The following is a 112,373-nucleotide window of genomic DNA, read 5'->3' as shown; positions in this document are numbered from 1 at the left end:
GCATTGCGCCGCATGGCCGAGGAAATCGTGAAAGCGACGTCGCGCTTGCCGGTCGCATTGAGCACGACGGCGTCAAACGGCCGCTCGTGCAGGTAATCGAAAGCCGAATAGGATGAGAAGGCCCCGACGACCTCTGCATCAGCACTCTTGAGGCTGTGCTGCAGCGCCATGAAGCGCGGTGAGGCATCGCCGACATAGAGTACGCAAGGCGCCGGATCGACGGTGTCGAGATTGCGGCCACGATCCCCGTAAAGGGCCGTCACGGCCGTGCGGCGCTTGGCGACCTCTTCCATCGAATGCAGGCGGGAGAGCGCACGCACGCGCGCGGCGATCTGAACGGGCAGGGTGGGTTCGCGGATCCAGGAATCGACGTGCTCATTGGCCGACAGGGCCACGGGGTGCACGACGATCACCGGACGCGGACCCGGTGCAAAGCGCTGGATCGCTTCGAGGCCGTCTTCGACATCGCGGTCGGTCTCGGCCAGGATAATGCTGGACGCCCATTGCCGCGGATTGCGGGCCGGGGGCGAGTCGGCGCGAATGGGGCGGGCGCGCAGGGCGAAGGATTCGAGCTGACGGCCCAGACCGTCTACCCGGTCCGGTGCCCCGAATAACAGGACGTTCAGTTCGCGTCCCATGCGTCCCCCTGCCGCAGACACCGATGATTTGGTGTTTCTTGAGTTTGTCACAAGTGCCACGCTTTCAAAACCAACGATTCGCAAGGAAGTCCCCATGAAAGCGCAAGGACCTCTAAAAGGGGTTAAAGTACTGGAATTTGTCGGCCTGGGTCCGGCACCCTTCTGTGCCATGATGCTGGCTGATATGGGGGCCGATGTGGTGCGCATCGACCGTCCCGGTGCCCATGGGGGCGGCGCCGCCGAGGTTCTAGCGCGCGGACGCCGCTCAATTTCCCTGAACATGAAGGATGAGGGCGATCTGGCGATCTGCCGCGATCTGATCGGCAAGGCGGAAATCCTGCTCGAGGGCTTCCGGCCCGGCGTGATGGAACGGCTCGGGCTTGGCCCTGACGCGGCTCTCGCGCTCAACCCGGCCCTGGTCTATGGCCGCATGACCGGTTGGGGCCAGACCGGCCCTCTGGCCCAGGCCGCCGGTCATGACATCAATTATATCTCGCTCACCGGTGCGCTCGGCGCGATCGGCACCACGGAGACCCCGGTGCCGCCGCTCAACCTGGTCGGAGATTTCGGTGGCGGTGCCATGTATCTCGCCTTCGGTGTGCTGGCCGGACTGGTGCATGCCCGTGCCACCGGTGAGGGCCAGGTCGTTGATGCGGCGATTGTCGACGGCGCCAGCTCGCTGATGGCCTCGCAGCATCAGCTCGCCGCGATGGGGCTTTGGAACACAAACCGCGGCGAGAACGTGCTCGATGGCGGCGCGCATTTCTATGGCGTCTATCGCTGCGCTGATGGCGGACATGTCTCGATCGGACCGCTGGAGCCGCAATTCTATGCGCTTTTGATGGAAAAGCTGGAGATTGATCCCGCCACCATGCCGGCCAGCTGGATACCCGGGGACTGGCCCGCAGCGAAGGCAAGGCTGGCGGAGGTCTTCCTTGGCAAGACGCGGGATGAGTGGTGCGCCTTGCTGGAGGGCAGTGATGTCTGCTTTGCGCCGGTGCTGAACTATGAGGAAGCGCGCAGCCATCCCCATATGGCCGAACGCGAGGTCTTCATCGATATTGATGGTGTTCACCAGGCCGCACCGGCCCCGCGCTTCTCGCGCACGCCCGGCGCGGTGCAGGGGCCAGCGCCCAAGCCGGGAGCAGATCGCGAGGACATTCTCGCCGACTGGAAGGTAACGCGTTAGATTCGGGCGATTTTTTACTGTCACGGAGATGACTGAAAGCGTTCATGCGCGGTTCAGCGCCCGAATGCCATTCTCATCCTCGAGATCAGCGGACACCCTTGTCCCTCGCTCGTCCGCTTCTCTTCGTAGCGATACGAATACCCCGAAACGCCGGTCGCCCCCAACGACCGGCGTTTCACATTCTGCGCTGCCGCGAACTGCTGAACAGTTGCGCGAATCGCAGGTGACCGTTTTTGTCGCCCACCCCCTCCATATTGATATCCAACGAGCCAATCGAATGGAGATCAATCATGGCAATCGCAATCAATGCCTATGTCGAAGGCGCCGGCGGCGCACTGCGCTCAATGGCCCCGCACCGTTTTCGTGACGGCTATTTCCGCATGCAACAGCCTGGCGATGATATCAGCTGCCTGCACGTGGAAGACCTGCGTTCGGTCTGCCGCTATCTGCACAAGGGCTACCGCTTGGCCATGAGCGCCTCGGACGGCCACTCGATGCCATCCTGGCTGCCGGCGGACTCGGTCCGGATTGCGGTGCGTTGAACGATCAGGGGAAGCCGGGGAAGTCGCCGCGCCTGTGCCCGGCAACCATCTCGGCGAGGGCAGGCGGGGCCAGCACCTCGACCTGGTCGCCCCAGGCGTAGAGATGCCAGCACATCTCCAGATAACCGCAGGCGGAGAAGCGCACGATCAGTGAGCCGTCGGCCTCAACCTCGCTGGTCTGGTCCGGATGAAAGCGGAAGCGGGCCGCGTGCGGCGCAGCGCGCGGCGTGAACTTCCAGACAACCTCGCCGAATTCCGCCTCGGTCTGGAAGACGCCGAAGGCCCGCTTGGCATAGGCCTCCAGATCGAAAGCCTCGTCGCGGGCAAACCAGTCGTCGGTGACCGAGGCCTGCTCGATATCCTCGACGCGGTAATGGCGCAGATGACCATCGGGCTTGGACGGGTCGCGGGCGACGAGATAGCGACGCGCGCCCAGTAACAGGCCATAGGGCTCGACCCGGCGCAGCGAGGCGGCGCTGTCCTGGCGGCCGCGGTAAAGAATATCCAGCGCGAAGGGGCCTTTGAGTGCTTCGGCTATAGCGGTGTCGACAACGGGATCGCTGGCCGGGCGCGGGCCGGGACGCGCCGCATGCCCCATGGCTTCCAGCAGGGCTTCCTCGTCGGCTTCCAGCCGGGCATGCTTGTTGTCCGGGGTCAGGATCTTGATGGTCTCGCGCAGCGAGCGCAGCCGCCCGGCCTCGCCGGGAAGGCCCTGGTGTTCGAGCATGTTGCAGGCCAGTTCCAGCGTCGCGACCTCGTCGGGGCTCGGTGCGAAGAACTCGGCCACCCGCCGCCGCGGGACCCGCCAGCGCTTGCGCCCGTCCGGACCGATGTAATCCTCGGTGTCGGGGAAGGATTGGGTGAGGGCATCGGTCATGCGCTGGGCCGTGCGGCGCACGACGCCGAATTCGTGTTCGATATCGCTCAGCGTGATGCCGACATGGCCGCTGGCCATACGCGCCAGGCGCAGCAGATCAACGGCTTTGGCGAATGACATGGTCTCTCCTCACACCAAGGGTGCGCAAAACGCCATCTTGGCGTATTAGGCGTCGCAACACTTCGTCCGGACCCATTCCTGCCACCATGTTGAAATCAATCAAGCGCTTGTTGAAGATCGAATTTGATCTCCCGCCCTGGCTGGAGATCATTATCGCGGCGATCAGCCGTTCCATGGCGCGTGATGTGATGCTGTTTGCCGGCGGGGTGTCCTTCTTCGGCATGCTGGCGCTGTTCCCGACCATCGCTCTGGGTATCTCGATCTACGGCCTCGCCTTTTCAACCGCCGACGCCGAATCCCAGATTGCACGCTTTGCCGAGATCATGCCGGAAGGCGCGCAGGTCTTTGTCATGGGCCAGATCGGTCGCATCACCGAAGCGCCGATCTCGGCGCTGTCATTCAATGGTGCCGTGGCCCTGCTGATTGCCCTGTTCGCGGCTGCGCGCGGAGCCAAGGCGCTGATTGCCGGCCTCAATCACCTCGCCGAGGACCGTGACATCCGCAATGTCATTCACTTCAATTTTCTCGCCATCGTCTCGTTGCTGATCGGCGGCGCCCTGATCACGGCGGCCAACCTTGCCGTCCTGGTGATTCCGGTCTTCATGCGCCAGTTGTTCGAGGCGCTCGGGCTGGAGCCGCTCGACATACGATCCGTGATCAATGAATGGTCGGCGACCGGTTTCACCATGTTCGCCGCCCTGACGCTGCTCTATCACATGACGATGCGCCGGCGCGAATACGCCATTGCCTGGGGCCCGTCCGCCATCGCCGCTGCGGTGTCATGCGGGTTGTGGCTGAGCCTGTCGAAGGGCTTCTCCATCTATGTCAGCCGGGTGCTCGACTTCGGGATCTATGGCTCGATGGGCGCCCTTGTCGTTTTCCTGCTGTGGATTTACTGGTCTGCCTATGCAGTGTTCTTCGGCGGCGCCCTGGCAATCGAAATCGATGCGCGGCGGCCGGCCAATGCCGCGCCAGCGTGAAGTCTCTGGTATTTTGCTGCGCGTGCGATATAAACATGAACCGATCATCAACTTACGACTGGGGTCCGCATGAAAAAGGTATTTCCCGACGCCAAGAGTGCCCTTGAGGGCCTGGCTTTTGATGGGATGACAGTGATGTCCGGCGGGTTTGGCCTGTGCGGCATTCCGGAGAACTCCATCGCGGCGCTGCTCGAGAGCGGCGTCAAGGATCTGACGGTTATCTCGAACAATTGCGGCGTCGACGGTTTCGGCCTTGGCGTGCTGCTCGATGCCAAGCGCATCAAGAAAATGATCTCCTCCTATGTCGGGGAGAACAAGGAATTCGAACGCCAGTACCTGTCCGGCGAGCTTGAGCTCGAATTCAACCCGCAGGGCACGCTGGCCGAGCGCATCCGCGCCGGTGGTGCCGGCATTCCCGGCTTCTACACCAAGACCGGCGTCGGCACGCTGATCGCCGAGGGCAAGGAAGCGCGCACCTTCAATGGCGAGAGCTATATCCTGGAAACCGGATTGACCGCCGATGTCTCGATCATCAAGGCCTGGAAGGCTGATCCGCAAGGCAATCTGATCTTCCGCAAGACCGCACGCAATTTCAATCCGATGATGGCGACGGCCGGCAAGGTCACCATCGCCGAGGTCGAGGAAATCGTCGAGCTGGGCTCTTTCGATCCCGATCACATCCACACGCCGGGCATTTTCGTCCAGCGCGTGTTTGTCGGTGAGTTCGAGAAACGTATCGAGCAGCGCACCGTTCGTCAGCGTGAGAGCGCGTGAGCATGATTGCTGCGCTCCTCTTCGCGCTGGCCCAGCCAGCCGCCGCCACGGTCTGCGAGATTTCCGCGGATCAACGCGCCGGCTATCTGGCGATGAGCTATGAGGATTTCGACCAGACACCGGGCGAGGGCTGGCGCCCGCTGGGCGAGACAGGGGCCTGTTACACAGCTGCGGGCGATCTGATTGCGGACTATCTGCTCTACTCGCACGCCTCGCTGGAAGCCTATAATGTACGGGTGCTTCGCTTTCACGCCGGCCAGATGTTCGCTTTCGCCGGCGAGACCGGGCGGGCGCTGGATTTCTTCCGCGCCTCCTATAGCGCGCCCTATCAGGACGGGGATCGTCTCGACTGGAACAGCTATGTCGATGCGACCATCGCTTTCCTGGAAGATGACCGCGACACCCTCGATGCCGCCTATGCCCGCCTGCTGCTGCAGACGCCGTTCGAGAATGGCGCCATCCCCAATCTCAATGTCGGGGACGGGTTTCTGGCCTGTTATGGCGAGGGATATGCCAAGGCCTATTCCGCCGAATGCATGAGCGATGGGCGGCCGCAATGAGATCGCACTGCCCCATGAACCGCACAAACACAACGACACCGGCCGCCTCGCGGCACAGAACTGGAGACTGAAGATGGCCTGGACACGCGATGAAATGGCACGCCGCGCCGCGCTCGAGCTGGAAGACGGCTTCTACGTCAATCTCGGGATCGGCATTCCGACCCTGGTCGCCAACTACATTCCGGAAAATATCGACGTCACCCTGCAGTCGGAGAACGGCATGCTGGGCATGGGGCCTTTCCCCTATGATGACGAGGTCGATGCCGACCTGATCAATGCCGGCAAGCAGACCATTACCGAGCTGCGCCGCACGAGCTATTTCTCGTCGGCTGACAGTTTCGCCATGATCCGTGGTGGCCATATCGACCTGTCGATCCTGGGCGCGATGGAAGTGTCGGAGAACGGCGATATCGCCAACTGGATGATCCCGGGCAAGCTCGTGAAGGGCATGGGTGGGGCGATGGATCTGGTCGCCGGCGTCAAGCGCGTCGTCGTCATCATGGACCACGCCAACAAGGCCGGCGAATCCAAACTCCTCAAGGCCTGTTCGCTGCCACTGACGGGCCAGGCCTGTGTCGACCGCATCATCACCACGCTGGGCGTGTTCGACGTGACGCCGGACGGCCTGGAACTGATCGAACTGGCACCGGGCGTTTCGCTGGGACAGGTCGCCGATCAGACCGAGGCCAAGTATTCGGTCTCCGATCACGTCCTCAAGCACGAAGCAGCCTGACAGACTGGCGATCCAGGGCGGTAAGCTGTCCTGGGGACGCTCGGGGAGTTCGCGCGCCGGCAACAAGCTGGTAAACTCGGTTCGCATCTCCGGTCCGTGTGGAAGGATATCCGCCCGGACCGGAGCGCGCGACGCCAACCGGGTGAGGGCAATGCGAATGATCAGGGCTTTCGGTGCATGTCTCTGTTGGGCAATGACCGCGGCTACGGCCTCGGCCCAAGACACTGACCTCGGCCGCCTTCTGACGTCGCCGATCAGGATCGAGCGCGCGACGCCGGTGACCTCGGTCCCGCTCGAAACCAGGGGAGACGTCCTCTTTGTGCAAGCTTCGGCCAATGGCGAGGCTGCTGATTTCATCTTCGATACGGGATCCCCGACCGTTCTGTCGCGGGAATTCGCCGATTCCCTGGGTCTCGAAGTCGTGGCGCAGAATACCGGCCGTGATGCCAATGGTACGGAAATCACGATGGATTTTGCGATCCTGGACACGCTGACCTTGGGCACGGCCGTGTTTTATGACGTGCCGGTCCTGATCCATGATTTCAGCAACCTGGATATGGGCGCCTGTCTGGTGAGTGCGGGCATACTGGGCTCCGAACTCTTCCCGGGCAGCGCCTGGCGGATCGATCTCGAGGCCCGGCGGCTGACCTTCGCGCCAAGCCTCGATGACTTGCCGGCGACCAATCCGGTCGTCACCACGCATCTCTACGACTTTGGCTATCCGCATGCACCGATCGTCGATTATTCCGTTGGAGATGTGTCAGACAAGGCTTTGTTCGATACAGGTAATTCGGCGTGGGTGGCGCTGTTCACTCAGGTCGCCGAGGCGGCCTCCGTCCAGCAGGAAATCCCGCGCGACACGATTGTCACCGGGACCGGCTTTGAGGGCGAATCCGCTGGCGGGCGGGGCGAAGCCGGTGTCTTGACCTGGTTCACCCTGCAAGACTTCCGTTTTGACAACGATTCCCTCGGTCCGGTCCGCGCAACGACGCGCGCGGTTCCCCCCACACTGGTGGGGGCCGGGCTGCTCTCTGCCTATGTCGTGACTATGGATTATCCAGGCGAGCAATTCCTGCTCGAGGCACGAAACGAGTCCGCGCCGGCCCGCGAGGAGCCCGGCTACTCGCTCGCCCTTGTCGGTGATGAAGTACGGGTGGTCCAGCTTTTCGATGGCTCTCCGGCCGCCGAAGCCGGATTGCGGCTGGGCGACCAGGTCGCAGCGATTTCGGGGCGCTCGCTCCTCGTGAGCGAGGACAATCCGAAATGCACCGTGGCGAACTGGCTGTTTGCCAGCTTTGATGCCGCTCAAGCGGCTCAGCTCGATATCCTGCGTGACGGCGTTTCCAGCCGGATCAGCATTCCACCACATTGACGGCGAGGCCGCCCTGGCTGGTCTCCTTGTATTTTTCCTGCATGTCGACGCCGGTCTGACGCATGGTCTCGATCACCTGGTCGAGCGAGACCTTCATGTCGGCCGAGGTCGCGCGCAGGGCCAGGCGGGCCGCGTCGATCGCCTTGATGGCGCCGATGGCATTGCGTTCGATGCACGGGATCTGCACCAGCCCGCCCACCGGGTCACAGGTCAGGCCGAGATTATGCTCCATGCCGATCTCGGCAGCATCCTCGATCTGGTTGTTATTGGCACCCATGGCGGCCGCCAATGCCCCGGCGGCCATTGAGCAGGCCACGCCGACTTCGCCCTGGCAGCCCGCTTCCGCGCCGGAAATCGAGGCGTTCTTCTTGTAGAGGGCGCCAATGGCTGCGGCCGTCAGGAAGAAACGCAGCAGGGCCTCGTCGTCGGACGGGTTGCGGTGATAGCGGTCGAAATAGCGCGCGACGGCGGGGATGATGCCCGCAGCGCCATTAGTCGGTGCGGTGACGACGCGGCCGCCGGCGGCATTTTCCTCATTGACGGCCATCGCCCACAGATTGATCCAGTCCATCGCCACGAGGGGGTCATCGGCCGGATCGGTCTGTTCCTTGAGAAGATCGCGATAGAGTTTGGGTGCGCGCCGTTTCACCTTCAGCCCGCCGGGCAGGATGCCGTCCTCGCGCAGGCCGCGATCAATACAGCCTTCCATGGTTTTCCAGATGGTCTCGATGCCCTCATGGACTTCCGCTTCGCTGCGGAAGGCGCATTCATTGGCCAGCATGATGCGGAAAATCGACAGGTTTTCGCGCTCGCCGATCTCCAGCAGCTCGGCCGCCGAATTGAACGGGTAGGGCTCGCCTTCCTTGACGTCGGCGGCGGAATTGCGCCCGGCCTCGTGCTCGTCGATGACGAAACCGCCGCCGATCGAGTACCAGATCTCTTCCAGCAGCACGCTCTCATCGCCCGCGAGGGCGCGGAATTTCATGGCGTTGGAGTGGAAGGGCAGGCGGATATCGCCGCGAAACTGCAGGTCGCGCCGCTCCGAGAATTCGATGCTGCGCCCGCCGGGCAGGGTGAGGCGGTGTTCGCTGCGGATGCGCTCGAGCCTTTGCGGGATCTCGGCCGGATCGACGCGCGAGGGATCGCAGCCCTCAAGGCCCAGCAGGACAGCCTTGTCGGTGCCGTGGCCCAGCCCGGTCAGCGCCAGGGAGCCATAGAGCTCGGCCTCCAGCCGGTTGATCGCCGCCTCCCCATGTTGCGCAATGACGCGCTCGACGAATTGCCGTGCGGCCAGCATCGGGCCGACGGTGTGCGAGCTGGAAGGCCCGACGCCGATCTTGAACAGGTCGAAGACGCCAAAATGCATGATGACAGGGTCCGGTAGGCGGAGCGCAGGCCGGAACTAGCCCAGACCGCGATCGCGCGTGAATGCGTTGAAGCAGATAATGGTCTGCGTGTCCTTGATGCCGGCGATGGTCTGGACTTTCTCGTTCACGAAACGGCCGATATCGGCATCATCCTCGATCGCGAAATGGGCCAGCAGGTCGAAGGCGCCGGAGATGGAATGCACCATTGGCGCTTCGTCGAGCTTGTCCACCAATGCCGCCGCCACGTCATAGGTGTGGCCCAGCTCGCATTTGATAAAGACGTAGAATTGACGCATCGCGGATGTCCTCACTCAGGCGTTGGATTCGCGTTGACCCTAATACGGCGCTAGCGAAGTTTGAAACGTTGAATCTTCCCGGTCTGGGTCTTGGGCAGGGCGGCAACGAATTCGATCGCGCGCGGGTATTTGTAGGGCGCGATACAGGCCTTCACATGGTCCTGCAGCGCCTTGACCAGATCCGCATGGCCCTCATGGCTCTCGGCCAGCACGATGAAGGCCTTGACGATGGTGCCGCGCTCTTCATCGGCCGCGCCGACCACGGCGCATTCCAGAACGGTCTCGTGCAGCAGCAGGGCCTGCTCGACCTCTGGCCCGGCGATATTATAGCCCGACGAGACGATCAGGTCGTCGGCGCGTGAGACATACCAGAAATAGCCCTCCGCATCGCGCTGGTAGAGATCACCGGTGATGTTCCAGCCATTCTGGACATAGGTCTTCTGGCGCGCGTCATCGAGGTAGAGGCAGCCCGTCGGCCCCTTGACGGCCAGCCGCCCGATCTCGCCATCGGGCACGGGCTCGCCGTGATCATCGACGATGCGGGCCTGATAGCCGGGCACGGCCTTGCCCGTTGCGCCCGGCCGGATATCGGCGCCGGCGGCGGAAATGAAGATATGGATCATCTCGGTCGCGCCGATCCCGTCGATCAGGCGGATGCCGCTGAGCTCGAAAAACGCCTCCGAGGTCGCCGCCGGCAAATGTTCGCCGGCCGAGATGCCCTTGCGCAGGCTCGACAGGTCATAATCCCCCCACAGCCCCATCAGGGCGCGATAACCGGTCGGGGCAGTGAAAAGCGTCGTGACGCCATAGCGCTGGACCGTCTCGCACAGGGGCTCGAAGCCGGGCCGGTCGGGCAGGGCGATGGCGAGGCCGGCGCGGGCCGGGAAGACGACGCAGGCGCCAAGGCCGAAGGTGAAGGCGAAGGGCGGCGTGCCGAGATAGATCTCGTCGGGCTCCGGCGCCAGGATGGAACGGCCGAACGTGTCGGCCATGGCCAGCACGCTGGAATGGAAATGGGCGCAGGCCTTGGGATCGCCCGTGGTGCCGGATGTGAAGGCGAGCAGGGCAATATCATCGCGCGCGGTATCGGCGGCGTCGAAATGTCCCGGCTTGCCCGCCATCCGCGCTGCCAGATCACCCTCCGGACCCCAGCACAGCATCCGGTCCAGAACCGGCTCCAGCGTGACCGCCTCGCGCACGGCACTGGCTAGGGTGGCATCGCACAGGGCATGGCTGACCCGGGCCTTGGCGATCACCTTGACCAGCTCGCCGGCGCGCAGCAGAGGCATGGTCATCACAGCCACGCCGCCGGCAAGGAGGACGCCATACCAGGCCGCGATCAGCTCGATCGAGTTATAGCCGTGCAACAAGACGCGATTGCCCGGCACCAGGCCCATATCGGTGACCAGGACATGGGCAATCCGGCTGGCCTCGGCGCGCAGGCCGGACCAGCTGATATCGCGCGCGGCTGAATAGATGGCGATCTTGTCGCCAAGCCCGTTTTCGATATTGCGATCAAGAAGTTCGGCGGCGCAATTCAAGCGGTCCGGATAGGCCAGTTCCGGCAGGTCGAACCGGAAATCGGGCCAGTCGGCCGGGGCGGGCAGGCGCTCGCGCGTGAAGGCATCAACATGCCCGCTGGTCTGCATCGTCATGACGTCCTCCCCGACGTGTCCGACTGCGTTCATGAGCGGCGATCTAGGCGGGGATCACCGCGGTTGTTTCAATTTCGATCTTCGCTCCCGGCTCGATCAGGCCCGCGACGATGACAAAGGCCATGGTCGGATAATTGCGCCCGATCAGGCGCTTCCAGATGCCGCCCAGCTTCGCCTCGGCGGCGATATACTCGTCCCGGCTCGTGATATAGCCGGTCATGCGCACGATATGTTCCGGTCCGGCCCCGGCCTCGGCCAGCACGGCGAGCGTATTCTCGAGCACTTTCTCAAACTGGGCCGCGAAATCATCCGAGACGACGCTGCCATGCTCGTCCCAGCCGATCTGGCCGGCAACATAGACCTGACGGCCGCTGGTCGCGATGCCGTTGGAATAGCCTTTCGGGCGTGGCCAGCCGGGGGGCAACAGGACCTGCATCACGTCACCTCCTGGAAGGTGAGCATCTTGGCGCGCAGGATTTCGGGTATCCGTTCCGGCGCGTGCTTTTCGGCATCGATATAGACCAGGACTGCGCGCGCGATCATCCTTACCTCGTCCTCATGCCAGGCCTTGATGGTCAGCTTGAAGGAGCTGCGCCCGACCTCATTGACCACCAGTTTGAAAGCGAGTTCGTCATCGAGGCGGCTGGGCGCCTTGAAGTCGACCTCGATATTGGCCAGCGGTACGGCATGATGGCCCTTGACGATCATGGCGTCGAAACCATAGCCCAGACCGGCCTCGAACCAGTCCTCGATACAGGCATTGATCATCTCGAAATAGCGCGGATAGAAGACAATCCCTGCCGCGTCGACATCGGCAAAACGCACGCGGCGATCAACCCGGAAGACCATTATTTCCACTCCGATAAATGCTGGCGGGCGATGACGAGTTTTTGCACCTCGGACGCCCCCTCATAAATCCGCAGGGCCCGGATATCGCGATAGAGGGCCTCGGGCACCGAGCCCTTTGTCACGCCCAGTCCGCCAAACAGCTGCACGGCCGTATCGATGACACGCTGCGCCGCCTCCGTCGCGTAGAGCTTGGCCATCGCCGCTTCGCGGGTGATGCGCGCTGCGCCGCTGTCCTTGGTCCAGGCGGCGCGATAGATCAGAAGCGCGCTGGCATCGATATCGAGCGCCATTTCGGCGAGTTGTGTCTGCACGCCCTGCTGGTCGGCGAGGGTCGCGCCGAACAGTTTGCGGGTCCTCGCCCGTTGCGTGGCCTCGTCTAGCGCCCGGCGGGCAAAGCCGAGCGCGGCAGCACCGACGGTCGAGCGGAACACGTCCAGTGTCGCCATCGCGATCTTGAATCCGGCGCCGGATGTGCCGATCAGGCTGGAGGCGGGCAGATGACAATCCTCGAACACCAGGCGGGCGAGGGGATGCGGGGCGATGGTCTCGATCCGTTCGGCGATCTTCAGGCCGGGCGTCTTCGCGTCGAGGATGAAGGCGGAGAGACCCCGCGCGCCCTCGGCTTCGCCGGTGCGAGCGAAGACGACATAGAAATCGGCGATGCCGCCATTGGATATGAAGGTCTTTTCGCCATTCAGACGCCAGCCATCGCCGTCCGGCGTCGCCGTGGTGGCGATCGCGGCCACATCAGAGCCGGCTTCCGGCTCGGTCAGGGCGAAGGCGGCGCAGAATTCGCCGCGGGCAACATCGGGCAGCCAGACCTGTTTCTGTGCCTCGGTGCCAAACAGCGAGATCGCGCCGGAGCCCAGCCCCTGCATGGCAAAGACAAAATCGGCCAAGCCGCTGCGATAGCCCAGATGTTCGCGCATCAGGCAGAGCGAGCGCACATCGAGGGTGTCGGTCACGCCGCCATAGCCTGCCGGGACGCAAAAACGGGTCAGGCCGGCTTCGCCGAGCGCCTTCAGAATGGTGCGGCAATCCGCGTCGACATCGTCATGGCCGTCAAAGCCGTGCGTCCCGAAACGACTCTCGGCCCAGCCGCCGGCAAATCTCGCCAGCTCGCGATGGGCATCCTCGAGAAACGGCCAGTCAAGATAGCTCCGGTCAGCCATTCAATTGCCCTCGAAGACGGGTTTCTGCTTGGCGACGAAGGCGTTGTAGGCGCGCTCGAAATCCTTGGTCTGCATGCAGATCGCCTGGGCCTGGGCTTCCGCCTCGATGGCCGTGTGCAGGCTCATATCCCATTCGGTATTGAGCTGGTTCTTGGTCATCGCATTGCCGAAATTCGGACCTGAAGCGATGCGGCCCGCCCAGTCCCTGGCGGCATCCATCAGCGCGTCCGCGGCGATGATGCGGTTATAGAAACCCCACCGCTCGCCTTCCTCGGCCGACATGGAACGGCCGAGATAGAGGAGTTCCGAGGCGCGGCCCTGGCCGATGATGCGCGGCAGCATGGCGCAGGCACCCATATCGCAGCCAGCGAGGCCCACCCGGTTGAAGAGGAAGGCGCATTTCGCCTCCGGCGTTGCCAGGCGCAGATCCGAGGCCATCGCCATGATCGCGCCGGCACCGACACAAACACCGTCAATGGCGGCGATGATCGGCTGCGGGCAATCGCGCATCGCCTTGACGAGATCGCCGGTCATCCGCGTGAAATCGAGCAATTCCGGCATGTCCATGCCGACAAGCGGACCGATGATTTCATGCACATCGCCGCCGGAGCAGAAATTGCCGCCGGCGCCGGTGATAATGATCGCCTTGACCGCTTTGACGTAGACGAGGGCGCGGAACATGTCGCGCAGCTCGGCATAACTTTCGAAGGTCAGCGGATTCTTGCGCTCGGGCCGGTTGAAGGTGACGGTGCCGATACCGTCGGCGAAGCTCCAGAGGTAATGCTCCGGCTGGTAAGTCGTCGGGTCCATCAATTGATCCCTGTTTGCCAGGCCGGCGCCAGGCGCGGCCATCCCCGTGTGCGCCATTGATTCCGGCGCTTGTGCATCAAGACCTACGACGCGCGGCCCGCAGCGTCCACTCCGGCAGCCAAGCGGCGTTGAAACGCAGTTTCCCGTTGGCCTTGGACGCCAATCTGGTCAAGACTGGGCGCATCAGCCAGCCAAGGGTCATCATGAGCGCTCCCGTCACCATTCACCGTCTCGTTACCGCCAAGTCCGATCCGGGACATACCGAAATGCGCACCGATACGGCGCCGGAACTGGAGGCGGGTGAAATCCTGCTCAAGGTCGACAGCTTTTCGTTGACCGCAAACAACATCACCTATGCGGCGTTTGGCGATGCCATGCAGTACTGGAATTTCTTCCCGACGGGAGAAGACGGTTTTGGCCATATGCCCGTCTGGGGTTTTGCCGATGTAGTCGCCTCGCGGACGCGCGGGATCGAGGTGGGTGAACGGTTTTACGGCTATTTCCCGATTGCCAGCCATATCCTGATGCGCCCGGGGCGGATTTCGCCGCGTGGCTTCTATGACGTGTCGGAACACCGGCTTGATCTGGTCTCGGCTTACAATCAATACGGCCGTTGCAGCGCTGACGAGGTCTACCGGCCCGATCGCGAGGCCTTCCAGGCCCTGTTCCGTCCGCTCTTCGTAACCGCCTATATGCTCGCCGATTATCTCGCCGACAATGACTGGTTCGGGGCGCGGCAATTGCTGATCTCCAGCGCCTCGAGCAAGACTGCCTACGGTACGGCCTTCTGCCTGCAGGGCGAGGATGGCCTGACGGTCACGGGGCTGACCTCGGCGCGCAATCGCGCTTTCGTGGAGGCGCTCGGATGTTATGATTCCTGCGCGCTTTATGACGATATCGAGCAGCTCGATGCGTCGATTCCGACAACCTATGTCGACTTCGCCGGCGATGTCGCCCTGCGCGCCCGCATTCATCATCATTTCGGCCCCGCCCTGGCGCATGACTGTGTCGTCGGCGCCGCCCACAACGCGCCCTTCGTGAAGCCGCTCGACATGCCCGGACCGGCGCCGAAATTCTTCTTTGCGCCGGAGCAGATCGCCAAGCGGAACAAGGATTGGGGGCCAGACACGTTCAATGCCCGCTTCAGCGCGGCGCAGGAGCGCTTCTTCGAACAGGTCAGCGCTGCCAATCCGGTCTGGATGACGGTCAAGACCGGCCAGGGTTTCGATGCGGCTCAGGCCGTGATCCGGACGCTGGCGGATACGGGCGGAGACCCGTCCAGCGGTCACATGATCGAGCTCGGCTGACGCCCCGGCGTTCAAATGGCCGGGGCGGAACCGCTTTGGCAGAAAATGCCGGTATGGTTAAATTGCGCCGCCTGAGATCGTAATCGCCTGTCCTGACACGGATCCGCTCAGTGGCGAGCACAGGAAACTCACGGCCTCCGCCACTTCTTCTGACTGGATCAGGCGCCCTTGTGGATTGTTCTTGGTCAGCTCGGCGAGGGCATCCTCGCGCGAGCGGCCGGTCTTGGCCATGATATTGGCGATGGAATTGTCGACGATCGCCGTCTCGACATAGCCCGGGCATACGGCGTTGAAGGTCGCATTGGTGTGGGCATATTCCAGTGACAGGGATTTGGTCAGGCCGACAACGGCGTGTTTCGAGGCGACATAGGGCGCGATATAGGCACCGCCACGCAGGCCGGCGATCGAGGCGATATTGACCACGCGGGCATAGTCCGCCTTCATCATCGAGCCGATCACGGCCTGGGTGCATCGCACCAGCCCCTCGACATTGACCGCCTGGATGCGCTGCCATTCCTCCATCGAGGTGCGGTGGAAAGCGCCCGCCGCGGCGATGCCGGCATTATTGACGAGGATATCAATTTCACCGCCGGCCCGGGCCGCGGCAAAGGCCTTGTCGACACTGTTGGCATCGGTGACGTCGAGCTGGATTGCCTCGGCACCCGGGATGGTTCTGGCCCCGGCTTCAAGCCGGGTCAGATTGCGGCCCATGATGATGACCTGGGCGCCCTCGGCAGCGAGGCGTTTGGCGCAGGCCAGGCCGATACCGGTGCCGCCGCCGGTGATGACGGCGCGATGTCCTGTCAGCTTGCTCATACCTTCAGCTCTCCTTGTTGGGCGCGCGCGAGATTGCGCGTCAATTGTTCGAAACCGGCCGCGTATTGCGGCGGCACATGGATGTCACGATAGCCCAGTTCGGCCGCTGCGCGCAGCGTCCACATCGGATCGATCAGATGCGGCCGGGCCAGCGCGACCAGATCGGCGCGGCCGGCGGCGAGAATGGAATTGACGTGGTCGGTCTCGTAGATATTGCCGACCGCCATCGTCGCGCAGCCGAGCTCATTGCGGATACGGTCGGAGAAGGGCGTCTGGAACATGCGGCCATAGACCGGCCGCGCCAGCGGCGTGGTCTGGCCGGCCGAGACATCGATCAGGTCGGCACCTGCCTCCCGGAAAGCCCGGGCAATCGCCAGGCTGTCGGCATCGCTCAAGCCGTCATCGCCGAGCCAATCCGTCGCTGAAAGCCGCACGGCCATCGGCTTGTCCGACGGCCAGACGGCGCGCATGGCGTGGAAGACCTCCAGCGGGAAGCGCAGCCGGTTCTCGACCGGGCCGCCATACTCATCCGTGCGCTGATTGGAGACCGGGGTGAGGAAGCTTGAAAGCAGATAGCCGTGGGCGCAATGCAGTTCGACCATGTCGAACCCGGCCTCCAGCGCGCGATGTGTGGCGGCGACGAAATCGGCCAGCACCGCATCCATATCGGCGCGGTCCATTTCCTTCGGTGTCTGATTGCCCTCGCTCCAGGGCAGGGGCGAGGGCGCGATCAGCGGCCAATTGCCCGTCTCGAGTGGCTCGCTATTGCCTTCCCAGGCGAGGCGCGTCGAGCCCTTGCGGCCGGCATGGGCCAGCTGGACGGCCATCTTGGCGCGGCTCTGCGAATGCGCGAAATCGGTGATCGCGCGCCAGGCCTTCACATGCTCGTCGGTATAGAGACCCGCACAGCCGGGCGAGATGCGGCCATCGCGGCTGACATCGGTCATCTCGGTATAGACGAGGCCGGCTCCGCCTACAGCGCGGGCGCCGTAATGGACGGTGTGGAAGGGCCCGGGCTGGCCATCCTCGGCGGAATACATGCACATGGGCGAGACCACGACGCGGTTCTCCAGCCGCATGCCGCGCAGCTCGAACGGCGCAAACATGGGCGGCCGCGCATCCGTTTTCCCACCGCCCGTCGCCTGGCCGGTGAACCAGCTTTCGACGCCCGCCAGCCAGTCGGAATCGCGCAGACGCAGGTTTTCGTGGCTGATGCGCTGGGAGCGCGTCAGCAGGGAATAGGCGAATTGTTTGGGCTCGAAGCCGAGATAGCGGTCGAGATGCTCGAACCATTCGGTCGAATTGCGCGCCGCGCTCTGCAATTTGAGCACTTCGACGGTGCGCACCGCCTGGTAATCCTTCAGCCCTTCAGAGACAGGCTTGTCGGTGCTGGTGAGGACATCGGCGAGCATGATCGCGTCTTCCAGCGCCAGCTTGGTGCCGGATCCGATCGAGAAATGCGCGGTGTGGGCCGCGTCTCCCAGCAGGACGATATTGTCATGCACCCAGTTCTCACATAGCACGCGCGGGAAATTGAGCCAGGCCGAGCCGCGCAAATGGCGGGCATTGGACATCAGTTCATGGCCGTCGAGCCAGGGCGCAAACAGCGCCTCGCTGGCGCGGCAGCATTCGTCCTGGTCCATCGTGTCAAAGCCCAGCCCGGCCCAGGTTTCCGGTGCGCATTCGACGATGAAGGTCGAGGTCTCGTCATCGAAACGATAGGCATGGGCCCAGACCCAGCCATGCTCGGTCTCGACGAAAATGAAGGTGAAGGCGTCGAACACCTTGTGCGTGCCCAGCCAGACGAATTTATTGCGGCGCAGTTCGATATCCGGCTTGAAGCTGTCGGCAAAACGGGTGCGAATCTTCGAATTCAGCCCGTCGGAGGCGACAATCATGTCGGCATCGGCAAAGCGCGAGAGGTCCTCGCCAATCTCGGTCTCGAAATGCAGGCCGACACCGAGCTCGGCCGCGCGGTCCTGCAGCAGGTTCAGGAGTTTCTTGCGGCCAATGCCGCAGAATCCGTGGCCGGTCGAGGTTTCGGTCGTGCCCTTGAAGACGACATCGATATCGTCCCAATGCGCCAGGCTGGCACCGATGGCGCGGGCGCTGACGGGGTCATTGCGGCCGAGATTTTCCATGGTCTGGTCAGAGAAGACGACGCCCCAGCCGAATGTATCGCCCGCCTTGTTGCGCTCATAGACATCGACGACGCAATCGGGATCGCGCAGCTTCATCGAGATCGCGAAATAGAGGCCGGCAGGACCGCCGCCAAGACAGGCAATTTTCATGGCTTGCGTCCTTTCCGGTATGGCGTCAGGTGACGGCGGCGCGAGTGGCGAAGCGGGGCTCACGCCATTCACCCGTCTGCATGATATCCGCCAGCGCCGTGATCGCCAGCCAGACATCCTCATGGCGGGTATAGAGCGGCGTGAAACCGAAGCGCAAAATATCCGGCGCCCGGAAATCACCGATGACGCCGCGCGCGATCAGGGCCTGCATGATGGCATAGCCCTGCTGATGCCGGATGGAGACCTGGCTGCCGCGCTGCGCCGCATCGCGCGGACTGGCGAGCTCGAAACCGGTCAGGCACTCTTCGCTCAGCGCGATGAAGAGGTCGCCCAGTGCCTGCGATTTGGCGCGTATCGCGGCCATATCGGCCTCGAGCATCAGATCGAGTCCGCATTCCAGCGCCGCCATGCCGAGAATGCCCGGCGTGCCACACTGGAAACGGTCAATGCCGCTGCCCGGCTCATAGGTGTCCTTGAAAGCGAAAGGGTCGGCATGGCCGAGCCAGCCGGACAGGGCCGGGAAGACCTGGTCATGATGGCGCTCGGCGCAGAAGATGAAGGCCGGCGCACCCGGCCCGCCATTGAGATATTTATAGCCGCAACCAACGGCGAAATCGGCCTCGCAGCCATTGAGATCGACGGGCAGGGCACCGGCACTATGGCTGAGATCCCAGATCACCAGCGCGCCGGCCTCATGCGCGGCGCGGGTCAGGGCCGCCATGTCGTGCAGGCGGCCGGTCTTGTAATGGGTCTGGGTCAGCAGCAGGACCGCGACCTGGTCATTGAGGGCGGCGGGGATTTGGTCAGCGGGCAGGAGTTTCTGCTCGATACGGCCGCCGCTGAGATGGGCCAGGCCCTGCATCATATAGGCGTCGGTCGGGAAATTCCCCGTTTCTGACAGGATGATGGAGCGGCCGGGGCGCAATTGCACCGCCGCGCTGAGCGCCTTGAAAACATTGATCGAGGTGGAATCGGCGGCGACGACTTCATGCGGTTTCGCAGCGATCAGGCGGGCGATCTTGCCGCCCAGACGCCGCGGCGCCTCGATCCAGTGATTCTTGTTCCAGGAGCGGATCAGGTCCTGTCCCCATTCGCGCGTCACCACATCGGCGATCCGCGCCGCCGTGGCCCTGGGCAGGGCGCCGAGCGAATTGCCGTCGAGATAGACGACGCCTTCGGGCAGCTCGAACCGGTCGCGGAAATCGCGCAGCGGATCGGCGGCGTCCATCGCGCGTATTGTGTCCAGATCCATCAGCCCAGCTCCCGCAATACAGCCCGTACCGGTGCGGCGTCGGCGCCGGCAATTTTCAGCGGCAGGGCAATCAATTCATAGCGCCCGTCGGGCACGCCGTCGAACACCAGGCCTTCGAGAATACGCATATCATGGCGCTGCACCGCGTGATGCGCATCCATGGTCTTGGAGGTCTGCGGGTCGAGCGAGGCGGCGTCGACCCCGATCAGGCGGCAACCGGCCGCCGCCAGGCGCTCGATCACGTCCATGTGCAGGGCGCGGAAATGATCGTCCCATGTCTCATGCGGGAAAGCCTGATAGGTGCGGATCAGCACGCGCTGCTCGCCCTCGATCAGGGGCCAGTCGAGATCGTCAATCACCACATGCTCGCCGGTCCAGCCGGCCGTCACGAGACGGCAGGGGCCCAGATAGGGCGCGAGATCGACACTGGCCGCATCAATCCCCGCCTGATCGTAGTGCGAGGGCGCATCGGCATGGGCGCCGCTATGGGTGGACAGCGTCAGGCGCGAGACCTTGACCGGACAGTCCGGCCCGATCGCCCAGGTCTCGTCAATGGCAAAGGCGGTATCGCCAGGCCAGACCGGCAGGCCGGGGCGCAGGGTTTGTGAAATGTCCCAGATCCTGGCCATGGTTCAGAGCGAGGTCCGCACGGTCCAGATCTCCGGGAAGAAGCGCAGATCGAGCGCCTTCACCAGATAGCCGACACCCGATGTGCCGCCGGTGCCGCGGCGATAGCCGATAATGCGCTCGACGGTCTTCATATGGTTGAAGCGCCATTGCTGGAACTTGTGCTCGAGATCGACCAGTTTTTCGCCGAGCTCATAGGCCTCCCAATGGGTGGCGCTGTCGCGATAGATCTCGCGCCAGACATCCTCGACCTGCGGCGAGGCTTCATAGGGCTGGGTCCAGTCGCGGCTGGTCTTGTCGTCCGGGATGGCATAGCCGCGCCGCGCCAGCAGCATCAGCGTCTCATCCCAAAGGCTCGGTGCCTCCAGCGCGGCATTGACCATTTTCCAGGCCGGCGGATTGGATTTGTGCACCCGCGCCAGCTCGGCATTCTTGTTGCCGAGGCGGAATTCGATCGTGCGATACTGGAAGGACTGGAAACCCGAGCTCTGGCCGAGCTTGTCGCGGAAGGCGAGATAGTCCGCCGGCGTCATGGTCGCCAACACATCCCAGGCAGCGATTAATTGCTCCTGGATGCGGGCCACGCGGGTGAACATTTTCAGCGCCGGGCCGATCTCGTCCCTTTGCAGATGCGCCACAGCACCGGCGGTCTCGTGCAGGATCAGCTTCATCCACAGCTCGCCGACCTGGTGGATCAGGATGAAGAGCATTTCATCATGCTCGTCGGTCAGCGGGTTTTGCGAAGCCAGCAGGGTGTCGAGACCAAGATAACCGGCATAGGTCATCTTGTCCTTCATATCCCAGTGAATGTCCTCGCCGGACACATCCACGCGGGAGGAAAACTTGTCAGCCATGATCATCCCCTGGCCCCCGTTTCCCGAGGGCTGTCTGGCGCGACTCGCGCGCCGGTTTTATGGGACAGGTGTAGGGGATAAGCGGGGCGGGGGGCAACTGCTGCGAGACGGGCGATCCGTCGCAGAACCAGTCTTGCCAGCCCGGCCCGGCCTGCCTAGCGTTTGGGCCGGACAGGGGGTGTGCACGAGATGATGGACGGGATTGCCGAACAGACAGTGTGGGACGTGATCGGGCTGTATCTGCAGCTCGGCTTTGAGCACATCCTGCCGAAGGGGCTGGACCATATCCTGTTCGTGCTGGCCCTGTTCTTCGCCTCGTCGCGGCTGAAACCGCTGGTCTGGCAGGTCTCCGCCTTCACCCTCGCGCATACGCTTACCCTTGCTCTGGCCGTTCTGGGCTGGTTCACGCTGCCGTCAAACATTGTCGAACCGGTCATTGCGCTTTCCATCGCTTTCGTCGCGATCGAGAACCTGGTGTTCAAGGATGTCCAGCGCTGGCGGCCGCTGGTGGTGTTCGGTTTCGGCCTGTTTCACGGGCTCGGCTTTGCCGGCGTGCTCGTCGAGCTCGGAATGCCGCAGGGCCAGCTTCTGCCGAGCCTGCTGAGCTTCAATGTCGGCGTCGAAGCAGGGCAGCTGACGATCATACTGGCGATGTGGTTCGCCCTGCACCGTTTTCGCGAAGCCAGCTGGTATCCGCTGCTGGCGAAGGGGGCTTCGGGGCTGATCGCGCTGGTGGCCCTGTGGTGGGTCGTGGAGCGCGTGTTTCTCGCGGGCTAACGGGCCGAGTGAGGGCCCTAGAGAAACGGGTTCCGGATCGTCAGCCGGCCGATGGTTTGCCCGTGCTGCAAATCCTCGGTCAGCAGGACAGTGGCGCCGCAGCGGATGGCGACCGCGATGATCAGGCAATCATACCAGGCGTAGCGGTGTGATTGGGCGATGGTGATGGCCAGCTCGATGTCCATTTCCTGGATTTGCTCGACTGCGCAAGCCTCCCGGAACGTGCCAAGCAGGTATCGGATATCCGGCCAGCCAAGCGGAGTACGCTTGCGCGCAACATTGACGAACTCGTTCAGCACCTGTGTGGAAATCGATCGAAGCTGCCCGGTCTCGCGCAGCAATGTCTCCACAATGGCAGCCTTCCTCGCATCGGTCGAGATCAGATAAACCAGGACGTTGGTGTCGAGGAAGACCCGATCAATCCGGGCCGGGGCGTTCATCATTCGTTGGCTTCATCACGGTCAAACCTGAAGTCTGGCGGGAGGCTGTCGCGGAAGCCACGGATGATTTCAAGCCGCTCCTCGAGGGTGGGTTTGCGGGCGATTTCGAAGGCGCGCCAACCTGCGATATTGATCTCAACCTCATCGCCAGCCTTCAGGTCCAGGGCTTCAACGACCGCTGCAGGCAAGCGCACGGCGAGGCTATTGCCCCATTTGGATACTTGCATGGCCCGTCTCCCTTGCTTTTGTAGATACACATTCGGTTAAATGTATATCATGAAGGGCAGCCTGGGGTAACCCGCAACAAAAAAGGGCGGCCCGAGAGCCGCCCTTTCCGTAGTCCATGCGTCAGGAATTTATTCCCAGCCGCAGCTGCTTCCGCTGTTCTGCTCTTCCAGATGCGTCATCAGCGGCTGGAAGTAGGCGATGATGGCCGAGCCGTCCATTTCGCGGGTGCCGGTGAAGGCCTCCAGCGCGTCGGGCCAGGGCTGCGAGGCGCCCATTTCGAGCATCTCGTTGAAGCGTTGGCCGACTTCCTCATTGCCATAGACGGTGCAACGATTGAGCGGGCCTTCCCATCCAGCCATGTCGCAAGCGGCCTGCTGGAACTGGAACTGCAGGATATAGCTCAGGAAATAGCGCAGATACGGCACGTTATTGGCGATGTGATATTTCGCGCCCGGATCGAAGGCATCGGCCGGCCGGTCAACCGGCGGCATCAACCCCTGATACTGTTCGCGCAATTCCCACCAGGCGGTGTTGTATTCTTCCGGCGTGATCTCGCCGCGGAAGACACGCCAGCGCCACTGATCCATCATCACGGCAAAGGGCAGGAAGGCGATCTTGTCGAGGGCCAGATTCATCATCAGGCCGAGATCGGCAGACTCATCCGGCACCTCATCCTGATCGAGCAGGCCGATCTGGACCAGGTAATCCGGCGTCACGGAGAGCGCGACGAAATCGCCGATCGCTTCGTGGAAACCGTCATGGGCGCCATTGCGGAACAGCATGTCCTGGCCGCGATAGGCGCGCTGGTAGAAGTTATGGCCGAGCTCGTGGTGAACGGTGCGGAAGTCCTCGGCATTGACGTGGGTACACATCTTGATGCGGATGTCTTCCTCATTGTCGATATTCCAGGCCGAGGCATGGCAGACGACATCGCGATCGCGCGGGCGCGTGATCAGGGAGCGTTCCCAGAAGGTTTCCGGCAGCGGGTCGAGGCCGAGGGAGGTGTAGAAACGTTCACCGGTTTCTACCATCTGGCGCGCCGTATAGTCGTGATCCTCGAGCAATTGCGTCAGATCATAACCCGGGCCATCGCCGGACTGGATGCCGACGATATCATTGATCGGTGCCCAGCCCTGGGCCCACATATTGCCCAGCAGGTCGGCGCGGATCGGACCGGTCGTCGGCTGGACGTCTTCGCCATAGGTCTCGTTGAGACCATTGCGGACATAGCAGTGCAGCTGTTCATACAGCGGCTCGACCTGGCCCCAGAGACGCTCGACTTCCGCTTCCATCTCGTCGGCGGGCATGTCGTAATTGGACAGCCACATTTCGGCGAGATCGGAGAAGCCCAGCTCACGGGCGCCGGCATTGGCGATCTCGACCATCTCGGCATAATCCTGGCTCATCTGGGCCGGATTGATCGCGGCGCGCCAGTCATTCCACATCATGGCGAGGAATTCGGGATCGCGTTCGGTCCCCATCATCACTTCCAGCGTGTCGAGCGAGACGGGCGTGTCATCGATCTCGATCGTGCCGGTGGAATAGGCCGAACTCATCCGCGTCGTGATTTCCGCCAGGCGCTGGGCGTAATCGCCGCCAGCTGGTGTTGGCAGGGTGATGCCGGCGGTCAGCATGGTCATCTTGCGGCGCATGTCGAGCGGCAGATCGGTGTCGGCGAAGCGGGCGGTGGCACCGGCCTGCTGCACGGAAAGCTCGGTCGCTTCCGCGCTCATCCGGCTGACCAGATACTCGGTGTCTTCGGTGATGAAGTTGGCATAGACCCAGGCGGTGTGGGCAGCGAATTCGCCGAAATCGGCGATCTCGGCCTCGGTTTCCGCGAGGAAGCTTGCAGCGTCCTCGACGGTGCCTGGTGTGGCCTGACCGGTCGCCATGACATCGCCGCTGTCCTCATGGACCGCTTCCCCGCCATGGGCGCGGCTCTCATGCATGTTGTGATAGGTGTAGAGACCGCCGGCCGCCAGAAGGGCGCCAACAGCTACACCAGCCAGTAGTTTCGTCATCGTCGATACTCCCCTTATTTACGGCGTCCCGCGCCGAATTGCTGCCATCCTCGCTTTCTGCATCGCTGCGTCAAGCGTCGGCGGCTCATGTCAGCATTACCGATCCAGTTGCTTGCGGTGCCAGGCGAGATGCTCGCCGACAAAGCTGGCAATGAAGAAATAGGAATGATCATAACCGGCCTGGCGCCTGACCGTGATGTCGCGGCCCCTGATCTCGGCTTCCAGCAATTCCGGACGCAATTGTTCGGTGAGAAAATTATCGGCTCCGCCCTGGTCGATCAGGACGGGCGGCAGGGCGGCTTCGCTATGGCGCAGCAGATGGCAGGCATCATGGGCGGCCCAGCTTGAGCGGTCATCGCCGAGATAGGTGGTGAAGGCCTTGATCCCCCAGGGCACCTGCATCGGCGCGACGATGGGGGCGAAGGCCGAGATGGCGGCGAAACGGTCGGGATGGGTCAGGCCGATGGTCAGCGCGCCGTGCCCGCCCATTGAATGGCCCATGATCGACTGGCGCTGCATGTCGAGCGGGCAGGCCTCGGCGACGAGTGCCGGCAGTTCCGCCGTCACATAATCCCACATCTGGAAATGCTTCGCCCAGGGCTCGCGCGTTGCGTTGAGGTAGAAACCGGCACCCTGGCCAAGATCATAGGCCTCGTCATCGGCGACACATTCGCCGCGTGGCGAGGTGTCCGGGCAGATGATGGCCAGGCCCAGCTCGGCGGCATAGCGCTGGGCGCCGGCCTTGATGACGAAATTCTCGTCCGTGCAGGTCAGCCCGGCCAGGAACCAGACGGCCGGCACCGGGCCGGCTTCAGCCTGAGGTGGCAGATAGACCGAGACCGTCATCTCGCAATCGAGCACATTGGAGGCGTGGCGATAACGCCGTTGCTCGCCACCGAAACATTTGACCGAGCTGAGCAATTCCATCTGCGTCTCCGGGGGTTAGCGGGGTGTCTTGCCGCGCTTGGCGGCCTGGATGACGATTTCCAGCCCGTTGAGAAAGGCCGAGCGATCCTTGGGGCCGAAGGGTTTGGCGCCGCCGGTCTGCATGCCGGTCTCGCGCAGATCGGTCATCAGATTGCGCGTCGCCAGCACCGATCCGATATTGTCGGGCGTGAAAGCCTTGCCGCGATGATCGACCGCCAGGGCGCCGGCCTTGAGGCAGCGGTCGGCGAGGGGGATGTCCGTCGTCACGCAGATATCGCCGGGGCCGATCTCGTCGGCAATCCAGTTATCGGCCGCATCCGTGCCCTGGTCGACAATCACCAGCCGGGCCCAGTTGGAATTGGGCCGGCGGATGCCGCCATCGCAGACGAAGAGCATCTCGATCTCATGGCGCTCGCCGACGCGAAGGACTTCATCCTTCACCGGGCAGGCATCGGCATCGACGAAGAGTTTCATGGCTTGCCTTCCTTTGTGAAGACCTCGATTGGGCGGCCAAATTCGTCGAATTCGCAGATCGCATCCGCGTCCAGATACATGCGGCTGTTGCGCTCAAAATCGCTCATTGAGACGGTGATGATCGCAGTGTCTGCGTAGGACGATTGAAATCCAAAGAGAAATCCAAACATGCACAGTGCCTCGGCGGCCAATTCCTGAATGGCAATGCCGGCCTCCAGGCGCGGCAGGGCTGAAATTGGATTCGGCCAGCGAGCTTCCATGTACCGGTGCATCCAGCGGTCGGGCCAATCGATCCGGTAGCTATGACGAATGACCCTTTTGTCCTCACTCGGCTGCCTGCCTTCGGTTGTCCCGAATATCCAGCTGTTCGCCGCCTGCGTCAGCAGGAATTGGGATGGAGACCCCGCGAAATACCCATCTGGCGTGCTGTTGCAGGACAGGCGCAGCAAGTCGATGCCACGGCCCGTATCGCGGACCCGACTGCCGCCGCCGTTAAAGATTGGGCCGTCGCGACCGAAAGTGTCCATATCGACGCGTTCACGGCACCAGCGGTGCCCGGCATGCGGTACGGGCTGATCCGTGGCGGTATCGGGCTTCACCGCAACTGGTCCACCAGGGCCAGCATCGCTTCCAGATTGGCAGCGCCGAGCTTGCGGCAACGCTCCGGCGACCAGCCATGCAAATAGTCAGGCAAGTCCGCATTGTCCTTGAACGGCATTTCCAAAGTCATCGCCAGGCACTTGAATTCATTGGCGAGATAATTGGTGCAGACGGAGAGGTTGGCGGTGCCGGGGGCATCGACATCATAGCCGTGACTGGTCTGGAAATCCGGGCTGACCTTGCACAGCGCTGCCTTGTAGGCATCGAGATTGGTCTGGCCGCGCTGGTCGAAATTCGGGGCGCCTTCGCCGCCGGCGATGAAGTTGTAGGGCAGGGCCTCGTCGCCATGGACATCAAGGGCGAGGTCAATGCCGGTCTCGCGCATGCGCTCGAGGACATGGAAGACCTCCGGTGAGTTCTCCAGGCTGGCCTTGTCCCACTCGCGGTTGAGGTTGACGCCCTTGGCATTGGTGCGCAGATGGCCGCGCTTCGACCCGTCGGGATTCATGTTCGGCACGATGTGGAAGACGGCCTTCGAGCGCAGCTTGCGCGCTACCGGATCATCGGGATCGAGCAGGCGGTCGAGAAAGCCTTCCATCCACCATTCCGCCATCGTCTCACCGGGATGCTGGCGTGCGGTGACCCAGATGGTGCGCTTCTTCTTCGCGGGCTCGCCCACGGTGAGGCAATCCATGGTCTGCCCATCCAGCGTCTCGCCGAGCACTTCCAGTTTGACGCCTTCGCAGCTCTGCACGGCGGCGATCAGGTCCTGGTGGCGCTCCATCGAGAAAGGGGCGAAATAGGCATACCAGACCGTGTCCAGCTCCGGCGTATGCTGCAGCGTCAAGACGCCCTTGGCATAGCTGGTCTCGATGCGGAACCAGGTCTCCCGGTCATAGGAGGCGCAGGCCTGATAGCCCGGCCAGCCTTCGAGATAGGCGGCGCCGCCGGCATTGGTGATGTGCATCACCAGATCCTCGTCGCGCGCGCCGGAGACGCGGAAATGGAACCACTGATAGAAGTCCGAATCCTTGTCCTTGCGGATCTCCAGCTCGATGTTTTCAGGATCGCGGGAATTCTTGACGACGATATTGCCGCTGTCGAACTTGTCAGTGATGTGCAGGGTCATGGGCGCGCTATCCGGGGCAGGGGTGAGTCTTCGGGGTGTCTTACCCCTCTAACGGGATCGAGGCCAGATCGACGACATCAAGCGACAGGTCGCGGGCGAGGGCGGAAAGACGTTTATCGGCGGTGAGCAGGGGGTATTGATAGGTTTGCGCGGTCGCCAGATACACGCAGTCATATACGGGGTGATCCAGCTCGGACGCGAGGCGCAGGGCCAGGACGGTCAGTCTGAAGTCATCGACGATCGACAACTGGCGGTCCAGCTGACGGACGGCTTCCTGGGCCTGGTTCAAAGCGATGTCACCGCGGCGGACATACTTCCACAGCGCATTCGACGTTTCGGTCAGGATCAGGCGCGGCGCGATGAATTCATGCGCCCGTGCGGCGGCCAGCGCCTGTGCGCGCTCTGGAGTCGCCAGAAACATACGGGTCGCGACGCTCGCGTCGAGGATGAAAACGCTCACCGGTCCCGGTCTTCGCGGATCAGGTCGGTAGGGTCGAGATCGGACGGCCGCGCACTCTCTTGCATGCCCTTGGCGAAGGCGAGGAATGCCGCCTTGTCCGAGGTGACTTTCGCTGTGAGCAGATCGCGCAGATATTGCTCAAGCGAGGTGCTCGCGGCCTCGGCGTTGAGCTTCAGCCTCGCGATGACCTCGTCATCGAGATTGCGAATGAGAATCTGGCCCATGGCCCACTCCGTGATAGCAAGGTGCTATCATAGCGCAAAAACCGGTTCCGGGACAAGCCGTCCGCGCCCCGCGTGGCCTAGAGAAAGAGCAGGGAGCGCAACGCGTAGGCGGTGATCGCGACGGCGGCAGACCCTGCCAGGCAGAGTCCGAAAAACCATAACAGCTTGCGGCCCAGCGACGGTTCATGGCCGGCCTCCGGGGGCGGGGCGGGGGTGAAGAGATCACGCACTGTGATACCCGTCGCCGGGCTTCACCTTGCCCCAGAAGACCGAATAGACATAGGCGGTGTAGCCCAGAATGACCGGCAGCATGATCGCCGCGCCGACCAGCATGAAGCCGAGCGCATTGTCGCGCGCCGCCGTCTCGTGGATCGTGAAGGCGAAGGGAACGAGCCAGGGAAAAAGACTCACGGCGAGCCCGAGATAGCCCGACAGGAAAATCCCGGCCGCGAGCAGATAGGGCCGCCAGTCCGGCGCCTTGCCAGCCCCGCTGACCAGGTCGCGCGCCAGCAGAAGCGTGAGGGCCAGCCCGGCCAGGGGAATGAGGCCCAGGGGAATGAGGCCCAGGGGCAGGAGGCTGCCGGGGTCGAGATGGGTCATCGAGAAACCCCAGCGCTCGGTGACCCGTGGGTCGATCGACAGGGTGGCCAGGCTGATGGCGGCAAAACCGATCGCCACGGCGACCAGCGCCAGGGTCGCCCAGCGGCGCGCCTTGACCTGCAATTCACCTTCCGTCTTGAGCACAAGCCAGCAGGCGCCGAGCAGGACATAGCCGGCGACAACGCCGAAGCCGACCATCAGCGAGAAGGGGGTGAGCCAGTCGAGCGATCCGCCGGCGAAGGCACGGCCCTCGACGGTGACGCCCTGGATGAAGGCCCCCAGGATAATCCCCTGCGAGAAGGCGGCGGCGAAGGAGCCGCCATAGAAGGCGCCATTCCAGAACAGGCGCGTCGGCCGACGCACCGCCTTGTGGCGGAATTCAAAGGCGACGCCGCGGAAGATCAGCGCCGCCAGCATCAGGATGACCGGCAGATAGAAGGCCGGCATCAGGATCGAGTAGGCCAGCGGGAAGGCGGCAAACAGGCCGCCGCCGCCCAGTACCAGCCAGGTCTCATTGCCATCCCAGACCGGCTCGATCGTCGCCGTCATCATATTGCGCTCGTCTTCATCACCGGCGACGAATGTGAGCATGCCGATGCCCAGATCCATGCCGTCGAGCAGGACATAGAGCATGATCGCGACGGCGATCAAGATGGCCCAGATCAGGGGCAGGTCGAGTTGCAGGAAGTCCATCATCCGCTCCTATACCGTGGCCACAGTGTCATCGGGCGTCTGTGCCGGATCATCGACCGCACCGAGCGGCGAACCGGGCGCACGGCGCTCGCCATGATCGATATCCGGCGGCCGGTCATCGAAACCGCGCGTCGCGATCCGGGCCATGTAGATGATCCCCGCAGTGAAGATGATGGCATAGACCGTGATGAAGATGAGCAGCGTGAGCGCGACCTGGCCAGCCTCGACCGGCGAGACACTGTCAACCGTTCGCAGCGCGTTATAGACGGTCCAGGGTTGCCGTCCGACCTCGGCCACGATCCAGCCGGTGATGACGGCGATGAAGCCCAAGCTGCCGCCGGGAATGGCGAGCCAGTGGAACAGGCCGGGCTGGTCAAGCCGCCCGCGCCACCACAGGAACAGACCCCAGACGCCAAAACCCAGCATGGCCAGGCCGGAGCCGACCATGATGCGGAAACCCCAGAAGACCGGCCATAGCGGCGGCTGATCCTCATCCGCGAAGCTGGACAGGGCGCGCAGGGGCTCATCGGTATTGAACAGGTAAGGGCTGGTGCCCGGAATGGTGATCTCGGCGCGGCCGCATTCATTGTCCGCCGGCCAGGCGAGCAGCACCGTGCCCTGCACATCGAGCGTCTCGCACCAGCCCTCCATCGCCGCGACCTTGGCGGGCTGGTGTTCGTGCGCGACTTCGCCGGACCAGTGGCCGGCCCAGATTTGCAGCGGCATCAACACGGCCAGCGTGCCCGCCGCCATGCGCATCTGCCAGCGCGTCGGCTCGCTCTTGTGTCCGCGCACGGTCTGCCAGGCTCCGGCCGCCAGCACGACAGCGGCGGTGGTGATGAAGGCGGCCAGCATCATGTGGACATAACGCGAAGGGAAGCTGGCGTTGAAGATGACCTCCATCCAGCTGGTGGCGAAGAAATTGCCCGTCATGGGGTCGATATCGAAGCCTTGCGGCGTCTGCATCCAGGAATTGGCTGACAGGATCCAGAAGGCCGAAATCGAGGTGCCGATGGCGACGATGACGGTGGCGGCAAAGTGGAGTTTGCGGCCGACCTTGTTCCAGCCAAACAGCATCACGCCGAGGAAGCTGGCCTCGAGGAAGAAGGCGGTTAGGACTTCATAGCCCAGCAGCGGCCCGAGTACGCTGCCGGTGCGATCGGAGAAGACGCTCCAATTGGTCCCGAACTGGTAGGACATCACCACCCCGGTCACCACGCCCATGGCGAAGGCGAGGGCGAAAATCTTGATCCAGTGGAGATAGAGCTGTTTGAACACCTCGCGCCCGGTCTTCAGCCACAGGCCTTCGCACACGGCGAGAAAGGCGGCGAGCCCGATAGTGAAGGCGGGAAACAGGATGTGGAAGGCGATCACGAACGCAAATTGCATCCGTGAGAGCAAGAGTGCGTCGAATTCCATGCCCGGGTCTTTCGCTGTGAGTCAGTTCTGGCAGAAAACTAAACCTGCCCCCAGCGCATGCAAACGTGGCGCAAGGTCGCGCGACACAATTGCCGTTTCAAGGCGAAGGCCCGCCGGTGGCGGGCCTTCGGTTGATCAGTAAACCACCACGCTCCGGATGCTCTTGCCCGCATGCATCAGATCAAAGGCGTCATTGATCTTGTCCAGCGGCATGGTGTGGGTGATGAGGTCGTCGATATTGACCTTGCCGTCCATATACCAGTCGACAATGCGGGGCACATCGGTGCGGCCGCGGGCGCCGCCGAAGGCCGAGCCGCGCCAGACGCGGCCGGTGACGAGCTGGAAGGGGCGGGTGGAGATTTCCTGGCCGGCGCCGGCAACGCCGATAATGATGCTCTCACCCCAGCCCTTGTGGCAGCATTCCAGCGCCTGGCGCATCGTGTTCACATTGCCGATGCATTCGAAGGAATAATCGGCGCCACCATTGGTCAGGTCCATGATCGCCTCGACCAGGTTCTCGACCTTTTTCGGATTGATGAAATCGGTCATGCCGAATTTCCTGGCGATCTCCAGCCGGTCTTCATTGATATCAATGCCGATAATCTTGTTGGCGCCGACCATGCGCGCGCCCTGGATGACATTGAGGCCGATTCCGCCGAGGCCAAACACCACCACGTTGGAGCCGGGCTCGACCTTGGCATCGAAGGCGACTGCGCCCACACCGGTGGTGACGCCGCAGCCGATATAGCAAATCTTGTCGAAGGGTGCGTCCTCGCGGACCTTGGCGACGGCGATCTCGGGCAGGACGGTGAAATTGGAGAAGGTCGAACAGCCCATATAGTGCAGCAGCGGCTTGCCCTGGAAGGAGAAGCGGCTGGTGCCATCGGGCATCAGGCCAGCGCCCTGGGTCGAGCGGATTTTCTGGCACAGATTTGTTTTCGGATTGAGGCAATACTCGCATTCGCGGCATTCCGGCGTGTAGAGCGGGATGACATGATCGCCCGGCTTCACCGAGGTCACGCCGGCGCCCACTTCGCGCACAATGCCCGCGCCCTCATGGCCGAGAATGGCCGGAAAATCGCCTTCCGGATCATCGCCCGACAGGGTGAAAGCATCGGTATGGCAAACACCCGTCGCCATGATCTCGACCAGCACTTCGCCGGCGCGCGGCCCTTCGAGCTGGACGGTTTCGATGACGAGGGGGGATCCGGCCTTGAAGGCGATGGCGGCGCGCGTGTCCATGATGTCTCTCCGGTTTGGCTTTGCCCTTTGATTAGAGCGCCTGCTGAATCGGGTCGAGTGAAAACCACTCCTGCGCTGGCCCGGCCTTCAGGGCCTGAAATCCGTTCATCTCCGGTACAGGCCGAACTCTGCTAGGGATCGGGCGGCGATGAGAAAACCATGTTTCTGCCATGAATTGATGGTAATGTTTTTTCAAGCAACAACCTCGCCGGCGCACATCAGGCACCGGCCCAATCCCCGAAACGTCTGCGACCGTCGCAGTCACGACCGGATCATTTCAGGAGACCATTAATGTCCACACGAGACCTTCTCGGCATGCTTGCGCAGGCCCAGGGCGGCCAGGCGATCGGCAATATTGCCTCGCGCTTCGGCATTTCCGAAACCCAGGCTCAGTCGGCCGTCCAGGCCCTTCTGCCGGCACTCTCTGCCGGTGTTCGCCGCGAAAGCAGTGCCGGTGGGCTCGACAGTCTGCTGCAGGGCATCCAGCCTGCCACGGCCCAGCGCGCGCTGGAAGACAGCAGCGCGCTTGCCGATTCGGCCACGGTCGAGCAGGGCAATGCGCTTCTGGGCCAGCTGTTCGGCTCGCGCGATGTCTCGCGCCGTGTCGCGGCGGACGCTTCCGACCGCACCGGCGTCGATGCCGGCGTGCTGCGTCAGCTTCTGCCCCTGGTTGCGACCATGCTGGTCGGTGGTGCGGCCCAGAATGCGGCGCCCGAAGCCGCAGCCCCTCAGGTCACCCCCGGTGGCGGCATGTTCGGTCAATTGCTCGGCGCCGTATCCGGCGGCGGCCTTGGCGGCGGTTCGGCCAGCGCGGGCGCTGGTGGTCTGGGCGGCATTTTTGGCGCGTTGACCGGTGCTCTTGATGACGATGGCGACGGTGTCGCCGACGACATTCTCGAAATGATCAATCAGCGCGGCCGCTGATCCCTGTTTGCCACTGAAAAGGAAAACCCATGTTCAATCTTATCAATGTGATCGCCAATGCCGGCAAATCGCTCGGCTTCGACAGCGACAAGGATGATGGCGACAAGGCCGAACTCGTCCGCAAGGAAATCACCGGCCATGACATCGAGGGCGCCGATGGCGTTGAACTCGAAGTCGTCAAGGACAAGGTCGTGCTCAAGGGCAAGGGCCTGAGCCAGGCTGCCAAGGAAAAGCTCCTGATGGCTGCCGGCAATATCAAGGGCGTCGCCTCGGTCGAGGACAAGATGATCGCCGCCAAGAAAGAGGCCGCCGGCCGCTTCCACACGGTCAAGAGCGGCGACACGCTCTCGAAGATCGCCCAGGAGCAATACGGCAAGGCCAGCGCCTACCCGAAGATCTTCGATGCCAACAAGCCGATGCTCTCGCATCCGGACAAGATCTATCCGGGCCAGCTTCTGCGCATTCCCGGTGATGATGATGGCGGTGCCTTCAAGGGCAAGCCAGGCAGCTTCAAGAAGTAAGTTCTGCCGCAATCAGACCTGCAGACCCGCCCCCGGAGCCTCGCTCCGGGGGCGTTTTGCTATCGGCGCAGGCTGCCGAAAATACCGCGCACCAGTTCGCGCACCAGCACGGTGGAGGACTGGCGCAGAACGCTGGTCACCATGGCACCGGTCGAACCGCGGCGCGGGGCGCGCGAACGGCTGCGCGAGGAGCGTGAATTGCGGGCCTTTTCGCGGGCTTCGCGCTCGTCCTCACGGGCTTCACGCTCGGCCGTCTCGCGTTCTTCGCGGACCCGGGTCTCGGCGCGGCGCTCCAGGCTCTCATAGGCCGACTCGCGATCCAGCTCGGTGTCATAGCGGCCGAAGACAACACTCGTCTTGATGACCTCGGCACGCTCGGCGTCGGTCAGCGGTCCCATCCGCGAGGCGGGCGGGCGGATCAGGGTGCGCTGCACCACCGTCGGCCGGCCCTTTTCATCCAGCGTCGAGACCAGCGCCTCGCCGACGCCGAGCAGGGTGATGGTCTCCTCGGTGTCGAAGGCGGGATTGGGGCGGAAGGAATTGGCGGCAGCCTTCACCGCGCGGCGCTCATTGGGCGTATAGGCGCGAAGGGCGTGCTGGATGCGATTGCCCAGCTGGGCCAACACCGGCTCGGGCACGTCGCGCGGATTCTGGGTGACGAAATAGACGCCAACACCCTTGGAGCGGATCAGCTTGACGGTCTGTTCCACCTTGTCGAGCAGGGCGCGCGGGGCGCGACTGAACAGGAGGTGGGCCTCGTCGAAGAAGAAGACCAGGCGCGGTTTGTCCGGATCGCCGATTTCCGGCAATTCCTCGAACAGTTCCGACAGGAGCCAGAGCAGGAAGGTGGAGTAGAGCGTCGGGTTCTGGATGATGCGGGTTGCGTCCATGATATTGACCTGGCCGCGGCCATCGGTGCCGGTGCGCATCATGTCATTGAGCTCGAGCGCCGGCTCGCCGAAGAAATTCTCCAGCCCCTCGCGGCTGAGCACCAGCAGGCGACGCTGGATGGCGCCGATCGAGGCAGGGGCGACATTGCCATAGGTCTGGCTCAGCTCGGCGCGTCGCTCGGAGACGTGCACCAGCAGGGAGCGAAGATCCTTCAGGTCGAGCAGGAGCAGGTTCTCGTCTTCGGCCAGCTGGAAGGCGACATTGAGCACGCCTTCCTGGGTGTCATTGAGATCGAGCATGCGCGACAGCAGCAGCGGGCCCATTTCCGAGACCGTGGTGCGCAGCGGATGGCCGCGCTCGCCAAACACGTCCCAGAAAACGCAGGGCGCAGATTCATAGGCGTAATTCTCAAGTCCGATCGTTTCGGCGCGCGAGACCAGTTTGGGATGAAGCTTGGCGGTCTCGCTGCCGGCCGCCGCCATGCCCGACAGATCGCCCTTCACATCGGCGACAAAGACCGGAACACCGGCATCGGCGAAGCCCTGGGCCAGGATTTGCAGTGTCACGGTCTTGCCGGTGCCGGTCGCGCCGGCGATCAGGCCGTGGCGATTCGCGCGTTTGAGCAGGAGAGATTGGGCCGCGCCATCTGCGCCGCCAATAAAGATATCGTCCAATTGTCTCTCCCTGCCTGCGAATTCGGCGCCGGGCCGAGATGCGGGCTTCTGTTGAATCTGGTCCTATTGACTAACTGAATGCCAAGGCGACACAATACATGCAAGCGCCTCTGATGAGGCAGATTTTTCCTGAAATCAATTCAAGCGCTGCGGGGCAGGCCCGTGTCGAGAAAAGAGGATATATAATGGCTGGTAAGTTCGTGATGAAGCGCGCCAAGAATGGCGAGTTCTTCTTTTCCCTGATCGCTGGCAATGGCGAGAATGTGGGCAAGTCCGAAACCTACAAGGCGCGCGCCAGTGCCGATAACGGCATCGAGTCCGTCAAGCGCAATGCGCCGGACATGAACCGTTACGTCATCAAGGAAGGCAAGGACGGCAAGCATTATCTCTCCCTGAAGGCGAGCAATGGCCAGATCATCCTGACCGGCCAGGGCTATAGCAGTGAATCCGGCGCCGAGAAGGGCCGTGAGGGCATCGCTCGCGCGGCCGATGGTGCCGCTGTCGTCGATGAGACCGACGCCTGATCCGGCACGCCTGATCTGACGCAATTGTGAAAGGGACCGGCGCCTCATTCGGGGGGCCGGTCTTTTTTTGCCGGTGCCCCCGTGCGAGGCTCCGGCAGCCGAACAGGAGAGGGCCTCATGCTGCACCGGATCAAACAGATCGCCGGGATCATTCTGCCGCTCTTCATCGCGGTGATATTTCTCGACTCCCTGCGCTTCAAATTCACCGACGCGCCGGAGACGCAGGTCATCTTCGGCCTGCTCGATGGCTGGGCCTCGACATGGGGCGCGGCCGGCCTGTTCGCCCATACCGGCCTGTTCAGCCAGTACGTCATCGGAACGGCGGAACTTATTGCTTCTGCGGCCCTATTGATCGGATTTATACCCGGCTTGCGGCGCCTTCAGGTGCTCGGCGCGGCGCTTGGTCTGGCGGTGATGACGGGGGCGATCAGCTTTCATCTCTTCACCCCGCTGGGCATTGATCCCAACCAGGATGGCGGCGGCCTGTTCGTGGCGGCCTGCATTGTCTGGCTGTCCTGCGTCGTGCTGCTGGCGCTCAAGCGTCAGGAAGCGCTGGCGATGGGTTGCGGCTTCATCCGCCTCCTGATCCCGGCCACCAGCCGGTAGGCGAGCAGCAGGGCCAGAATGCCGCCATGGATCCAGGGGCCGAGCTGATTGCCCTTCACCATGAAGCCGTAATGCAGGCACGCGATGACGGCGAGCGGATAGACGCTGTAGTGCAGCTTCTGCCAGAGCTGGGCGCCCAGGCGCCGGACCATGGAATTGAAGGAGGTCAGCGCCAGCGGGATCAGCAGGATGAAGGCCGTCATGCCCAGCGTGATATAGATCCGCTTGACGACATCCTCCCACAGCCCGGCCCACATGCCCGTCAGGCTCATGCCCGCGGCGAGATAGAGGTCGAGGCCGAGATAGGCCACCAGATGCGCGGCCGCATACCAGAAGGCGGCCAGCCCAACACGGCGGCGGATCTTCATGATGGGCAGCCAGCGGGTCAGATCGCGAAAGGGCGTGATCGCCAGCGAGATCAGCAGGATGCGCAGGGCCGTGTCACCGAGAAAACGGTGGGTTTTCTCGACCGGGTTGAAGCCAAGATCATTGGGCGCGCCGCTGAGCAACAAGCCCCATTGCCAGGCCAGCCACAGGCCGGGCAGGGCGAGGGCCCAGAAGGTCAGCGGTTTGAGCCAATCCTTCCCGAAGGCCCGCAGGAATGCGCTTCTGGCCATGCTCAGTGGTTCTCGATCAGATCCATGCCGGCATAGAGCCCGGCGACTTCAGGGCCATAGCCATTGAACATCTCGGTATCGCGGCGCGCAAACGGCCCCGCACCGATCACCCGTTCCGAGGCCTGGCTCCAGCGCGGATGGGCGCGGTTCGGATTGACGTTTGAATAGAAGCCGTATTCGCGCGGCGCCGATTGCTTCCAGGAGGTCTCCGGCTCGTCCGAGACGAAGCGGATCTTCACGATGGATTTGATGGACTTGTAGCCATATTTCCACGGCACGACGAGGCGGATCGGGGCGCCGTTCTGGTTGGGCAGGACCTCGCCATAAAGACCGACCGCCAGGAAGGCGAGTTCATTCATCGCCTCGTCCATGCGCAGGCCTTCCTTGTAGGGCCAGTCGAGCACGCGCGTGCGGGTGCCGCGCATTTCGCCGGCATCCTGATAGGTGATGAACTGGACATAGCGCGCATCCGATGTCGGCTCGAAACGGGCCAGCACATCGGCCAGCGGCACGCCAATCCAGGGGATCACCATCGACCAGGCCTCGACGCAGCGCAGCCGGTAGATGCGCTCCTGCAGGGCCGAGAAATCAACAACATCCTCCAGGGCGAACCGGCCGGTGCGCGCCGCATGGCCCTCGATCTCGATCGACCAGGGATCGGTCGTCATGGCGCTGGCATAGCGGGCGGGATCGTCCTTGCCGACGCCGAATTCGTAGAAATTGTTATAGCCGGTCACAGCCTCGTAGGGCGTTGAATCATCCGGCACAGTGTAGCCGGTGGGCTGAAAGCGCAGGGGGCCGGAGATCGGCCGCCCGCCGCCAGACGTCTGGGCATTCGATTCCTCGGCCGCGCCGCAGCCGGCCAGGCCCGCCAGACCGAGCGCCCCGGCACCCGCCATGATCTGGCGGCGATTGAGGAAATCGGCCTTCGACGTGACGAGGCGCTCGGGCAATTGCCAGCGATGGGTTTTTTTGATCAGCATCGAATTCCTCGGCTCTTGGCGCATTGTTGAATTGAGGATAGTGCAGTTTGCGGCAAACGCATCTCCGCAGCACGTCTTCGTGATCGCGGGGTGATCACCTGCCTGTTCTACGCCTCCCGCATCCGAACGGATCACCCATGAGCGCCCAGCCTGATCTGCCCGAGCCCTGTGACCCCGGCCTGCGCTGGCGCTATGACTGCCGCGATGCCGAGGCGGTGATCGAGCTGCGCCTGGCGAGCCGCGGCGATCTCGACACGATCGACGATATCGAGATCGACAGCTTCACCGCCGACCGGTTCAGCCGCCGCAATCTGCGCCGCATGCTCGCCGCCCGCAAAACCCTCTTCCTGCTGGCCCATATCGCCGGTGAGCCCGCCGGCTATCTGGCGCTGGCCTTCCGCCGCGGCAGTGCGATCTCGCGCATCTACTCCCTCGCCGTCGCGCCCGGCCATCGCCGTTCCGGCGTCGGGCAGGCCATGCTGCGCGCCGCGATCGATCTGACGGCGCGGCGCGGCTGCCAGCAGGTGCATCTGGAAGTGCGCAAATCGAACACAAAGGCGATCGGTCTGTATGAAGGCGCAGGATTTCGCTTGCGGGGCACCCGGGAAGCCTATTACGAGGACGGTGAAGCGGCGTTGCTATTTGAAGCGGAGGCGCCGCACGGATCAGGAGAGCGATAGCTCGTGAGCGACTGGCTCATTCTCGTTGAACATGCTGGCGATCTCGGCCAGCACGAAACGCCTCACAAGGTCATGCGCATCCGCGATTATATCGTCAATGCGCAGCTCTTCACCGGCCGGCGGCCGAATATCATCAATCTGGCGCGCAGCTATAGCTATCAGTCGAAGGGCTATTACGCCTCGCTTCTGGCCGAAGCGCGTGGCCACCGGATTGTGCCGACGGCGCAGTCGGTCGTCGAGCTGAGCCGCAAGGGCCTCTACGCCCAGGCGCTGCCCGATCTCAATGTCGCGCTGATGAAGGACCTCGGAGGCGTGGCCTCGGAGGACAAACACCTCCTGGTCTCCTTCGGCAACTGCCAGAACAAGGCGCTGGCCAAATTCTCCAAGCTCTTGTTCGACTGGTTCCGCGCGCCGGTGCTGGACGTGACGCTGTCGGCATCCGGCAAGGAGATCCAGCAGATCAAGGCGATCTCGCCGCATACGCTCAAGAATGAGGACCGGCAATTCTTCCTCGATTGCCTGGGCCAATACACACGCCGCCAATGGGTCGCGCCGAAGGAACGCACGGCGCCGCGCTGGTCGCTGGCGATCCTGACCGACCCGAAGGAAGAATTCCCGCCCTCGAGCAAATCCTCGGTCCAGCGCCTCGCCAGTGTCGCCGCCAAGATGGGCGTCGAGGTCGATCTGATCGGCCCCAATGATCTCGCCAGCCTGGCCGAATACGACGCGCTCTTCATCCGCACCACCACGGCGATCGACAATTTCACCTATCGCTTCGCCCGCCGTGCCGAGCAGGAGGGCATGCCCGTCATCGATGACTGCCGCTCGATGATCCGCTGCACCAACAAGGTCTTCCTGAAAGAATTGATGGAGCAGGGCGGTGTGCCGGCCCCGAAAACCGAAATCCTCGACGCCACCACCCCGATGACCGGCCTGTTCGACCGCCTCGGCTCAACGGTCGTGCTCAAGGCACCCGACGGCTCCTTCAGCCGCCAGGTCCACAAGGTCACCACCGAAGCCGAACTGGCCAGCCGCGCCAAACAACTCTTCGCCGACACCGCCCTGATCATCGCCCAGGAATTCATGCCCACCGATTATGACTGGCGCATCGGCGTACTCGATGGCGAGCCGCTCTTCGCCTGCAAATACAAGATGGCGCGCGGCCACTGGCAGATCATCAAGCATGAGGATGACGGCAAATATACCGAGGGCGGTTTCGAGACGATGGCCGTGGCCGACGCCCCGCCACAGGTGATCGAGATCGCCAAAAAGGCCGCCAATCTGATCGGCAATGGCCTTTACGGCATCGACATGAAGCAGAACGAGAACGGGATTTTCGTGATCGAGATCAATGATAACCCCAATCTCGAAACCGAAGTCGAAGGGGCCGTGCTCAAGGATGAGCTCTGGCGCGCGATCATCGGCTGGTTTTCGATGCGGCTCGAGCGGCGGATGAATGCGGTGAAGGTGAAGGGGTAGAGTCCCTTTACTCCCCATAATTCAAACGTTTTGTCATCCCGGATGGATGCCCCGCGCAGGCGGGGCGCAAGTCCGGGACCTACCCGTCAGACCAGCTGAACCAGCGGGTAGGTCCCGGACCTGCCCCCGGATCGCTGCCGCGTCCGGGCATCCGTCCGGGATGACAAAATGTTGATTTTAGAGATGGGGGGGTCGGCCGGAATAGGCCCGCTATCCCCCACGGCCCACAATTGTCCGACGTCATCCTGACGCAAGTCAGGACCTCGCCGTGACAGGGTCGGAGCCCGGTCTATCGAGGTCCCGACTTGCGTCGGGATGACGATAAATCGCCAATGTTATCCCCACCCCCTCAACCCTGGCGCATAATCACCTCGTTCCGGTCGCACGGGAGGCGTGAGCTCAGTCAATCGCGGCGGTTGGAAGCGTGCAGCCTGTCCGGGTAGAGGGGTGACGGCCCGAACTCCGGCAGGGCGTCCGACAAGGTCTGAAGGCACTAAACGACCGACCCGAGTACCTTGCGGATTGGAAACGGGGTGGAGACAGCCCGGGAAAACTGCACGTGTGGGACGGCTTCGATTGTCACACCAAACAAAATCCATACTGGCGCCAGTTCGGCATTCGAAGGCGTCCCACACCCTCCCATCTCGATGGGAAACCCCTCAAACCTCCAGCGGCCAGCCGCGTGGAGATTTTCGTGCAGGCGTTGAGGCGCTGCCACCCAAGTCGGGACACGCACCGGCCTGCCCGGAGCATGTCCCGTGCCCTCAGTCCCGGCATTCGCGCCAGTCCGGCCCCAGCCAGCAGCCGGAGCGGTCCTGGCCCAGACGCGTGCCTTCGCGGATGTGGAAGCTCGCGGGGTCGGCGCCGGTGACCTCGAAATGGCGCCAATAGACGCCGCCGCTATCGCGGGAGTATTCGGCGCCGAGGCGTTCGAATGTGGCGCGATCGGTGAGCGGCAGACGCAGACCGTAGGAATAGACGCAGGCGCTGTCGGCGGTGAAGGCCCCGTCCTCGCTCTCGATGACGGTGAAGGTGGACAGGTCGCATGGCACGAAGCGGGCCCAGCCGGCATAGGCCGCCGCCCGATCGACGCCAGTGCTGGGCCCGACCAGTCTGAAGCTGGCGCCATCAGCGCCCTCAATCAGGTTGGTCCCGCGCCAGACCTGGGTGTCATCGGCGGCCAGTTCATCATTGACGGCGCGGAAGGAGGGGGCATTAACCCCTGCCAGCGCTGTGCCGCGATAATAGCCGCTTCGGGCGTCCTTGCCCCAATTGGCGAAGGCGAGGATTTCGAAGGTCTGCGGATCAGCCTCGGTCCGGCGCTCATAGCGGTCAAATGACGGGCTCGCGGACGTGCCCGGATAGGAAATCCAGTACACCGCATCGCTGCGGATATCGTAATGGGCCGGCTCAACCAGGGCGCAACCCTGCAGGGCCAGAACTGCGGCGAAAGCGATCATGATCATGCGGCACGGCTGGCCGCAAACACGCTTCAGGCTCATGCGTCACCCCTGTGAAATGCGGGCAGACGCCAGTTGGTCACGGCAGGGCACTGCCGGGGGCTGGCGGCTTTCCGGATCGTCCGGCCGCGCGGCTCAGCCATATCACCCTTGCGGGCACGCCGCGCGCATTATTGCGTGCCATGAGAGCGGCCCCCGCAACAAACCGCTATGTGCTGCCGCGCAATTCCTGTATGGCCGCATTTGCACGCCTGATAAGGTGCGTCCACGCAACAGGAATACGCTTCCATGGCCAGTCAGAAATCCCGCTCATCGCTGAATATCCGGAATGCCCGCATCGCGGACATTCCGGCGATTATCGCCTTGGTGGACAAGGTCTATCCCCAGCTCGACAGCTATAGCACCGCGATGGTGCAGGGGCAGATTTCCAACTTCCCCGAGGGGCAGGTGGTGGTCGAATATGATGGCGATATCGTCGGCTATGCGGCCAGCTTCATCATCGACGAGGCCGCGGCCCTCAGCCCCCACACCTGGAATGGCATTACCGGCTCGGGCTATGCCTCGCGCCACAATCCCAAGGGCGACTGGCTCTACGGCATGGAAGTATGCGTCGACCAGGACCGGCGCCGCCTGCGCATCGGCCAGCGCCTCTATGATGCACGCCGTGAATTGTGCGAACGCTTCGAGCTGAAGGGGATTGTGTTCGGCGGCCGGATACCGGGTTGGAAACGGCGCAAGAAACTCTATCCCAACCCGGCCGATTACCTCGCGGCGGTGGTGACCCAGAAGATCTCCGACCCGGTGATCCGCTTCCAGATGCGACTCGGTTTCGAGCCGATCGGCGTCCTGCCCGATTATCTGCCCTTTGATGAGGCGTCCGGCGGTTTTGCCAGTCACATGGTCTGGCGCAATCCCTATGCCGCCGTGCACACCAAGAGTGCCAGCGCGCCTCCCGGCGCCAAGGAAGATGTGCGCGTTGCCTCGGTGCAGTTCCAGCAACGCAAGGTGCACTCCTTCGAGGAGTTCATGAGCAATGTGGAATATTTTGTCGATGTCACAGCGGATTACCGCTGCGATTTCGTCGTTTTCCCCGAGCTCTTCACCCTGCAATTGCTGGGCTTTGCCGAAACCCGGCTGACGCCGTCGCAATCGATCGAGAAGCTGACGGAATATACGCCGCAATTCGTCGAGGCGATGCGCAAGCTGGCGATCAGCTACAATATCAACATCATCGGCGGCTCGCACCCGACGCGCACCGAGAAGGGCGATATCCAGAACGTCGCCTATGTCTTCCTGCGCGATGGTTCGGTGCACCAGCAGGAGAAGATCCATCCGACACCGTCCGAGCGGCAGTGGTGGGGCATCAAGGGCGGCAATGCGATCTCGACCATCCAGACCGATTGCGGGCCGATCGGGATCCTGATCTGCTATGACAGCGAATTCCCGGAACTGGCGCGCCAGCTGGTCGATGCCGGCGCCAAACTCCTCTTCGTGCCCTTCTGCACCGATAACCGCCAGGGCTATATGCGGGTGCGCTATTGCAGCCAGGCGCGGGCGATCGAGAACCAGTGCTATGTCGTGATGTCCGGCAATGTGGGAAATCTGCCAGGTGTGGAAAACATGGACATCCAATACGCCCAGTCCTGCATCCTCACCCCGTGCGACTTCCGCTTCGCCCGCGACGGTATCGCAGCGGAGTGCTCGGAGAATGTCGAGACCGTCGCCATCGCCGATCTCAACCTCGCCGATCTCGACTGGGCCCGTCAGGAAGGCACGGTGCGCAATCTGCGTGACCGGCGTTTCGATCTCTATTCGATCAAGTGGACGGCGAAGACCTGAGGCCGGGACCCATGATCGAGGGGCAATGCCATTGCGGCGCTGTGCGCTGGACGCTGAAGGCCCAGCCGGACTGGCTGACGCGGTGCAATTGCTCCTATTGCCGGCGCGCCAGCGCCCTGTGGGCCCATGCCGACTGTGCGCAGGTCGTGCTGGATTATCCGGCCGATGGCGTGGTGCGCTATGTCCAGGGCGAACGGACGCTGGCCTTTGTCTCGTGCAAGGCCTGCGGCTGCACCACCCATTGGGAAGCGGCCGACCCAGAGGCCGGCGGGCGCATGGCGGTCAATGCCAACATGGCCGAGCCGGCCGCGATCGCCGGCCTGCGAATCCGTCATTTCGACGGCGCGGATCGCTGGGAATTTCTTGATTAGGCCCGCTTGCTGCCGTCAGACAGGCTCGATGACATCGGCCCAGTCCGGATTCTTCTGCGCCTGGGAGACCATGAACGGGCATTGCGGATAGGCCGTGAAACCCTTGGCGCGGGCCTCGGCAACCAGGTGGCGCGCCAGCGCCGTGGCGATGCCATTGCCGCGCAGGCTGTGTGGCACGCGGACATGATCGACCAGGATGCGGTTTTCACCCTGGCGCTTGAAGGTCAGCTCGCCCGGTTCCGGTTTGCCGGCGATATGGGCGAGATAGCGGCCACCTTCCGCGTCGGTTTCGAGGGTGAAGCTGATTTCCGGTATCTGTGTCATCGCATTATCCCTGCTGGAGTTCGTGTGAACCCGCCGCCCGTATGGGCGTGATCAAAGCCATGTTGCAGTCTCGCCCGCCAGCGACCGGGACGCCAGCATAAGCTGATCGCCCCCGTGCATCGGCGCCGCGAAAGCAAACCAGACCGTACTGGCCAATATGATGGCAGCGAGTGCCAGACCTGCCCAACGCATGTGAGCCTCCATTCCTGTTGCCGGCTAGATAGGGCGTGCGGCGGGGCGGAATAAGGTCCGGACTGGAAAAAGTCTTGCCCGTTCGGGGCGATTGGTCGCATGGCCCTGTCAGGCCTTGTGATCGGGGCCGTTGCCCCGCACAATGACAGCTCATCATCTGGCGAGGATAGCAGCATGCGGCACTACAAACTCTGGCTGGCAGGTGCGTTGATCGCACTGCTGGTGCTGTTTGCCTTGCAGAACATGTCGGACGTGGAACTGACCGTGCTGTTCTGGAGCTTCCATACCAGCCGGATCGTGGTGATCGGTTTCAGTTTCCTGCTCGGCGGCGCGGTCGGCTGGCTTCTGAAGGCTTTCTGGCACCCCGGCAGCCGGCGCTGAGCCAATCAGATCGCGGCCACGGCCTCGGCGAGCATGTCCCGTACCTGACCGGCCACGGCCTTGAGCCCTCCATTGTCGATCGCCATCATCGAGGCGGCCGGATCAATCGCGCTGACTTCGACGCCGTCTCCGGTCTGGCGGATGATGACATTGCAGGGCAGCATCGCCCCGACGCGCGGCTCCAGGAGGATGGCCTCGTGCGCCATCTGCGGATTGCAGGCGCCGAGAATGCGGTAGGCGGGCAGGTCGGCATTGATCTTCTTTTTCATCACGGCCTGGACATCAATCTCTGTCAGCACGCCGAAACCCTTTTGCGCCAGGGCCGCACGGGTCCGCGCATCGATGTCTGCGAAATCAGCGCCGGCAAAGACGCGGTTGATCGTGTAGCTCATGGGGGCGATCCTTTTCAGCCGGAGAGGGCGCAGCCGGGAGTGGCTGGCGACAGGTCTTGCGCCCCCGATCTGGGATCAAACCGCCTCCGGCGCAAGCGAGGCAATTGGTCGCCCCCCGCTTGTGCGACGGTCGCAAAGGGTGACAATGGCGCCATTATTCCTGCTTTGAGGTGCGCATGTCCCGTGATCCCTATGAAGTGCTGGGCGTCAGCAAGACCGCCACGGCCGACGAGATCAAGAAAGCCTATCGCAAGATCGTCCGGACCAGCCATCCCGATCTCAATCCGGATGACCCCGACGCCCAGTCCCGCTTTATCGAGGCGACCGAGGCCCATGACCTGCTGAAGGATCCGGCCCAGCGCGCCCGCTATGACAAGGGCGAGATCGATGCCAGCGGCGCCGAGCGGGCCCCGGAACGCAAATTCTATCGCGACTATTCCGGTGCCGGTGGCCCCCGGCATGAGGGCGCCGGCGGGTTTGATGATTTTGACGCTTCCGGCATTTTCGAGGAAATCCTGCGCCAGCGTGGCCGCGGACAGGCCCATGATCGTGGCGACTGGGCCTTCAATGCGCCCGGTCCGGACCGGCGCTACCAGCTCGAGCTCGACTTTCTCGAGGCCGCCAAGGGCGCCCAAAAGCGCATCACCCTGCCGGATGGCCAGAGCCTGGATGTGAAAATCCCTACCGGCACCGCCGACGGCCAGACCATCCGCCTGCGCGGGAAGGGCGGCGAGGGCATGGGCGAGGGCCCCAATGGCGATGCCCTGGTGACGTTGAGTGTGCGGCCACACAAGGTGTTCCGCCGCGAAGGCAATGATATCGTGCTGACGCTGCCGATCTCGATGGATGAGGCCGTGCTCGGCGGCAAGGTGCAGACGCCGACCATCGACGGTCCGGTCAGCCTGAGCATTCCGGCCGGGGCCAGCAGTGGCCAGATCCTGCGCCTGCGCGGCCGCGGGGTTCAGCCCACGGGCAAGAAACCGCGCGGCGACCAGCGAGTCGAACTGCGTATCATCACCCCGCCCGAGATTGATGACGCCTTGAAGAGTTTCATGGAAAGCTGGCGCGAAACCCATAGCTATGATCCGCGCAAGGAGATGATGTCATGACCGGGCCGCTGACCGCCGAGGAAACCATCGCTGCGATCACCATGCTCACGCCTGACCGGCTCGAGACCTATATCGAGATCGGTATCGTCATGCCGCTGGAATCCGGTGACGGGCCACGTTTTTCGGCCACAGACCGGGCGCGGCTGGAGCTGGTTTGCGAACTGGAAGAAACCCACGAGCTCGCCGATGAGGCGCTGGCATTGGTGATGTCGCTGGTGGATCAATTGCACGCGGCGCGCGCTGATTTGCAGGCCCTCGGCCGGGCGGTCGATGTGCAATCGGTCGAGGTGCGCGAAAGTGTGCTCTCCGCCTGGCGCTCGGCGCGCGGCGATCCGGCTGGCTAGGCGCGCGCCTATGGGCCTGGCGTAGTTTCTTGCTCCGGTTCTGATGCCGGAAACCGGGCCGGTTTGCGCCGGGTGACAGGCGGTCGGTTACGGCCCGTGCCGGGCGTCCGGAGCCCCGGAAGGACGGCTCGAAACCCCATCCGGAATCCACATTAACCAAGCAAATCAGTCTGATATTGAAATTTCTTTATTTCATAATTCTGCGCAAAGGCTTAGGGCGCAAAATATCTTTGACCTACATTCCGGCTGCCTGGGGAGAGGGCGAGAGTGAAGGTGATGACATATGAGGGAAGGTTGGGGCGCAAAGCTAAGAAAACTTCGACTACAGGCTGGTATGAAGCAACAAACACTGGCCGAAATTCTGCATATAAGTCAGGGATACTTGTCACGACTTGAAGCTGAGCAGATTCGACCCAGAGGAGATATTCTCCGACGGATAGAAAGATTGCTGGGCGCACCCGAGCAGATTTCACTGCTTGACCAGGTCATGCTTACCGTGCGCCTGTCACCGCATATGTTGTGTCTGATCGAGGGCGGCGAGCCTTTTACGCTGCTTGCTTCAAGTGAAGGTAACCGGTCTCGCCTTTCGCCTTTTCATCCCTGCGCGGAGAACGAACCGGTCGCGCATGCCGGGCTGACCTCCTTCATGGAAGGCATCCGGACGCTGTCTGCGCTCAAGCAGGACGGTGCCGTGGCCGGTGCCGCCGGTCATGTCTGGCATTGTCAGCCCCCGGCGAAGCCGCGTGCGATGCGCTCGATCCACACACCGATCGGGACCGGCCCCAACCGGTATATGTGGCACACGGTGACGGTCGCTATCTCCGAACCCGAATTCGCCCGCACGGAAGTGCAATGGGGCGGGCGCATCACCCTGAAAGGCCAGGCGCAACTCGGGGCCGGCCTCGGCGGGGTGTCATGCGGATGTTGCCAAGATACAGATAAGTAAGTCGAAATATCTTTATCTCGCGGATGTTTTCGTCGTTAACGCTTGTTAACCATCCGGTCGCGCACACTCCGGTCAATTGCTCGGATTGCGGGAAATAAACCCGCAGCCGTGACAGCTGACGGAGGGATTTATGTCAGACACTACCGGGGAGCCGAGGCTCGATTTCATGGGCATTGATGCGGGGGTCCGCGAGCGCTTGCGCGAGCTGCGTGAGCCGCTGGCGGACAGTATCGATCGCGGCCTCAGCCGGTTTTACGCCACCGTTTCGCGGGCGCCGGAAGTCGCTCACCTGTTCCGCGATGACCAGCATCGCGAGCATGCGAAGACGAAGCAGGTCGATCACTGGAACAATATTCTTAGCGGCGAGTACAACGAGACCTATTTCGACACCGTCCGTCGTATCGGACGGGTGCACAGCGATATCGGGCTGGAGCCGCGCTACTACATCGCCGGCTATGCCACCGTGGCGTCGGAACTGCTCGTCTCGGCGGCGCGGCTTGGCGTCCGCTCCGGCATAGCCGGGTTCGGCAAGCCGGATACAAGCCAGCTGGAGGCCCGTATCGACGCCCTGGTGCGCGCGATTTTTCTCGACATGGAACTGGCGATCTCGATCTATCTGGAGGAAGCCGAGGCCAAGGCCCGCAAGAGCCGCCTGGAAGTGGCCGACACGTTCGAACAGGGCGTGTCCGGCGTGATCGGCCGCCTGACGGATACCTCCCGCGCGCTTGATGACGCTGCGGCGCTGGTCTCGCAGGTGGTTGAAAGCACGCTCGGTCAGGCCTCGACAGCGGCAGCCGGTGCGGAGGAGGCTGCGGCCAATGTCAAATCGGTCTCGGTGGCGGCGGGCGAGATGGAGACATCGTCTCGCGAGATCGCCGACCAGGTCTCACGCACCTCGGCCATCACGATCGAGGCCGTCGAGCAGGTGACCGAGGCCAGCGACACGATGAATCACCTCAATCAGGCCGCGGCCGAGATCGGCAGCGTGGTCAATCTGATCCAGGAGATCGCCGAACAGACGAATCTTCTGGCCCTCAATGCCACCATTGAGTCGGCACGGGCCGGCGAGGCCGGCAAGGGATTCGCCGTGGTCGCGAGTGAAGTGAAAGCGCTGGCGGGCCAGACCGCCAAGGCGACCGACGAGATCGCCCGCCAGATCTCTGATGTACAGGCGGCGACCTCACGCGCCAGTTCCGTCATCAACGCCATTCGCGACACCATCAATTCGGTCAATGCCGCTGCTGTTACGATCACGGCCGCCGTTGAGGAGCAATCGGTGGTGACCCGTGAGATCGTGCGCAATACGACCGAAGCCGCGGCGGGCAACCAGGACAGTTCGCGCGCGGCAACCGCGCTTGAGGCCAGCGTCCGCCAGGCCGGCGAGGCGGCGCGGCAGGTCACCGATTCCTCGGCCTCGGTGCGCGAGGAGATGAGCCAGCTCAATGCGCGCGTCGAGCAATTCATGGCCGAAGCACGGGCCGGGTAGGGGGATGCGATGCTGCTCTGCAGATTTGCCTTCTACAGCCGGCGGACCGGGATTGTTGCCGATGCGCAGGAAGAGGATCGCGAATTATTGCGTATTCTCCAGGCGGGCCTGCGCAATAACCCCCGGCACGGACTGACCGGCGTATTGCTGGTGGACGGCCCGCATTTCGTGCAGGTGCTCGAGGGACCGCGCAGCCTGCTCTATCCAACCTTGAAGCGGATCGAGAGCAATCCGCATCATGATGATCTCGTCCTGACCGGCTATTCGGAGGTGGGCGAGCGGATGTTTGACGACTGGTCGGTCTATGTCCGCACGCCGCCGGCGAGGCTTGAGGGCACGCCCTGGATCCCGAACCCGCAACTGGCTACCCACGGCCAGGTCATCGAGACGGCTCGCCGGGTCTGCGGCGTCAAGGCCGGGGTCCGCCAGATCCGCGCAGCGGACCTGCCACCGGAGAATGAGGGGTTCTAGCGAGCCGATGGCTCAGCCCTGTTCGAGCCGGGCCGAAACCTGCTCGAGGAAGGGGCGGACGGTGGTGTCATAGTCCAGCTGGCCGGCCCAGCCGGGACAGTCGAGATGCTGCGCCCCGAGCGCGATGCGGTAATCATCGGTACTGGTGGTGCGGATCAGCTCGGGCGTGCCGCCGCCTGTGGTGGCACGTTCGACATCGGCGAGATAGGCCTCAAGCGCCCCCGCATCGCCCTGACCGCGATCGAGCGCGACGAACAGGGCGCGGGCATAGCGCGCGTAATTGGCGAAATTGGCGTCGATATCATCGGGATTGCCGTGGACGAGGCCATCCGGGATGTGGCCGACCACCGGATTGTAGGCCACCGATCCTGGCAGGTTCTGGTTGATGCCCCAGACATGGGCATAGCTGTCACCCAGGGCGTGGACCAGAAAGCCCAGCTTCCAGCGCTCATCCGGTCGTGCCGGATCATCATGGATCGCGACCTGTTCGCGAACCAGCCGCGCCAGCCCCCGCTGGCGTGAGGCGACAGCGGCGGCGTCGCCGCCATGCAGGGAATGCAAAACCGAAGACAGAAGGTGCAGCCGGTTCAGTCTCAGCGCGAGAAGGCCCGCCGTGCCGCTCGGCGCTGAATAGGCGGCGGCGAAATCATCGGGAGCCTGGGTGAAGAAGGCCAGCTCGGCCGCGTCCCCGGCGCTCCAGCCGGCATGGCGGGCGACGAGATAGGCGGTGTCGAGATGACCGTCATCCTTGTATTTGAGCTCCAGCTTGACCGGCCCGCATACCGCCAGAGCGAGCGGTTCAGTCCAGGTCGCACAGGCCGACAGGGTCAGTCCCGCAGCGAGACACACTGCAAGTCTGGATCGGTTTGGCATGATGCGGCCCTCCCTGGCGAACCGCATCATGGCACAGGCCGCCGGGATCAGGGCTGGTCCGCCGCCACCTCGGCTGGTTCCATGTCGAAATGGTCATCCGGGAAGCGATAGGCGGAGCGGGCCGGGCGCCGGGTCGAGGGGGACACTTCGATGGTATAGCCCACGCCGCTGCACTGCCCCGGGGCTTCCGGCATGGCGCGGTTGAAGACCATCAATGCCGTCGACTCGAAGCCGGCGGTGTCGATCACGCCTTCCTGGCCCAGCGGAATGACCTCAATCTGGCCATTGCGCTGGCCCAGGGCGAGCACTTCCAGATTGGCATCGCCGTTCAGCGTGATGGCGTAGCGGCCATCGAGTTCAAAGCCGAGATAATTGGCGCCGAGCTGTTCCAGGCCGCCCTTCAATGTCCAGCGGCCTTCGCGATCGACGGTGTGCTGGCGATGCACGGCAATCGGGAAGAGCGGGGCGAGATCATAGGCGCGCGCATAGTTCTGGACGCGCCAGCGCTGGATTACATCGGGAATGGTGGTGTCGACCTCGTCGAGCGCCGCCTGCAGCGTTTCAAACCCGTCCAGTTCGACGCTGTTTTCCCAGACCTGGACGATCAGGTTCTCGCCATAACTGTCGGCCATCGACTGCAGCAGGGTCCATTGACCGTAATCATGGCCTTCCACCGTGGTGGTCCAGCACAATTGCGGCGTCTCGAAATCGGTCTCGGTATAATCGGTGGCGTCCTGGTCGCTGCCGACCGTGGTCGTCTCGATCCATGAGGCGGTGGCTTCATAGAGCCAGTCCAGGCCTTCCTCGGCGTCATAGCCGAACTGGACGACATGGTTGAATTCATGCGTCACCGTGGCGCGCATCAGGCTCTCGACCGGTGCCGTCTTGCCCATGCCAATGAAATCATTGTCGATGATGAACAGGGTCCGCGCTGCCGCAGCTTCGCGAACATCGGAGGTGTTGGGGTTGTCAAACACGATCTGGACCGGCTGTGTGACGCCCATCGAACCGTCGGCATCGGCGATATAGGCGCGGTAACGCCCGTCATCATCGCGGACGGGCTCGGCCCAGCCAATCCGGCCCACCTGGGTTTCGAGCACTTCCTGCAGGGTTTCGGCGACCAGTTCGGCATAGGGCGTGCTGGAGGCATCGACACCTTCCAGCGTGTAATAGACGCGGAAATCCTCAGTCTGGATCAACAATTCCGGGCCACTCAGTTCAACCGAGTTTTCCAGCAGGTCCCGCAGGACGCCGACCACCGAGGCATCGACCAGGGAGAGCGCGAGTTCGAATTCGCCGCTGCTGTCGCCGCTGCGATAGCGGGCCAGTTCAAGCTCGTATGTGGTGGATTCCGGGGCGGTAAAGGCAAAGGCGGAATTGAGGGAGCCGTCGCCGCGATCATCATTCATCGCGACCGGATAGCCATCCGGACCGGTCAGGCGCAGCACAGGGTCGAGATCGCCGCTGACTGTGTCGGCCAGGACGAGCAGGGTCTGTCCGGCCTGCAGCGCGACCGGGTAGGTGATCGAGGGCTGGTCATCACCCAGTGCGCCCTCGTGCAGGGCAAGCGGCGTGCCCTCGATAGCTGTGAAATCAAACGGGAGCTCGGCCTCCGGATCGGTCGCCAGCGAAAAGGCGAGATCGCCCTCGCCATCGCCGCCGAATGTGCCCACCACGACCTGATAACGCCCGGCTTCCTCGATCAGATAGACGATCTGTGAATTGAGCGAGCCATCACCCCGGTCATCATTCTGGGCCAGGATGGTGCCGCTGCCATCCAGCAGGGTGAGGGTGGAATCGAGATCCTCGGTGAGGGCGAAGGTCGAGGCGACGAGGATATCGCCGGCCGCAAGGTCGGCATCAAAGCGCGTTTCGGTCTGCGTCATGTCGAAGCTGACCGTCTCTTCGCGCAGCGTCTGCGCCGCATCCGACAGGCCGACATCCAGGCCAAAGCCCATCGTCAGCGAGAAACTGCCCAGCGCGCCGCCATAACCCTCGATCTGGGCCCGGTAGACCCCGGAGCTGGCCGGTACATGCACCAGGCGCGAGGTCAGGACGCCCGGCTCCTGGTCATCATTGAAGGCGAGAACCGAGCCATCGGGACCCAGCAGGGTCAGGACCGTATCGAGGCGCGTGGTCGACGCCGTGCGCAGGGTGACGATCTGGCCCGCCTCAAGGGGAAGGTCGAAGACAAGCTGCGGAGCGGAGTCCGTCAGTTCACCGCTGAAAACCTGATCGGCGGGGGTCTGCGCTGCAGCGCCTCCGGCAAAAATCCCGGCGATAGCCAGACCAACGATAGAAGCGCGCACAATTCCCCCCGAAATCCCAGCCGGCGGAATCGCCAATACTGTTCTGTCGCCCCTGCTATAGAGGCCCGGCCCCGCGCTCACAAGGGAGGGGGCAGGGCGCGCCCGGGTCAATGGCAATGAACCACCGATGGTGCTGCTGCCGCAGCCGAAGCGCAGCGCCGGCAGGCACGGCCTGCCAACAGCACGGTGAATCTGGATACCGGCCTGTCGGCGCGATTTGCGACCGGAAGCCCGAGGAACAAGGGCCGGGCCGGCGCAGGCCTGTCCACCCCCATGCCGGGTGCGGTTATACTGGTGGCCTCGGACGCAATGCGGGAGGCAGAAGATCGGAAAAACAGGGGCGGAACCGGAGCGGGAAACGATATGGCATTGTTTTTGCGCGTCATTTTGCTTTTTTCCAACCGAATTTCCGGCGATTCAGGCGCACACCAGGGCATCATCAATGGCACACGAAGGCCCGCCAGCCGCCACTCAAAGGCACATCCGGTACAAACAGGTGGCCAAGCCCGGCCGGCGCAGGGGGCGAGATGGGGCAATAGATGGCAGGAAAATGGCGGAGAGGGAGGGATTCGAACCCCCGGAACCTCGCGGTTCAACGGTTTTCAAGACCGCCGCAATCGACCACTCTGCCACCTCTCCGGTCGGTCCCAATAGCGGTCATCGGGGGATAAGCGCAATATCTGCGTTGCAGCGGCTTACCCTCCTTTCACTATTGCGCGATAGTGTGGCCGTGAATTTGGGTTGGCCAAGCTTTGTGGGTCCCGTTTTGCGTCATTCGTTTATTGCCAGTGCGCTGGCTCTTCTCCTGCTGGCCGGTTGTGCCTCGTCACCGGAACCGACACGGTCCTTCTCGCGCGATGCCGTGCCGCCGCTCCCGGCCGCAACAGCAGTGGCGCCGGTTGAACTGGCGCGCCGGGTCGATACGGCGGTGCTGATTGCCGATGATGATGACCACCAGAAGGTCGGTCGCGCCTATACGGTTGGCGGCCAGCGCTATGTGCCGCAACGCGATGATGATTATGACGTCACCGGCATCGCCTCCTGGTATGGCCCGACCTTTCATGGCCGGCCGACCGCCAATGGCGAGGTGTTTGACCAGAACGCCATGACGGCGGCGCATACCACGCTGCCCATTCCCTCGATCGCCGAGGTCACCAATCTGGAAAATGGCCGCCAGGTCGTGGTTCGGATCAATGATCGCGGTCCCTTTGTCGATGATCGCCTGATCGATCTCAGCCGTGCCGCCGCCGACCAGCTGGGCTATCGGGCCAACGGGCTGGCGCGGGTGAGGGTGCGTTACCTCGGACCGGCCTATCCGGCCGCCGGGGCTCCGGATCCGGGTTATCAGCTGGCCGATATCGGCGGACCCGACACGGTGCCGGCGCTGGAAGATGTCGCACGCGATGCGCCCTTCTCCCCGGCCTGGGTGCCGGCCACGGGCGGCGAGCTGACGGTCCAGGCGGGCGCCTTCTCCGACCTGGGCAATGCCAACCGTTTCGCCAGCCGGATCGAGGCAGCCGGCGAGGTCTGGGTCCAGGCTGTCGAAACCGGTGGGCAGACGCTCTACCGTGTCTTTGTCGGCCGCTGGAGCGACAGGCCAAGCGCCGATCAGGCCCGCACCCGGCTGGCCAGCTATGGCGTGCGCGATGCGCGGATCGTCTCCCTGAATTGACGCGGGCAGATGCGGATAACTGAGTTTCCCGCTCGCATCTTCAGGTCTGGGTGCTGGACGTCACACTCTCGCCGCGCTTGTATGGCGTCTTCCACGGCCTAACTTCACGATTCCCTACAGGAGCGTTCAGACGTGCGCGCACTCATTTCGACTTTCGCCTCCATCGCCGCCCTCGTGCTGGCACCGGTTCTGGCCGCTGCGCCGGCACAGGCCCAGGACAGATACGAGACCGAGGCCACCCACGCGGTGATCATGGATTACGACACCGGACAGGTCCTGTTCGCCAAGGATGCCGAGACGCCGATGGCGCCATCCTCGATGAGCAAGATGATGACGGTGCTGATGGTGCTCGAGGCGATCGAGGCCGGCACGCTGTCGATGGATGATGAACTCCCGGTCTCCGAATATGCCTGGCGCACCGGCGGCGCCGCCTCGGGGTCGTCGACCATGTTCCTGGAGCTTCACAGTCGGGCGCGAGTGGATGACTTGCTTCGCGGCGTCATCATCCAGTCCGGCGGCGATGCCTGCATCGTGCTCGCCGAAGCCCTGTCCGGCAGCGAAGCGGCCTTTGCCGATGCCATGACGGCGCGGGCGCATGAGCTGGGCCTCACCAGCGCCAATTTCGCCAACGCCACCGGCTGGCCCGATCCCGACCACAATATCAGCGCCCTCGACCTGGCACGGCTGGCCCGGATACTGATCCGCGATCACCCGCAATATTACAGCATGTGGGCCGAGCGCGAATTCACCTATAACGGCATCCGCCAATACAATCGCAATCCGCTGCTGGGCAATTTCGCCGGCGCCGACGGGCTGAAAACCGGTCATACCGAAGCGGCCGGCTATGGCCTGGTCGGCACCGCCGAGCGCAATGGCGAACGCCGCATTATCGTCTTCAACGGCATGCCGTCCAACCGCAGCCGCACGGCCGAGGCCGAGCGCATGATGCGTGCCGCCATGTCGGACTTTGCCGTCTATGACCTGTTCGCCGCCGACGCCGTGCTGGATCAGCGCGCTGCCGTGTTCATGGGCGATGCCGATACGGTTGGCATGCAGGTTGGCGAAGACATCCAGGTCGCACTGCACCGCCGCGCACGCCGGAACATGACGGTCAGCGTCGTCTATGAGGGGCCTTTGATGGCGCCGATCGAAGCCGGCCAGGAAATCGGCCGTCTCGTTGTCGAGGCGCCTGGTTATGAAACCCAGGACTATCCGCTCTACGCATCTGAAAATGTTGGCCGCAAGGGCATGATGGGCCGCATCGGCGCTGCGCTGGCTCACATGATCCGCGGCGGCAGCTGATATGCGCGGACATTTCATCACGCTGGAAGGCGGAGAGGGGGCCGGCAAGACAACGCTGATCCAGGCTCTGGCCGAGAAACTGCGCGCGCGCGGCATCGATGTCGTTGTGACGCGTGAGCCGGGCGGTACACCCGGTGCCGAGTTGTTGCGGGATATCCTGCTGACCGGTTCAACCGATCGCTGGTCGTCGATGACCGAGGCCCTGCTGATGTATGCCGCGCGTGTTGACCATGTTGAACGCCTGATCGCGCCGGCCCTGCAACGCGGTGCCTGGGTCCTGTCTGACCGGTTCGCCGATTCCACCACCGCCTATCAGGGCGCCGCGGGCGGTGTGCCGATCGAACGCATCAAGTTGCTGCATCAGGCCGCTCTCGGCAATTTCAAGCCGGACCTGACCCTGATCCTCGACATCAATCCCCAGGTCGGCATCCAACGCACCATCGCGCGCGGCGAGGATGCAACGCGGTTCGAACGGTTTGATCCCGGCTTTCACGGCCGTTTGCGCCAGGCCTTCCTCGATATCGCCGAGGACGATCCGGAGCGCTGCCTGGTCATTGATGGCAGCGAAACGGCCGAAACCGTCTTCCGCCATGCGGTCGCGGCGATTGACGGACATCTCGGGGCGCGGCTGCTGTGAGCACGGATCCGGAGCTTGGTTCGGATGTTCAGCCCGGCTGCCTGGCACCGCGGGACCGTTATGACCTCTTCGGGCATGAAGCCGCCGAAACCAGTCTCGCCACGGCGCTGACCGGCGGGCGGATGCATCATGCCTGGCTGATTACCGGTCCGCGCGGGGTCGGCAAGGCGAGCTTTGCCTGGCGCGCGGCGCGGCGGATACTCGGGGCAGCACCCGCGCCGGACTACGGTCCGCTTGGCGCCAGCCCGACCGATCCGATCTGCCAATTGCTCGAGGCCAGCGCCTGTCCGGACCTGTTGCTTCTGCGGCGCCCCTGGGACGACAAGCGCAAGCGCTGGCGCGGCGAGATTACCGTCGACGAGGCACGCAAGGCGCCGCATTTCTTCGAAAAAAGTGCCAGCGCCAATGGCGGCTGGCGCGTCTGCCTGGTCGATAGCGTCGACGAAATGAACAATAACGGCGCCAATGCCCTGCTCAAGACCCTTGAGGAGCCGCCGCAAAAGGGCGTGCTGCTGCTGGTCGCGCATTCCCCGGGGCGTCTGCCGGCCACGATCCGCTCGCGCTGCCGCACCCTGGTGCTGCGGCCACCGGAAATCGAGGCGACGGCGCAATGGCTGCTCGCCCAGCGTGCGGTCAGTGACGAGGCGTCGGCCCTGGCAGCCTCGCGCCTGGCCGGAGGGGCGCCCGGACGGGCCCTGGCCCTGTGCGCTTCGGGTGGTGTCGAGCTGGCCAGCCAGGTGAAGCAGGTCGTCGCCCGCGGCACATCGGCCAGCGACAGCGAAGTCCGCGCGCTGGCTGACCGGGTGGCCCGCAAGGGTAGCGAAGGGCTGCGCTCGGTCTTCTATACCGCGCTGTCCAATGCGATCCATGACGCCGCCCGCAAGCAGGCGGAGAACCAGATCGACCCGACGCCCTGGCTCAATGCCTGGCGCGAGGTCAATACGCTCGCCGGTGAGGCCGACGGGCTCTATCTCGATCCGAAACAGACCGCGCTGGCGGCGCTGGGCTATGTCCGCGACGCCGCCCGGCAGCAAAACGCGTGAGCCGCCCGATGTTTGTCGATAGTCATGTCAATCTGCACGGCGAGCAATTCGCCGAGGATCTCGATGCCGTCATCGACCGCGCCCGCGCGGCCGGTGTCGAACGCATGGTGACGATTTGCTGCCAACTGACTGACTTTCCGGCCGTTTCGTCGATTGCCGAGCGTTATGACGATATCTTCTGCTCGATCGGGGCCCACCCGCACCACGCCAAGGACCGGCCCGACATTACCGCCGATGAATTGCTCGAGATCGCGGCTCATCCCAAAGTCGTCGGGATCGGGGAAACCGGACTGGATTTCCACTATAATTACAGCCCGCGCGAGGACCAGTTCGCCAGTCTGTCCGCGCATATCGAGGCGGCGCGGCGCTCGGGTCTGCCGCTGATCCTGCATTGCCGCGACGCCGATGAAGCCATGGCGGATCTGCTGGAAGAGGAAATGGGGAAGGGGGCCTTCAAGGCGCTCCTGCACTGTTATACCGGCGGTTCGATGCTGGCCCGGCGCGCGGCGAAGCTGGGCAGCTGGTTCGCCGCTTCCGGCATCATCACCTTCAAGAAGGCCGATGATGTCCGCGCCGTTTTCCGCGATGACGTGCCCGACGACAAGGTGATCGTGGAGACAGATTGCCCGTATCTGGCGCCGATCCCGCATCGCGGCCAGCGCTGCGAGCCTGCCTTTCTGCCCGATGTCGCCGCCGGCCTGGCGACGGTCAAGGGCTGGAACCTTGCCGAGTGCGCGAGCCGCACCACCGACAATTTCTTCGACCTGTTTGACCGGGTGCCTCGGCCATGAGTGTGACACGGCTGACCATTCTCGGATCGGGCTCATCGGGCGGCGTGCCGCGTGCCAATGGCGATTGGGGCTTGTGCGATCCGGCCAATCCGAAAAACCGGCGGCTGCGCTGTTCGGCCCTGATCGAGCATGCCGCCGATCTCGACGCCTTGCAGGCCGGGCAGGCGGTGACGCGGATCGTCATCGACACCTCGCCGGATTTTCGCGAACAGATGCTGGCCGCGCGCGTGCCGCGCATTGATGCTGTTCTGATCACCCATGATCACGCCGACCAGACCCACGGACTCGATGATTTGCGCGCCTTTGCGCTGCTGCAGCGCCAGCGGATCCCGGTCTGGATGGATGCCGCCACCGCCAAAACCCTGACGACGCGCTTCGGTTACGCCTTCACGGCATCGCCGGGCTCGCCATATCCGGCGATCCTGGATCAACAGGCCTTGCCGCGGATGGGTGAGGCGCTCGTGATTGACGGTGCCGGTGGAGAGGTCTCCGTGACCGGTTTCGACCAGGAACATGGCGCGATCCGTTCGGTCGGCTTTCGTTTCGGCGCACTGGCGTATTCGGCCGACATCAACGGATTGCCCGAGGCCAGCGCCGCCGTGTTGTCCGATGTTGGCTGCTGGGTTGTCGATGCCTTGCGGCTGGAACCGCACCCGACGCATTTCGATGTCAGCGACGCCTTGCGTGAGATCCGCCGTGTCGGTGCTCGCAGCGCCGTCCTGACCAATCTCCACATCACGCTCGATCATGACGCTCTGAGCGCCGAACTTCCGGATGATGTCCGGTGTGCCTATGACGGGCTGCAAATTCTGGCCTCTGATGACGGGATCAGCTTTGAGGGTGGCTAAGCCCGAAACCCCTGTGACAAGCTGATTTCGCTATCCCATATTTCTCATAATATTTATTATGCGCCATATTGATCCATATAATGAGGCTGGATCAGGTCGGCCCTATTTTGGTTTTCCGCGCGAAAACATCACCTTGCGATCCAGAGTTAAGGCCAGCCCTGCAGCCAGCATCATCGACACGCCGTGCGTGAACTGATGTCCGGGTGTCAGCGCCTCAACCACTGGAACGCTCCCTGCGAGCCCGAAAGCGTCGTTGGAGAGCCCGTGCGCCAGAATGGCCGGCCACAGACTGCCGCCGCTACGCACCATCCCCCAGCTCGCGATGATCGACACGGCAATCGTGCCAAGCAGAAAGCTCGGCAGATAAGCCAGAATGTATTCAACCGCGCCGAGCCGTTCGATGACGCCGGTCGTGACATCGCGCGGCAAATGCCAGAATCCCCAGCCCAGCCCCACCAGCAAGGCGGCCATGGCGGGTGAAAAGCGCATTTCGAGCTGCGGTGAGGCGAATCCACGCCAACCGCCCTCCTCCAGCAAGGCGCCCTGGTCCAGTAAGGCCGACATCAACAAGGCGGGAAGAACGGCCCAAATGCCCATGCTGGCCGGTCTTTCCAGCATTGAGGCAAGGTTTTGCGGTCCGATGACGACCGTCAGTGTGAGCCCGGTCAGGCACAGGGCGAAGACGCCGCCATAGCCGACCAACGCCGAACGGGGTGTGCCCGTGGCGCCCACCGGCCAGAGGCGCCGCAGCCAGGTGCGCAGCGCCTCTGCACGGTCCGGCCAGATCACAAGCGTCGTCAAGGCGGCGAGCAGCGGCGCGGACGAACCCAGCAGGAGCAGCCACAGGCCCGGTTCCACACTGGCGAGCCGCACCATGTCGGCCAGGCTCGATGTCCAGGCGATCCCGGTCTGTGCCGCTGCCGCCTCGCCCATGCGATCGAAATCCATAAACCCGCCGCCTGCGAGCAAATCGATCACCGGCAGGAGGCCGAGATAGGCAAAACACAAAAAGTAGAAGGTGCATAATTTCCGCATGTTATGCTGCCTTCTGAATTCAGAATCTACGGTATGGGCCGCTTCAGCTTTTTTGGAGCTTGAAGTATCCTGGAGCCTGTTTCCAGTTAATCCTCCGACACCTCTCCCATCGGGCATCGAATAGTCCCCCCGATCCGGGCTAGGCTGACACCCTCCGCACACAAACCGAGTCGCGATACCATGACCCATACGCCCGACGCCGCCCTCGCCCCGATTGATCGCCTGATCGAGATCATGGCGTGCCTGCGCGATCCGCAAACCGGCTGCCCCTGGGATCTCGAGCAGGACTTCAAATCGATTGCCGCCTACACGGTCGAGGAAGCCTATGAGGTCGCGGACGCTATCGAGCGCGAGCAGTATGACGAGTTGAAGGATGAGCTGGGCGACCTCCTGCTTCAGGTCGTCTTCCATGCCCGCATGGCGCAGGAGGCCGGCCTGTTTGGCTTTGACGATGTTGCCGCCGCCATCAATGACAAGATGATCCGGCGTCATCCGCACGTGTTTGGCGATGCGGTTCAGCGCGACAGCGCGGCGCAGACCGTCGAATGGGAGGCGCAAAAGGCGCGAGAACGCGCTGCGAGCCGCAAGGGTGACGGCGTCTTGGCCGACATCCCCCTCGCCTTGCCGGCCGTCAAACGCGCCCAGAAGCTCCAGGCCCGCGCCGCCCGGGTTGGTTTCGACTGGCCTGATGCGGCGCAGGTGTTCGAGAAAATCACCGAGGAGGTCGCCGAGGTGAAAGAAGCGATTCGGTTAAATGATCCGGAAGAAATCGCCGAGGAGATTGGTGATTTGATGTTTGTTTGCACGAATTTGGGGCGGAAACTCGATGTAAATGTCGAAGCCGCTACGCGCAGCGCCAATGCCAAGTTCGAGCGCCGGTTTGGCTATATCGAGGGCAAGCTCGCGGCCCAGGGACGGCGGCCGGAGGATGCCTCGCTCGAGGAAATGGAAGAGCTGTGGAACGAGGCCAAGGGCTCGAAGCGGCTGCCGGCCTAGTAGTCCTCGGTTTCCAGCGGCGGCAGGAAGCCTGCCAGATCCGGAAAGAGCGAGCGGAAGCGGCCCGCATCGGATGGTGAGAGGCGCACGCGCATCGTTGTCTCGCCGGTTTCGCCATTCATCACATCGCTGACGACCTCGCCGTGCTGGTGCAGCCAGGCCAGGGCTTTCGCCTGGTGTGGTGCCAACAGCAATTGCAGGATCTCGGAATCCGCCGCCAGGGCCGTCTCGATCGCTTCGAGCAAGGTTTCCAGACCCGTGCCCGCAATCGCGGAAATGCCCAGCTTGACCGGCATTCCGGCCTTGGTATTCGCGATATCGAGCGTGATCGTCACATCCTCAAGTGCCGTGTCGTCGAGACGGTCAATCTTGTTCCAGGCCTCGATCATGCGCTGGTCATGGTCCGGACCGGCCTCGATCTCGTCGAGCACTTCCTCGACATCGCCGATGCGGCCGTCGCGATCGGGGTCGGATGCGTCGATGACATGGATCAGGAGATCCGCCTCGCGGACCTCTTCCAGCGTTGCGCGGAAGGCTGCGATCAGCTCGGTCGGCAGATCGGTGATGAAGCCCACCGTGTCCGAGAGCAGGACCTTGGTGCCGCGGGGCAGTTCAACGGCCCTCACCGTCGGGTCAAGCGTGGCAAAGGGCATGTCGCGCGCCAGCACATCAGCACCGGTCAGGCGATTGAACAGGGTCGACTTGCCGGTATTGGTATAGCCGACCAGGGCGACGACCGGGATCGGGACTTCCTGACGCTTGGAACGGTGCAGATTGCGCGTGCGGCGCACTTCATCGAGCGCACGGCGCAGCTTGACCATCTTGTCGTCAATGATGCGGCGGTCGGTCTCGATCTGAGTTTCACCCGGACCGGACATGACGCCGCCGCCACCGCGCTGGCGCTCGAGGTGGGTCCAGGTGCGCACCAGGCGCGAACGTTCATAGGACAGCCGCGCCAGCTCGACCTGCAGCCCGCCCTCTTTGGTGCGCGCGCGCTGACCGAAGATTTCCAGGATCAGACCGGTACGGTCGATCACTTTCACATCCCAGGATTTTTCGAGATTGCGCTGCTGCACCGGCGAGAGGCTGGCATCGACAACGGCGACGGTGGCCTCGCCGGCGACAATGCGCTCGCGCAATTCCTCGACCTTGCCGGAGCCGAAATAGCGGGCAGACTCGATCTTTCGCAGGGGCGTGACGAAAGCCTCGGCCACGACGAGGTCGAGCGCTTCAGCCAGGCCGCAGGCTTCCTCGAGGCGCGCGTCAGCGCGCGCCAGGCGATCCCGTGTCACGGGATGAATGATAATGGCGCGGATGGGTGGCGCCTCGCGTTCGATCAATCGGTGAAGCTCTCGGGCTCTGCTTCGTCATCATCGGTCCGCTCGGCTTCGAAAAGGGAAACCGGCTGTGCGGGCATGATGGTCGAAATGGCGTGTTTATAAACCAGTTGTGACAACCCGTCCCGGCGAAGCAGGACGCAGAAATTATCAAACCAGGTTACCACGCCTTGTAGCTTTACGCCATTGATGAGGAAAATAGTGAGTGGAGTTTTCGTCTTGCGCACCGAATTGAGGAAGACGTCCTGAAGGTTTTGTTTTTTATCTTGAGACATGATTGCTCCGAGTGCGCTGCACCATAATAGCGATTCGAGTGTCAGCGTATACAGCGCACGGCCTCAGCCGCAACCGTTTCTCTGCGTCCCGATTGGGCGCAAGCCGCTCAAATCAACTCAAGATACGCCGAGCGAAGCTCCACGGCGACCGAACCGGGAGCGCCATTGCCCACGGGGCGATCATCAATTCGTACGATGGGCGTGACGAAGGAGGTGGCCGAGGTCATGAAGGCCTCGCGGGCCGTTTGCGCTTCCTCGATGGAGAATGAACGCTCCTCGACGGTATACCCCATTGCCTGCGCGCGCCGCATGATCCTTGCCCGCGTAATGCCATGCAGGATGTCGTGATCGGCCTGGCGCGTCACCAGAACACCGTCCGCGGTGACAATCCAGGCATTGGTCGAGGCGCCCTCCGTTACCTGTCCGCTCGCATCGACGAGCCACGCCTCGGCCGCCCCGGCTTCAGCCGCGGCCTGTTTCGCGAGCACATTGGGCAAGAGATTGACGGTCTTGATATCCCGCCTGCCCCATCGCAGGTCTGGCAGGCTGATGACGGCGACCCCGGCATCGGCCCGCCGCTGCGCTGCAGCATGGTCGAGGCGCTTGGCGGTCATCACCACGGTCGGACGGGTGGTCGCGGCCGGGAAGGCATGATCGCGCCGGGCGCGGCCCCGTGAAATCTGCAGATAGACCAGCCCGTCCCGGACGCGGTTGCGGCGCAGGAGTTCAGCGATGACGAGCCGGTAGCCGGCTTCGGTCTTGGGGTTGCTGATCCGCAATTCGCGCAGTGATCGCTCAAGCCGGGCGAAATGGCCGTCCGCGTCCATCAGCTCGCCGTCCCGCACGCTCCAGACTTCGTAGATGGCGTCGGCGAACTGGAAGCCGCGGTCCTCGATATGGATCATGGCGTCGGCATGGGGCTGAAAGCACCCGTTCACATAGGCAAAACGCGTCAATGGCTTACTTCCTGATAAACAAGGCCCATACAGCGGCCAGCGCGGCCAGCACTTCCAGACGCCCCAAAATCATGGCCGGAATGAGGACGAGCTTGGCCGCGTCACTCATTGCCTTCCAGTCCCAGCCAACCGCCGCTTCCTGGTAAAGCGGTCCGATATTCGCCAGCGCTGCCGCCATCGCGATGAAACCGTGTTCGAAATCCAGCCCGGCCAGCGTCAGCAGCATGGTTCCGATCCCGAGTGCGAACAGGAAGGCCAGGACATAGGACCAGATCGCGATCAAGGCCCGGTCCGGGGCTGGCCGGTCGCGAAAACTCATGGGTTGCACCAGCGAAGGGTCGGCCAGGGTGGCGAGCTCGACGCCCATCCGCCGCCAAAGCAGCATGATGCGGGAAATCTTGATGCCGCCGGTGGTCGAGCCGGCCGCACCGCCGATCAGGGCCATGAAGATAGCGGCGACCAGCACTGGCATCTGGGCCGTGCCATAGGCGTAGCCCGCGGTGGTGACGACAAAGACCGCCCGCGCGATATCCTGGAACAACTGCCCCGGGCTGGCGATGATGAAAAAGGCTGCCAGCACGCTGACCATGATCGCGAGACCGGCGAGGTCGATATCGAGCCAGGCCGTGCGGTCACGCAGGGCATCCCAATAGAGTGAGAAATTGACCGCGCCGATCAGGCAGCCGAGCATGATCAACATGATGGATGCCGCGCTGAGATGCTGTTCGAGCCCGCCTGAAAATGGGGCGTAGCCGCCGGTGGAGATGGAGCCGAAGGCGAGCGTGATCGCCTCGTAGGGCGTATTGCCGGTCAGGATCAGCGCCGCCCAGATGATCGAGGTCAGCACGGCATAGACCAGGAAGATACGCGTCGCCGCCAGGCGCAGATGCGACAGGACGTCGTCGGCCTGGACCGTCAGCAGCGTCGAGCGGCGTATGGCCGGGATATCCCGGTCGAGGGCGGCGAATACGGCGATCGCGAGCAAGACCGTTGCATACCCGCCCAGCCAGGACAGCACGGCCCGCCACAGGACCAGCGATCGTGGCAGATCCTCGGGCGGCAGCAGGATGGCACCGGTCGTGGTGACGGCGGAATAGGCCTCGAACAGGGAATCAACCGCGTCGAAATAGCCCGACAGGTAGAAGGGCACGGCGGCGAGAAGCGGGATGGTGATCCAGGCGAGCAGGCCGAGCACCAGGGCATCAAGGGCGCTGGCACCGACCGGCATGCTGCGTGTTGCCGCAAGGATCAGCGAACCGGGCGCCAGGCCGACGGCCATGGTCACGCCGAACAGGGGTGCCAGATGCCGTTCTCCGAGCCCGAAGGCCGCCAGGCCGACAAGGGCGGCGACGAGGCCAAGGGCGACCCAGAGTGCGGCAAGTGGCCGGAGGAGAGCAGCCAGGGCCATGGCGCTTAAAAATACTCGAGGCTGACGCGGAACAGATGCTCAACCTTGGGAATCAGCGCCGTGTTGCAGAACAGGAGGACCCGGTCATTCTCGCGGATCCGGCCCTCATCGCATGGCAGCAGGACCTTGTCGCCGCGCACCACGGCGCCCAGCGCCACACCGTCGGGCAATTCCAGTTCGTCGAGGGATTTCCCGACCAGTGGCGATGTCGAGAGGGCGATGCCTTCAAGGGCCTCGGCCAGTCCTCCGCCGAGGGTCTGCAGGCCGGTGATCCGGCCGCGGCGAATGTGTTGCAGGATGATCGAGACCGTGGTCGCGCGCGGATCGATCAAGACGTCGATTCCCAGGGGTTGCCGCAGGGATTCAAAGGCACGCTCATTGATCAGGCTGAGAGCCCGCTTGGCCCCTTCCCGCTTCGCCATTACGGCGGAGAGCATATTGACCTTGTCGTCATTGGTGACACAGACGACGAGCTCGGCATCGGGGACACCGGCTTCGCGCAGCAAGCGCGCATCAAGCCCGTCACCATGCAGCACCACCGTCTTCTTCAGGCGCCCGGCCGCGGCTTCCGCGTGTTCCTTGCTGGCCTCGATCAGGCGAACCTTGATGCCACCGGCCCGCTCCAGGGCGCGTGCGACATAGACCCCGATATTGCCGGCGCCGACGACCACGACACGGCGGATCTTCTCGGCGCTGCGGCCAAAAATATCGAGCACACGTTTCGCATGAGCACTTTCAGTGACAACATAGACGTCATCGCCGGCGAGCAGGGGATCGGTGCGCTTGGGAATGAACAGGGTGCGTTCGCGCTGCACGCCGACCACGGCGACGCGCAAATCCGGGAAGAGCTCCATCAACTGTTCAGTGGTCGAGCCGGCGACCGGCGAACTCTCGTCGAGCCGCAGGCCTAGCAATTGAATCCGTCCGCCGGAAAACACGGCAGTATTGAAGGCGCCGGGCGTCTCAACGCGCTGCAGGATGGCGCGGCCGACCTCCAGCTCCGGGGAGATGACCACATCGACGGGCAGATTGCCGGTGCTGAACAGGTCACCCCAGGCCGGGTCGAGATAGTTCTGGGCCCGCACCCGGGCGATGCGCATAGGGGTCTTGAACAGGGAATGCGCGACCTGGCAGGCCACCATATTTGTTTCGTCGGAATGCGTGACGGCGATCAGAAGGTCGGCTTCCGCAGCCCCGGCGCGCTCGAGCACGTCGGGGTGAGAGCCGTGGCCCACCACGCCGCGGACATCCAGCTCGGTCACGACATTGTCGACGAGCGAAGTTGACCAGTCGACGACGGTGACGGCATTGCCTTCACGCGCCAGCGCCCGGGCAATCCCGACCCCGACTTGCCCTGCCCCGCAAACGATCGCTTTCATGATGTCTTGTCCGACTGGCCGCCTGGCGCAGATTCGCGTGGATTGCCGGCCACGCTGAGGGATTTCAGCTTGCGATGCAAGGCTGAACGCTCCATGCCGATGAAGGCAGCGGTGCGCGAGATATTGCCGCCGAAACGGTCGATCTGGGCCCGCAGATACTCGCGCTCGAAATTCTCGCGCGCTTCACGCAGCGACAGCGCAATCATTTTCTCCGCATCGAAGCCGGCTTCCGCCGTATCGCGCGTCACCACTTCGGATGGCAGGGACTCCAGCGTGATCGGCGCGCTTTGAGACCCGGTCGCCAGGATGAGCAGGCGCTCGATATTGTTCCGCAATTGCCGGACATTGCCCGGCCAGCCATGCGCCTGCAGTGCGGCCATGACATCCGGACCAAAATCTCGGCGCGGCAGGCCGGCTGAATGCGTCAGACGGCTGACGAAATGCTCGACCAGTTCGGGAATGTCCTCGCGCCGCTCGGCCAGGGGCGGCACGACAACCGGGACAACGGCAAGGCGATGATAGAGATCCTCGCGGAACTTTCCTTCCTCGATCCGGGTGCGCAATTCCTGGGAGGAGCTGGAGATGACCCGGACATTGACCTCGACATCGGCGGCCCCGCCGATGCGCCGGAAGCGTTGTTCGACCAGCAGGCGCAGTAGTTTCGACTGGGTTTCGCGCGGCATATCGGCGATTTCGTCAAGGAAAAGCGTACCGCCATGGGCGCGTTCGAGCAGGCCGACGCGCTTGATGGTCCCGTCGGTATTCTCGCGGCCGAACAATTCTTCCTCGAAGTCCTCCGGCGACATGCCCGGAGCGCTGACAGCCACGAAGTCGGAACTGGCGCGTGGCGATTTCTCATGGATCAGCCGCGCGACCAATTCCTTGCCGGCGCCCGAGGGGCCCTTGATCAGGACGCGGCTATTGGTCGGGCCGACGCGGTCGATGAGCTGGCGCATCTGGACGATGCAGGTCGAATTGCCGATCAGGGCGTTCTGGACGTCACTGCGCGCGCGCAATTGCGCGTTCTCGGTACGCAGTCGGCTGGTTTCCAACGCCCGTGACAGGGTGAGCAGAAGCTTGTCGCTCTTGAAGGGCTTCTCGATGAAGTCATAGGCGCCCTTGCGGATGGCCGCGACGGCGGTCTCGATCGTGCCATGGCCCGAAATCACGACGATCGGCAGGTCAGGATCGATCGCCCGGAACTCGTCGAGCAATTCCAGCCCGTCCAGCCGGCTCCCCTGCAGCCAGACATCGAGGATGATCAGCGAGGGCTGACGCGCTTGGAACTCGCGCATCGCACCATCGGAGTCCGCCGCGCCGCGGGTTTCATAACCCTCGTCCTCGAGCAGACCGCCGATCAGTTCGCGGATATCCGCCTCGTCATCCACAATCAGGATGTCACGTGCCATCGGTCAGGCCTCCTTTTGAGAATATAATTCGGTGTCGGAATCCTCGGCCAGCGGGAAGATCAGGCGCACGACGGCGCCCTGCCCCGTTTCTGGCAGGCCGAGTTCAAGCCGGCCCTTGTGGTCTTCCATGACGCGCTTGACGATGGCGAGCCCAAGGCCCGTGCCCTTTTCGCGGGTCGTCATGTAGGGCTCGGTCAGGCGTTCGCGGTTGGCCGTCGGCCAGCCCAGCCCGTTGTCACAGACCTCGATCACGGCAAAGCCCTCTTCCTCACGCAATTCAACGCGGATCCGGCCGGGTTCACCCGCGCCCTCATCCGCTTCCATGCGCGCGATGACGCTCTCGGCGGCATTCTTGAGGATATTCGCCATCGCCTGGCTGGACAGGCGCGCGTCGCACAGGGCGTGGATCGGGTTCTGTGGCCGTTTGAAAATGGTCTCCACCGTCGGCGTCGCGACGCGTTGCGCGAAGCTGGCCGCCTGGGTCAGTTCGCCCATCTCGACCGGTTCGACCTTCGGCTCCGGCATCCGGGCAAAGGAAGAGAATTCATCGACCATACGGCCGATATCGCTCACCTGGCGGATAATGGTGTCGGTGCAGCGATCAAAGGTCTCGATGTCGGTGACGATTTCCTTGCGATATTTGCGCTTGATCCGTTCGGCGGAGAGCTGGATCGGCGTCAGCGGGTTCTTGATTTCGTGCGCGATCCGCCGCGCAACCTCGCGCCAGGCCGCATTGCGCTGGGCCGTCACAAGGCGTGTGACATCGTCAAAGGTGATGATGAGACCGGCCTCCTCATCCATCGTTGCCCGCGCCGACAGATAGCGGATCTGCTCGTCGGCGGTCTTCAGATCGATCTGGGCTTCGGCGACATATCCCGGGCGGCGGCGGGCCTGGGCGACGATCTCGCTCAGCTCCGGCGCGATATCCTCGATACGGGCACCGACCAGGTCATCGGTCTCCGGTCCAAGATGGCTGACCGCCGAGCGGTTGATCAGACGGACCCGGTTTTCATGGTCGATCCCGAGCACGCCGGCGCTGACCCCGGCGAGGACGGCTTCGGTGAAGGCGCGCCGCTGTTCGGATTCCGCGTGTGACGCGATCAGTTCGCGGCGCTGGGTGCGCAATTGCCGGGTCATCCGGTTGAAAGCGCGGCCAAGCGCGGAAATCTCGTCATCCTCCCGGCCCATCTGTACCCGGGCATCGAGATCCCCGCGACGCACACGCTCGGCGGCGGCAACCAGTTTGGAGATCGGGGTGACAACCCGGGTTGCGGCTGACAGCGCCAGCCAGAGGGAGCCGATGACGATCAGCATCACCACCTCGGCATAGAGCAGGAAGAAGACAACGCGGGCCTCACCTTCATGCTCACGCACGGTCCGCAGCGATTCACTGGCGTTGAGAATGTCGCGCCACAGGCTCATGTCCATCTCACGCGAAACGTAGAGATAGGCGCCTTCGTAATTCTCCAGCTGGAACAGCATCCGCATCGCGTCGGCGCTGCTCTCGATGCCGGCACGGGTGGCGAAGAGTGGCCCGGTCACACCGACCCCGCCCTCCTCCGCGCCCTCATACAGATCCGGCGTCGGCGGGATATAAACCTCATTGGGACGGAATTCGGCTTCGGCCATGCGCGCCCCGCGGGCATCCACAATATAGGCCGCCGCCAATTGCGATCGCGCGACATAGCTGGCGAAAATCGTGTTGTACTGGATGCGGCTGGTGGTGAAGAGCGTCGCCGCTTCCTCGTTGTCGATCGCATTGGCCAGCGCCGTCAGGCGCGAGCGGGTCACATTCGCTTCCTGGTAATAGACGTCCTGGGCCGTGCGCGAGGCGGTGTCGACGAAACTGCTGACCTGCTCGCCGAACCAGTATTCGACCCCCCGGGTCAGGATCAGGCCGAGGAACATGGCCGCAAAAATGGCCGGTGCCGTCGCTGCGAGCGAGAACAGGCCGACGAAGCGCAGGTGGAGGCGCGGCGCCGGTTCCCCGAAACGCCGGCCGCGCATGCGCCGGCGCAGGCGGATCAGGACGACCGAAGCCAGCGCGATCAGTAGCAGGAGATTGCCGACCAGGATTGCCAGGGTCAGCCGGTCGCCCGGCTCCAGCACCGCCCCGTCACCGAGAATCGCGATCGAGGTCAGCACGACCACGGTCAGGGAGAGGACGAAGCCAATCCCGAAGAGCGCGGCCGAGCGCGGTGAAACATTCTTGATCAATGGTGCTGACTTCGACGAGCTCAACCGCATTTCCCTTGTCTGGTTGCGGCATCATTGCCCGCATGTTGCACCAAATCAACACCCGTGCCGCAGCAGCCACAACTTCAGGAAGTTTCGCCCAGTTCAGCCAGCCGCCGGGCCAACGTATTGCGATTTACGCCCAGCATTTCAGCCGCTTTGGATCGATTGCCCTCGGCGCGCGCCAATGCCTGTTCGAACAGGGCCCGATCCAGGGCGTCGACGGCCACCTGCCGGGACTCGGGTACGCCAAGAGCAGCGCTCGCCAGATTGGACGCATGCGATGCCAGTGCATCGGGTCTCTCGGCGGTATCCGTCAGCATGGCGCGAGCGATATCCTCGGGGCCGGCCAGCCGTCCGCGTGTCGCCAGTGCCAGTCGGGACAATACCGAACGCAGCTCCACGACATTTCCCGGCCAGGCGGCCGCCTCAACCAATTGCCGGGCCGAGGGCGATAATTGCAGCGCGCTCTGGCTGTCGCGCAGGGCGAACTCATTGAGAAAGGCATCGCACAGGACAGGGATATCGCTGCGGCGATCACGCAGGGGCGGCACAGTCACCACGCATTCGGACAAACGCTCGAGCAGCCGGGTGTCGGGTGCCCGGCTGCCCGGAGTAGAGACCGTGGCGATCACCCGGCCCGGCCCGGTGTCGAGCGCATCCCGCGCGGCCCGTTGTTGCTGCGGGCTCCATTCATCGAGGCGAAGCCAGAGCAATTCCGTCGCCGTGGTGGTCGAGGCGAAGATGTCCTCGGTGCGATGCGACGGGGTGATCAGGAGCACATCCTCGGTCTTGATTCCCCGGGCACGGAGCAATGCACTTGCCGCCTGCCGCTTGCCGGTCCCGGCTTCGCCCCGGATTGTCACATGCGCGCGGCTGGTTGCCGCGCGAGCGATGGCCTTGAACGTTGTCTGCATCGCGGCGGATTGGCCGATAAAGCCGGTCGGTTCACGCGAGCCACCCTCATTGTGGCGCAGGCGGGTTTCCGCAAGCGCGGCATTGATTGCGGCCAGCATCACATCGAGATCGAAGGGTTTCGGAAGATATTCAAACACCCCGCCCTTTTCGGCCCCGATCGCTGTGCTCGCCGTGGTCTGGGCGCTCATGACGATGACGGGCATGTCCGCCCGCAGGCGTTTGATCAGGCCGAGGCTTTCAAGAAAGCTGGTGCCGTCAAGCAGGACGTCGGCCAGCAGGAGATCGCCCTCGCCGGCCTTCACCCAGTTGAGAACGGCATCGATCGAGGCAGTCGCGCGCACCTGGTAGCCCGCCGAGCTGAGGGCCCGCGACAGGATAAGCTTGAGGCTTTCATCGTCTTCCAGCAGCAGGATGCGCGCGCTCATTTCACCTCTCCCTTGAGGATGGGCAGTCTCAGATTGAAAACGGTTCGTCCGGGCATGCTCTCATAATCGAGTTGCCCGTCATGCAGGGCCATGATGCGCGCTGAAAAGGCGAGACCCAGCCCTTCCCCGGCGGGTTTGGTCGTCACGAACGGCGTGAAAATGCCACTGCCGAGACTGGCTGGAATTCCCTCGCCATTGTCCGTCACCGACAGGAGGAGCGGCGTCGCAACATCGCCGGTCCGGCTGCGCGGACCGGCATCGAATCGGGTCGAAACCGTGATCGAGGCACCGTCCCGGTCGGGCATGGCATCAAGGGCGTTCTGCAACAGATTGACCACGGTCTGATGCAGGAGGTCGGCATCACCCTGGGCGTCCGGCAGCGAGGGGTCGAAGCGCTCCTCGATGATGTCGGCCGCGGCCGGATTCGCGCGCGTGATGCTTTCAATCGCGTTGATCGCCAGCCGGTTGAGATTGACGGACGACGCGGCACCGAGCTGGATATCGCCGACCCCGCTCCAGTGATCCGCGAGCCGGGTGATGCGGTCGACATCCTGGACGATGACGCGCGCAAGTTCGCCGGCGGCCTCCAGATCGGTTTCACGAGCGATCAGCTGTGCGGCGCCGCGCACACTGGCGAGCGGGTTCTTCAGTTCGTGGGCCAGCATGCGTCCAAAGCCGAGGGCTGCGGCCTGGGAGGCCTGGGGACCGGTATCGCAATGGGGCAGGATGGAGAGTGTCACGGTTTCAAGCTCTTCCGACCAGCGTGCGTGCAAATCGCTGACCTCGCCGGCGCCGAGTTCTTCGCCGAGCGCAACGACGGTCCGCCGGTGGGCGGCGGCCTGTTCGACGAAATCGAGCAGGCGTGCACCGCGCGGCGATGCCTGGCGCAAATCGGTGCGTTGCAATGTTCGCAGAGACAGGCCGAACCATTCCTGAGCCTGCAGGTTGGCCCAGGCCAGCTTCGCATCGGCCGCGAAAACCAGCACCGGGATCGCAGCCTGTTCTGCGGCGCAGAGTGCCAGTTCAGTTGCAGTCCGGGCCGGCCCGGTCATGCCGCAATACGCCGGTCGGGACGATAGAGACGCAAACTCTCCAGCGCCTGGCTGACCGCAGCCGGCTCGCGGGAGCGACACAGAACGTCGCGCACGGCACGCAGGCTTTCCGGTGGAAGGTGTCTGCCCTCGTGTTCCAGGAAGGAAGCGAAATGCTTGCGCATCATGCGGATGCCGAGATTCTCGCCATAAAAGCCGTAAGCTTCGCTCGCCTGGCTGGCCAGGGCCGTAATCTTTTCGGCCCAGGGCGTGACAGGCACGGCTCCGGTCAACAGACCCGCACCAATCTCGCCCACCAGCCAGGGCCGGCCTTGCGCCGCCCGGCCGATCATCACGCCATCGGCGCCCGACAGGTCCAGCGCCTGGCGCGCCTGTTCCAGTGTCGCGATATCGCCATTGACCAGCAAGGGCACGTCCACGGCCTCGCGCACGGCACGGACCGCAGCCCAGTCGGCCGTACCCGTATAGAATTGCTGCCGCGTGCGGCCATGGACGGTGATCATGGCAATGCCGGCATCGACGGCGCGGCGCGCCAGTTCCGGTGCATTGAGGCAATCATGATCCCACCCCAGGCGCATTTTAAGCGTCACCGGGATATCAACCGCCGCCAGCGTCGCCTCGATCAGCGTCATGGCATGATCGAGATCGCGCATCAGGGCCGAGCCGGACAGGCCCTTGGTCACCTGGCGTGCCGGGCAGCCCATATTGATGTCGACGATATCAGCGCCGGCCGCCTCAGCGATCCGGGCACCCTCGGCCATCCATTCCGCCTGGCGTCCGGCAAGCTGGATCACGCGCGGGGCGAGGCTGGCATCGGCAGCCGCCTTGCGCACCATGTCCACACGGCCGCGAGCCAGTGCATCGCTGGCGACCATTTCCGACACCACCATGCCGGCACCAAAGCGCTGGGCCTGGCGGCGAAAGGGCAGATCGGTGACGCCGGACATGGGTGCCAGCACCGCCGGAATCGCGATCTCATGGGGGCCGATGAAGAAACTCATGCGTCTGGACAATTCAACCGGTTGCAGCGTAAGCCGGGCAAGCTAGCTTTCTTGCTGCGCTGCGGCAATGGACGAGACCTGAATATGAAAATCGGTGCCATTATTGTAGCGGGTGGCCGCGGGACACGCGCCGGCAGCGATGTGCCCAAGCAATACCGCGAGATCGCTGGCCGCCCTGTGCTGGCACGGACACTGGACGTGTTTCTGGCCCATCCGGCGATCGGGCCGGTGATCGTGGTGATCGGCGCCGAAGATGGCCCGCGATTCAACGCGCTGGCTCCGCTGCTGGCTGGCCAGGTCGAGACCGTGACCGGCGGCGAGACGCGTACGGCCTCCGTATGGGCCGGACTGCAGGCCATGGAAACCGCCGGCGTTGATGCCGTGATGATCCATGATGCCGCCCGCCCCTTTCTCAGCGACAATCTGATCACGCGCCTGGCCGATGCGCTGCGCGATCACGCCGCCGTTCTGCCGGCGCTGACCGGTGCCGATGCCCTGATGCAACTGGACGCCAGCGGCCAACTCGTTGCGGCCGTCAACCGCGATGAGGTCGCGGCGGCCCAGACACCGCAGGCCTTTCGCATGACGGAGCTGATGCAAGCCTATCGGGGGCTTGGTGAAACCGCCCTGCCCGATGACGCCGCCGTGGCCTTGCGTGCGGGTATGAAAGTCCAGACCGTTCGCGGCGAATCAGGGAATTTCAAATTGACGACACCCGATGATTTCGCACGCGCTGAGGCGATGCTGGGCGCAGCTTCCTCTATCACCGTGACCGGCCAGGGCTTTGATGTGCACCGGCTGGAGGCGGCGGACTCGATGATGCTGTGCGGCGTCGAGATCCGTGAGGGGCTGGGCCTGGTCGGTCATTCCGATGCCGATGTCGGCCTGCACGCCCTCACCGATGCCATTCTCGGCGCCGCTGGTGAAGGCGATATCGGCCAGCATTTCAGCCCGAGCGATGCGCGCTGGAAAGGCGCCGCCTCGGACCGTTTCGTGCTCCATGCGCTTGAGCTGCTGCAACAGGCGGGCGGCACCACCCTCCACGCCGACATCACCCTGATTGGCGAGCGCCCGAAGGTCGGGCCCTACCGCGACGCCATGCGGGCCCGCGTGGCCGAATTGCTCGGCCTCGATCTGCGGCGGGTCAATATCAAGGCCACGACGACAGAGAAGCTCGGCTTTACAGGCCGCGGCGAAGGCCTGGCCGCCCAGGCGATCATTACAGCAAGGATGAGATGATGTTCCCGACGCAACTCGATAAAAAAGCGGCGCAATTTCTTGATGACGCCCGCACGGCCGGCATCCTGGCGGCCACGGCAGAGAGCTGCACGGGCGGGCTTCTGGCGGGCCTCATCACCAGTATTGCCGGTTCGTCGGACGTGTTCGAGCGTGGCGTCGTGACTTATTCCAACGAGGCCAAGTGCGAACTGCTCGGCATTCCGATGGCCGTGATCGACGCCCATGGCGCTGTCTCCGCCGAGGTGGCCAGCCGGATGGCGCAGCAATGCCTGTTCAAGTCCAATGCCGATATCGCCGTATCCGTGACCGGTGTCGCCGGACCGGGAGGCACGCGGCACAAGCCGGCGGGCCTGGTCTATTTCGGCCTCGCCGTGCGCGATCACCCGACCCGCGTGCTGTGCCGGCGCTTTGGTGATCGCGGCCGCACGAATGTGCGCCTGGCCTCGGTCGAGACCGCGCTGGATCTATTGTGTGAGGGCGTCGATCTCATCGCCCAGATCGAGATCGGGATCGCCGACTGATGGGTAGCGGCGCGCTGCCTCGTCGGAGAAGCGCTTGACCAGGATGTGGGCGGCCCGTTCGCGCTGGCTGTCGAGCAGCATCTGCAACACCATGTTCCGGAACGCTGCCTTGATGTGAAACCGCACCAGGGTTGAGCCGTCGGACAGGGGATAGAAGCGCCAGGCATTCTCCAGCACCCGGAAGGGACCGGCGACGAAGCCGACATCGATCGTGCGCGCCTCGGCATCCGCCCTCACCGCGCTGGTGAAGCGCTCGGTGACGAATTTATAGCGGATGCGCGCCTCGGCTGTCAGCTCGGTGACGGAGCCGGTCTTCCTTTCCTTCAGCACCCGCATGGCGGTGATCTGATGGATGAAATCGGGATAGCGGCGAACATCCGAGACGAGATCGAACAGATCATCGGCGGCGTGATACAGCCGCAAAGTCTCGGTCAGATTGACGGTCACACCCGGCCCAGTGAGGCTTCCCGCGCCGCGCGCAGACGGGCGAAATCCTCGCCGGCATGATGGCTGGAGCGCGTGAGCGGTGTCGCCGAGACCATGAGGAAGCCCTTGGCGCGGGCAATCGTCTCATAGGCCTTGAACTCGTCGGGCGTCACAAAGCGCTCGACGGCCGCGTGCTTACGCGTCGGCTGCAGGTACTGGCCGATGGTCAGAAAATCGATGCCGGCGGAGCGCATGTCGTCCATCACCTGCATGACCTCTTCCTTGCCCTCGCCGAGACCGACCATGATGCCGGACTTGGTGAATTGTTCCGGATCACGCTCCTTGACCCGTTCCAGCAGGCGCAGGGAATGGTAATAGCGGGCGCCGGGACGGATCGAGAGATAGAGGCGCGGCACGGTTTCCAGATTGTGGTTGAAGACATCTGGGCGCGCATCGATGACGGTTTCCGCAGCTCCCGTCTTGCGCAGAAAATCAGGCGTGAGAATCTCGATCGTCGTGCCCGGTGCGGCCTGGCGGATCGCCTCGATGACCTCGACGAAATGCTGCGCGCCGCCATCGGCAAGATCATCGCGATCCACCGAGGTGATGACGACATGCTTCAGCCCCATCTGGGCGACCGCTTCGGCGACGCGGCGCGGCTCGTCATGGTCGACGGGCCCCGGCAGGCCGGTCTTGACGTTACAGAAAGAGCAGGCGCGGGTGCAGGTATCGCCCAGGATCATGAAAGTGGCGTGCTTCTGCTCCCAGCATTCGCCGATATTGGGGCAGCCCGCCTCTTGGCACACGGTGACCAGCGCGCCTTCGGTGACGATCTTCTGGGTCTCGGCGAAGACCTTGCCCAGCGGCGCGCGAACCCGGATCCAGTCCGGCTTGCGCAAAACGGGCGTATCGGCGCGCTTCTGCTTTTCCGGATGCCGTGCGGCGCGGGTTTCCGAAGCGGTGGCGGCAGCGGCGGTGTGGGCGGTGTTGTCGATCAGATTGGCCATGGCACGCATGTATGCCGGAGCGCGAAGGGGATCAAGTTGAGGCTGCGGCTCGCGACGCGATCCGCCAACAGGGAGCCCGTCGTGATTGGCGGAGCCAAGCCCGCATGCCAGCACCGTAGACACGGTCCGCCCCGCCCTGCCTGACGAAACGCCATGGTTAATAGATGTGTAATTTTCCCATGCAACTCAAAGGGTTGCGGAGCGAAAAATCTCCATCCTGCTTACCCGGGATTCATGTTTGGCTGCGATAAGGTCCCATGCTCGATCCCAAGACCCTATCGGTAGCACTCATCCTGATCCTGATCATCGGGTGCGCGCTACACTTCGTGAACTGGCGCATGCACCGCCAGAGCGCTGGTGCGAAATGGTGGACGATCGGCCTTTGTCTCCAAACGCTTGGCGCTGTCAGCTCGGTCTTCACCAATTCGAGTGACGCCCCCGTCGCGATCCTGATTGCCCTAAACAATTTCTTCGCGCTGGGCGGCACCGTGCTGTTGGTTTACGGGACTGCGAGCTTCGCCGAGCGCCCATTGCCGCGTGCGATCTATGCCGGCCTGGCCGGGTTTATTCTGGTGGGAACCGTGTGGTTCACCATGGTCGAACCGTCGGTCACGATGCGCCTGGTGATGTTCGGCATGGTGCAATTCGCCTGCAACGCGCTGATCCTGACTCGGCTCGGGCATATCGCGCGACGCGACGGAGCTATGGGCGTGATCGTGCTGGCCACGTCGATGGTGAGCCTGGTTGTGTTGATGGTCACCCTGCTTGGCTGGCACTTGCTGACCCAGCCGGAGATAACGAGCCTGTATGGCGAAAGCGCTGTTCTCGCTCCGACCATGCTGACCCTCATCGCATGCAAGACGACGATGATTTTCGGCTATCTCCTCCTGAGTACCGGCTATTCGCAGGCGCAATTGCAGAAACTGGCACTCAGCGATTCATTGACGGGCCTGCCCAATCGCCGCGCCTTCGAGCAGGCGGTGATGCAGCGGCTCAACTCGGCGCGCAAACAGGACCGGTTGACAGCACTGGCGATTTTCGATGTCGATCACTTCAAACAGGTCAATGACAATTTCGGCCATGATACCGGGGATGCGGTCCTGCAGCATTTGTCGCGCGTGGCCGTGAATGCCGTGCGTCCGCATGATTTCATCGCCCGCGTTGGCGGCGAGGAGTTTGCCGTCATTTTTGAAGTCGAGGATGCCGCAGAGCTGGTGATCGCGGCCAATCGCCTGCGGCTGGCGATCGAGATCAACCGCCCGACCGCCGGCGGCAATGAAATTCCCGTCACCATTTCGGTTGGCGCGGTGCTGGCGGCGTCAGACCCCGCCCTTGCGTTCAACGGCTTGTACCGGGCAGCCGACCAGGCGCTCTACAGCGCCAAGACGTCCGGGCGGAACCGGGTTGTCGTTGGCGAAATCGACGCCATCGGACTGGCGGCCTGACTGGTCCCGGTCACCCCGACTTAACCCTGTATTAGAAAATGACTGATGTTCGGGGCGTGCGCCCGGCAATGGCTACAGGGGATTCACCCTTCGGGCCGATAGTCGGGGCATGTTGGACACGAAAACCCTCGCAACGGCCCTGATCCTGCTCCTCGTGATCGGGTGCGCCCTGCATGTCGTCAACTGGCGCATTCATCGCGACAGCGCGGGCGTGAAATGGTGGGCGATCGGGCTGGCAACCCATACCGCGGGCCTGACCCTGTCCTTTTGGGAGAACAGCCTGGCTATCCACGATCCCCTGTGGGTCGTTGGCATTTGTATTGTGTCGCTGTCCGGCAGTCTGATGCTGGTCCATGGCACGGCGAGCTTTGCCGGCCGGCCTTTTCCGCTGTCCCTCTATGCAGGCCTGGTCGGCGTGACAGTGCTTGGCATGAGCTGGTTTTCCACGGTGGATGACTCCGTCACGGGCCGGATCATCGTCTACGCTGTCTCATTGCTGTCGTGCTATCTGCTCACCATCAGCCGCCTCCATTTCATTATCCGCCGGGACGGGCTCGTGGGTGTGCTCACCTTGGCCGTTGCGCTGGGCGGAACGACACTGCTGCTCTCGACCCTGATCGTCTGGCAATTGCTGACACAGCCCGACCTGCGCAGTCTTTACGACAACAACCCGGTGATCCCGCTGGGCATGCTCGGCCTGATGGCTTCGGAGTGTGCCGCGATGTACGGCTATCTTCTTCTCAGCGCGGGCCACTCGCAGTCCCAACTGGAGCACTTGGCGCATTGCGATGCGCTGACAGACCTGCCCAACCGGCGGGCCTTCGAGCAGGAAATCCAAAAGCGGCTGGACTCGGCGCGCAAGCATGACCGCCGGTTCGCATTGGCGATTTTCGATATCGACAATTTCAAGGACGTCAATGACGCCCATGGCCATGATGCCGGCGATGCCGTCCTGCGCCATCTGGGCGCCGTGGCGGCGGGAGCGGTGCGTCCCCATGATTTCATCGCTCGCGTCGGCGGCGAGGAATTTGCCGTGATCTTTGAGGTCGATGACACAACCCAGTTGCTCATCGCCGCCAACCGGCTCGGAATCGCCATCGAGAACGAGCGCGCCCGCTTCGGCGAGACTGAACTGGCCGTCACGGTCTCGATCGGGGCAGTACTGTCGCAGTCAGCGGCTACTCTCGCTTTCGGCGCACTCTACCGCGCCGCCGACGAGGCGCTCTACCGCGCCAAGGCGGCTGGCCGCAACCGGGTTGAGATCGGCGAAGTGAAACTGATGGATCTGGCGGCCTAAGGCCCCCCGAAACGTATCCGCACGGGGTCGCGGCGCCCGGGCCCCTGCATCGCCGTGCGCACGACACCGTTGATCGTGATGTTCGTCATCATCACCTGGTCCTCGAACGCATCGGCCAGCAGATCATTGTCGACGACGAAGGCAGATGTTTCAGCTGGGGCCGGTGCCGCGAAATAGATCCACAACAATTCGCCATCCAGCTCGGCACCGACATAGGCCGGCTCGAGCAGGCGTCCGTCCCCCTCGCCCAGCCGGAAATGCGCTGCGGCATAGGCTCCGGTGGCCGCGAGGCCGTCGGGAGAGGCGAACCAGGCATCCTCGTCGGTGACCTCGGTGCCCAGCGCCTCGATCAGGTCATGGCCATAGACGCGGTGGCTGATTTGCAGCTCGCCGGTCGTGGCCGAGATGGCGATTTCAGTGACACCGGCATGAACCCTGTGGGCTGCGGCCGGCGCCGCCCACAGGCAGGCTCCGGCCAGAGCAATGGCGAGGGTTCGCAAGATCGCGCGCATCCCTACTCCGGCCGTGCCCGGATTGAATCCCGGGTCACGCGTTGATCCTGATCGGCCATCATGTTCGAGCCCGTCGCCGCGGTGCGGTAAAGCTCCAGCCGGGTCGGTTCGATGCGTGACGGGAAATGATTGTCCGAGCGATCGGAATCGGCGGTTTCCTGCAGTGGATCGAGTTCGACGGAGACAACTTCGCGCGTCGTGAGATAGGTCCAGGTGACGTGCCGGGGGTTGTAGCGCCAGACTTCAGCCGGAATGCGGACCATTTCCGTGGAACCATCGGCGAAGGTGAATTCCAGGATGATCGGCATCACCACCCCACCCTCATTGGTGAAGTCGAGATAATAGACGCGCTCGCCGCTGGCGAGGATGTCGGCCTCCCAGGATTCAAGGTCACCGCGATAGCGCGTATAGGCCTCACGCTGGCGCGCTGTGACGGTCTGGGCGTCATTGGCGGAATAGAACTCCACCACTTCCGGATTGCGGCTGGCATAGGTGGTGATCCCCGCCTCACGGTCACGCAGCGGCGTCAGCGCCTCCGGCCGGGCCGCGAGTTCGGCGCGTTCACGCGCATTCTCCACGACAGGGTCCTGCGTATCAAAGGTGCCCTCGACCACCCGGTCGAGCGAGATGTCGACGTGGTCAGTGGAATAGAACCATCCGCGCCAGAACCAGTCGAGATCAACGCCGGAGACCTCCTCCATCGTGCGGAAGAAATCATAGGGCGTCGGGCGCTTGAAGCGCCAGCGGCGGGCATATGTCCGGAAGGCTTCATCGAACAGCTCGCGCCCGAGAATCGTCTCGCGCAGCACCACGAGCGCCACGGCCGGCTTGCCGTAGGCATTGTCGCCGAAGGCCAGGACCGAATCCGACTGGGTCATGATCGGCATTTGCTCGGAGGAGGCCATGTAATCGGCGATCAGGCGTGGATCGCCGCGCCGTGACGGGAAGCCGGTCTCCCATTGCTGTTCAGCCTGGTATTGCAGGAAGGTATTGATCCCCTCATCCATCCAGGTCCATTGCCGTTCGTCCGAATTCACCGTCATCGGGAAATAGATGTGGCCGATCTCGTGGATGATGACACCGATCAGACCGCGTTTCTGGACGCGCGAATAGGTCAGATTGCCATCCTCATCGACTACCGGACGACCGGTGAAGCGGCCACCATTGAAGGTGATCATCGGATATTCCATCCCGCCCTGCGGCCCGGCGATCGATTGCGCCACCGGGTAGGAATAGGGGAAGGAGAAGGAGGAATAAACTTCCATCGTATGGGCGATGGTGCGGGTCGAGAAGGTCGACCAGAGCGGCTCGGCCTCATTGGGGTAGAAAGACATCGCCATCACGGTGTCGGGCGCGATGCCCTCCCCGTCCTGCTGTACGCCCATCGCGTCCCAGATGAACTTGCGCGAGCCGGCCCAGGCAAAATCGCGAACATTCTCGGCATGGAAACGCCAGGTCGCCTCGGACCGTGTGCCGCGGCGTTCATTGGCACGCGCTTCGGCCGGGGTCTGGATGAAGACCGGATCGCTCGCGGTGCGGGCCTCTTCAAGCCGGTCGCGCTGGGCCTGGGTGAGAACATCTTCGGGATTCTGCAATTCGCCGGTGGCGGCGACCAGGAAGTCCTGCGGCACGGTGATGGCGACATCATAATCGCCGAATTCGAGCGTGAACTCGCCGCGGCCGAGGAAGGCCTTGGTGTGCCAGCCCTCATAATCGGTGAAGGCCGCCGCACGCGGGAACCATTGTGCGACCTGGAAGATACAATCGCCGCCGGTGGTCTCGGTTTCCTCGAAACATTCCCAGCCGGCGCGGCCACCGACCGTGCTGGCTTCGATCAGGCGGTAACCCCACTCGATGTTCAGGATCACGGATTCCCCGGTCTCCAGCGCATCATCAAGATCGATTCGCATCAGCGTATCGACAATGGTGAACGGGATGGCATTGCCGGCGGTGTCCGTCACTGAATGGATGTTATAGCCGTAACCATCTTCACTGATCTGGTGACGCCGACGCACGGCATAGGCGCTGATCCCGTCCGGCATCGCGGCGCCGACACGGCCCGCTGCGCGGCCGCCGCCACCAACCGTCTCGGTCATCACGGCGACGGAATCGGCCCGGAAACGGTTCTGGTCGAGCTGGAACCAGAGGAAGTCGAGGGTGTCGGGTGCGTTATTCGTATAACTGATCGCGGCGGCGCCGGTCAGCGTCTTCTCGCGTTCGTCGAGATGGATCTGGATGTCGTAGTCGACCTGCTGCTGCCAGTAATCGGGCCCTGGCGCACCGGTCGCGCGGCGTTCCCGGTTCGGGGTTGGCCAGTCCTCGTTTTCCATCTGGCGGAAGGCATCTTGCCAGTCATTGACGGTCTGGCGAACAGGCTGGGCGACCGCGACATTGAGTGTCGCAGCCGCCGCAGCCAGGCCAATCAGTTGAAAAGCGCGCATCGTCTATCCTCCGGCCAGCTGGCCTTTCATGTTCAGGATAGAATTACCGCGCCCCTCGCCAGCCGTCACCCCTCGCTTGCGGTATCGGGCTGATTGGTCGCGGACTCGGCCGTCACGCCACGGGTGCCACCGCGATTGTATCCAAGGGCGAGGATCCATGCGCCCAGACCGATGCACAGCAGCAGTACGCCAACGGTTGCACCCAGTCCCGGGATCACCCCGAGTGCGAAGATCACTGCCATCACCAGCAGGAGAGAGAGGGCGCGCATACCGAGCCCCAGCTCGCCGCCATTGCGGTTGAAGATCATATCGCCAACGGCAACACCGCCAAAGGCGAAGGCCAGGAACAGGATCGGGAAATAGAGCAGCCACAGGAGCGGGATCAGCAAGGCCCCGACAAGGGTCAGCGCCAGCAGGATCGTCACCATCACGAAGACGATCGGTGACATGGCCAGGCTGATAAATCCGATCACCCCGGCGCTCAGCGGCCGGCGGCGGAAGGCTGCAGCCACACCGGCGACACCGCGCGGTGCAACCAGGACAGCGAGCAGGCCAAGCAGAAAGGCGCTGCCGGAGAAGATGCCGCCCATGAAGCGGAAGGGCGCACCGATGAGACCCCAGGGGCCATCGAAATCGAGGTCGATATCGTCCCAGTGCTTCGCGCCGAAATTGAACATCTCGTATTCGTAATCGACAGCACCGATGCTGGCGCCGTCGGCAATATCGGGCTCGACCGGGCTGCGGACCCTGAGCAGGCCGCCAATACGGGCCGAGGACAGGACTGTGAGTTCCTCGGCCGTCACCTCGACATCGCCGCCGAAGGAACCGCTCAGGATGACATGTCCGCCTTCAATATCGGCATCCCCGTTCAGCGTACCGAGTATCTCAACCGTGTCGGCGACAATGCGGCTGTCGCCGGAAACCGTGGAGAAGGCTTCGATCACCACCTCGCCGCCGGCCGCGCGCAGATCGCCGCCCACAATGGCTGCGATGCGAACACTGCCGCCAGCTGCGTTGAGCTCGCCACCGGTCTCGCCTTCAATACTGACATCGCCGCCCGCCGCGTTGAGATCTCCGCCGATCGCCGCCGCGATATTGACGTCGCCGCCAGCGATTTCGACGCTGCCATCGACAACACCACTCAGATCAATGTCACCGCCGAAGAATTCGACATCGCCATGGATGGTGGCATCGATGCGGCCGTCGCCGGAGATGGCAAAGACATCACCGTCGACATCGCCGCGAATATGCAGATCTCCCCCCAGAAAGTGAATGTCATCGCGGCTGCCATCAATCGTGACCTCTCCGCCGATGACCTGGGCGTAGCCCGTCGCCGTTATTGCGAAAAAGGCCAGCCCCGCGGCCATTACCTGCTTAAACATGTTCATCACGACTCTCCCAGCGCCCCCCGGCGGTCAGTTGGATGGTTGATGGATTGTTCCATGCCGGTTCAGGACCGGTCAAAGACGGGGTCCACATCTTCGCAGTCGCGGCCATTGCGCGGCACGAAGACAAGGTTTCCGGCCTGGGCGCCTGGCTGAAGTTCAGGCGCAGATTCCGCCCAGACTCTCAAGGTGCCGCTGATCCGCGCTGTCGATGTCACAATCACCGAACGGCTGCAGATATCACCGCCGTCATGGATCGCGCCAATGAGTTCAACGCGGCCATCGCTGTCGCTGTAATCGCGCCGCGACCGGATCTCTCCAACCGAGACGATGCGCAAGGGGCCAGACACGCTGCCGCCGAGATGGACCGCATTGCCGTTGGCGGTGAGCCCGTCACTGAAATCGGCGGACGTGGTCAGGCTCGCAGCCGCGATTGAGGCTGGACCGCCGATGTGACCGCTTACATCCAGCGAGCCGGCTGCAAGGCTCAGCTCGCCGCCGACATCGGCCATCCAGTCGATATCACCACCGGCAATGGAGGCTTCGCCCCCGACCCGGCCACTGAAATCGATATCGCCACCGGCAATGGAAACATCGCCGTCAACCGCCAACTGGTCGGCCTCGACATCGCCAGCCACCAGGCTGAGATCGCCGCCAAGACGGCCACGCAGATTGATATTGCCGCCGATGCGGCTGTAATCGCCATCGCGATCGAGAACGACATAACCGTCCTGTCTGCGGTCGTCATGGCGCAGCTTGACCTCGCCATCACTGTCACCCACGACGATGACGCAACCCGCGGTCGCCAGTGCGGCGGCCATCGCCGCCGTTATTGCAAATGCCTTGCGCATTCCGGTCTCCAAAACTGCTACCCTGTCACGCGACAGCGGTGAAAATTACGCTCCCCAACGTTGATGATCACCATACATTATCGAAAAACGATATCAAGAACATTTTTTGTTTATCGATAAATTATTTCCGTCTTTCAACAAATCGACCCGCCGACTCCCTGCCCCTGATGGCCAAATCGTTTCCCTCTCGCGCTCGCAGTAGTAAGATCGCGCCCAATAATGAGCGTCACCAACAAGGGACGCGCCCGGGAGGACTTGCATGGCTGACACAACAGCCGCCGATGCCGCCGAGCTTGAGCCGGCGGAAATTTCGGCGAACACCCATTATCGCGGAGCCGATTTCGACCTGCGCCGTATCCGCAGATCGGTTTTTTCAGCCCTCTTGCAGGCGCGTGGCCGGTTTGGCGGCAAGCGAATCGCCGCCATCGATGCCGATGGCCGCGAGCTGAGCTATAACGACATCGTCAAGGCGGCCTTCGCGCTCGGCCATGCCCTCAAACAGGGAACCGAGCCTGGCGAGGCCGTTGGCATCCTGCTCCCGACCGGGGTTGGCTCGATCATTTCCTTCTATGCGATCTCCGCGTATGGCCGCGTTCCGGCCATGCTCAATTTCACCGCCGGCGACCGGGCGCTCAAGGCCGCCTGCAAGGCGTGCAAGTGCAAGCGGATCGTGACGGCCAAGCGCTTTATCGAACTGGGCGAGCTCGACGAGCTTGAAGCCATGCTCGCGCAGGATCATGAGATTGTTCACCTCGAGGATGTCCGCGAGAACCTGACCCTGGGCGACAAGATCGCCGCAGCGGTCGGAATGGTTGCGCCGTGGGCCGTGCGGGCCCGCCCCTCACCCGATTCGGCCGGCGTCTATCTCTTCACCTCCGGCACCGAGGGCGATCCCAAGGGCGTGGTGCTGAGCCACTCCAATCTGCTCGCCAATGTCGAACAGGTCCGCGACCATGTCCGGATCCTGCCGACCGACAAGGTGTTCAACCCGCTGCCCACCTTCCATTGTTTCGGCCTGACCGGCGGTGTGCTGGTGCCGCTGGGCCTGGGTGTGCCGACGATCTGTCACCCGACGCCCCTGCAGGCCAAGACGATCGTCAAGCGGATCGCCGAGACCGGCTCCACCATCCTGTTCGCGACGGACACCTTCATCAATCAATACGCGCGTGCCGCGACGAACGGGGAGTTGAACTCCCTGCGCTTTGCCGTCTGCGGCGCGGAGCGGGTCAAGGACGAGACCCGTTCCATGCTGCGGCGGAAATTCAGTGTCGAGATCGTCGAAGGCTATGGCCTGACCGAGGCCGCGCCGGTCCTGGCGGTCAACCAGCCCGACAACAACCGTCCCGGCACGGTCGGCCAGCTGATGGGCGGGTGTGAGGCCAGGTTGATCCCCGTCGAGGGAATCAATGATGGCGGGCAATTGCACATTCGCGGCCCGAACATCATGAAGGGCTATATCCGCCCCTCGGCGCCGCTGGTGCTCGAGGCGCCGGTCGATGGCTGGCACGATACCGGCGACATCGTTTCGGTCGATGACGGGGGCTTCCTGCGCATTCGGGGCCGTATCAAGCGGTTCGCCAAGCTGGGCGGCGAGATGGTCTCGCTGGCCGTCGTGGAGAATTGTGCCACCTCGCTCTGGCCTGACAGCATGCACGCTGCGGCCGCGCTGCCCGACAAGCGCAAGGGCGAACAGATCATCCTGCTGACCGAATACGCCAAGGCGGATCGTGCCGACCTGATTGCCTTTGCGCGCAATCACGGCATCAACGAGCTGTCGATCCCGCGCAAGATCATCCATGTCGAGGCGATCCCCGTGTTGGGGACCGGCAAGACCGATTACGGCAAGGTCCAGCGCATGGTCGCCGAATTGATGGGCGAAGGCGTCGCGGCGCCTGTTCCCGAAACGGCAGGGTAACGGCGGGGCGGGAGCGCCAACGGCCTCCCGCCCACTTCGCCCTCAGGTATCAATCGTGTCGCAGTCTCGTCCGTTGAGCGGCTCATAGCTGTAGCCGGACACCATGCCCTCGGGCCGCTCGCTGGCGATGATTCGCATCTCGCTGCCGAAACGGGCGCTGGAGCGGACTTCGACATGTGTCGCGCAAACCACGCCCCCGCCAGCGAAATTGCCGGCGAGAATGGCGCGGCCGTTGCGGACCCGATCCTCGTCCTCGCGTCCCTCGCCGATCACTTCTACCGGGCCGGCATATTCACCTTTCAGGTGCATTCTCGCGCCGTGCATATCGAGCCTTCCGCCCACGCGGCCGTCCAGGGTGACGCGGGCACCGGCGATCTCCACGTCGCCATTCAGGTCGGCATCGATCCAGGCCCTCGCTGCGGCGATCTCGGTATTGCCCTGGACGGATCCGGTGAAACGGACCGACGCGCCCGCTGCGGCGAGGTCGCCGCCGACCACGGCATTGGAGGTTACCGAGGCTCCGGCGAGCTCGAGGTCGCGGCCGACATTGCCATTGGCGCGCACCAGCATGCCGGCAAAATCGGCATCACCGGTGACATCGACATCCCGTGAAGCCACCAGGCCCGCGCTCTCCGTGGACCGGTTTTCGGCCGGGCCATAGGTGGAATTGGTGCAGGCCGTCACAGCCAGGGCACAGCTGGCCATCAGGATCAGTTTGGTCATCTTCATTCCTCCCGCGCGACATCTGTCGCGTCATCTCTGACGCTATGATGCCTGCAAACGGCAGATTGGATGCAGGGACTGTCGCGTGGCGCGTCCCGCTAGATGTGCAGCGCCTTGCCATAGGCGTCGAGCACGCTCTCATGCATCATTTCCGACAGGGTCGGATGCGGGAAGACGGTGTGCATCAGCTCGGCCTCTGTGGTCTCGAGCTGGCGCGCCACGACATAGCCCTGGATCAGCTCGGTGACTTCCGATCCGATCATGTGGGCGCCGAGCAATTCGCCGGTCCTGGCATCGAACACGGTCTTGACCATGCCCTGGTCGTCACCGAGCGCAATCGCCTTGCCATTGCCGACGAAGGGGAAGCGGCCGACCTTGACCTCATGCCCGGCTTCCTTGGCTTTCGCTTCGGTCAGGCCGACAGAGGCAATCTGCGGGTGACAATAGGTGCAGCCGGGAATGTTGGACGTGTCGAAGGCATGGACCTCATTGCCGGCGATCTTCTCGACGCAGACAACGCCTTCATGGCTCGCCTTGTGGGCCAGCCAGGGCGGTCCGGCGACATCACCGATGGCGTAGAGGCCTTTGACATTCGTGCGGCCGAAACCGTCATTGACGACATGGCCGCGGTCGATCTTCACGCCGAGCGCTTCCAGGCCGAGATTTTCGACATTGGCCGCAATCCCGATGGCGAGGATGACCTTCTCGACCTCGACTACGGTGATGGCGCCCTTGGCGTCCTTGACCGAGACCTTGACGCTCTTGGCGGTCTTTTCCAGTTTTTCGACCTGGGAGGAGAGCATCAACGTCATGCCCTGTTTCTTGAAGGCCTTGGCGGCGAAGGCGGAGATTTCCGCGTCCTCGACCGGCACAACCCGGTCCATCATTTCGACCACGGTCACCTCGGCGCCCATGTTGCGGTAAAAGCTGGCGAATTCGATACCGATCGCGCCGGAGCCGATCACCAGCAGGGATTTCGGCATCGAGGTCGGTACCATGGCCTCGCGATAGGTCCAGATCTTGTCGCCATCGGGTTCCAGACCGGCAGCGGGAACCGTGCGGGCACGGGCGCCGGTGGCGAGGATGACATGTTTGGCGGTGTAGCGGTCAGCGCCGACGACAACGGTCGGGGCGTCCGCGCCCTTGTCGAGCTTCGCCTCGCCCTTGATGACGGCGATCTTGTTCTTCTTCATCAGCATCGCGATGCCGCCGGACAGGCGTCCGGCCACGCCGCGCGAGCGCTTGACGATGGCCTCGATGTCGAAGCTGATCTTTTCCGCCTTCAGCCCGAAGGCCTCGGCATTGTGCATCAGATGATAGACTTCCGAGGTGCGCAGCAGCGCCTTGGTCGGGATACAGCCCCAGTTGAGGCAGATACCGCCGAGTTCGGACCGCTCGACAATCGCCGTCTTCAGACCCAGCTGGGATGCGCGGATCGCCGCGACATAGCCGCCGGGGCCGCTGCCGATCACGATCACATCAAATGCCTGGCCGACCATCGCGAAATCCTTTTATTTACGTGCGAAATAAATACGTTGACGCCTGCAGCCCATTAGCATTTGGCGGGGGCCGGATCAATGCTGGCAAAAGCGGTCCCCAAGCGGCTATCCTGCCGCAAACCCAGGAGAGCGCCGCCATGATCAAGAGCCTGCGAACCCCCGATGAGCGCTTCCAGGCCCTGCCGGCCTGGGACTACGCGCCCAATTATGTCGACGACCTGCCGGGCTATCAGGGCCTGCGCATGCATTATGTCGATGAGGGGCCCAAGGTCGGCGCGCCGGTATTCCTGTGCCTGCATGGCGAGCCGAGCTGGGCCTATCTCTATCGCAAGATGATTCCCGTCTTCCTCGACGCCGGCGCCCGCGTCATCGCCCCGGATTTCTTTGGCTTCGGACGCTCCGACAAGCCGGTTGAGGACGAGGCCTATACCTTTCATTTCCATCGCAATGCCGTCAAAGCCCTGATCGAACGCCTCGACCTCAATGATATCGGCCTGGTCTGCCAGGACTGGGGCGGGCTGATCGGCCTCACCCTGCCGATGGACTATCCGGACCGCTTCACCCGCCTGATCGTGATGAATACCTCGCTCGGGATCGGCCAGGCTGCAGGGCCCGGCTTTGATGCCTGGCGCGATTATGTCGCCAATACGCCCGGCTTCGATGTCGGCAAGCTGATGAAGCGCTCGACACCGGGCATGAGCGATGCCGAGGCGGCCGCCTATAACGCCCCCTTCCCTGATGACAGCTACAAGGCCGGCGTGCGCCGCTTTCCCGCCCTGGTGCAGACGCGCCCGGACATGGAAGGCGTCGATACCGGACTGGCGGCGCTGGATTTCTGGCGTAACAAATGGGCCGGTGAAAGCTTCATGGCGGTCGGCATGCAGGACCCGGTGCTCGGGCCACCGGCGATGGCGTGGCTACAGAAACAGATCCGCAACTGCCCGCCAGCGATGGAAGTCGCAGAAGCCGGGCATTTCGTGCAGGAGCATGGTGAGGCGATCGCCCGCGCCGCCCTGGCGCGCTTCAATCTCGGCTGACTATTCCAGGGCCTCGGCATAGATGGAGCGCTTCGGCGCCGCCATCACCCGGCGAACCATCGGCTCGAAGAAGTCGAGCGGTTCGCTGGCATAGTCGGGGTCGAAGGCGGTCTGGTCGTATTTCTCGCAGAATTCCTGGCAGGCCGCGAAATATTTGTGGTCGCGGAATTGCTCGCGCATATCGCGGTCCAGCCCGAGATGGTGGAAGAAATAATATCCTTGGAAAATCCCGTGCTTGGCGACGATCCAGTTATTCTCTTCCGACAGGAAGGGCGCCAGTATGGCGGCGGCGATATCGGGGTGATTATAACTGCCCAGCGTGTCGCCGATATCGTGCAGCAGCGCCATCACGACATATTCCTCGTCACGGCCGTCGCGATGGGCGCGAGTTGCGGTCTGGAGGGAGTGCTGCAGCCGGTCAATCGGGAAGCCGCCATAATCGCCGTCGAGCAGGCGCAAATGCGTCAGGACACGATCCGGCAATGCGGCGGCAAACGGCCCGAAAGCGCCGGCGATCGCGGCCCAGTCCTCGGCCGTTCCCTCTTCCATGGCGCGGAATTTGGCCTGCGGCCCCGATGCGTCATCCATGCTGATCTCTCCCGTGATCGAGCCTGAAGACTGCCCGGCCCGCCGCCCCGATTCAAGTCCGGATCAGATATCCTCGATCGTCTGGGTCAGGTCGCTGTCGGGATTATCGCCGGTGTTCACGATCCCGGCCTGCTCCAGCAGCATGATGTGCACCTCGTCAGTCAGGCAGACCGGACGGTGACGCACGCCCTTCGGGATGACGCATAATTCGCCGGGCCCGAGAATGACCGGGTCCTGACCATCGATCTCGATGCGAAGATTGCCGCGCGTGACCAGGAAGAGTTCATCGGCGTCGAGATGGGCGTGCCAGTCGAAACTGCCTGTCCCCTTGGCCAGCTTGATATCGTAATTGTCCAGCTTCGCGACGCGCTTGGGCGCCCAGACATCGTCAAACTGGGCGTGTTTGGCCACCAGGGAAATGGATTCTACCGGCATCTGCCACTCCGATTCTTGTAAGCTTGCGCTACAATCCCGCCTGGCGCCGGGTCAGGCAAGCCGCTCACTGTGTGCGATTTCGATTGACCCTGCCCCGGCCCCGGCCTAATCGCCGCGCTCACTGGATCGGACCCGCCAAACTTGACCCTGCAGATTGCGCCACCGCCTGCCATCCCCGCCTTCAACCCGGACAGGCTGTGCCAGGACCTGACCGGGCGGGGCTGGTCGCAGCAGACCATCACCGACACCGCCCTGCTCACTGCCTTGCGCGATGAGGCGATGACGCTGTGGCAGGAAGACGAGCTCAGCCGAGCCGGTATCGGCCGTGCGACTGATCATGAGCTGGTCCGCGAGATCCGGCGGGACAAGACGCGCTGGTTCGATGGTGCCAGTCCAGCGCAGCGAGGATGGCTCGATTTCGCGGAAAGCCTGCGGCTGCAGCTCAACCAGCGTCTGGCCCTAGGCCTGTTTTCCTTTGAGGCGCACTACGCGGTTTACGAGCCGGGCGGTTTCTATCGCCGCCACCTGGACAGTTTCCGCGGCGCGCGCAATCGCATCCTGTCCTCAGTGCTCTACCTCAATCCCGGCTGGCACAGCAGAAATGGCGGCCTGTTGCGCCTCTATGACGAGAGCGATGACCAAGCCATCACTGATATCGTGCCCGAATTCGGCACCTTTGCCGTCTTCCTCAGCGAAGAAATCCCGCACGAGGTGACACCCGCCCTCGCCCCGCGATTCTCGATTGCCGGCTGGCATCGATGCAATGATCTGGCACGCGCACCGGCGCTGCAGACCAAGGTGCTGCCGATCGCGGCGATCTAGCCGAGCGGCTTCGCCGGTGTCGGGCGTCCCGCCTCATCCAGTGCCACCATCACATACTCCGCCTCGCCCACCAGTCGGCGCTCGCCGGTCATCAGGTTTTCGGCATCGGCCCGGACGGCGACACGCATCGAGGTGCGCCCCACCGAGATCACCTGCCCGGTGACATCGAGCAATTCGCCCTCCAGCGTCGAGGCGATGAAATCGATCTTGTTGGACGCCGCCATTCCGACCTGGCTGCGGGTGTGGCGCGAAGCGGCGATCTGCGCCGCCTTGCCCATCAGCGACATCGCATTGCCGCCGAGCAATTGGCCGAGCGTATTGGTATCGCCGGGGAAAACGAGTTCCAGCACCCGCGCCGATCCCGCCGGTGACGGGATAAAATCGATCAGCCGGTCAGGGGCCGGCGGCAGGCGCGCCGGATTGGTCTTGCGATCCTGGGCCACCATGGTGAAACCGCCGCGGGTGCAGACATGGCGTTCGCCGGTGACCATGTCCTCGGCGGACAGCTCGACATCGACCACCAGCGAGGTGCGCCCGACGAGATTTACGCGCCCTGTGAGCTCGATCAGATTGCCGACAAACACCGGGGCGCGAAAATCGATCCGGTCACACGAGGCGGTGACAAAGGGCCGCCGGGCATGGCGCGCTGCGACCAAGGACGCGATCTTGTCCATCTGCGCCATCGCGGCACCGCCGAAATAGCTGCCGAGATGATTGGCCTGGTTGGGCTGAACCAGATCGACATGGCGGATTTCGCCGAGTTGGGCGGATTGGGTCATTGCGGGGTCCTCTTGCTCCAACTCAACACCAATAACACGTTGTCATCCCTGACGGATGCCCCGCGCAGGCGGGGCGCAGATCAGGGACCTACCCGTCAGTCCAGCTGGAGCAGCGGGTAGGTCCCGGCTCTGCGCCCGGCACAGGGCCGGGCATCCGGCCGGGATGACAACTCTATGCATTGCCGGAGATATCTCCCGCTACATCAACATCGTCATCGGATCTTCAACAAACGTCCTGAACGCCGCGATCCATTTCGCCCCCGTCGCACCATCCACAACGCGGTGATCGCAGGTTAGCGTCACCGTCATCACGGTAGCGACGGCCAGCGCGCCATTGGTAACCACCGGGCGCTGTTCGCCGGCGCCGACCGAGAGGATCATGCCCTGGGGCGGGTTGATGATGGAGGAGAAGGACTGGATGCCGAACATGCCCAGATTGGACAGCGAGAAGGTGCCACCCTGGAATTCTTCCGGCTTGAGCTTGCGGGTGCGGGCGCGGGCCGCGAGATCCTTGCTCTCGGTGGAGATCTGGACCAGGCCCTTGGTGTCGGCGTCGAAAATGATCGGCGTGATCAACCCGCCCTCAATCGCCACCGCCATCGAGACGTCGGCATGCTTGTGCAGGGCGATACGGCCATCCTCGATCCAGGAGGCATTCGCGGCGGGCACTTTCTTGAGCGCCAGGCCGGCAGCCTTGATCAGGATATCATTGACCGAGACCTTCACGCCCTCGCTGGCCGCCTCATTGATGCGCTTGCGGAAATCAAGCAGCGCGTCGATGCGGCAATCAACATTGAGCGGGAAGTGCGGGATGTCGCGGAAGCTCTCCGACAGGCGTTTGGCGGCAATCTTGGTGATGCCGTCGGCCTTGACCACGTCATAGCGGTCAGCGGCGATGCCATAGCGCGCCAGCGGGGCATCCTGGTCGATCTCGACCGGTGCGGCAGCGGGGGCGGTCGCCGGTTTGGCAGCACCGGGCTGGGCGTTCTCGACATCGCGCTTGACGATACGGCCGTGCGGGCCGGAGCCCTTGATCGATGAGAGATCGAGGCCCTTGTCGGCGGCGATGCGCTTGGCGAGCGGGGAAGCCTTCAGGCGATCGCCCTCGGCTGCGGCCTTCGCAGGGGCAGCCGGAGTGGCCGGCGCTGCCGCGGGTGCAGGGGCCGGTGCAGCTGCCGCCGGAGCTGGTGCGGCAGGCGCAGCAGCGGGCTTATCCATCGCGCTGGCATCCTCGCCCTCTTCGAGCAGAATGGCGATCACGGCATTGACCTTGACGCCTTCCGTGCCTTCATCGACCAGGATCTTGCCGATCACACCCTCATCGACGGCCTCGACTTCCATCGTTGCCTTGTCGGTCTCGATCTCGGCCAGCACCATGCCGCTCTCGACCTTGTCGCCCTCCTTGACATGCCATTTGGCAAGCGTGCCCTCTTCCATCGTCGGGGACAGGGCGGGCATGGTGATTTCGATCGACATGATAGGTCCTCGCCTCAGGCGTCATTGGCCCCGTCAGGGGCCCGTTCTGGATTGATGCTTGCGATATTGGCTTCCCAATTGGCGCCGTCGAATTCCTGGAAGCGGGGCAGAAGCCCGGCATCGGCATCGAAACAGCGCAAATTGACCGACCAGTCATCGGGATGCGAACGCGGCACGTTGAAGGCTTCCACGCCGCACTGGCGGCAGAAATAATGCTTCGCCGTGCCGGTGTTGAAGCGGTATTCGGTCAGCATGTCCTCGCCGTGCATGATGCGGAAATCCGCGCCCGGCGTGATGACATGGATGAAACCGGTCTTGGCGCAGATCGAGCAATTGCACGACAAGGCCACGACATTGTCCGGCAGGATGGCGGCAAAGCGCACGGCACCGCAATGACAGCCGCCGTGGCGGGGCTTCTTGGCTTGAGCTTCGGACATCTTCCCTACTCCACGTAACAGACGGCCCTCACCGCCTCCAGGATATCTTCAACACCCGGAAGCGAGAGCTTTTCCAGATTGCCGGCATAGGGCAGCGGCACGTCTTTCTGGTGCACGCGCGCTGGCGGGGCGTCGAGATAGTCGAAGGCCTCGGCGGTGACGACGGCGGCGATCTCGGCGCCGACGCCCATCCGGCCCCAGCCCTCTTCGGCGCAGACGATGCGATTGGTTTTCTTGACGCTGGCGACCACCGTGTCGGTGTCGAGCGGACGCAGGGTGCGCAGATCGATCACTTCGGCGGAGATGCCCTCTTCGCTGAGGATTTCAGCGGCCTGCAGGGCGTATCCCACCATCCGGCTGTGTGCGGTTATGGTGACGTCCGTGCCCTCACGGCGCACCTTCGCCTTGCCGATGGGGACGATCCAGTCCTCCAGATCGGGCACATCGAAGCTCTCGCCATAGACCAGTTCATGCTCGAGGAAGACGACCGGATTGGGATCACGGATCGCGGCTTTCAACAGACCCTTGGCGTCGGCGGCGTCATAGGGCGCGACGACTTTCAGGCCGGGCACATTGGCGTACCAGGACGAATAATCATGGCTGTGCTGGGCGCCGACCCGGCTGGCGGCTCCATTGGGGCCGCGGAACACGATCGGACAGCCCATCTGGCCACCGGACATGTAGAGCGTCTTGGCGGCGGAATTGATGATGTGGTCAATCGCCTGCATGGCGAAATTGAAGGTCATGAATTCAACGATGGGGCGAAGACCGTTGAAGGCGGCACCAACGCCGAGACCGGCAAAACCGTGCTCGGTGATCGGGGTATCAACAACGCGCCTGGCGCCGAACTCGTCGAGCAGGCCGCGTGTGACCTTGTAGGCGCCCTGGTATTCGGCGACTTCCTCGCCCATCACGAAGACGGTGTCATCGCGGCGCATTTCCTCGGCCATGGCGTCGCGCAGGGCGTCGCGCACGGTGGTCGAGATCATCTTGGTGCCGGCGGGGATTTCAGGGTCGTGCATGGCTGGTGCCGCGGCGGGTGCAGCCTGGGGCGCAGCTTCGGGTTCGACGGCTGGCGCAGGGGCAGACTTGGCTTCCGGAGCGGCTTCAACAGCGCTCGCATCCTCGCCCTCTTCCGCCAGAATCGCGATCACGGCATTGACCTTCACATTCTCGGTGCCCTCGGGCACGAGAAGCTTGGCGACCACGCCTTCCTCGACGGCTTCGACTTCCATCGTCGCCTTGTCGGTCTCGATCTCGGCGATCACCATGCCGGACGTGACACTGTCACCCTCCTTGATATTCCACTTGGCCAGCGTGCCCTCTTCCATTGTAGGCGAAAGGGCGGGCATGAGGATTTCAATCGACATCGGTCAATTCCTGTCTGTGGTCACAGCGAGCACGCCGCTCAGCTATTGGCGGCTTCAGGCTTGTAGCGCAGGGCGTGTTCGCGCATGCGCGTGGCAAATTCGATCAGCGTGTTGAGGGGGCGGATCAACACCTCGATCCGGCACATGCGGCCCTCATCATCAATGGTGATCCGGTCAATCCCGAGCAGGCCCTTGCCATCGACCGTGCCGGTGAATTCGAGAATGACCATATTCCCGTCGACCCATTCCTTGCGGTAGTCGAAATCCTCGATGATCGAGATCACGCCCATCAGGATGTGCAGCAGGTAATGCTTGTCAGCCGATGGCTTCCACACCACGGGCGAATGCAATTCGCAGCCCTCGGCAATGATGGATTCGAGCAGATCGCGATCACGATTGCGCACGGCGGTGTGCCAGTTTTCGAGGAAATGTTTCACTTGCGGGGTCATGCTCATGCCTCCAGCAATACGTCGGTATAGAGCTCGGCCGGATCGGGTTCCGGCGAGGTCTTGGCGAATTCGGCAGCCGCATTGACCACGGCCTTCACCTCCTTGTCGATCGCCTTGAGGTCGTCCTCGGATGCATGGCCGCCCTCGATCAGACGCTTCTTGATCAGATCGATCGGGTCGTGATGGCTACGAATATCGTCGACTTCCTCGCGCGAGCGGTATTTCGCCGGATCCGACATGGAGTGGCCGCGATAGCGATAGGTCTTCATTTCCAGGATGAAGGGGCCCTCGCCCGAGCGCGCGTGCTTGGCCGCCATTTCGGCGGCGGCGCGCACGGCTTCGACATCCATGCCGTCGACTTCGATGCCGGGAATGCCGAAGGAGGCGCCGCGCTTGTGCAGATGGGTTTCCGACGAGGCGCGGCCGACGGCGGTGCCCATGGCGTATTGATTGTTCTCGATCACATAGACCACCGGCAGGTGCCAGAGCTGGGCCATGTTGAAACTCTCATAGACCTGGCCCTGATTGGCCGCGCCATCGCCGAAATAGGCGACCGAGATCTTGCCATTGTCCTTGTAGCGATCCGCGAAGGCCAGGCCCGTCCCGAGCGAGACCTGGGCTCCGACAATGCCGTGCCCGCCATAGAAGTGCTTCTCGCGGGAGAACATGTGCATCGAGCCGCCCTTGCCGCGCGAATAACCGCCGGCGCGCCCTGTGAGCTCCGCCATGACGCCATTGGGATCCATGCCCTTGGCAAGCATGTGGGCGTGGTCGCGATAGCCGGTGATGACCTGGTCGCCCTCTTCGAGCGCCGCCTGGACACCGACCACCACGGCCTCCTGACCGATATAGAGGTGGCAGAAGCCGGCAATCAGGCCCATGCCGTAAAGCTGGCCGGCCTTTTCCTCGAAACGCCGCATCATCAGCATCTCGGAATAGTATTGCAGCAGCTGGTCCTTGCCGGCGGCCTTGACGGTAGCAGTGGTTGATTTGCGCTTCGCAGCCATTTCTTCGTACGCGAACTATAACCGTCGCGTTCCCCTGTTTCGCTACCGCCCTGTACCAGAAAGCGGCCATCGGGGGCAAGCGGAGCCGGTACATTTCGCGATTGCGGCGAAACCGGCATGGACGGGGATCACATGCGAATGCGCGCCATGGGTATGACGCGGCGTCTGTCCGTGGAAAGCGGGAGCCTAGCGGCCGTCGTCGGTGGTGATCTCGACGATGAAGTCGCGCGGATGGGCGACATTCAGGATCGTGCGGGCGCGTTCCTCGACATAGTCGAGATCGAGACTGTCGGAGCGCAGGCGTGCGGCCGTGGTTTCCAGGGCTTCACGTTCGAGGCGGGCTTCGGCGAGTTCGATTTCAGCGGCGTGGAGGTCGTTCTTGACGACGATCCAGTTGAGCACGCCCTGCTCGCCCGTCAGCGCGTGAAAGCCGAAATAGGCGATCGCGACGGCGAGGAAACAGCTGGGAAGAATACGCTTGATCGCGTCCAATGCCACACACCCTGATTGTCGGCCTTTGCGGCCTGTCTTCTGGGGATGATAGAACACTATCAGGCTTTAAGAAGCATGAATCCGGGATTCAGGGACCGGTAATATCCGGGCCGCAAATGCGGCCATCGAGACGGTCCGGACCGCTGGCTGCCCCGCCTGCCCGGTCGTCATTCGCGCCGGAACAGCCCGCGCGACATCAGGGCCAGGATCAGGGCCATCATGACGGCCACGCCCGCCGAGATCATCATGCCGGCCGTATCCCGGTCGGCCGGCCGCGCCTGCTCCACGATCACGGTGTCATCAGGCTTGCTGCCAGGCGCCTGCATGGCGGACGGAGCGGCCATCTGGGTGCTCTGCGGCGCAGCGAGCCGCTCCCGGACGAATTGATCCACCCAGTCGCCATAGCGCTCCGGCACGGTGGCAATGACCGGCGGGATGCCGCGCAGCCAGGCATTCACATCGACATCGAAGCGCTCGAGCAGATCCAGTCCGGAGACAAAGAGGCCGAGCGAAGCTGACAGAATCACAAACAGCTTGCTGAAAATCCCCATCATCGCCCCCCGTTTCCAATACCGGACGTCACCCTAGCCGATCGAAACGGGCGGCGACATATCTATCTCGCGGAGCCGGATCAATCCGGTTTGATGGCGAGGGTGGCGAAACCGGTCGGCATATAGGCGTTGAGCGGGGTTGCCGCATCCGACCAGTCATCCTCGTAGAAACCGGCGATCAGAAGCCCGGCCTCGATCTGGCCGCCAATCTGGGCCTGGAGGCTGTGGCTGAATTCGAGGGCCTCGTGCTTTTCGATTCGCCCCTGTACAAGCGCTGGCGGCAGGTCCCGCGCCGCATCGAAGGGCAGTTTGTGTCTGACCTGCAAAGGCCCGCCGGCCTCGAGCTCATCATGATCGAACAGCCAGAAGTCCGGATTGACGAAGCCGGAGAGCAATCGCCCGCCCGGCCGGAGAACATCGGCGCACTGACGCCAGACCGGCGCGAGATCGGCGATGAAGAGATTGGAGATCGGGTGGCAGATCAGATCGAACGGGCCGCTGATATGGTCAGCCAACCGCGTCATGTCGGCCTCGACCAGCGTCATCGCCAGCCCGTCACGGTCAGCGACCAGCCTGTCCTTGGCCAATTGCGCGGCCGAGATATCGAGCACGGTCACATCGGCTCCGGCGGCGGCCAGCACCGGCGCCTGCTGCCCGCCCGAGCCGGCCAGGCAGAGCACGCGCGCGCCGGCCAGTTCGCCGAACCAGTCCTTCGGAACGGATTTATTGGGCGTGAGGATGACCGACCAGTCGCCGCGCCGGGCAGCGGCGATCACATCCGCGCCGACCGGCTGGCACCAGGGGCTCTCGCCGCCATCGGATTCGACATTCCAGGCCTTGGCATTGTGGCGATGGATATCCATGAATGCCCCCGGGGCGTTACGGCCTAGCTGATGGCGCTGGAGCCGGCATAGACGCCCATATCACCCAGCTCGGATTCAATGCGCAGGAGCTGGTTGTACTTGGCAGTACGGTCTGAACGCGCCAGCGAGCCGGTCTTGATCTGCCCGCAATTGGTGGCGACCGCGAGATCGGCAATGATCGAATCCTCGGTCTCGCCGGAGCGGTGCGACATGACGGCGGAATAGCCCGAGCGCAGCGCCATATCGACGGCATCGAGGGTTTCCGACAGCGTGCCGATCTGGTTGACCTTGATCAGGATGGAATTGGCGGCGCCGACCTCGATGCCGTGGGCCAGGCGTTCCGGATTGGTGACGAAGAGATCATCGCCGACCAGCTGGCAACGGCCATCCAGGCGCGTGGTGAGCGCTTTCCAGCCCTCCCAGTCATCCTCGGCCATGCCGTCCTCGATCGAGATGATCGGATAGGCATTGACCAGGGTTTCCAGATAGGCGGCGAAGGCCTCGCTGTCATGGGTCTTGCCCGAGCCGGCCAGCACATACTTGCCGTCCTTGAAGAATTCCGTCGAGGCGACATCAAGCGCCAGGGCGACATCCTCGCCAGGCTTGTAGCCGGCCGATTCGATCGCCGCCATGATGACGTCGAGCGCCTGTTCGGCGGTGGCGATATTCGGGGCGAAACCGCCCTCATCGCCGACATTGGTGTTGAGACCATCAGCCTTGAGGCGCGCCTTCAGGGCGTGGAAGATTTCGGAGCCGCAGCGCAGGGCTTCGGAAAAGCTCTCCATGCCGACCGGCATGATCATGAATTCCTGGAAGTCGATGGGATTGTCGGCATGGGCGCCGCCATTGATGATATTCATCATCGGCGTTGGCAGCACGCGGGCATTGAGGCCGCCGATATAGCGATAGAGCGGCTGGCCAAAGCTCTCGGCGGCGGCCTTGGCGACGGCGAGCGAAACGCCCAGGGTCGCATTGGCGCCAAGCCGGGACTTGTTGGGGGTGCCGTCGAGCTCGATCAGGGCCGCATCGATCCGGCGCTGATTCTCGGCATCGAAACCGCCAATCGTCTCGAAGATTTCGCCTTCGATCGCCGCGATCGCCTTGAGCACGCCCTTGCCGCCATAGCGTTCTCCGCCATCGCGCATTTCCACCGCTTCATGCTGGCCGGTCGAGGCGCCCGAGGGCACGGCGGCGCGGCCGAAACTGCCATCCTCCAGCAACACATCGACCTCAACGGTCGGATTACCGCGGCTGTCGAGGATTTCACGGGCGATGATGTCGGTGATGGCGGTCATGAGGATCAGGCTCCATTGGAACGGATATCAGGCAGGTGTTGTTGGGGCGCTTCATAGCCAAAGCCGGACGCAAGTCAAAGCCCGCCATGGAAAATCGGGGTCGGTCGAGTTGAAACGCAACAGGCGCGCCCCGGTTGCCGGAACGCGCCTGCGGAAATTCATGCGCGCAGCACCAGCGGTGCCGCGGCGTGCAAGAATCAATCGTCCTTGACGTCGAGAATCTGACGGCCGCGATACATGCCGGACTTCAGATCGACATGGTGCGGACGACGCAGCTCGCCGGAATCCTTGTCTTCGACATAGACAGGGTTGGACAGGGCGTCGTGGCTGCGGCGCATGCCGCGCTTGGACGGCGTAGTTTTTCTTTTAGGGACGGCCATCAGGCTCTCCACGATGCTGAATACGGTTAGAGGTGGTGCAAACCACCCGTTAGAGCCGCGCCATATAGCCGCTTCGAACTGGCCACGCAAGCGTTCGGGACGCTTGTTCGTGACATTCGCGCCCAACAGGCGTATTAACCTTTTGTGGGCGACGCCGCAGACCGCACGATCACGAGACACGATCACTCATTTGAACTTAGGTCGACTGCAGAACGACGCCGCCCTTTTTCTCCTCAATATGTGCCGGACGGACGCGGGTCTCCCCGTGAAAAAACGCGGGCACCTTGGCGATAATCGGTGCCTGTCACCATTTATTTGAAGCAGCTTTCATAGGCCTCGTCGAAGGCCTCTCGATGTGCCGTCGAGATTCTGTGCTCCTCGCCAGCCAATTCATACAGGTGCGGCTCGACCCCACCTGCCCGCATGACCTCGCTGACAAAAGCGCGAGTAAGGTCGTCTGGCGTAATGTCGTCGCGCATGCCCTGGATGATCATGAGGGGGACACCATCGGGCCAGATGAAATCGCCAGACGCGAGCCGGTGCTCGTACTGCTCAACGCCCGCGTCCATTCGCAACAGTATATTTGCGGCATCTGCACCAAACCGATTCTGAAAATAGTCTTCATAGGGCGAGAGCGCGAGCAGCGGACTCGTGAGAATCGCACAACTTACTGGAAGCTCGTTTTGCGAACGGCTGATCGCCAGCAGGGACAGTAACGCGCCAAAACTCTCTCCGCTCACAATCACCGTGGAATAGTGGCGTCTGCGGGTCGCGGCCAGAATGGCCTGCGTCACATCCTGTGCCATCTCCGACGCTGTCCATATCCGCACAGGCTCATTTTCGCCTGCAGGAAAGGGGCGAAGTGGCGTATCCGGCCCCAGTGACATCCATTTGTCCTGGCCGCTCGAGCTTCGATAGTTCACGATCAGGACATCTGAGCCATTTCGCGCAGCCGTTTGAATTAATGATGGAATATTATCGGGTGTCGAAGCAGCCGGGCCTCCATGCACGTGTGCGACCAAGCTTCCCGGAGCATTCCCGGCGTCGGTTTGCTCGAACAAGGCGTGTTCGATCCCTTCCGCGCCACCTTCCGGACTTGTTGCCAAGTTGGTGGGATGTTGCGCCGATCCGCAATGGGCGAGAACATGCACTTCAGAGTTCGGATCACGCAAGTCCAGCCAGCCGACCTGGCGCTCATACCGATCAGAGTAACGGACCACCATTCTGGCCTCGCCCGCCGATACAGACGCCATCTCGACGAACCAGTCATCGAAAGCATCAACACTCCGGTCGAAGAGGATGAGTCGACCTGGCTCCAGCCCCCCAAGGCTGCCGATCCAGTGCCCGGAGTTGTCGATCACAGGATCGCCGGATTCCGACGCCTGCGCGACCGGTTCAAAACCATCGACAGTGAGAAATCCGGAGATCAGGTCGGTCCGATCAGGCGCATAGCCGAGCGCAAATAGATAACCAGTCCGGCCAGTCGCATCATGGGTCAGAACCGGCTCCGGAAGCCCGTAAGGGATCGTGGGGCCAAGGCTCAACGAGCCGGCACGATGACCATCGCGATAAAGGTGCGGTTCAGGACTTGAATGCATCAACGGACCGGGAAGGGAGAGGTCGTCAAGATTCCAGAACGTGGCACCTTCATCCGGAAGCCAGAGGTGATTATAGCCCCCATACACTGATGTGATGGCGTCAGTCTCGGCTTCCAATTCCACTGACACGCGAAGGGATCGATACTCGGTCCGGCGATATTGCAGCAATGGTACATCCAGAACCGGGTCATCAACGGGCGGTCCTGAGCCGCCGCGGTAGTCCAGGTGGTGCCTGCGGTAAAATCGCAATGGCTGCGCGCCGCCGCTGCGTGCCCAGAGGTAGAAATCCTGCTTCGTCAAACCGAATCCGGGCGGCACGTCGAGCGTGAGGCGACGAGTAATCCCGTTGCTCGACAACATGTAGAGGGTGTGGGCGCCGCTGTTGTCCCTGTAGCCGAGCAAGGCGCCTGATCCCTGCCCGGGGGCGGTACTGATAAAATCCACAGCGGCGAACGACTCGCTCGCCATATTGCCCTCGTACATCGCGAACAGATCGTGTCCGACACGGTAAATCAGGCTCTGATCACTGAACAGGACTTCATTCGCCGAACATATCGTCGACGAAACAGGCATTGCAGACGCAGCGACCGAAGCATTCGCCTCCGGACTCGCCGCAGGCTGGCACGCGCCCAGCAACAAAAAAACGCCTACAGCATTTGCCCGCATGGAAAACCTGACTGTGATCAGAGCCGATATCACTCCCAGATTAGTTACCAGGATATTGAACGGCACCCCAATATTCGCCTGTTTGCGGATTGCCACAATAAATGGTGACAGGCACCCATTTCCTAAAACCAAGCATCCATTAAGATCAACCGAATTCCCGATTCCGCTCCGGCCCGCGCCGGGCACATCCCTTCCTGAAACCTTGCCAAGCAGGGCGCCAGACTGGACTTGTCTCGTCAAGGGTCCTGACCGCGCAGCGGCGCTTCGCGCCCTTGACGAGACAAGTCCAGTCTGGCCGGATCCCAGCATGGTTTTCAGGTCGGGGTCTGGCCCAGCGGCGGCCGGATGGAAACCTCACCTGGCGGACAGGGTCGTCTTCTGCCTGTCCCGGGGAAAACCCGGTTTCGGTCGATGCCGGACTCCTTCGCCTGAAATCGCCGTGAAAAGAGAGTCCTCTCCGGGACGCGTACCAGAGGTACACGTCCCTCTTCACGGCGGTGCCGAAAAGCCGGAGTCCGCCGCGGAGAGACTTGAGGCTTGCTTTTGCCGGCCCATCCAATCCGCCCCCCACCCCATCCGCGTTATAATCGGGCCAACCTCGCTCTTTGACATCGTTGGCCCGTCAAGATTTCCCGCGTCCGGATGGCCGCCGGTCGCGACAGTGAATGGTAGCCGGTGACAGTCTGCCATCACCCTGCCATCCGCGAATTTCCAGTCCCCATGCGGCTCCACGCCTCCCGCCGGGGCAATGGCAGACTGGCAGACAGTGTTTGCCGTTTCACATAATTCTGTTCATCTTCGATGCGGGGCCGGGATCGCCGATACGCATCTCTCTCGACCTGCATCCGCCCATCGCCGGCCTCTACGCATCCTCGCTCCAGTCAGTGTAAGAGTGAGGCCCCTCTTCCACCCCGAGTCCAGTTTTGCGAACTGGACCCGGGCAAAGCATCAAAGCGAGGACAGGCCATGGATCTGGACACTTATGGCCGCTGGGCCAGGCGGATTGCCGACTGGACGGTGGACTATCTCTCCACCCTGCGCGAGCGCCCGGTGCGCGCCCAGTCCCAGCCCGGCGACATCCTGCGCCAGCTCCCCGCCTCACCGCCGGAAGCGGCCGAGACGATGGAGCAGATCTTCGCCGATTTCGAACGTATTGTGCCCGATGGCATGACGCATTGGCAGCATCCGCGCTTCTTCGCCTATTTCCCGGCCAATGCGGCGCCGGCCTCGATGCTGGCCGAACAGCTCACCGCCGCGATGGCAGCGCAATGCATGCTGTGGCAGACCTCACCGGCCGCCACCGAAATGGAAACCCGCATGGTCGACTGGATGCGCCAGGCGCTCGGTCTGCCCGCCGGGTTTCGCGGCGTCATCCAGGACAGTGCCTCCTCGGCCACCCTCGCCGCCATCCTGACCATGCGCGAGCGTGCCCTTGGCTGGTCCGGCAATGCCGGCGGCCTGTCCGGCCAGCCGAGGCTGCGCGTCTATGCCTCGGCCCAGGCGCATTCCTCGATCGACAAGGCGATCCGCATTGCCGGGATCGGCCAGGACAATCTGGTGAAAATCGCTACCGACGCGAATGATTCCATGCGTCCCGAAGCCCTGAGCGCCGCCATCGCCGCCGACCGCGCCGCCGGATATCTGCCCGCCGGTGTGGTGCTGTGCGTCGGTGGGACCTCGGTGGGGGCGTCCGACCCGATTGCCGCCATCCTCGCCATCGCGGCGGCTGAAGGCCTCTACAGCCATGTTGACGCGGCCTGGGCGGGCTCGGCGATGATCTGTCCGGAATTGCGCGGGATCTGGGCCGGGATCGAGGGTGCGGACTCGATTGTCTTCAACCCGCATAAATGGCTCGGCGCGCAATTTGACTGCTCGATCCAGTTTCTCGCCGACCCGGGCCCGCAAGTGCGCACGCTGGGCCTGCGGCCGGATTATCTCGAAACGCCTGGCCTGGATGATGGCGGCGCGGAGGGGCTGGTCAATTACAGCGAATGGACCGTGCCGCTCGGGCGCCGCTTCCGGGCGCTGAAACTATGGTTCCTGATCCGCGCCTACGGTCTGGAGGGCCTGCGCACACGGATCCGCAATCACATCACTTGGGCGCGCGAGGCTGAAGCAGCGATTGCCGCCCTGCCCGGCTTCCAGATCGTGACGCCCTGCCGTTTCTCGCTCTTCACCTTTTGCTACGAGGGAGAAGCCGCGACCCGCGCATTGCTCGACCGGATCAATGCCGACGGCCGCACCTATCTGACCCAGACCATGCATGACGGCCGCTTCGTCATCCGCTTCCAGGTCGGCCAGTTCGACTGCACCCGTGAAGATGTAATGATGGCCGTCGAGGTCCTGGCCGAACTGACGCCTTAGTCGCCGCGATCAAAACGGATTTCGCCGCCCATCGAAGCGCGCGTTTCGCGGTCGGCCGGCTGGCCGAAAATCCTGACCGCGGCGCCGGTCGAGGCGCTGACCTCGGCGCGTTCGCTGGCAAAGACGCGGGCTTCGCCGCCGGTCGAGGAATCGATATCCACCGATTGGCAGACCAGATCGCGCGCATTCAGAACGCCGCCGGTCGAAAGATCGAGATCGAGCCGTCCGCAGGTCCCGGAAAGCCGGACTTCAGCGCCGGTGCTGACTTCAACGGACAAGGCATCGGTGTCGATGCCTGATACCTGACTGGCGATGCCGCGATGAAAATCGAGTGCTTCAACGGCCGGCATCGTGACCCGCACCGTCAGATCAAGCCCGCGATTTCGCTGGAATAGCCGCGTGCGCTGGCGCAAGGCGAGCTCATCGCCGTCGAGCTGGGCATCAAGGCGGTCGAAATCATCGGCATCGCCCTCGATATTGACCGACCATGTCTCGCCAACCGTGACGATCAGCTGATAGCCGCCGCCGGCATTGATGCTGTCAAAGCCCGTCAGCTCGAGTTGCTGGACATCCTCGGCGGCGGCAAGCCCCGCCGACATTGTTGCCGCCGCGACGGCCGTCAAAACCAGATTGCGCATAATCGTCTCCCATCACACATCCATGCCGGGCAGGATAGCGCCCTTCATCCTTGATGCATGTGGGATTGTGATTGGATGCATCCCGGCGGCAAAAATCCAGCGGGCGCATTCAATACGGGGTCAGATCAGACCATCCGGCTCTGTTCCAGCGCCGCAGCAACGAAGCTGGCGAACAGCGGATGTGGCTCGAAGGGCCGCGATTTCAGTTCGGGGTGGAATTGCACACCGATGAACCAGGGATGGTCCTTGATCTCGACGATTTCCGGCAGAATCCCGTCCGGCGACATGCCGGAGAAGACCAGGCCCGCTTCCTCAAGCTTCTGCTTGTAGGCGATATTCACCTCGTAACGGTGGCGGTGGCGCTCCTCGATATGGCTGGCGCCATAGATCTCGCGCACGCGGCTGCCCTCGGCGAGGACGGCCGGATAGGCACCCAGACGCATCGTGCCGCCCTTGTCATCGGTTTCGGAGCGCGTCTCGACCTCATTGCCGCGTGACCATTCGGTCAGCAGGCCGATGATCGGTTCACCGCCCTCATCGAATTCGCTTGAGGTGGCGTTCTCGATCCCGGCGAGATCGCGGGCCGCTTCGAGCACCGCCATCTGCATGCCGTAACAAATGCCGAAAAATGGAACCTTGCGCTCGCGGGCAAAGCGCGCAGCGGCGACCTTGCCCTCGGCGCCGCGGCCGCCAAAGCCGCCCGGCACCAGGACGGCGTGGACATCCTCGAGCGGCGCGAACGGGTCGTCTTTCTCGAACTGCTCACTATCGAGCCATTTCAGCTTCACCTTGACGCCATTGGCGATGCCGCCATGAGCCAGCGCCTCGATCAGCGACTTGTAGGCGTCGAGCAGGCCGACATATTTGCCGACAATGCCGATCGTCACTTCCCCGTCCGGCTCGGCGATGGTCTTGGAGATCTTGAGCCATTTCGTGAGGTCGGGCTCGGGCGCATCGGCGATTCCGAAACAGCGCAGGACCTCGCGGTCCAGGCCTTCGCGGTGATAGGCGAGCGGCACATCATAAAGCGACGGCGCATCCATGCCCTCGATGACGGCGCTTTCGCGCACATTGCAGAACTGGCCGATCTTGCGCTTGTCGCCCGCCAGGATCGGCATCTCGCAGCGGCACAGCAGGATGTCGGGCTGAATGCCGATCGAGCGCAATTCCTTGACCGAGTGCTGCGTCGGCTTGGTCTTCATCTCGCCGGCGACCTTGATGTAGGGCAGCAGTGTGACGTGAACGAAGACGGCGCGCTCATGGCCGAGTTCCTGGCCGAGCTGGCGGATCGCCTCGAAGAAGGGCAGGCCCTCGATATCGCCGACCGTGCCGCCGATCTCGCACAGCACGAAGTCGGCATCGCCGGCATCGGAGAGGACGAATTGCTTGATGATGTCGGTGACGTGCGGAATGACCTGCACCGTCGCACCGAGATAATCGCCACGGCGCTCGCGCTCGATGATGCGCTGATAGATGCGTCCCGTGGTGATATTGTCGGCCTGGCTCGCCGGCACACCGGTGAAGCGCTCGTAGTGGCCCAGATCGAGATCGGTCTCGGCGCCATCATCCGTCACATAGCATTCGCCATGCTGATAGGGCGACATCGTGCCGGGATCGACATTGAGATAGGGGTCGAGCTTGCGCAGACGTACGGAATAGCCCCGTGCTTGCAGCAGGGCACCGAGAGCGGCTGAAGCGAGGCCTTTTCCGAGCGAGGAGACCACGCCGCCGGTGATGAAGATATATCGCGGCATGGGCAATCTGCCTATCGGAGATTCGTGCGACCCGAAAGGCGCAATTACAAAATTGACTGTGAATTACGCCTGGATCAGCCGTCCGTCGGGACGCCATCGCTGGGCAGATCATCGGCCGGAAGGTCTGGCAGGACAGCATCCGCATTGCGTTCAAACACGCTTTGGCCCTCGGAATTCACACCGACCACGACGGCGAGGAGGATCGAATTGCCGATGAACACCGCACCCAGGATCATGGTGGTGCGCGTCAGCATGTTCGCCGCGCCACGACCGCTCATCATGCCGCCGCCCGCGCCGCCGCCGACACCAAGGGCGCCGCCCTCGGATTGCTGCAACAGGATCACGGCCACCAGGGCAATCGCCACCAGGAGTTGGATGATGAGAAGCACGTTTGTCATGAATACCGCCTGAGATTTGGGTTCTGCCCTGCAGACATGGCCCCCGGCCCGCCCGCATGCAACCCGGTCACATGGCGGCGCGTTTTATACCAGCACCGTCGGCTTGGCCAGTAGCGTCTGCCGTATCCTGGGCCTCGCTGACAGCCTTGGCCCGGGCAGCCTCGATCTGGGCCTTCAATTTGCCATCGGCAGAACGCGATTGCAGCCGTGCGCGCAGATTGGCGACGGTGCGGTCGATCTCGTCTTTTGAGCGCTCCAGCGATTCGCCATTGGCAAAGGCGGCATAGGTCGCCATCGACAATTCCTTGATCAGTTGCAGCGACCGCTTGTCGGCCGCGCTGCCATCGCCGAGCGAGGAGACCTGGTCGATCAGGGCCGCCGCGACCTCGGCCGCCTCGCCGCGAGAGGCCTTAACGAGCTGCACGCGCAGTTCGCGGGCCGTGCGCGCCATGTCGGCGACATCGAGGCGAACCGGCAGTGCGTTCTCTTCCGGCTTGTTGAGCTGAATCTCGACGGAAATAACGATGCGCATCGCCATACGGCGCAGGCGCTCGGCGATAATCACGTCCTTGGCCTCTCGGGCCCAGCTGCTGGCCCGGTCAATCGCGGCGTCATCGCCATGGACAATCGCCTGCAGGAAATTGGGGACCGTCAGCGGCTGGGTGTCGGAATCACGATCCGTGCTCTTGCGCCGGTCAGGGCCAACATAATCGCTGGTGACAATGAAGTCCTTGCGATCGCGAACCAGGGTGCGCACACGCTCGGCGGCAAACATGGTCGAGAATGGCCGCACGATGACATCATCGGCGCCACACTCGATCGCGCGGCGGATATGGGTCGTGTCACGGCTCCAGGTCGTCAGCAGGATGACGACAAAGGGATTGCGGCCCAGATCGCTGCGGCGGACGCTGCGGACAAGCCTGAACACATCGGCATCGGTCGCACTGCTCTCGGCAACCACGAGGGCCGGCGAGGTATCGGCCAGCGCGGCCTTGAACTCGTTGAGGCTCGAGACGCATTCGATCTTCCGGAAGCCCATTTCAAACAGGGCATAGCGCGATGTGCGCTGGTTCACATGCACCGGGTCAAACAGAAGAACTGAGGCTCTGGCGTAGTCAACTTCACTCATGCGCCGCGCGCTCCCGGTCATTGGATCAAGACATCAAGCTGATGCCACCATTACGGGAATAGGTTTCAATCCGCTTACCGCGCCGCGTACCGGCGCAGTGCGGCCCTAACCTGCAGTTGCGATAATCGCCGCGAACGCATCAATGTCGAGACTGGCTCCGCCGACCAGGGCGCCATCCACATCGTCCAGCGCCATCAGCTCGGCAGCATTGCCGGGCTTGACGGATCCGCCGTAAATCACCCGCGTAGACGCCGGCTTGGAGAGCCGCGTGCGGATGAAGGCATGCATCCGTGCCACATCGTCGGCCGATGCGGTGAGGCCAGTCCCGATCGCCCAGACCGGCTCATAAGCTATGACAAACTCAGTCCCCGCCCCGGCCGGCAGTGAGGCGCTCAACTGGGCGCCGACGACGTCGAAGGCTTCGCCCGCCTCGCGTTGTTCAAGTGTTTCGCCGACACAGATGATCGGCGTGAGGCCGGCGGCCAGGGCTGCATCCGCCTTGGCGCAGACCAGCTCCGAACTTTCCGCATGGTCGCTGCGGCGTTCGGAATGGCCAAGAATGACGTAGCGGGCGCCGGCATCTTTGAGCATCGGCGCCGAGACATCACCGGTATGGGCTCCGGTCGCGTTCGTATGGCAATCCTGCCCGCCGAGCAGAATGTCAGTGCCGGCGCAGCGCTCAGCCGCCGCGGCCAGCAAGGTGGCGGGCGGGCAGATCAGGACCTCGGCATTGCTCCGTGCTGCAGGCGCCGCCAGGCTGTCGAAAAAGCCCAGATCCGCCCGCAGGCCGTGCATTTTCCAATTCCCTGCAATCAACATGCGTCGTGGCATATACCCCCCCATTTTCTCCGGCGCGCCGCGCCCTTGTTTGCCACAGGAGTAAGCCGCAATCGCCATCGCGGCAATCATGGGCCGCCGCTTTTGCCCGCAGTACAGCCGCTGATGCTTGCGACAGCGAATCTGCGCCGTTACCTTGCCGCCATTGCTTTCCAGAGGCCCTGCCAATCCATGCTGTCAAATTTTCGCGCCTTCGCCCAATCGCCCCTCGCGCTGGTGATCATCGTCCTGCTGGTTCTGGGCTTTGCGCTCTACGGGGTCGGTGGCATCTTTACCGGCAGCGGCACCGCCGTCGTGGTGGTCGGTCAGGAACAGATCAGTCAGCGCGAACTTGCACAGTCCTTCGAACGCGAGTTGCAGACGATCCAGCAAACAAACCCTGATGTCACCCGGGAGCAGGCCCTTGAGGCCGGGTTCGGGGACCAGGTGTTGCAGCGCCTGATCGTGCAGGCCGCGTTCTACGCCAAGGCTCGCGAGCTTGGACTGGTCACGTCTGACCGCGCCCTGGCTACCGAACTGCGCACCTACCAGGCCTTTCTCAACCCGGTGACCGGCGCCCTTGATACCACGGCCTATCGCAGCGCCCTGCAGAATGCCCGGATCGTGCCGGCCGAGTTCGAACGCTCCATCACCGAGGACATGACCCGCGCCCAGCTGGCCGAGGCCCTCACCTCCGGCAATCTGACGCCAACCGGCATGGCAGCGACCCGCTATCTGGTACAGCAGGAACAGCGCCGGATCCGGGCGCTGATTCTTGACGATTCGGCCGCCGATGCGATCCCGGACCCGACCGACGAGCAATTGCAGACCTTCATCGAGGCCCATCCCGACCAGACCGACGCCCTTGGCCTGCCGGTCTTCACGGCTCCGGAATTCCGCGCCATCACCCTGGTTCGTTTCCGGCTGGAAGATTACATTGCCGACGTCGAGATCGATGAAGCAGTGCTGAGGGAAACCTATGAATACCAGGTCGATAACGGCGTGGTGGGGACTCCCGCACAGCGCAGCTTCACCCAGCTGACCACGCCGGATGAAACAACCGCCAACCAGATCGCGACCCGCCTCGCGGCTGGCGAATCGGCGCAGGCCATCGCCACCGAGCTTGGCCTCGACGCCCCGCTGACCCAGACCGACGCCCAGGCCTACCAGGTGCCCGACAGTCGGCTGGCGACAGCCGTCTTCGCCATGGCCGATGGTGACACCGGTGCCATTGAAGGCAGTTTCGGCTGGTCAGCGGTGCGCATTGATGCCGCCACCGACGCCGTGGTACCAAGCTTTGAAGACCAGCTCGATGCCCTGCGTACCGAGGCGGCGCGCGCTGAAGCCACCAACGCCATGTATGACTCCATGGCGGCTTTCGAGCAGGAACGCGCCAATGGTGCGACGCTGGAAGATGCGTCCCAGCGCGCCGGCGTGCCGCTGGAGGCCTTTGTTCCCCTGGATCAGTATGCCCGCGCCCAGGATGGCGAAATCGACTTCCTGCGCTTCCAGGCGCTGGCATCGGACATCCTGCCCATCGCCTTTGACCAGTTCGCAGGCTTTGCCATCGATCTGCAGCAGTACAATGAGACCGACTGGTTTACCCTGCGCGTCGATGACATCATCCCGTCCCAGCCCCGCACGCTGGACGAGGTTCGCGACCAGGCCACGGAAATGTGGCGTGCATCGGAAACCGACAGCCAGTTACAGGCTCGCGCTGATGAAGCGCTGGCCCAGCTCCAGGCCGGCGATGACATGGAAGTCGTCGTGCTCACAGCCGGTGGCCGGATCGAGACCTCGACCCTGAAACGCGACGAGACGGCGGGCAGCTTCACGGCAAATGTCGTCGGCCAGGCCTTCAGCATGGAGCCCGGTCAGCCGGCCCTGGCGCAACGCCGCGGCCCCGGCCCGCACATGGTGCTGATCGTCGACGAGATCATTCCCGCCGATCTGGCCCAGGCCGGACTTGGCGAGATCGAGCAGCGCGCCGCGGCCATCGCCGACGAGATCAATGACGACATCCTCGTCTCGGCCCAGACCGCCTTGCTGAACGAGTATGAAATCGATGCGAGCTCGGTCGACCAGCGCCTGCGCGCCAGCGCCCTGGGCGAAACCGTAACGCCGTGACGGCGGCCGCACGCAGCCGCGCCCTGCCGGAATTCGCTGCGGTCGAGGCGCGCTTGCGGGCAGGCGAGCCCGTCATTGTGCATGCGAGCAAGCCGGACGACCTGCTCACCCCGGTCGCGGCCTATCTCAAACTGGCGCACCGGGATGGCCATGCCTGCTTGCTGGAATCGGTCGAGGGCGGTGCCTGGCGTGGCCGCTATTCGGCGATCGG

The 112,373-nt window shown here is 63.3% G+C and carries 112 protein-coding genes, 1 tRNA gene and 1 pseudogene (1 of these 114 running past the window's edge); 40 read left to right on the top strand and 74 right to left on the bottom strand.

Annotation, left to right across the window (positions count from 1 at the left end; genetic code table 11):
* A protein-coding gene (locus ACN0YF_RS04305; RefSeq protein ID WP_417493488.1) for a hypothetical protein crosses the window boundary here: on the bottom strand, nt 1–638 show its beginning. 679 nt of this gene lie to the left of the window's left edge; only the first 638 of its 1,317 coding nucleotides appear in the window; the start codon lies at nt 636–638; its stop codon lies beyond the left edge, outside the window.
* Between the two features lie 94 nt (nt 639–732).
* Between ACN0YF_RS04305 and ACN0YF_RS04300 the strand changes: the two genes are divergently transcribed.
* Both ACN0YF_RS04300 and ACN0YF_RS04295 read left to right on the top strand, forming a co-directional pair.
* Nucleotides 733–1,827, top strand: a complete 1,095-nt coding sequence (locus ACN0YF_RS04300; protein ID WP_417493487.1) for a CaiB/BaiF CoA transferase family protein — start codon at nt 733–735, stop codon at nt 1,825–1,827.
* Between the two features lie 290 nt (nt 1,828–2,117).
* Nucleotides 2,118–2,369: a hypothetical protein gene (locus ACN0YF_RS04295; protein WP_417470783.1), complete on the top strand. Its 252-nt coding sequence runs from the start codon at nt 2,118–2,120 to the stop codon at nt 2,367–2,369.
* 4 nt (nt 2,370–2,373) lie between these two features.
* Here the strand turns inward: ACN0YF_RS04295 and ACN0YF_RS04290 are convergent, their stop codons facing one another.
* Complete coding sequence (locus ACN0YF_RS04290; protein WP_417493486.1) at nt 2,374–3,366, bottom strand: helix-turn-helix transcriptional regulator; 993 nt, start codon at nt 3,364–3,366, stop codon at nt 2,374–2,376.
* Nucleotides 3,367–3,452: 86 nt separating this feature from the next.
* On the opposite strand from ACN0YF_RS04290, the gene ACN0YF_RS04285 reads away from it, so the two are divergent.
* The 5 genes from ACN0YF_RS04285 to ACN0YF_RS04265 all read left to right on the top strand — a co-directional run bounded on the left by ACN0YF_RS04285 (nt 3,453) and on the right by ACN0YF_RS04265 (nt 7,785).
* On the top strand, nt 3,453–4,346 hold the full coding sequence (locus ACN0YF_RS04285) for a YihY/virulence factor BrkB family protein (protein ID WP_417493485.1): 894 nt from the start codon (nt 3,453–3,455) through the stop codon (nt 4,344–4,346).
* Nucleotides 4,347–4,415: 69 nt separating this feature from the next.
* A complete protein-coding gene (locus ACN0YF_RS04280) occupies nt 4,416–5,120 on the top strand; it encodes a CoA transferase subunit A (RefSeq protein ID WP_417493484.1) in 705 nt (234 codons plus the stop codon).
* A complete protein-coding gene (locus tag ACN0YF_RS04275; protein ID WP_417493483.1) occupies nt 5,117–5,680 on the top strand; it encodes a hypothetical protein in 564 nt (187 codons plus the stop codon). The genes ACN0YF_RS04280 and ACN0YF_RS04275 overlap by 4 nt, the downstream gene beginning before the upstream one ends.
* Before the next feature lie 73 nt (nt 5,681–5,753).
* Nucleotides 5,754–6,413, top strand: a complete 660-nt coding sequence (locus ACN0YF_RS04270; protein ID WP_417481735.1) for a CoA transferase subunit B — start codon at nt 5,754–5,756, stop codon at nt 6,411–6,413.
* A 193-nt stretch (nt 6,414–6,606) separates the two neighbouring features.
* Nucleotides 6,607–7,785, top strand: coding sequence for an aspartyl protease family protein (locus tag ACN0YF_RS04265; protein WP_417493482.1), 1,179 nt, complete (start codon nt 6,607–6,609; stop codon nt 7,783–7,785).
* Here ACN0YF_RS04265 and ACN0YF_RS04260 read toward each other — a convergent pair.
* The 7 genes from ACN0YF_RS04260 to ACN0YF_RS04230 are packed head-to-tail and all read right to left on the bottom strand — an operon-like array spanning nt 7,766 to nt 13,934.
* A complete protein-coding gene (locus tag ACN0YF_RS04260; RefSeq protein WP_417493481.1) occupies nt 7,766–9,151 on the bottom strand; it encodes an L-serine ammonia-lyase in 1,386 nt (461 codons plus the stop codon). The genes ACN0YF_RS04265 and ACN0YF_RS04260 overlap by 20 nt on opposite strands.
* A 36-nt stretch (nt 9,152–9,187) precedes the next feature.
* Entirely contained in the window at nt 9,188–9,448 is a 261-nt protein-coding gene (locus ACN0YF_RS04255; protein WP_417481738.1) for an Lrp/AsnC ligand binding domain-containing protein, read from the bottom strand.
* 50 nt (nt 9,449–9,498) lie between these two features.
* Nucleotides 9,499–11,103, bottom strand: coding sequence for an AMP-binding protein (locus tag ACN0YF_RS04250; protein ID WP_417493480.1), 1,605 nt, complete (start codon nt 11,101–11,103; stop codon nt 9,499–9,501).
* 43 nt (nt 11,104–11,146) lie between these two features.
* Nucleotides 11,147–11,539, bottom strand: a complete 393-nt coding sequence (locus ACN0YF_RS04245) for a RidA family protein (protein WP_417493479.1) — start codon at nt 11,537–11,539, stop codon at nt 11,147–11,149.
* Nucleotides 11,539–11,952 carry an acyl-CoA thioesterase gene (locus ACN0YF_RS04240; protein WP_417493477.1) on the bottom strand — a complete coding sequence of 138 codons (414 nt, stop codon included), beginning with the start codon at nt 11,950–11,952 and terminating at the stop codon, nt 11,539–11,541. The genes ACN0YF_RS04245 and ACN0YF_RS04240 overlap by 1 nt, the downstream gene beginning before the upstream one ends.
* Nucleotides 11,952–13,124: an acyl-CoA dehydrogenase family protein gene (locus ACN0YF_RS04235; protein ID WP_417493476.1), complete on the bottom strand. Its 1,173-nt coding sequence runs from the start codon at nt 13,122–13,124 to the stop codon at nt 11,952–11,954. Before ACN0YF_RS04235 ends, ACN0YF_RS04240 begins: the two co-directional genes overlap by 1 nt.
* On the bottom strand, nt 13,125–13,934 hold the full coding sequence (locus tag ACN0YF_RS04230; protein ID WP_417493475.1) for an enoyl-CoA hydratase family protein: 810 nt from the start codon (nt 13,932–13,934) through the stop codon (nt 13,125–13,127). It abuts the gene before it with no gap.
* 203 nt (nt 13,935–14,137) lie between these two features.
* On the opposite strand from ACN0YF_RS04230, the gene ACN0YF_RS04225 reads away from it, so the two are divergent.
* Nucleotides 14,138–15,241, top strand: coding sequence for a DUF2855 family protein (locus tag ACN0YF_RS04225; protein WP_417481743.1), 1,104 nt, complete (start codon nt 14,138–14,140; stop codon nt 15,239–15,241).
* Nucleotides 15,242–15,298: 57 nt separating this feature from the next.
* On the opposite strand, the gene ACN0YF_RS04220 is transcribed toward ACN0YF_RS04225, so the two are convergent.
* Genes ACN0YF_RS04220 through kynA form a run of 5 tightly spaced genes read right to left on the bottom strand, consistent with a single transcriptional unit; the run spans nt 15,299 to nt 21,081 of the window.
* Complete coding sequence (locus tag ACN0YF_RS04220) at nt 15,299–16,057, bottom strand: SDR family NAD(P)-dependent oxidoreductase (RefSeq protein WP_417493474.1); 759 nt, start codon at nt 16,055–16,057, stop codon at nt 15,299–15,301.
* Entirely contained in the window at nt 16,054–18,348 is a 2,295-nt protein-coding gene (locus ACN0YF_RS04215) for a bifunctional salicylyl-CoA 5-hydroxylase/oxidoreductase (protein ID WP_417493473.1), read from the bottom strand. The genes ACN0YF_RS04220 and ACN0YF_RS04215 overlap by 4 nt, the downstream gene beginning before the upstream one ends.
* A gap of 25 nt (nt 18,349–18,373) precedes the next feature.
* Entirely contained in the window at nt 18,374–19,600 is a 1,227-nt protein-coding gene (gene kynU / locus ACN0YF_RS04210) for a kynureninase (RefSeq protein WP_417493472.1), read from the bottom strand.
* Nucleotides 19,600–20,229, bottom strand: a complete 630-nt coding sequence (kynB, locus tag ACN0YF_RS04205; protein WP_417493471.1) for an arylformamidase — start codon at nt 20,227–20,229, stop codon at nt 19,600–19,602. Before kynB ends, kynU begins: the two co-directional genes overlap by 1 nt.
* Nucleotides 20,230–20,232: 3 nt before the next feature.
* The gene (gene kynA / locus ACN0YF_RS04200; RefSeq protein ID WP_417493470.1) at nt 20,233–21,081 is read right to left on the bottom strand and encodes a tryptophan 2,3-dioxygenase; all 849 of its coding nucleotides are present in this window, start codon (nt 21,079–21,081) and stop codon (nt 20,233–20,235) included.
* A 189-nt stretch (nt 21,082–21,270) separates the two neighbouring features.
* Between kynA and ACN0YF_RS04195 the strand changes: the two genes are divergently transcribed.
* Entirely contained in the window at nt 21,271–21,858 is a 588-nt protein-coding gene (locus ACN0YF_RS04195) for a HupE/UreJ family protein (RefSeq protein ID WP_417493518.1), read from the top strand.
* A gap of 17 nt (nt 21,859–21,875) precedes the next feature.
* Here the strand turns inward: ACN0YF_RS04195 and ACN0YF_RS04190 are convergent, their stop codons facing one another.
* From ACN0YF_RS04190 to ACN0YF_RS04130, 13 genes are all read right to left on the bottom strand, one after another.
* Nucleotides 21,876–22,301: a PIN domain-containing protein gene (locus tag ACN0YF_RS04190; protein ID WP_417493469.1), complete on the bottom strand. Its 426-nt coding sequence runs from the start codon at nt 22,299–22,301 to the stop codon at nt 21,876–21,878.
* Nucleotides 22,298–22,525 (bottom strand): AbrB/MazE/SpoVT family DNA-binding domain-containing protein, encoded by a 228-nt coding sequence (locus ACN0YF_RS04185; protein ID WP_417493468.1) that lies wholly within the window; start codon nt 22,523–22,525, stop codon nt 22,298–22,300. Before ACN0YF_RS04185 ends, ACN0YF_RS04190 begins: the two co-directional genes overlap by 4 nt.
* A 129-nt stretch (nt 22,526–22,654) precedes the next feature.
* Nucleotides 22,655–24,547 (bottom strand): M2 family metallopeptidase, encoded by a 1,893-nt coding sequence (locus ACN0YF_RS04180; protein WP_417493467.1) that lies wholly within the window; start codon nt 24,545–24,547, stop codon nt 22,655–22,657.
* Nucleotides 24,548–24,643: 96 nt separating this feature from the next.
* The gene (gene fghA, locus ACN0YF_RS04175; RefSeq protein ID WP_417493465.1) at nt 24,644–25,474 is read right to left on the bottom strand and encodes an S-formylglutathione hydrolase; all 831 of its coding nucleotides are present in this window, start codon (nt 25,472–25,474) and stop codon (nt 24,644–24,646) included.
* Nucleotides 25,475–25,489: 15 nt separating this feature from the next.
* Nucleotides 25,490–25,948, bottom strand: coding sequence for a YaiI/YqxD family protein (locus ACN0YF_RS04170; protein WP_417493464.1), 459 nt, complete (start codon nt 25,946–25,948; stop codon nt 25,490–25,492).
* Nucleotides 25,945–26,547 (bottom strand): hypothetical protein, encoded by a 603-nt coding sequence (locus tag ACN0YF_RS04165; protein ID WP_417493463.1) that lies wholly within the window; start codon nt 26,545–26,547, stop codon nt 25,945–25,947. Before ACN0YF_RS04165 ends, ACN0YF_RS04170 begins: the two co-directional genes overlap by 4 nt.
* Nucleotides 26,544–27,671: a M14-type cytosolic carboxypeptidase gene (locus tag ACN0YF_RS04160; RefSeq protein WP_417493517.1), complete on the bottom strand. Its 1,128-nt coding sequence runs from the start codon at nt 27,669–27,671 to the stop codon at nt 26,544–26,546. Before ACN0YF_RS04160 ends, ACN0YF_RS04165 begins: the two co-directional genes overlap by 4 nt.
* 46 nt (nt 27,672–27,717) lie before the next feature.
* Nucleotides 27,718–28,137, bottom strand: coding sequence for a type II toxin-antitoxin system VapC family toxin (locus tag ACN0YF_RS04155; protein WP_417493462.1), 420 nt, complete (start codon nt 28,135–28,137; stop codon nt 27,718–27,720).
* Nucleotides 28,134–28,361 carry a FitA-like ribbon-helix-helix domain-containing protein gene (locus ACN0YF_RS04150; RefSeq protein WP_417493461.1) on the bottom strand — a complete coding sequence of 76 codons (228 nt, stop codon included), beginning with the start codon at nt 28,359–28,361 and terminating at the stop codon, nt 28,134–28,136. Before ACN0YF_RS04150 ends, ACN0YF_RS04155 begins: the two co-directional genes overlap by 4 nt.
* A 77-nt stretch (nt 28,362–28,438) precedes the next feature.
* Complete coding sequence (locus tag ACN0YF_RS04145) at nt 28,439–28,591, bottom strand: hypothetical protein (RefSeq protein WP_417493460.1); 153 nt, start codon at nt 28,589–28,591, stop codon at nt 28,439–28,441.
* Nucleotides 28,584–29,654, bottom strand: a complete 1,071-nt coding sequence (cydB, locus tag ACN0YF_RS04140) for a cytochrome d ubiquinol oxidase subunit II (protein WP_417493459.1) — start codon at nt 29,652–29,654, stop codon at nt 28,584–28,586. Before cydB ends, ACN0YF_RS04145 begins: the two co-directional genes overlap by 8 nt.
* 9 nt (nt 29,655–29,663) lie before the next feature.
* Nucleotides 29,664–31,073 (bottom strand): cytochrome ubiquinol oxidase subunit I, encoded by a 1,410-nt coding sequence (locus tag ACN0YF_RS04135; protein WP_417493458.1) that lies wholly within the window; start codon nt 31,071–31,073, stop codon nt 29,664–29,666.
* Between the two features lie 135 nt (nt 31,074–31,208).
* The gene (locus tag ACN0YF_RS04130; RefSeq protein WP_417493457.1) at nt 31,209–32,315 is read right to left on the bottom strand and encodes an S-(hydroxymethyl)glutathione dehydrogenase/class III alcohol dehydrogenase; all 1,107 of its coding nucleotides are present in this window, start codon (nt 32,313–32,315) and stop codon (nt 31,209–31,211) included.
* 291 nt (nt 32,316–32,606) lie between these two features.
* Here ACN0YF_RS04130 and ACN0YF_RS04125 point away from each other — a divergent pair, with 291 nt between their 5' ends.
* On the top strand, nt 32,607–33,239 hold the full coding sequence (locus ACN0YF_RS04125) for a DUF937 domain-containing protein (protein ID WP_417493456.1): 633 nt from the start codon (nt 32,607–32,609) through the stop codon (nt 33,237–33,239).
* 29 nt (nt 33,240–33,268) lie between these two features.
* Nucleotides 33,269–33,760 carry a peptidoglycan-binding protein LysM gene (lysM, locus tag ACN0YF_RS04120; protein WP_417493455.1) on the top strand — a complete coding sequence of 164 codons (492 nt, stop codon included), beginning with the start codon at nt 33,269–33,271 and terminating at the stop codon, nt 33,758–33,760.
* Nucleotides 33,761–33,819: 59 nt separating this feature from the next.
* On the opposite strand, the gene ACN0YF_RS04115 is transcribed toward lysM, so the two are convergent.
* Nucleotides 33,820–35,325, bottom strand: a complete 1,506-nt coding sequence (locus ACN0YF_RS04115) for a helicase HerA-like domain-containing protein (protein WP_417493454.1) — start codon at nt 35,323–35,325, stop codon at nt 33,820–33,822.
* Nucleotides 35,326–35,510: 185 nt separating this feature from the next.
* Between ACN0YF_RS04115 and ACN0YF_RS04110 the strand changes: the two genes are divergently transcribed.
* Nucleotides 35,511–35,849 carry a YegP family protein gene (locus tag ACN0YF_RS04110; RefSeq protein WP_417481762.1) on the top strand — a complete coding sequence of 113 codons (339 nt, stop codon included), beginning with the start codon at nt 35,511–35,513 and terminating at the stop codon, nt 35,847–35,849.
* 117 nt (nt 35,850–35,966) lie between these two features.
* Nucleotides 35,967–36,455: a hypothetical protein gene (locus ACN0YF_RS04105; protein ID WP_417493453.1), complete on the top strand. Its 489-nt coding sequence runs from the start codon at nt 35,967–35,969 to the stop codon at nt 36,453–36,455.
* Here ACN0YF_RS04105 and ACN0YF_RS04100 read toward each other — a convergent pair.
* Both ACN0YF_RS04100 and msrP read right to left on the bottom strand, forming a co-directional pair.
* Nucleotides 36,392–37,072: a sulfite oxidase heme-binding subunit YedZ gene (locus ACN0YF_RS04100; protein ID WP_417493452.1), complete on the bottom strand. Its 681-nt coding sequence runs from the start codon at nt 37,070–37,072 to the stop codon at nt 36,392–36,394. The genes ACN0YF_RS04105 and ACN0YF_RS04100 overlap by 64 nt on opposite strands.
* Before the next feature lie 2 nt (nt 37,073–37,074).
* Nucleotides 37,075–38,055 (bottom strand): protein-methionine-sulfoxide reductase catalytic subunit MsrP, encoded by a 981-nt coding sequence (msrP, locus tag ACN0YF_RS04095; protein WP_417493451.1) that lies wholly within the window; start codon nt 38,053–38,055, stop codon nt 37,075–37,077.
* 137 nt (nt 38,056–38,192) lie between these two features.
* On the opposite strand from msrP, the gene ACN0YF_RS04090 reads away from it, so the two are divergent.
* Entirely contained in the window at nt 38,193–38,735 is a 543-nt protein-coding gene (locus ACN0YF_RS04090) for a GNAT family N-acetyltransferase (RefSeq protein ID WP_417493450.1), read from the top strand.
* Between the two features lie 3 nt (nt 38,736–38,738).
* Entirely contained in the window at nt 38,739–40,214 is a 1,476-nt protein-coding gene (locus ACN0YF_RS04085; protein WP_417493449.1) for a RimK family protein, read from the top strand.
* A 764-nt stretch (nt 40,215–40,978) separates the two neighbouring features.
* Here the strand turns inward: ACN0YF_RS04085 and ACN0YF_RS04080 are convergent.
* Entirely contained in the window at nt 40,979–41,716 is a 738-nt protein-coding gene (locus tag ACN0YF_RS04080) for a DKNYY domain-containing protein (protein ID WP_417493448.1), read from the bottom strand.
* Nucleotides 41,717–41,962: 246 nt separating this feature from the next.
* Here ACN0YF_RS04080 and ACN0YF_RS04075 point away from each other — a divergent pair, with 246 nt between their 5' ends.
* Both ACN0YF_RS04075 and ACN0YF_RS04070 read left to right on the top strand, forming a co-directional pair.
* The gene (locus tag ACN0YF_RS04075) at nt 41,963–43,513 is read left to right on the top strand and encodes a GNAT family N-acetyltransferase (RefSeq protein WP_417481769.1); all 1,551 of its coding nucleotides are present in this window, start codon (nt 41,963–41,965) and stop codon (nt 43,511–43,513) included.
* Between the two features lie 11 nt (nt 43,514–43,524).
* Nucleotides 43,525–43,884: a GFA family protein gene (locus ACN0YF_RS04070; RefSeq protein ID WP_417493447.1), complete on the top strand. Its 360-nt coding sequence runs from the start codon at nt 43,525–43,527 to the stop codon at nt 43,882–43,884.
* A 15-nt stretch (nt 43,885–43,899) separates the two neighbouring features.
* Here ACN0YF_RS04070 and ACN0YF_RS04065 read toward each other — a convergent pair whose 3' ends face one another.
* Nucleotides 43,900–44,208, bottom strand: coding sequence for a GNAT family N-acetyltransferase (locus tag ACN0YF_RS04065; RefSeq protein ID WP_417493446.1), 309 nt, complete (start codon nt 44,206–44,208; stop codon nt 43,900–43,902).
* A gap of 366 nt (nt 44,209–44,574) precedes the next feature.
* Between ACN0YF_RS04065 and ACN0YF_RS04060 the strand changes: the two genes are divergently transcribed.
* Entirely contained in the window at nt 44,575–44,781 is a 207-nt protein-coding gene (locus ACN0YF_RS04060) for a lipopolysaccharide assembly protein LapA domain-containing protein (RefSeq protein ID WP_417481772.1), read from the top strand.
* Nucleotides 44,782–44,786: 5 nt separating this feature from the next.
* Here the strand turns inward: ACN0YF_RS04060 and ACN0YF_RS04055 are convergent, their stop codons facing one another.
* Nucleotides 44,787–45,173 (bottom strand): DUF302 domain-containing protein, encoded by a 387-nt coding sequence (locus ACN0YF_RS04055; protein ID WP_417481773.1) that lies wholly within the window; start codon nt 45,171–45,173, stop codon nt 44,787–44,789.
* A 176-nt stretch (nt 45,174–45,349) separates the two neighbouring features.
* Here ACN0YF_RS04055 and ACN0YF_RS04050 point away from each other — a divergent pair, with 176 nt between their 5' ends.
* The 5 genes from ACN0YF_RS04050 to ACN0YF_RS04030 all read left to right on the top strand — a co-directional run bounded on the left by ACN0YF_RS04050 (nt 45,350) and on the right by ACN0YF_RS04030 (nt 49,529).
* Complete coding sequence (locus tag ACN0YF_RS04050; protein WP_417493445.1) at nt 45,350–46,282, top strand: DnaJ C-terminal domain-containing protein; 933 nt, start codon at nt 45,350–45,352, stop codon at nt 46,280–46,282.
* The gene (locus tag ACN0YF_RS04045) at nt 46,279–46,626 is read left to right on the top strand and encodes a hypothetical protein (RefSeq protein WP_417493444.1); all 348 of its coding nucleotides are present in this window, start codon (nt 46,279–46,281) and stop codon (nt 46,624–46,626) included. Before ACN0YF_RS04050 ends, ACN0YF_RS04045 begins: the two co-directional genes overlap by 4 nt.
* Before the next feature lie 283 nt (nt 46,627–46,909).
* The gene (locus tag ACN0YF_RS04040) at nt 46,910–47,572 is read left to right on the top strand and encodes a helix-turn-helix domain-containing protein (protein WP_417493443.1); all 663 of its coding nucleotides are present in this window, start codon (nt 46,910–46,912) and stop codon (nt 47,570–47,572) included.
* 130 nt (nt 47,573–47,702) lie between these two features.
* Nucleotides 47,703–49,058 carry a protoglobin domain-containing protein gene (locus ACN0YF_RS04035; RefSeq protein WP_417481777.1) on the top strand — a complete coding sequence of 452 codons (1,356 nt, stop codon included), beginning with the start codon at nt 47,703–47,705 and terminating at the stop codon, nt 49,056–49,058.
* A gap of 9 nt (nt 49,059–49,067) precedes the next feature.
* Complete coding sequence (locus tag ACN0YF_RS04030; protein WP_417481778.1) at nt 49,068–49,529, top strand: BLUF domain-containing protein; 462 nt, start codon at nt 49,068–49,070, stop codon at nt 49,527–49,529.
* 12 nt (nt 49,530–49,541) lie between these two features.
* On the opposite strand, the gene ACN0YF_RS04025 is transcribed toward ACN0YF_RS04030, so the two are convergent.
* The 3 genes from ACN0YF_RS04025 to ACN0YF_RS04015 form a co-directional block, all read right to left on the bottom strand.
* On the bottom strand, nt 49,542–50,402 hold the full coding sequence (locus ACN0YF_RS04025) for a hypothetical protein (protein WP_417493442.1): 861 nt from the start codon (nt 50,400–50,402) through the stop codon (nt 49,542–49,544).
* Between the two features lie 47 nt (nt 50,403–50,449).
* A complete protein-coding gene (locus tag ACN0YF_RS04020) occupies nt 50,450–52,711 on the bottom strand; it encodes a PPC domain-containing protein (protein ID WP_417493441.1) in 2,262 nt (753 codons plus the stop codon).
* A 551-nt stretch (nt 52,712–53,262) separates the two neighbouring features.
* A tRNA-Ser gene (locus ACN0YF_RS04015) sits at nt 53,263–53,350 on the bottom strand.
* Between the two features lie 127 nt (nt 53,351–53,477).
* Between ACN0YF_RS04015 and ACN0YF_RS04010 the strand changes: the two genes are divergently transcribed.
* The 6 genes from ACN0YF_RS04010 (at nt 53,478) to ACN0YF_RS03985 (ending at nt 59,004) form a co-directional block, all read left to right on the top strand.
* Nucleotides 53,478–54,383: a septal ring lytic transglycosylase RlpA family protein gene (locus ACN0YF_RS04010; RefSeq protein ID WP_417493440.1), complete on the top strand. Its 906-nt coding sequence runs from the start codon at nt 53,478–53,480 to the stop codon at nt 54,381–54,383.
* A gap of 132 nt (nt 54,384–54,515) precedes the next feature.
* A complete protein-coding gene (locus ACN0YF_RS04005) occupies nt 54,516–55,685 on the top strand; it encodes a D-alanyl-D-alanine carboxypeptidase family protein (protein ID WP_417493439.1) in 1,170 nt (389 codons plus the stop codon).
* A gap of 1 nt (nt 55,686) precedes the next feature.
* Nucleotides 55,687–56,322: a dTMP kinase gene (tmk, locus tag ACN0YF_RS04000; protein WP_417493438.1), complete on the top strand. Its 636-nt coding sequence runs from the start codon at nt 55,687–55,689 to the stop codon at nt 56,320–56,322.
* Nucleotides 56,319–57,365 (top strand): DNA polymerase III subunit delta', encoded by a 1,047-nt coding sequence (locus ACN0YF_RS03995; RefSeq protein WP_417493437.1) that lies wholly within the window; start codon nt 56,319–56,321, stop codon nt 57,363–57,365. The genes tmk and ACN0YF_RS03995 overlap by 4 nt, the downstream gene beginning before the upstream one ends.
* An 8-nt stretch (nt 57,366–57,373) precedes the next feature.
* Entirely contained in the window at nt 57,374–58,156 is a 783-nt protein-coding gene (locus ACN0YF_RS03990) for a TatD family hydrolase (protein WP_417493436.1), read from the top strand.
* Nucleotides 58,153–59,004, top strand: a complete 852-nt coding sequence (locus ACN0YF_RS03985; protein WP_417493435.1) for an MBL fold metallo-hydrolase — start codon at nt 58,153–58,155, stop codon at nt 59,002–59,004. Before ACN0YF_RS03990 ends, ACN0YF_RS03985 begins: the two co-directional genes overlap by 4 nt.
* Before the next feature lie 102 nt (nt 59,005–59,106).
* On the opposite strand, the gene ACN0YF_RS03980 is transcribed toward ACN0YF_RS03985, so the two are convergent.
* On the bottom strand, nt 59,107–60,156 hold the full coding sequence (locus tag ACN0YF_RS03980) for a CPBP family intramembrane glutamic endopeptidase (RefSeq protein WP_417493434.1): 1,050 nt from the start codon (nt 60,154–60,156) through the stop codon (nt 59,107–59,109).
* Nucleotides 60,157–60,219: 63 nt separating this feature from the next.
* Between ACN0YF_RS03980 and mazG the strand changes: the two genes are divergently transcribed.
* Nucleotides 60,220–61,035 carry a nucleoside triphosphate pyrophosphohydrolase gene (gene mazG / locus ACN0YF_RS03975; RefSeq protein WP_417493433.1) on the top strand — a complete coding sequence of 272 codons (816 nt, stop codon included), beginning with the start codon at nt 60,220–60,222 and terminating at the stop codon, nt 61,033–61,035.
* Here mazG and hflX read toward each other — a convergent pair.
* From hflX to dusB, 10 genes are all read right to left on the bottom strand, one after another.
* A complete protein-coding gene (hflX, locus tag ACN0YF_RS03970; RefSeq protein WP_417481789.1) occupies nt 61,032–62,375 on the bottom strand; it encodes a GTPase HflX in 1,344 nt (447 codons plus the stop codon). The genes mazG and hflX overlap by 4 nt on opposite strands.
* Nucleotides 62,372–62,647 (bottom strand): RNA chaperone Hfq, encoded by a 276-nt coding sequence (gene hfq / locus ACN0YF_RS03965; RefSeq protein ID WP_339745168.1) that lies wholly within the window; start codon nt 62,645–62,647, stop codon nt 62,372–62,374. The genes hflX and hfq overlap by 4 nt, the downstream gene beginning before the upstream one ends.
* A 107-nt stretch (nt 62,648–62,754) precedes the next feature.
* Nucleotides 62,755–63,603: a D-amino-acid transaminase gene (locus tag ACN0YF_RS03960; RefSeq protein ID WP_417493432.1), complete on the bottom strand. Its 849-nt coding sequence runs from the start codon at nt 63,601–63,603 to the stop codon at nt 62,755–62,757.
* Between the two features lie 4 nt (nt 63,604–63,607).
* A complete protein-coding gene (locus ACN0YF_RS03955; protein WP_417493431.1) occupies nt 63,608–65,011 on the bottom strand; it encodes a potassium transporter TrkG in 1,404 nt (467 codons plus the stop codon).
* Between the two features lie 5 nt (nt 65,012–65,016).
* Nucleotides 65,017–66,390 (bottom strand): Trk system potassium transporter TrkA, encoded by a 1,374-nt coding sequence (gene trkA / locus ACN0YF_RS03950; protein ID WP_417481792.1) that lies wholly within the window; start codon nt 66,388–66,390, stop codon nt 65,017–65,019.
* A complete protein-coding gene (locus tag ACN0YF_RS03945; protein ID WP_417481793.1) occupies nt 66,387–67,799 on the bottom strand; it encodes a sigma-54-dependent transcriptional regulator in 1,413 nt (470 codons plus the stop codon). The genes trkA and ACN0YF_RS03945 overlap by 4 nt, the downstream gene beginning before the upstream one ends.
* Nucleotides 67,800–67,802: 3 nt before the next feature.
* Nucleotides 67,803–70,016, bottom strand: a complete 2,214-nt coding sequence (locus ACN0YF_RS03940) for an ATP-binding protein (RefSeq protein WP_417481794.1) — start codon at nt 70,014–70,016, stop codon at nt 67,803–67,805.
* A gap of 104 nt (nt 70,017–70,120) precedes the next feature.
* Nucleotides 70,121–71,377 carry a sigma-54-dependent transcriptional regulator gene (locus tag ACN0YF_RS03935; protein ID WP_417493430.1) on the bottom strand — a complete coding sequence of 419 codons (1,257 nt, stop codon included), beginning with the start codon at nt 71,375–71,377 and terminating at the stop codon, nt 70,121–70,123.
* Nucleotides 71,374–72,429: a two-component system sensor histidine kinase NtrB gene (locus tag ACN0YF_RS03930; RefSeq protein WP_417481796.1), complete on the bottom strand. Its 1,056-nt coding sequence runs from the start codon at nt 72,427–72,429 to the stop codon at nt 71,374–71,376. The genes ACN0YF_RS03935 and ACN0YF_RS03930 overlap by 4 nt, the downstream gene beginning before the upstream one ends.
* Nucleotides 72,426–73,430, bottom strand: a complete 1,005-nt coding sequence (dusB, locus tag ACN0YF_RS03925) for a tRNA dihydrouridine synthase DusB (protein ID WP_417493429.1) — start codon at nt 73,428–73,430, stop codon at nt 72,426–72,428. Before dusB ends, ACN0YF_RS03930 begins: the two co-directional genes overlap by 4 nt.
* A gap of 84 nt (nt 73,431–73,514) precedes the next feature.
* Between dusB and ACN0YF_RS03920 the strand changes: the two genes are divergently transcribed.
* A complete protein-coding gene (locus tag ACN0YF_RS03920) occupies nt 73,515–74,669 on the top strand; it encodes a bifunctional 2-C-methyl-D-erythritol 4-phosphate cytidylyltransferase/2-C-methyl-D-erythritol 2,4-cyclodiphosphate synthase (RefSeq protein WP_417493428.1) in 1,155 nt (384 codons plus the stop codon).
* Entirely contained in the window at nt 74,669–75,190 is a 522-nt protein-coding gene (locus tag ACN0YF_RS03915) for a CinA family protein (protein ID WP_417493427.1), read from the top strand. Before ACN0YF_RS03920 ends, ACN0YF_RS03915 begins: the two co-directional genes overlap by 1 nt.
* On the opposite strand, the gene ACN0YF_RS03910 is transcribed toward ACN0YF_RS03915, so the two are convergent.
* Both ACN0YF_RS03910 and lipA read right to left on the bottom strand, forming a co-directional pair.
* A complete protein-coding gene (locus ACN0YF_RS03910) occupies nt 75,134–75,637 on the bottom strand; it encodes a type II toxin-antitoxin system RatA family toxin (protein WP_417481799.1) in 504 nt (167 codons plus the stop codon). The two genes, ACN0YF_RS03915 and ACN0YF_RS03910, sit on opposite strands and share 57 nt — an antisense overlap.
* A complete protein-coding gene (lipA, locus tag ACN0YF_RS03905) occupies nt 75,634–76,623 on the bottom strand; it encodes a lipoyl synthase (RefSeq protein ID WP_417493426.1) in 990 nt (329 codons plus the stop codon). Before lipA ends, ACN0YF_RS03910 begins: the two co-directional genes overlap by 4 nt.
* 257 nt (nt 76,624–76,880) lie before the next feature.
* Between lipA and ACN0YF_RS03900 the strand changes: the two genes are divergently transcribed.
* Both ACN0YF_RS03900 and ACN0YF_RS03895 read left to right on the top strand, forming a co-directional pair.
* Complete coding sequence (locus ACN0YF_RS03900) at nt 76,881–78,068, top strand: diguanylate cyclase (protein WP_417493425.1); 1,188 nt, start codon at nt 76,881–76,883, stop codon at nt 78,066–78,068.
* Nucleotides 78,069–78,177: 109 nt separating this feature from the next.
* Entirely contained in the window at nt 78,178–79,365 is a 1,188-nt protein-coding gene (locus ACN0YF_RS03895) for a GGDEF domain-containing protein (RefSeq protein ID WP_417493423.1), read from the top strand.
* Here ACN0YF_RS03895 and ACN0YF_RS03890 read toward each other — a convergent pair.
* The 4 genes from ACN0YF_RS03890 to ACN0YF_RS03875 all read right to left on the bottom strand — a co-directional run bounded on the left by ACN0YF_RS03890 (nt 79,362) and on the right by ACN0YF_RS03875 (nt 84,554).
* Complete coding sequence (locus tag ACN0YF_RS03890; RefSeq protein WP_417493422.1) at nt 79,362–79,877, bottom strand: DUF6702 family protein; 516 nt, start codon at nt 79,875–79,877, stop codon at nt 79,362–79,364. The genes ACN0YF_RS03895 and ACN0YF_RS03890 overlap by 4 nt on opposite strands.
* 2 nt (nt 79,878–79,879) lie before the next feature.
* A complete protein-coding gene (locus ACN0YF_RS03885; protein WP_417493421.1) occupies nt 79,880–82,318 on the bottom strand; it encodes a M1 family metallopeptidase in 2,439 nt (812 codons plus the stop codon).
* Between the two features lie 65 nt (nt 82,319–82,383).
* Nucleotides 82,384–83,706, bottom strand: coding sequence for a hypothetical protein (locus ACN0YF_RS03880; protein WP_417493420.1), 1,323 nt, complete (start codon nt 83,704–83,706; stop codon nt 82,384–82,386).
* Between the two features lie 62 nt (nt 83,707–83,768).
* A complete protein-coding gene (locus ACN0YF_RS03875) occupies nt 83,769–84,554 on the bottom strand; it encodes a hypothetical protein (protein ID WP_417493419.1) in 786 nt (261 codons plus the stop codon).
* Between the two features lie 259 nt (nt 84,555–84,813).
* Between ACN0YF_RS03875 and ACN0YF_RS03870 the strand changes: the two genes are divergently transcribed.
* Nucleotides 84,814–86,469, top strand: a complete 1,656-nt coding sequence (locus ACN0YF_RS03870; RefSeq protein WP_417493417.1) for an AMP-binding protein — start codon at nt 84,814–84,816, stop codon at nt 86,467–86,469.
* Between the two features lie 42 nt (nt 86,470–86,511).
* Here ACN0YF_RS03870 and ACN0YF_RS03865 read toward each other — a convergent pair whose 3' ends face one another.
* A complete protein-coding gene (locus tag ACN0YF_RS03865) occupies nt 86,512–87,192 on the bottom strand; it encodes a hypothetical protein (protein ID WP_417493416.1) in 681 nt (226 codons plus the stop codon).
* A 98-nt stretch (nt 87,193–87,290) separates the two neighbouring features.
* Entirely contained in the window at nt 87,291–88,691 is a 1,401-nt protein-coding gene (lpdA, locus tag ACN0YF_RS03860) for a dihydrolipoyl dehydrogenase (RefSeq protein WP_417493415.1), read from the bottom strand.
* A gap of 137 nt (nt 88,692–88,828) precedes the next feature.
* Here lpdA and ACN0YF_RS03855 point away from each other — a divergent pair, with 137 nt between their 5' ends.
* A complete protein-coding gene (locus tag ACN0YF_RS03855; protein ID WP_417493414.1) occupies nt 88,829–89,728 on the top strand; it encodes a haloalkane dehalogenase in 900 nt (299 codons plus the stop codon).
* Here the strand turns inward: ACN0YF_RS03855 and ACN0YF_RS03850 are convergent, their stop codons facing one another.
* Both ACN0YF_RS03850 and ACN0YF_RS03845 read right to left on the bottom strand, forming a co-directional pair.
* A complete protein-coding gene (locus tag ACN0YF_RS03850) occupies nt 89,729–90,316 on the bottom strand; it encodes an HD domain-containing protein (RefSeq protein WP_417493413.1) in 588 nt (195 codons plus the stop codon). It abuts the gene before it with no gap.
* Between the two features lie 63 nt (nt 90,317–90,379).
* Complete coding sequence (locus ACN0YF_RS03845) at nt 90,380–90,751, bottom strand: cupin domain-containing protein (RefSeq protein WP_417481812.1); 372 nt, start codon at nt 90,749–90,751, stop codon at nt 90,380–90,382.
* A gap of 141 nt (nt 90,752–90,892) precedes the next feature.
* On the opposite strand from ACN0YF_RS03845, the gene ACN0YF_RS03840 reads away from it, so the two are divergent.
* Entirely contained in the window at nt 90,893–91,573 is a 681-nt protein-coding gene (locus ACN0YF_RS03840; protein ID WP_417493412.1) for a 2OG-Fe(II) oxygenase, read from the top strand.
* Here the strand turns inward: ACN0YF_RS03840 and ACN0YF_RS03835 are convergent.
* From ACN0YF_RS03835 to ACN0YF_RS03780, 12 genes are all read right to left on the bottom strand, one after another.
* On the bottom strand, nt 91,570–92,352 hold the full coding sequence (locus ACN0YF_RS03835; RefSeq protein WP_417493411.1) for an acyl-CoA thioesterase: 783 nt from the start codon (nt 92,350–92,352) through the stop codon (nt 91,570–91,572). The two genes, ACN0YF_RS03840 and ACN0YF_RS03835, sit on opposite strands and share 4 nt — an antisense overlap.
* Before the next feature lie 198 nt (nt 92,353–92,550).
* Nucleotides 92,551–93,828, bottom strand: coding sequence for a pyruvate dehydrogenase complex dihydrolipoamide acetyltransferase (locus ACN0YF_RS03830; protein ID WP_417493410.1), 1,278 nt, complete (start codon nt 93,826–93,828; stop codon nt 92,551–92,553).
* 14 nt (nt 93,829–93,842) lie between these two features.
* The gene (locus ACN0YF_RS03825) at nt 93,843–94,265 is read right to left on the bottom strand and encodes a GFA family protein (protein WP_417481818.1); all 423 of its coding nucleotides are present in this window, start codon (nt 94,263–94,265) and stop codon (nt 93,843–93,845) included.
* Between the two features lie 5 nt (nt 94,266–94,270).
* Nucleotides 94,271–95,635, bottom strand: a complete 1,365-nt coding sequence (locus ACN0YF_RS03820) for a pyruvate dehydrogenase complex E1 component subunit beta (protein WP_417493409.1) — start codon at nt 95,633–95,635, stop codon at nt 94,271–94,273.
* A 38-nt stretch (nt 95,636–95,673) separates the two neighbouring features.
* Complete coding sequence (locus ACN0YF_RS03815) at nt 95,674–96,090, bottom strand: nuclear transport factor 2 family protein (RefSeq protein ID WP_417493408.1); 417 nt, start codon at nt 96,088–96,090, stop codon at nt 95,674–95,676.
* Nucleotides 96,087–97,091, bottom strand: coding sequence for a pyruvate dehydrogenase (acetyl-transferring) E1 component subunit alpha (pdhA, locus tag ACN0YF_RS03810; protein ID WP_417493407.1), 1,005 nt, complete (start codon nt 97,089–97,091; stop codon nt 96,087–96,089). Before pdhA ends, ACN0YF_RS03815 begins: the two co-directional genes overlap by 4 nt.
* Nucleotides 97,092–97,277: 186 nt before the next feature.
* Complete coding sequence (locus tag ACN0YF_RS03805) at nt 97,278–97,583, bottom strand: FtsB family cell division protein (protein WP_417481822.1); 306 nt, start codon at nt 97,581–97,583, stop codon at nt 97,278–97,280.
* Nucleotides 97,584–97,750: 167 nt separating this feature from the next.
* Nucleotides 97,751–98,137, bottom strand: a complete 387-nt coding sequence (locus ACN0YF_RS03800; protein ID WP_417481823.1) for a hypothetical protein — start codon at nt 98,135–98,137, stop codon at nt 97,751–97,753.
* A 77-nt stretch (nt 98,138–98,214) separates the two neighbouring features.
* Nucleotides 98,215–98,997, bottom strand: a complete 783-nt coding sequence (locus ACN0YF_RS03795) for a class I SAM-dependent methyltransferase (RefSeq protein ID WP_417493406.1) — start codon at nt 98,995–98,997, stop codon at nt 98,215–98,217.
* 23 nt (nt 98,998–99,020) lie between these two features.
* Complete coding sequence (gene eno, locus ACN0YF_RS03790; RefSeq protein WP_417493405.1) at nt 99,021–100,292, bottom strand: phosphopyruvate hydratase; 1,272 nt, start codon at nt 100,290–100,292, stop codon at nt 99,021–99,023.
* Nucleotides 100,293–100,489: 197 nt separating this feature from the next.
* On the bottom strand, nt 100,490–100,672 hold the full coding sequence (rpmF, locus tag ACN0YF_RS03785; protein WP_091767016.1) for a 50S ribosomal protein L32: 183 nt from the start codon (nt 100,670–100,672) through the stop codon (nt 100,490–100,492).
* A 311-nt stretch (nt 100,673–100,983) separates the two neighbouring features.
* On the bottom strand, nt 100,984–103,032 hold the full coding sequence (locus tag ACN0YF_RS03780; RefSeq protein ID WP_417493404.1) for an alpha/beta hydrolase family protein: 2,049 nt from the start codon (nt 103,030–103,032) through the stop codon (nt 100,984–100,986).
* Nucleotides 103,033–103,902: 870 nt separating this feature from the next.
* On the opposite strand from ACN0YF_RS03780, the gene ACN0YF_RS03775 reads away from it, so the two are divergent.
* Nucleotides 103,903–105,300, top strand: a complete 1,398-nt coding sequence (locus ACN0YF_RS03775; protein ID WP_417493403.1) for a pyridoxal phosphate-dependent decarboxylase family protein — start codon at nt 103,903–103,905, stop codon at nt 105,298–105,300.
* Here ACN0YF_RS03775 and ACN0YF_RS03770 read toward each other — a convergent pair.
* From ACN0YF_RS03770 to tpiA, 5 genes are all read right to left on the bottom strand, one after another.
* Nucleotides 105,297–105,938, bottom strand: a complete 642-nt coding sequence (locus ACN0YF_RS03770; RefSeq protein ID WP_417493402.1) for a head GIN domain-containing protein — start codon at nt 105,936–105,938, stop codon at nt 105,297–105,299. The genes ACN0YF_RS03775 and ACN0YF_RS03770 overlap by 4 nt on opposite strands.
* Nucleotides 105,939–106,063: 125 nt before the next feature.
* Nucleotides 106,064–107,692, bottom strand: coding sequence for a CTP synthase (locus tag ACN0YF_RS03765; protein WP_417481829.1), 1,629 nt, complete (start codon nt 107,690–107,692; stop codon nt 106,064–106,066).
* A gap of 74 nt (nt 107,693–107,766) precedes the next feature.
* A complete protein-coding gene (gene secG, locus ACN0YF_RS03760; protein ID WP_417481830.1) occupies nt 107,767–108,090 on the bottom strand; it encodes a preprotein translocase subunit SecG in 324 nt (107 codons plus the stop codon).
* 67 nt (nt 108,091–108,157) lie between these two features.
* The gene (locus ACN0YF_RS03755; RefSeq protein WP_417493401.1) at nt 108,158–109,219 is read right to left on the bottom strand and encodes a response regulator; all 1,062 of its coding nucleotides are present in this window, start codon (nt 109,217–109,219) and stop codon (nt 108,158–108,160) included.
* A gap of 105 nt (nt 109,220–109,324) precedes the next feature.
* A complete protein-coding gene (tpiA, locus tag ACN0YF_RS03750; RefSeq protein ID WP_417493400.1) occupies nt 109,325–110,050 on the bottom strand; it encodes a triose-phosphate isomerase in 726 nt (241 codons plus the stop codon).
* Nucleotides 110,051–110,227: 177 nt separating this feature from the next.
* On the opposite strand from tpiA, the gene ACN0YF_RS03745 reads away from it, so the two are divergent.
* Together ACN0YF_RS03745 and ACN0YF_RS03740 are read left to right on the top strand one after the other, a co-directional pair.
* A complete protein-coding gene (locus tag ACN0YF_RS03745; protein ID WP_417493399.1) occupies nt 110,228–112,162 on the top strand; it encodes a SurA N-terminal domain-containing protein in 1,935 nt (644 codons plus the stop codon).
* Nucleotides 112,159–112,373, top strand: a pseudogene (locus tag ACN0YF_RS03740) (hypothetical protein); the annotation flags it as partial. The gene ACN0YF_RS03745 and the pseudogene ACN0YF_RS03740, both read left to right, overlap by 4 nt.

The sequence above is a fragment of the Maricaulis sp. genome (assembly GCF_048270265.1).
Taxonomy (GTDB): domain Bacteria; phylum Pseudomonadota; class Alphaproteobacteria; order Caulobacterales; family Maricaulaceae; genus Maricaulis.
Note: the sequence above shows the minus strand (reverse complement) of the source record. Positions and strands in the feature narration are given on the sequence as shown.

Bases quoted from the DNA above. Each gene is read 5' to 3' on its own strand.
- ACN0YF_RS04300 (WP_417493487.1), top strand. From the start codon at position 733: ATGAAAGCGCAAGGACCTCTAAAAGGGGTTAAAGTACTGGAATTTGTC.
- ACN0YF_RS04295 (WP_417470783.1), top strand. From the start codon at position 2,118: ATGGCAATCGCAATCAATGCCTATGTCGAAGGCGCCGGCGGCGCACTG.
- ACN0YF_RS04290 (WP_417493486.1), bottom strand. From the start codon at position 3,366: ATGTCATTCGCCAAAGCCGTTGATCTGCTGCGCCTGGCGCGTATGGCC.
- ACN0YF_RS04285 (WP_417493485.1), top strand. From the start codon at position 3,453: ATGTTGAAATCAATCAAGCGCTTGTTGAAGATCGAATTTGATCTCCCG.
- ACN0YF_RS04280 (WP_417493484.1), top strand. From the start codon at position 4,416: ATGAAAAAGGTATTTCCCGACGCCAAGAGTGCCCTTGAGGGCCTGGCT.
- ACN0YF_RS04270 (WP_417481735.1), top strand. From the start codon at position 5,754: ATGGCCTGGACACGCGATGAAATGGCACGCCGCGCCGCGCTCGAGCTG.
- ACN0YF_RS04265 (WP_417493482.1), top strand. From the start codon at position 6,607: ATGACCGCGGCTACGGCCTCGGCCCAAGACACTGACCTCGGCCGCCTT.
- ACN0YF_RS04260 (WP_417493481.1), bottom strand. From the start codon at position 9,151: ATGCATTTTGGCGTCTTCGACCTGTTCAAGATCGGCGTCGGGCCTTCC.
- ACN0YF_RS04255 (WP_417481738.1), bottom strand. From the start codon at position 9,448: ATGCGTCAATTCTACGTCTTTATCAAATGCGAGCTGGGCCACACCTAT.
- ACN0YF_RS04250 (WP_417493480.1), bottom strand. From the start codon at position 11,103: ATGACGATGCAGACCAGCGGGCATGTTGATGCCTTCACGCGCGAGCGC.
- ACN0YF_RS04245 (WP_417493479.1), bottom strand. From the start codon at position 11,539: ATGCAGGTCCTGTTGCCCCCCGGCTGGCCACGCCCGAAAGGCTATTCC.
- ACN0YF_RS04240 (WP_417493477.1), bottom strand. From the start codon at position 11,952: ATGGTCTTCCGGGTTGATCGCCGCGTGCGTTTTGCCGATGTCGACGCG.
- ACN0YF_RS04235 (WP_417493476.1), bottom strand. From the start codon at position 13,124: ATGGCTGACCGGAGCTATCTTGACTGGCCGTTTCTCGAGGATGCCCAT.
- ACN0YF_RS04230 (WP_417493475.1), bottom strand. From the start codon at position 13,934: ATGGACCCGACGACTTACCAGCCGGAGCATTACCTCTGGAGCTTCGCC.
- ACN0YF_RS04225 (WP_417481743.1), top strand. From the start codon at position 14,138: ATGAGCGCTCCCGTCACCATTCACCGTCTCGTTACCGCCAAGTCCGAT.
- ACN0YF_RS04220 (WP_417493474.1), bottom strand. From the start codon at position 16,057: ATGAGCAAGCTGACAGGACATCGCGCCGTCATCACCGGCGGCGGCACC.
- ACN0YF_RS04215 (WP_417493473.1), bottom strand. From the start codon at position 18,348: ATGAAAATTGCCTGTCTTGGCGGCGGTCCTGCCGGCCTCTATTTCGCG.
- kynU (WP_417493472.1), bottom strand. From the start codon at position 19,600: ATGGATCTGGACACAATACGCGCGATGGACGCCGCCGATCCGCTGCGC.
- kynB (WP_417493471.1), bottom strand. From the start codon at position 20,229: ATGGCCAGGATCTGGGACATTTCACAAACCCTGCGCCCCGGCCTGCCG.
- kynA (WP_417493470.1), bottom strand. From the start codon at position 21,081: ATGGCTGACAAGTTTTCCTCCCGCGTGGATGTGTCCGGCGAGGACATT.
- ACN0YF_RS04195 (WP_417493518.1), top strand. From the start codon at position 21,271: ATGATGGACGGGATTGCCGAACAGACAGTGTGGGACGTGATCGGGCTG.
- ACN0YF_RS04190 (WP_417493469.1), bottom strand. From the start codon at position 22,301: ATGATGAACGCCCCGGCCCGGATTGATCGGGTCTTCCTCGACACCAAC.
- ACN0YF_RS04185 (WP_417493468.1), bottom strand. From the start codon at position 22,525: ATGCAAGTATCCAAATGGGGCAATAGCCTCGCCGTGCGCTTGCCTGCA.
- ACN0YF_RS04180 (WP_417493467.1), bottom strand. From the start codon at position 24,547: ATGACGAAACTACTGGCTGGTGTAGCTGTTGGCGCCCTTCTGGCGGCC.
- fghA (WP_417493465.1), bottom strand. From the start codon at position 25,474: ATGGAATTGCTCAGCTCGGTCAAATGTTTCGGTGGCGAGCAACGGCGT.
- ACN0YF_RS04170 (WP_417493464.1), bottom strand. From the start codon at position 25,948: ATGAAACTCTTCGTCGATGCCGATGCCTGCCCGGTGAAGGATGAAGTC.
- ACN0YF_RS04150 (WP_417493461.1), bottom strand. From the start codon at position 28,361: ATGGGCCAGATTCTCATTCGCAATCTCGATGACGAGGTCATCGCGAGG.
- cydB (WP_417493459.1), bottom strand. From the start codon at position 29,654: ATGGACTTCCTGCAACTCGACCTGCCCCTGATCTGGGCCATCTTGATC.
- ACN0YF_RS04135 (WP_417493458.1), bottom strand. From the start codon at position 31,073: ATGGAATTCGACGCACTCTTGCTCTCACGGATGCAATTTGCGTTCGTG.
- ACN0YF_RS04130 (WP_417493457.1), bottom strand. From the start codon at position 32,315: ATGGACACGCGCGCCGCCATCGCCTTCAAGGCCGGATCCCCCCTCGTC.
- ACN0YF_RS04125 (WP_417493456.1), top strand. From the start codon at position 32,607: ATGTCCACACGAGACCTTCTCGGCATGCTTGCGCAGGCCCAGGGCGGC.
- lysM (WP_417493455.1), top strand. From the start codon at position 33,269: ATGTTCAATCTTATCAATGTGATCGCCAATGCCGGCAAATCGCTCGGC.
- ACN0YF_RS04110 (WP_417481762.1), top strand. From the start codon at position 35,511: ATGGCTGGTAAGTTCGTGATGAAGCGCGCCAAGAATGGCGAGTTCTTC.
- ACN0YF_RS04105 (WP_417493453.1), top strand. From the start codon at position 35,967: ATGCTGCACCGGATCAAACAGATCGCCGGGATCATTCTGCCGCTCTTC.
- ACN0YF_RS04100 (WP_417493452.1), bottom strand. From the start codon at position 37,072: ATGGCCAGAAGCGCATTCCTGCGGGCCTTCGGGAAGGATTGGCTCAAA.
- msrP (WP_417493451.1), bottom strand. From the start codon at position 38,055: ATGCTGATCAAAAAAACCCATCGCTGGCAATTGCCCGAGCGCCTCGTC.
- ACN0YF_RS04090 (WP_417493450.1), top strand. From the start codon at position 38,193: ATGAGCGCCCAGCCTGATCTGCCCGAGCCCTGTGACCCCGGCCTGCGC.
- ACN0YF_RS04080 (WP_417493448.1), bottom strand. From the start codon at position 41,716: ATGAGCCTGAAGCGTGTTTGCGGCCAGCCGTGCCGCATGATCATGATC.
- ACN0YF_RS04075 (WP_417481769.1), top strand. From the start codon at position 41,963: ATGGCCAGTCAGAAATCCCGCTCATCGCTGAATATCCGGAATGCCCGC.
- ACN0YF_RS04070 (WP_417493447.1), top strand. From the start codon at position 43,525: ATGATCGAGGGGCAATGCCATTGCGGCGCTGTGCGCTGGACGCTGAAG.
- ACN0YF_RS04065 (WP_417493446.1), bottom strand. From the start codon at position 44,208: ATGACACAGATACCGGAAATCAGCTTCACCCTCGAAACCGACGCGGAA.
- ACN0YF_RS04060 (WP_417481772.1), top strand. From the start codon at position 44,575: ATGCGGCACTACAAACTCTGGCTGGCAGGTGCGTTGATCGCACTGCTG.
- ACN0YF_RS04055 (WP_417481773.1), bottom strand. From the start codon at position 45,173: ATGAGCTACACGATCAACCGCGTCTTTGCCGGCGCTGATTTCGCAGAC.
- ACN0YF_RS04050 (WP_417493445.1), top strand. From the start codon at position 45,350: ATGTCCCGTGATCCCTATGAAGTGCTGGGCGTCAGCAAGACCGCCACG.
- ACN0YF_RS04045 (WP_417493444.1), top strand. From the start codon at position 46,279: ATGACCGGGCCGCTGACCGCCGAGGAAACCATCGCTGCGATCACCATG.
- ACN0YF_RS04040 (WP_417493443.1), top strand. From the start codon at position 46,910: ATGAGGGAAGGTTGGGGCGCAAAGCTAAGAAAACTTCGACTACAGGCT.
- ACN0YF_RS04035 (WP_417481777.1), top strand. From the start codon at position 47,703: ATGTCAGACACTACCGGGGAGCCGAGGCTCGATTTCATGGGCATTGAT.
- ACN0YF_RS04030 (WP_417481778.1), top strand. From the start codon at position 49,068: ATGCTGCTCTGCAGATTTGCCTTCTACAGCCGGCGGACCGGGATTGTT.
- ACN0YF_RS04025 (WP_417493442.1), bottom strand. From the start codon at position 50,402: ATGCCAAACCGATCCAGACTTGCAGTGTGTCTCGCTGCGGGACTGACC.
- tmk (WP_417493438.1), top strand. From the start codon at position 55,687: ATGCGCGGACATTTCATCACGCTGGAAGGCGGAGAGGGGGCCGGCAAG.
- ACN0YF_RS03990 (WP_417493436.1), top strand. From the start codon at position 57,374: ATGTTTGTCGATAGTCATGTCAATCTGCACGGCGAGCAATTCGCCGAG.
- ACN0YF_RS03985 (WP_417493435.1), top strand. From the start codon at position 58,153: ATGAGTGTGACACGGCTGACCATTCTCGGATCGGGCTCATCGGGCGGC.
- ACN0YF_RS03980 (WP_417493434.1), bottom strand. From the start codon at position 60,156: ATGCCCGATGGGAGAGGTGTCGGAGGATTAACTGGAAACAGGCTCCAG.
- mazG (WP_417493433.1), top strand. From the start codon at position 60,220: ATGACCCATACGCCCGACGCCGCCCTCGCCCCGATTGATCGCCTGATC.
- hfq (WP_339745168.1), bottom strand. From the start codon at position 62,647: ATGTCTCAAGATAAAAAACAAAACCTTCAGGACGTCTTCCTCAATTCG.
- ACN0YF_RS03955 (WP_417493431.1), bottom strand. From the start codon at position 65,011: ATGGCCCTGGCTGCTCTCCTCCGGCCACTTGCCGCACTCTGGGTCGCC.
- trkA (WP_417481792.1), bottom strand. From the start codon at position 66,390: ATGAAAGCGATCGTTTGCGGGGCAGGGCAAGTCGGGGTCGGGATTGCC.
- ACN0YF_RS03945 (WP_417481793.1), bottom strand. From the start codon at position 67,799: ATGGCACGTGACATCCTGATTGTGGATGACGAGGCGGATATCCGCGAA.
- ACN0YF_RS03935 (WP_417493430.1), bottom strand. From the start codon at position 71,377: ATGAGCGCGCGCATCCTGCTGCTGGAAGACGATGAAAGCCTCAAGCTT.
- ACN0YF_RS03930 (WP_417481796.1), bottom strand. From the start codon at position 72,429: ATGACCGGGCCGGCCCGGACTGCAACTGAACTGGCACTCTGCGCCGCA.
- dusB (WP_417493429.1), bottom strand. From the start codon at position 73,430: ATGAGTTTCTTCATCGGCCCCCATGAGATCGCGATTCCGGCGGTGCTG.
- ACN0YF_RS03920 (WP_417493428.1), top strand. From the start codon at position 73,515: ATGAAAATCGGTGCCATTATTGTAGCGGGTGGCCGCGGGACACGCGCC.
- ACN0YF_RS03915 (WP_417493427.1), top strand. From the start codon at position 74,669: ATGTTCCCGACGCAACTCGATAAAAAAGCGGCGCAATTTCTTGATGAC.
- lipA (WP_417493426.1), bottom strand. From the start codon at position 76,623: ATGGCCAATCTGATCGACAACACCGCCCACACCGCCGCTGCCGCCACC.
- ACN0YF_RS03900 (WP_417493425.1), top strand. From the start codon at position 76,881: ATGCTCGATCCCAAGACCCTATCGGTAGCACTCATCCTGATCCTGATC.
- ACN0YF_RS03895 (WP_417493423.1), top strand. From the start codon at position 78,178: ATGTTGGACACGAAAACCCTCGCAACGGCCCTGATCCTGCTCCTCGTG.
- ACN0YF_RS03890 (WP_417493422.1), bottom strand. From the start codon at position 79,877: ATGCGCGCGATCTTGCGAACCCTCGCCATTGCTCTGGCCGGAGCCTGC.
- ACN0YF_RS03885 (WP_417493421.1), bottom strand. From the start codon at position 82,318: ATGCGCGCTTTTCAACTGATTGGCCTGGCTGCGGCGGCTGCGACACTC.
- ACN0YF_RS03880 (WP_417493420.1), bottom strand. From the start codon at position 83,706: ATGAACATGTTTAAGCAGGTAATGGCCGCGGGGCTGGCCTTTTTCGCA.
- ACN0YF_RS03875 (WP_417493419.1), bottom strand. From the start codon at position 84,554: ATGCGCAAGGCATTTGCAATAACGGCGGCGATGGCCGCCGCACTGGCG.
- ACN0YF_RS03870 (WP_417493417.1), top strand. From the start codon at position 84,814: ATGGCTGACACAACAGCCGCCGATGCCGCCGAGCTTGAGCCGGCGGAA.
- ACN0YF_RS03865 (WP_417493416.1), bottom strand. From the start codon at position 87,192: ATGACCAAACTGATCCTGATGGCCAGCTGTGCCCTGGCTGTGACGGCC.
- lpdA (WP_417493415.1), bottom strand. From the start codon at position 88,691: ATGGTCGGCCAGGCATTTGATGTGATCGTGATCGGCAGCGGCCCCGGC.
- ACN0YF_RS03855 (WP_417493414.1), top strand. From the start codon at position 88,829: ATGATCAAGAGCCTGCGAACCCCCGATGAGCGCTTCCAGGCCCTGCCG.
- ACN0YF_RS03850 (WP_417493413.1), bottom strand. From the start codon at position 90,316: ATGGATGACGCATCGGGGCCGCAGGCCAAATTCCGCGCCATGGAAGAG.
- ACN0YF_RS03845 (WP_417481812.1), bottom strand. From the start codon at position 90,751: ATGCCGGTAGAATCCATTTCCCTGGTGGCCAAACACGCCCAGTTTGAC.
- ACN0YF_RS03835 (WP_417493411.1), bottom strand. From the start codon at position 92,352: ATGACCCAATCCGCCCAACTCGGCGAAATCCGCCATGTCGATCTGGTT.
- ACN0YF_RS03830 (WP_417493410.1), bottom strand. From the start codon at position 93,828: ATGTCGATCGAAATCACCATGCCCGCCCTGTCCCCGACGATGGAAGAG.
- ACN0YF_RS03825 (WP_417481818.1), bottom strand. From the start codon at position 94,265: ATGTCCGAAGCTCAAGCCAAGAAGCCCCGCCACGGCGGCTGTCATTGC.
- ACN0YF_RS03820 (WP_417493409.1), bottom strand. From the start codon at position 95,635: ATGTCGATTGAAATCCTCATGCCCGCCCTTTCGCCTACAATGGAAGAG.
- ACN0YF_RS03815 (WP_417493408.1), bottom strand. From the start codon at position 96,090: ATGAGCATGACCCCGCAAGTGAAACATTTCCTCGAAAACTGGCACACC.
- pdhA (WP_417493407.1), bottom strand. From the start codon at position 97,091: ATGGCTGCGAAGCGCAAATCAACCACTGCTACCGTCAAGGCCGCCGGC.
- ACN0YF_RS03800 (WP_417481823.1), bottom strand. From the start codon at position 98,137: ATGATGGGGATTTTCAGCAAGCTGTTTGTGATTCTGTCAGCTTCGCTC.
- ACN0YF_RS03795 (WP_417493406.1), bottom strand. From the start codon at position 98,997: ATGGATATCCATCGCCACAATGCCAAGGCCTGGAATGTCGAATCCGAT.
- eno (WP_417493405.1), bottom strand. From the start codon at position 100,292: ATGACCGCCATCACCGACATCATCGCCCGTGAAATCCTCGACAGCCGC.
- rpmF (WP_091767016.1), bottom strand. From the start codon at position 100,672: ATGGCCGTCCCTAAAAGAAAAACTACGCCGTCCAAGCGCGGCATGCGC.
- ACN0YF_RS03775 (WP_417493403.1), top strand. From the start codon at position 103,903: ATGGATCTGGACACTTATGGCCGCTGGGCCAGGCGGATTGCCGACTGG.
- ACN0YF_RS03770 (WP_417493402.1), bottom strand. From the start codon at position 105,938: ATGCGCAATCTGGTTTTGACGGCCGTCGCGGCGGCAACAATGTCGGCG.
- ACN0YF_RS03765 (WP_417481829.1), bottom strand. From the start codon at position 107,692: ATGCCGCGATATATCTTCATCACCGGCGGCGTGGTCTCCTCGCTCGGA.
- secG (WP_417481830.1), bottom strand. From the start codon at position 108,090: ATGACAAACGTGCTTCTCATCATCCAACTCCTGGTGGCGATTGCCCTG.
- ACN0YF_RS03755 (WP_417493401.1), bottom strand. From the start codon at position 109,219: ATGAGTGAAGTTGACTACGCCAGAGCCTCAGTTCTTCTGTTTGACCCG.
- tpiA (WP_417493400.1), bottom strand. From the start codon at position 110,050: ATGCCACGACGCATGTTGATTGCAGGGAATTGGAAAATGCACGGCCTG.
- ACN0YF_RS03745 (WP_417493399.1), top strand. From the start codon at position 110,228: ATGCTGTCAAATTTTCGCGCCTTCGCCCAATCGCCCCTCGCGCTGGTG.